This window comes from Stenotrophomonas sp. BIO128-Bstrain (assembly GCF_030128875.1).
Classification (GTDB): Bacteria; Pseudomonadota; Gammaproteobacteria; order Xanthomonadales; family Xanthomonadaceae; genus Stenotrophomonas; species Stenotrophomonas bentonitica_A.
This window is the reverse complement of record NZ_CP124620.1, coordinates 2,008,465-2,121,715: the sequence shown is the minus strand read 5'-3', so window position 1 is coordinate 2,121,715 and position 113,251 is coordinate 2,008,465. Positions and strand designations below refer to the sequence as shown.

The window sequence follows — 113,251 nt, the reverse complement described above, 5'->3', positions numbered from 1 at the left end:
CCAGCACCTACTGGTTCGACTACCAGGGCGTGCGTATCGCGGTGCTCGATGGCACCTCCGCGCTCGATCTGGGCACGGCCAAGGCGCAGGCGGCGTGGCTGGACACGGTGCTGGCCGACAACCCGCACCCGTGGAGCATCGTCCTGCTGCACCAGCCGTTCTATTCCCCGCGCGAAGGCCGCGAGAACACCGAGCTGCGCGATGTGCTGCTGCCGGTGGTGCGCCGTCACCAGGTCGATCTGGTGCTGCAGGGCCATGACCATACCTATGGCCGCCGCGGTGAAGGCCAGGGCGCGACGCCGCAGTTCGTGGTCACCGTGGCCGGGCCGAAGCAGTACCGGCTGTCCGATGAGGCCCGCGCCACCATGGCGCCGGTCGGCGAGGACACGCAGCTGTTCCAGGTGCTGAAGATCGACCCGACCCATCTGCGTTACGAGGCGCGCACGGTCACCGGACGCCTGTACGACGGTTTCGAGTTGACACGTGGCACCGATGGTCGCAAACAGAAGACCGAACTGACGCAGGGACGCATCGCCCCCCGTGACTGCACGCGCGCGCATACCCTCAAGGGGCGCGCCGACCGTTGCTGGGAATGACCGACCGGCCGGGCCGCTGCGGCGTGCCCGGCCCTTCGTGGAGACCGAGATGATCCATCGCCGTTCCATCGGGCGGGCTGTGTTGGCCGCGTCCCTGCTGCTGCTCACCGGCGCCGGCGTGGCCGGCAACGCAGTGCTGCACCCGTTCCTTGCCGCGCAGCCGAACAATGCCCCGGAAGAGGTGAATCTGGCCGTGGAGATCCCGGCTGGCAGCGTCACCAAATACGAGATCAAGGAGGACGGCCTGGTCCACGTGGACCGCTTCCAGTCGATGCCGGTGGCCTACCCGGCCAACTACGGCTCGATGCCGCGCACGTTGGCGGGCGACAACGACCCGCTCGACGCGCTGGTGCTGACCCGGGAGCCGCTGCATCCTGGCGTGATCGTGCGGTTCCGTCCGATCGGCTTCCTGAAGATGGTCGATGACGGCGAGCAGGATGAAAAGGTGATCGGCGTGCCGACTGACAAGATCGACCCCACCTACGCCACCATCCGCGATCTGGACGACCTGCCGCTGATCGAACGGCAGCGCATCGAAGCCTTCTTCCGCGTCTACAAGGACCTGCCGGCCGGCCGCAACCCGGTCCAGCTCAACGGTTGGGGCAATGCCGCCGAGGCCAAGGCGCTGATCCGTGCTTCGATGCAGCGTTTCGATGCGCAGCAGCGGCACGCGAAAGGCGACTGAGGGCCCAGGTCACGGGAGCGGCTGCTGATCCGCCGCTCACGCACCACCTTCCGTGACGCCGAGCTCGTCCGCTATGCTCGATGCCCTGCGGCGGGGCACTGCCGATGGCAGGCCATTCAAGGGACGGGGCGACGGCACATGGAAGAGGAGATCAAGCGCGGCGTACTGACCGTGATCCACAACGGTCTGCTCTGGTAGCCCTCCCGGCCGATCACGCCGGGCCGGCGCTCGCCTTCTGCAGCCGCCGCAGGAACACGGCCATTTCCTTGACCGCCTGCTTGTCGCCGTTGGTCCCGGCGACAGCACTGCCTTGCTGCCATGCCTGTGCCGCCGCCTCCGAATCCCCGGCCGCCAGATGGGCTTTGCCCAGCCATTTCCAGCCCGCCGAGTACCGTGGATCCTGTGCGACACAGCGCTGCAGATGGATGACCGCTTCCGCGGTGTGACCCGCGTCGAGCAGGGCCTTGCCCAGGCCGAAGCGGAGCAGGGCGCTGTCGCGGCCCTGCTCGAGCAGACGTTGCAGTGCGGAGATATCCATTCGATGCAGACTCAGGCAGCGGTGAGGCGGGCAAGCGGCGGGTCCAGCACTGCAGCCTCGGACGGCGTGGCGGAGGGCTGCGTGCCGAGGCCGAGTGCGGGACCCGTGTCCATCAACGGCCGCCGGCGGCCTGGTAACGGCGCGCGACTTCGGTCCAGTCGATCAGCTCGAAGAACGCAGCGATGTAATCCGGGCGGCGGTTCTGGTAGTTCAGGTAGTAAGCGTGTTCCCACACATCCAGCCCCAGGATCGGCGTGCCACCGGAGAGGCCCGCAACGTCGCCCATCAAGGGGTTGTCCTGGTTCGGGCTGCTCTCCACCAGAAGCTTGCCATCGCGGCTCAACGTCAACCACGCCCAGCCACTGCCGAAGCGGGTCTGCGCGGCCTTGGTGAAGGCCTCCTTGAACGCGGCGTAGCCGCCGAGGTCGCGATCGATCGCCTGCGCCACAGCGCCTTCCGGCGTGCCGCCGCTGGCGGTCAGCACCGTCCAGAACAGGCTGTGGTTGGCATGCCCGCCACCGTTGTTGCGGACGGCGTTGCGCACCCCTTCGGGCAGGGACCCGATATCGGCGATCAGCGCGTCGATATCCGCGCTCTCGATCCCGGCATCGGTGAGGGCGGCATTGAGATTGGTGACGTAGGTCTGGTGGTGCCTGGCATGATGGATTTCCATCGTGCGTGCATCGAAGTGCGGTTCGAGTGCGTCGTAGGCGTAGGGCAGGGCGGGGAGGGTGTAAGCCATGGGTATCTCCAGCAAAACGAAAGGGCGGGTCGGTACAGGTACGAAGCACAGGGGCTTCGGCAGGCCCGCGTTGGTTCGGTGGACGCCACGATAGAACCTCAAGCGTGATTGAGGTCAAGCACGGCGATGTGGAACAGTGCGGACCATCCGCGCGTGATCGCTGCCTGTCCTTCACCTGCACTGGCTATCATTGCCTCTCGAATCTTCCGGGGTAGTCTCGTGTCGGTAGCGTTGGTGTGGTTTCGCCGTGACCTGCGGTTGCAGGACAACCCGGCCCTGCAGGCGGCCTTGGATGCCGGCCATGTGCCGGTGCCGGTCTACATCCATGCGCCCCGGGAAGAAGGCGAGTGGGCGCCGGGCGGCGCGTCGAACAGCTGGTTGCACCGCTCGCTGGCGGCGCTGGACGCTGACCTCCGTGCGCGCGGTTCTTCGCTGGTGCTGCGCCAGGGCGACAGCCAGGCGCAGCTGCAGCAGCTGATCGAGCAGACCGGGGCGGTGGCGGTCTACTGGAACCGCAAGTACGAGCCGGCCACGCAGCCGCGCGATGCGAAGATCAAGCGCGAACTGCGCGAGCAGGGCATTGAGGCCGAGAGCCACAACGGCAGCCTGATGTTCGAGCCGTGGGACGTGGCGACCCAGCAGGGTGGGCCGTACAAAGTGTTCACGCCATTCTGGCGCAATGCGTTGACGCGCCTGCAGCTGCCGGCGCCCACCCGCGTGCCTGACCGGCTGCCCGCGCACACGGCGGGCGGCGAAACGCTCGATGCCTTCGGCCTGGCACCCTCGATACCGTGGGACCGGCAGTTCTGGGACCACTGGCAACCAGGCGAGGCCGGTGCGCACGAAGCGCTGACGGTGTTCATCGATGGTGCCCTCAACGGCTATCGCGAGCAGCGTGATCTGCCGGACCGGGTGGGCACCTCGCTGCTGTCGCCGCACCTGCATTTCGGCGAGATTGCCCCGTGGCAGATCGTCCGCCGGCTGCAGGGCGAGCGCAGTGCCAGCCGCGATGCCGACATCGACGGCTACATCCGCGAGCTGGGCTGGCGCGAGTTTTCGTATCACCTGCTGCATCACTTCCCGCAGACGCCGGACCACAACCTCAACCCGCGCTTCGATCAGTTCCAATGGGCCAAGCCCGATGCGGACGCGCTGCGTGCATGGCAGCAGGGCCGCACCGGCATTCCGATCGTGGATGCGGGCCTGCGTGAGCTGTGGGCCACCGGCTACATGCACAACCGCGTGCGCATGATCGTCGCCAGCTACCTGTGCAAGCACATGCGCCAGCATTGGCGCGAAGGTGCGCGCTGGTTCTGGGACACGCTGGTCGATGCAGACCTGGCCAACAACACCATGGGCTGGCAGTGGGTGGCCGGCACGGGGGCCGACGCTGCGCCGTACTTCCGGATCTTCAATCCGGTGACGCAGTCGCAGAAGTTCGATCCGCAGGCGCGTTACATCACGCGCTGGGTGCCGGAACTGGCCGCGCTGCCGCTGAAGGCACGCTTCGCGCCCTGGCAATCGCCGCAGCTGCTGGCCGAGCACGCCCCAGCCTATCCCGCCTTGCCGCTGGTGGATCTGGGCGAAGGCCGCGACGCCGCCTTGGCCGCGTATCGGCACTCAGGCGGGGCGTGATGGCCATCTTGGATCATCCGGTTCTGGGGTAAGCGTTTACCTGAACAGGGAGCTGCCGAGCGTGCCATTCATCATGCCGGCATCGCGTTGGGCTGTTTATGCTCTTCACGGCCCGCAAGCCGGCGCCGTCCGGTAACCAAGGAGAACCCTCATGATTCGACCCGCAACCCGCAACGTGGCCCTGGCCCTGATGACTGCTGCCGCCCTGACGGCCTGCGCCACCGGTGGCTCCTACGTGCAGAGTGACCAGTACGGCAACCCCGTCGAACAGCAGAACCGCACCGGCCGCAACGCCCTGATCGGCACTGCCGTCGGCGTCGCCGCCGGCCTGCTCAGCGGCAACAGCGCCACCGAGCGCCGCCAGCACGCCATGATCGGCGCCGGTATCGGTGCACTGAGCGGCGCGGCCGTCGGCCAGTACCAGGACCGCCAGGAACGCGCCCTGCGCGAACGTACCGCCAATACCGGTATCGACGTCTCCCGTGATGGTGACAACCTGACCCTGAATCTGCCGGACGGCATCACCTTCGATTTCGGCAAGTCCACCCTGAAGCCGCAGTTCTACAGCTCGCTCAATGGCGTGGCCAGCACGCTGGCCGAGTACAACCAGACGATGATCGAAGTGGTCGGCCATACCGACAGCATCGGCAGCGACGCGGTCAACAACCGCCTGTCCAAGGAACGTGCCGATTCGGTCGCCGCCTACCTGGCCGGCCAGGGCGTGCAGCGCGCCCGCATCGAAACCCTGGGTGCCGGCAAGGCCTACCCGATTGCCGACAACAACACCGATGCCGGCCGCGCGCAGAACCGCCGTGTCGAGATCCGTGTGATTCCGTTGCAACAATAACGCGACGCGTTTTGTTGCAACGTTCGCGCCGTAGGCGGGAACAGAATGCCGCCCTTGCAGGCGGCATTCTTGTGGGGACCGGCCGTGGGCCGGGACGCCCTGAACAATCTCGTCCACTCGCACACCCGCAACACCAAAACGACAACGCCGCCCAAGGGGCGGCGTTGTCGTTCACACGGCACTGCGCTGATGAAGCATGGTCAGAATCACCCCGCGGTCACCGTCTCCAGGATGCGCTTCCCGGTCGCCTGCAGCTCGGTTTCCACCTGGGTCTGCTGCTGCTTGGCCAGCTTGGCCGCCGGGCACTGCGCGAGCATGTAGTTCGCATCGAAGTTCATCTTCTCCACCAGGAAATCGACGAACGCGCGGACCTTCGGCGACACCAGCCGGCCGCCGGCGAACACCGCGTTGAAGTCCACTTCCGGCCCGGTCCAGCCGGCCAGTACGCGGCGCACCATGCCCGATTCGACGAACGGCTTGGCCATCACGTCACCGGTCAGCAGCAGGCCTTCGCCGCATACCAAGGCACCATTCAAGGCGGACGGGTCGTTGGCCACCAGCAGCGGGTTGACCGGGAAATCCAGCAGTTCGCCGCCGTTCTCGCCCAGCTGCCAGAAGAACCGGTTGTTGTTGAGGTTGCGCGCCTTGCGCATCGCCAGGATGCGGTGGAACTGCAGCTCATCCGGATGCAGCGGCTCGCCGTAGCGTTCGATATACGCCGGGCTGGCAAACACCTGCGTACGCAGACTGCCAAGCTTGCGTGCCACCAGGTTGGAGTCGGGCAGGGTGCCCACGCGCAGCGCCAGATCCGCCTCACCGGCGATCAGATCCAGCTTTTCATTGCCCAGGTGCATGTCCAGCTGGATTTCCGGGTACTGCGCATGGAACTGACCCAGCAGCGGCGCGATCCAGGTGATGCCGATCGAATAGGGCACGGTGAAGCGCAGCCAGCCGCGCGGCCCGGACTGCAGCTGGTTGACCGCGCCTTCGGCTTCCTCCAGCTCGCGTGCGATGCGCTGGCAATGCTCGTGATAGACCGAGCCGGCTTCGGTGAGGCCGAGGCGGCGGGTGGTCCGGTGCAGCAGCCGTGCGCCCAGGCGCGTTTCAAGTTCCTGCACTTTGCGGCTGACCGTGGTCTTGGGTAGCCCCAGTGCCGTGGCGGCGGCGATGAAACTGCCTTGCTCGACCACTTTGACGAAGATCAGCGTGTCGTTGAGATCGTGGGCCATGACGGGATCCAAAGTCGGGGGAGGGGAAGAGTGCCGCAAATGATTGTGCCGAGCACGGGATGATTATTCCCCTAAATCCGGACTAATCAAGGGGGAGTTTGAAGACTAATCTGGCGCCATTCCAGATATGAAGGACGTCAACCATGTGGTTGCGGAACATTCTTGGCCGCCTGCGTAGCGGCCCCAGCGCCCCGCTGGACCTCGCGATGACCGTTGAAGCTCGCCCGGGATCCCTCTCCCGCAAGGCTTTCCGCGAATTCACTCCGCCTGCCAACATGCAGCGTGGCGGCAGCATCCGCCTGGGCGCCCGCGGTGGCGATCGACTGGGCCGAATTGGGATTATCCCGGCGACGGGAGTGAAAGTCCCATGAATGGGACATTGGCCCCCGAGGTGCTGGTGCTCGGTGGCACCGGCAGCGTGGGCCAGGGCATCGTGGCGGCCTTGCTGGAGGCCGGCAGCCCCGTGCTGGTGGTCGGCCGCGATCCCGGCCGGCTGGCGGCGCTGCAGGAGCAGTTCGCCGACGAGCCGGGCCTGGAAGTCCTGCTCGGTTCGCTGGGCGATGATGGCTCGGCGCGCACGGTGGCCGAGCGCATCGGCGGGCGCCCGCGCGCGCTGGCTGCGGTGGTGGATGCGATGGGCGGCCCGTACAACCGCGGGCGGGTGACCGACCGCAGCGGCGACGCGTTGCTGCAGGCGCTGCAGGCCGACGTGATGCCGCACGTGCACGCCGGCCGGCATCTGCTGCCGCTGCTGCGCGGCGGCGCGCAGGCGCGGCGCTACGTGCTGGTGGGCGGCCCGGCCGGCTTCAAGCCGTGGGCCGGGCATGGCGAGTCCTCCATCACCATGTCGGCCACGCGCATGTACGCGCAGGTGCTGCACCAGGAAGCCCAGGCCCTGGGCGTGCGTGCGCAGATGCTGGAAGTGTGCGATCCGGTGTGTACCCCGGCCAATGCGGCCAAGGCCTGCATCGAGTGGCCGAGCGCGCTGCTGGTCGGCCGCCGTGTTGTCTCGCTGCTCGACAACTGCACCGACAACCGCGCCATCGTCCGCTGCGATGCGCGCGATGCCGAACTGCCGCGCGGACTGCTGCACCTCGACCGCCCTCCACCGATGTCGCGCAACACGGCCGGCACGGCTTGACCTCTACCAAGGTTCAGGTCCCAGGCTACGCCCCCACGTCGCCCCACGTTTTCGATTCTGTATCACCACCCCTACGTACGGATGCATGTCATGACTTCCAACTCCTCCCCGCAACGTTTCACCCGACGGCTGGCCATGGCCGGCGTTTCGATCCTTGCCGCCGCGGTGCTGACTGCCTGCAGTGGCAGTCATGCTGAAGAAGCGGGCATGCCGCCGCCGCCGTCGGTCAGTGCCGCGCCGGTGCTGGTCAAGCAGGTCAGCCAGTGGGACGACTTCAGTGGCCGCGTCGAAGCGGTCGAAAGCGTTGAGCTGCGTCCGCGCGTCTCCGGCTACATCGACAAGGTCAACTATGTCGAAGGCCAGGAGGTCAAGAAGGGCGATGTGCTGTTCACCATCGACGCACGCAGCTACCGCGCCGAGCTGGACCGCGCCACCGCCGAGCTCAACCGCGCGCGCACCCAGGCCCAGGTGAGCCGCAGCGAAGCCGACCGTGCCCGTCGTCTGTCCGACCAGCAGGCAATCTCCACCGAGACCTGGGAACAGCGTCGTGCCGTTTCCGAGCAGGCGCTGGCGCAGGTGCAGGCCGCGCAGGCGGCGGTGGATGCGGCGCGCTTGAACATGGAGTTCACCCAGGTGCGCGCCCCCATCAACGGTCGCGCCGGGCGCGCGATGGTGACCGCCGGCAACCTGGTCACCGCCGGCGACAGTGCCAGCGTGCTGACCACGCTGGTCTCGCTGGACAAGGTCCACGTCTACTTCGATGCCGATGAAGGCACCTTCCTGCGTTACGCACAGATGGCCCGCAAGGGCGAACGCCCGAGCGAGCGCGACAGCGAACTGCCGGTGAAGGTGGGCCTGTCCGGTGAGAATGGTTTCCCGCATGAAGGCAAGGTCGACTTCCTGGACAACCAGGTGACCCGCAGCACCGGCACCATCCGGGTCCGCGCGCTGCTGGACAACGCCGACCGCGCGTTCACTCCGGGCCTGTTCGCCCGCGTGCAGCTGCTGGGCAGTGGCCAGTTCCAGGCCATGCTGATCGATGAAAAGGCCGTGCTGACCGATCAGGACCGCAAGTTCGTCTATGTGGTCGACAAGGACAACAAGGCACAGCGCCGCGATATCGAACTCGGCCGCAATGCCGACGGCCTGCGTATCGTCGAGCAGGGCCTGAAGGCCGGTGACCGCGTGATCATCGATGGCGTGCAGAAAGTCTTCATGCCCGGCATGCCGGTCCAGGCCAAGGCCGTTGCGATGCAGCCGGTTGTCGCACCGGTAGCCGCGCCGGCTGTTGCAAAGAATTGAAGGGCAGCCGACTGACCGTCGGTTCTACATAGCAGCCGACCAACGGTCGGCTCTACCGTGACTGCCATCGCCCCGTGCAGGGGAACCCGCCACCGCTGTCGCCTGCGACAGCGGCCGGGGTCGTGCACGCCGGCGCTGGTGAAACCCCAGGAATCCACCCATGGACTTTTCCCGTTTTTTCATTGACAGGCCGATCTTCGCGGCGGTGCTGTCGATCGTGATCTTCGCCGCTGGCCTGATCGCGATCCCGATGCTGCCGATCAGCGAGTACCCCGAAGTGGTACCGCCTTCGGTGGTGGTGCGTACGGTGTACCCGGGCGCCAACCCGAAGGTGATCGCTGAAACCGTGGCCACGCCACTGGAAGAAGCGATCAACGGCGTGGAGGACATGATGTACATCAAGTCCGTCGCCGGCTCCGACGGCGTGCTGCAGATGACCGTGACCTTCCGCCCGGGTACCGATCCGGACGAGGCCGCGGTCAAGGTGCAGAACCGCGTCGCCCAGGCGCAGGCGCGCCTGCCCGAAGACGTGCGCCGCCAGGGTGTCTCCACCCAGAAGCAGTCGCCGACCTTCCTGATGGTGGTGCACCTGACCTCGCCGGACGGCAAGTACGATTCGCTGTACCTGCGCAACTACGCCCGCCTGCACGTCAAGGATGCCCTGGCACGCCTGCAGGGCGTGGGCGATGCGCAGATGTTCGGCGGCGGCGACTACGCCATGCGTGCGTGGCTGGACCCGGACAAGATCGCCGCGCGCGGCCTGACCGCCAGCGATGTGGTGCGGGCGATGCGCGAGCAGAACGTGCAGGTCTCGGCCGGCCAGCTCGGCGCCGAGCCGATGCCCAGCAGCGACTTCCTGACCCTGATCAATGCGCAGGGCCGCCTGCGTACCGAACAGGAATTCCGCGATATCGTGCTCAAGGCCGGTGACGACGGTGAAGTGGTGCGCCTGTCCGATGTCGCCCGCCTGGAGCTGGGCGCCGGTGACTACACGCTGCGCTCGCAGCTGGATGGCAAGAACGCGGTCGGTATCGGTATCTTCCAGGCCCCCGGCGCGAACGCGCTGGCAATCCGCGACTCGGTCATCCACACCATGGATGAGCTGACCAGGCAGTTCCCGCCGGGCGTGAAGTACGAAGCGGTGTATGACACCACCATCTTCGTGCGCGATTCGGTCAAGGCCGTGGTCTCCACGCTGCTCGAGGCGATCGCCCTGGTGGTGCTGGTGGTGATCCTGTTCCTGCAGACCTGGCGTGCCTCGATCATTCCGCTGATCGCCGTGCCGGTGTCGATCGTGGGTACCTTCGCGGCGCTGTACGTACTCGGCTTCTCGATCAACACCCTGACCCTGTTCGGGCTGGTGCTGGCGATCGGCATCGTGGTCGATGACGCGATCGTGGTGGTGGAGAACGTCGAACGCAACATCGAAGAAGGCCTGACTCCGCTGGCCGCCGCCCACCAGGCAATGCGCGAAGTGTCCGGCCCGATCGTGGCGATCGCGCTGGTGCTGTGTGCCGTGTTCGTGCCGATGGCGTTCCTGTCCGGTGTGACCGGTGCGTTCTACAAGCAGTTCGCCGTCACCATCGCGATTTCGACCGTGATCTCGGCGATCAACTCGCTGACCTTGTCGCCGGCCCTGGCCGCACGCCTGCTCAAGCCGCACGGCGCGCCGAAGGATGGCCTCACCCGCCTGATCGACCGTCTGTTCGGCTGGATCTTCCGTCCGTTCAACCGCTTCTTCAAGACCAGCTCGGAGAAGTACCACGGTTCGGTTGGCCGCCTGCTGGGCCGTCGTGGCCTGGTGTTCGTGGTCTACGCCGGCCTGCTGCTGGCCACCGGCCTGATGTTCAAGGCGGTGCCGGCCGGCTTCATCCCGACCCAGGACAAGCTGTACCTGATTGCCGGCGTGAAGCTGCCGGAGGGCTCCTCGATCGCACGTACCGACGCCATGCTGGCCAAGGTCGCCGAGATCGCGCGCAATACCGATGGCGTGGCGCACACGATCCAGTTCCCGGGTCTGAACGCGCTGCAGTTCACCAACACGCCCAACACCGGCGTCGCATTCGTTCCGCTCAAGCCGTTCAGTGAGCGCAAGGGCCGCACCGCCGCGCAGATCAATGCCGAGATCAACGCCAAGATCGCCGGGCTGCAGGAGGGCTTTGCGTTCTCCATGATGCCGCCGCCGATCCTCGGCCTGGGCAACGGCAACGGCTACCAGATGTTCATCCAGGACCGCGGCAATCTCGGCTATGGCGCACTGCAGACGGCGGTGAGCACGATGCAGGGTGCGGTCGCGCAGACCCCGGGCATGGCGTTCCCCATCACCAGCTACCAGGCCAACGTGCCGCAGCTGGATGCCGAAGTGGACCGCGTCAAGGCCAAGGCCCAGGGCGTGGAGCTGACCGAATTGTTCGACACGCTGCAGACCTACCTGGGCTCGGCGTACGTGAACGACTTCAACCAGTTCGGTCGTACCTGGCAGGTGATCGCCCAGGCCGACGGCCAGTTCCGTGACAGCGTGGAAGACATCGGTCGCCTGCGTACCCGCAACAACCGTGGCGAGATGGTGCCGATCGGCTCGATGGTCACCGTGAAGCAGACCTACGGCCCGGACCCGGTGCTGCGCTTCAACGGTTACCCGGCGGCCGATCTGGCCGGCGAAGCCGACCCGCGCATGCTGTCCTCGGCCGAGGCCATGACCAAGCTGACCGAAATCGCCGGCAAGGTACTCCCGGTCGGCATGCAGACCGAATGGACCGACCTGAGCTACCAGCAGGCCACCCAGGGCAAGGCCGCCTTCATCGTGTTCCCGGTGGCGATCCTGCTGGCCTTCCTGGTGCTGGCCGCGCTGTATGAAAGCTGGTCGTTGCCACTGGCGGTGATCCTGATTGTCCCCATGACCCTGCTGTCGGCGTTGTTCGGCGTATGGATGACCGGTGGCGACAACAACGTGTTCGTGCAGGTCGGCCTGGTGGTGCTGATGGGCCTGGCCTGCAAGAACGCCATCCTGATCGTCGAGTTCGCCCGCGAACTGGAGATGGGCGGCAAGGGCATCGTGGAGGCTGCACTGGAAGCGTGCCGCCTGCGTCTGCGCCCGATCGTGATGACCTCCATCGCGTTCATCGCCGGCACCATCCCGCTGGTGATCTCGCATGGCGCCGGTGCGGAAGTCCGCTCGGTCACCGGTATCACGGTGTTCGCCGGCATGCTGGGCGTCACCCTGTTCGGCCTGTTCCTGACCCCGGTGTTCTACGTGGCCCTGCGCAAGTTCGTCAGCCGTAACGGCGGCGGGCAGCTGGTGACCCACGGCGAACCGACCATCCACCACTGATTCCTTCCCCCGCGAGGTTTTTCACATGAATACCGCTACCCGAAAGATCGCCCTGGTCACCGGTGCCACCCGCGGCATCGGCCTGGAAACCGTCCGTCAGCTGGCCCAGGCCGGCGTGCACACGCTGCTGGCCGGGCGCAAGCGCGACGTCGCCGTGGCCGAGGCGCTGAAGCTGCAGGCCGAGGGCCTGCCGGTCGAAGCGATCCAGCTCGACGTAGGCGATGCCGCCAGCATCGCCGCCGCCGTGCAGACCGTGACCGAGCGTCACGGCCGCCTGGACATCCTGGTCAACAACGCCGGCATCCTGCTCGACGACCCAAAGCTGGCGCCGTCGGCGCAGACCCTGCAGACCTGGCGCGATACCTTCGACACCAACGTGTTCGCCGTGATCGCCGTTACCCAGGCCTTCCTGCCGCTGCTCAACGCCTCGTCGGCTGGACGCATCGTCAACGTCTCCAGCATCCTGGGCTCGCTGACCCTGCACAGCCAGCCGGGCTCGCCGATCTACGGCTTCGCGGTGCCCGCCTACAACGCCTCCAAGAGTGCGGTGAATGCGTGGACCGTACAGCTCGCCTACGAGCTGCGCGACAGCACCACCAAGGTCAATACCGTGCACCCCGGTTACGTCAAGACCGACATGAACGGCGGTGAGGGCGAGATCGAAATCAGCGAAGGCGCACGCTCCAGCGTCGGCATGGCGCTGATCGATGCCGATGGCCCCAACGGCAGCTTCACCTACCTCGGCGAGGTGCTGCCATGGTAATCCGCCTGTTGACCGTGGCCGTGACCAGCGCGCTGCTGGCCGGCTGCGTCAGCGTCGGCCCCAACTACCAGGCGCCACCGGCCGAGCCGGTGACCCTGCAGGGCGCCGCCGCGCCGGTGTTCACCACCACCTCGCCGGTGGCGAGCTGGTGGGCCCAGTTCGACGATCCGGTGCTGGAGCAGCTGGTGCATGAAGCACTGGGCACCAACCTGGACCTGCGCATCGCGATGTCGCGGGTGCGCGAGGCCCGCGCGGTGTTCGTCGAGCAGCGCCTGGACCAGTTGCCGCACGTCACCAGCGGCGGCAGCTATGACCGCCGCAAGCAGCCCGATGCCACGGTGGGTGGTGAGCGCGTCTTCAGCGAGACCTACCAGCTCGGCTTCGATGCCGGCTGGGAGCTGGATCTGTTCGGTCGCCAACGCCGTGCCGCCGAAGCGGCGCGCGCGGACCTGGGCGCCGAGCAGGACAACCTCGCCGACGCGCAGGTCACCGTCGCCGCCGAAGTAGCCCGTAACTACTTCGAGCTGCGCGGTACCCAGAAGCGCATCGCGGTGGCCAAGCGCACCCTGGTCAATCTGCGCGACACCCAGAAGCTCACCGAGACCCGCTGGGAACTGGGCGCCGGCAGCGAGCTGGACGTGCAGAGCAGCCGTGCGCGCCTGAAGGCGATCGAGGCCGACATCCCGCTGCTGGAAGTCGCCGAAGTGCAGTCGCGTCATCGCCTGGCCGTCCTGCTGGGGCAGCGTCCGGATGCACTGGACAGCCTGCTGCAGCCGCGCGAGATGCGGCCGTACGCCAAGGCGTTGCCGTTGGGTGACACCACCGATCTGCTGCGTCAGCGCGCCGATGTGCGCGTGGCCGAGCGTCGGCTGGCGGCGGCCACCGCGCGCGTTGGCGTGGCCACCGCGGACCTGTTCCCGCGGATCAGCCTGAGTGGGTTCGTCGGCTTCCTGTCCGGTGATGCCAGCGGGTTGGTCAACGGCAACAACAAGGCGTGGTCGGTGACCCCGTCGATCAGCTGGGCTGCCTTCGATTTCGGCACGGTCAAAGCCCGTCTGCGCGCCAGCAAGGCGCAGGCCGACGGTGCCGCCGCCGAGTATGAGAAGGCGGTGCTGCTGGCGCTGGAAGACACCGAGAACGCGTTGACGCGGTACGCCAAGCAGCAGGCCCGCCTGGCGATCGTCGCCGAGCAGGCCCAGGCGGCGGGTCGCGCGGAGGAACTGGCGCAGATCCGCTTCCGCGAGGGGTCGGAAGACTTCCTGACCCTGCTCGATGCACAACGCACCCAGCTGGCCGCGGACGATGCACTGGCCGAGGCCGAATCCACGGTCAACGTCAGTGTGGTGGGGGTGTACAAGGCCTTGGGTGGCTGGGGCCAGCAGCAGGATGCAGCCAACACCCCGGTGGCGGTGACGCAGCGCTGACCGGCCGCAGGTCGCAGGGGCGGCGAAGGCGCCGTCCCTGCAAGAATGGCAACAGCCGTCACATCCGCTGCGCAGGGCGTCGCGGTTGACGGCTTTGCCTCTGCACGGTGCCAATGCACGATGCTACAAGCGTGGGTTGTTCTCTGGAGTGGCCCGCATGCAACCCAATCAGTGGCGTCCTGTCCGTCCGCGTGTGCAGGAGCCGGGCATGGGATCCGGCGCGGGGCTTTCGCGCGGTGTCATCGCGCTGCTGGTCGCCGCGATCATCGTGGTCGCCATCGGATTCGCCCGTTTGACCGAAGGCCTGTTCGAGATCGGCCTGATCGCCACCGGTGTGTTCATCGCCATCGGCGCGCGGATCTGCCAGGCACGCGAGCAGCATCAGGCGCTGTACCAGCTGCTGCAGCAGATCGATGAGCGGCAGCCGTGATCGGCGGGTGAAAGCGCAGGGCCGCAGTGCGGCCATGCGCAAGCCGATGGACGGTGCTATGGCCGCCCATCGCGCGTCTGCTTACCGGCCCGTCGGCGGCGACGCGGGGAACCGCAGCTCGGCCTGGACCGGGTAGTGGTCCGAAGGCAGCACGCCACCGGGTTTCTGGTCCAGCGTGCTGAAACGGTCCACGCTGAAACCGCGTACCAGGATCCAGTCCAGTTCCACCGTCGGTTTGCCGGTGAAATCGTGGAAGGTCAGGCGCGGGCCTTCGACCTTGCCGGCGAGTTCGCGGGCATCGCCCAATGCGGCAGTGAAGGCCTTGTAGGTGTCGCTGCCGGGCTCACTGTTGAAATCGCCGGTGACCACGACCGGGATGTCCTTGGGCAGCGTTGCCAGCCGCGAGACGATCAGCTTCGCACCGAGCACGCGGCGCGGCTCATCTTCATCGCGATAGGGCAGGTGGGTGTTGAACAGATAGAAGCGTTGGCCATCGGCCTGACGCTGGAACAGCGCCCAGGTCACCATGCGCGGGAACAGGTTGCCCCAGGTGATGCTGCCCGGCACATCCGGTGTATCGGAGAGCCAGAAGTCGCCTGATTCGAGCACCTTCAGGCGCGCGCTGTCGTACAGCACGCCCATGTGTTCGTCGGCATTGCCGCCGCGGCGGTCCCTGCCGAACAGGGTGTAGCCGGGCAGGTGCGCGACCAGGTACTCGCCCTGTTTCCGCACCAGCTCCTGGGTGCCGATCACCTCGGGTTTCTGTTCGCGGATCAGCGTGACCATCGCATCGCGGCGGTCTTCCCAGCGCTTGCCGGGGTCGGTATCGGCCGGCGTGCGCACGTTGAACGACATGACTTTCAACGCGTCCGGTGCCTGCGCCCAGGCGCTGCCCAGCGGGGCGGCAAACATCATCAGGGCCAGCAGCGCGGGCCGGTGGAAACGAAACAGCATGTGGAATCCCTCCATTCCATGAAAACGTTCCCAAAGGGTCGCATGGAAGGGCGGGGAAAGGATATGCGCGACATGGCGGTTGGGCGGGGCGCCGGTCGGATCAATTCGACAGCAGGATCACCCCGATCGTGATGTTGATGAGCGATCCCAGCACCAGCACCCATACCGTGGAGAGGATCGTGTTCAACCAGGAGCGTTGAAGCGCGACCTTCAGCCACCCGGCCTGGACCACCGCATACCACAGCGCGGCGATCACCCCCACCGCAGTGCCGAGCACGGTTGACAGCTCGCCGGGCAGCCGTACGAACACCATGCTGGTGGACAACGTCACCGCGAACGGGGCGGTCAGGTAGCACTGCATGAAAAACGGTCGGCGCAACGACTCCCGGGTCATCGGCACGTGCTTGCGCCGCAGCAGGTGCGTGGTGGTCACCAGCGGCCAGATGGCGAAGGTGATCGAGCGGTACAGCAGCAGGCTTTCCTCATTGCCGAAAATCGAACGCGACAGCGCACCGGTGCCGACCACCTGCTGGTGCAGCATCAGCTCCACCCCGTGTGCGACCAGCACCGCCAGCATCAGGAACATCGGCGGGCTGATCGCATCGTCGAACTGGCGGTCCAGCTTTTCCTTCAGCTCGGTATCCACGTACTGGGCCATCCGCCGCGGATGCACCACCACGCGGTACAGCGTGCGCGGGAAGAACAGAAACCAGGTGCACAGCTCGTAGAGAAACTCTTCCAGCGACCGCAGCAGTTTGAGGAAGTCCATCCCGGGCCCCTTGCGTGGACGAAACCGACACCCCCGAGGATACCCGGGGCTGGCCTCAGCGGATTGCGACGGTCAAGCTGTGCGGTGCCTTCTCACCCCGGCGCGCCTGCGCACGCATCTGGTAGACCTGCACCACATAGGTGCCGGTGGACGGCAGGGTGCCGCTCCAGCGCCGGGTCTCGTCGTTGCTGCCCAGGGCCTCGCCCTGGCCGGGCGTTACGCCGGGCGCGAATACATTGAAATTGGCATTGGGGCTGCCGTCGATCGTGACCGCCATGGTCTGGCCGGCACGCGCGGCGATCGTGTAGCGGACGGTGTCATAACCGGACAACGTCCCACGCAGAGTGGCGCTGCTGGCGCCCTTGGTGAAGTGCACGGGGGTGGTGGTGACCTTGTCCGCCGCGGTGGCCAGCATCGGCGTCAGGGCGAGCAGGGCGGTCAACCGCAGCGAGCGGAGCGGCGTCATGGCACATCCTCGGTGGGGGCCCGGCAAGGGCCTTTCGTCGCGAGCATGAGCGCGCGCCCATCAAGGGACTGTCGATGCGCTGCAGATCACCGCTACCGGGCAGTGAACGCACTGTGCTCTCTCGGTGTCGTTTTCCAGTGCGTTCTGAATTGTTTACGCAGGTGCCCGGCGCGTGCAGGGCGCGCCGCCCGCCACGCACACATGGGTAACGCGGGCAGGCCTAGCGTGGTTTCACCGGCACCACTTCGATGCCGAACACCGGAGATACGGCAATGGCCAACACCCCGAACCCGCAGCAGGGTCAGAACGATCCGCAGCGCAACACCCCGCAGCAGGGCCAGCAGGATCAGCAGGATCAGCGCGACCGTGACGCCCAGAAGCAGCAGCAACAGCAGGATCAGCAGGGCCAGCGCTCGGGCCAGCAGAGCGACCAGGAAGAATAAGGCCAGGCATGACGCACCGAGGGCCCGGCCGATCTGGCCGGGCCTTTGTGCGTCATGGGCAATCACAACGCTTCAGCCATCGCCAGTCGCCGTCGGGCACCGCAGCGGCTTACCGGCTACCATGCCCGCATGAGCATTCCTCTTCCCGACAGCAGCGTGCCACGCCTGCTGGGATTCGACGTCCCGACCCTGCAGACCATCGTCGACCATGGTGCGGATGAGGCGATTGTGGCGATGCTGGATGTCGCTCCCGATGCCCACTGGTTGAAGCTGTTCGACGAACGCGTCGCCGCGCTCAAGGGCGAGCTCGGCCTGGCCGGGGTCGAACTGGACGGCACCTCGATCCTGTTCTTCGGCTCCATCGCCGACAGCCGCCGCCTGGCGACGGCCGTGTCGGCCCTGATCAATGCGATCAACATGGAAGTGGCCGGGCGCAACGCGCCTTTCCAGCCGACCGCACCGTAACCCAGCCGGCACGGCTCTCAGGAATCGATCCGGGAGGCACGCAGCCGCAGGACCTCGCTCCGTCCCGGCTCGGCAACGCCATGGGGCGACGGGCAGCTGCCGCGTATTTCGGTGACCCACATCACCATCATGCCGACGATGCGGGTGGCATCGCCCGGCCACTGCGCTACCAGCCGGTCGTGGATACCGTCGTACACCGCCCATCGCTCGGCCGCCGACCGGCCGTGCGTCCAGCACTGCTCCAACTCGGCGTGTGCCTGCCGAAATGCCTCTTTCTGTCCGTCCATAGCGATCCCCGACACCGTGCATACCGGGCAGGCGTACCTGCGCGGGTGAGCCCCCTGCCATGTGATGAACGCCAGTTGCCACGCAGACCGGCCACGTCCGCGGTTGCGCACGGCAGTGCCTGCCGCAGGCTGAACCCGTCGGGAGGGGGAGTCATAACCAAACAGGACGTCCTGTATAGTTACTGCCCGCCCGAAACGTTCGTTCCCCATGACCCCCACCAAGACCCAGCGCTGGAGCCTGTTGCTCACCGTGGCCGCCGGCCTGCTGCTGATCACGCTCGACAACTCGGTCCTGTACACCGCCTTGCCCACCCTGACCGCCGAACTCGGCGCCACGTCGCTGCAGGGGCTGTGGATCATCAATGCCTATCCGCTGGTCATGGCCGGCCTGCTGCTCGGCGCGGGCACCCTCGGCGACCGGCTGGGGCACCGCCGTATGTTCCTGATCGGCCTGGTGATCTTCGGCATCGCCTCGCTGCTGGCTGCGTTCGCGGCGGACGCCAACCTGCTCATCGGCGCCCGCGCGCTGCTCGCGGTGGGTGCCGCGGCAATGATGCCGGCCACGCTGGCGCTGATCAGCCTGACCTTCGCGGATGAGCGCGAGCGCAATCTGGCGATCGCGGTCTGGGGCTGCATTTCCATCATTGGCAGCGCGATCGGCCCGATCGTCGGCGGCGTGCTGCTGGCCCATTTCTGGTGGGGTTCGGTGTTCCTGATCAACGTGCCGATCGTGCTGCTGGCGATGGTTGGCGCCGTGCTGTTCGCGCCGCACGGCACGCCCGATGCGAGCAAGCCGTGGGACCTGATTTCCTCGCTGTTGAGTCTGGTCGCGTTGTCCGGCCTGGTGGTGGCGATCAAGGAAATCGCGCATGCGCCGCCGAACGGGCCACTGGCCGCGGGCGCGGCGCTGGTCTTCGTCGTGGGTCTGGTGCTGTTCCTGCGTCGCCAGCGTCGCCTGCCGTATCCCATGCTTGATGTGGCGATCTTCCGCAATGCGCCGTTCCTGGCCGGTGTGCTCTCGGCGGCCTTCGCGATGTTTGCCATCGCCGGCCTGCAGCTGCTGACCACCCAGCGCTTCCAGCTGGTCGCCGATTACACGCCGCTGCAGGCCGGTTTGCTGGTGTCGGTGGTCGCGCTCGGCTGCCTGCCCAGCGCGATCTTCGGCGGCGCGTTCCTGCACCGCGTCGGGCTGTTGCCGCTGATCACCGGTGGGCTCGGCGTGGGTACCGCCGGCGTGCTGCTGGTGGCGGTGACCTTTGGTAGCGACCTGGGCTGGACCATTACCGGGTTGCTGCTCACCGGGCTGGGCATGGGCGCGACCATTTCGGTCGCTTCCACGGCCATCATCGGCAACGTGCCGCCGCACCGCGCCGGCATGGCGTCCTCGGTGGAGGAGGTGTCCTACGAGTTCGGCAGCCTGTTCGCGGTCTCGCTGCTGGGCAGCCTGATTGCCGCGCTGTACTCGGCAACCGTGTCGCTTCCGGACGGCGTGGACGCCGCTGCGGGTGAGAGCATCCAGCAGGCGTTCGCTCTGGCCGCGCAGCCCGGTTCCGATGCAGGGTGGCTCGGTGCTGCCGCCAGCGCCTACGACGCCAGCTATGTTTGGGTACTGTATGTGATCGCCGCCGTGCTCCTGGTCGGCACCGTCGTCACCGGCATTCTGCTGCGCCGTCACGGCCCCGGCAGCGCCACCACTGTCTCCCACGCCCACTGACTCCATGCGCCCGAGCAACCGAACCAACATCCTTGATGCCGCCGTCCGCGTGATCGAACGCGACGGCATCACCGCGCTCACCTTCGAGGCGGTCGCCACCGAATCCGGCATCGCCAGGGGAGGGCTGCTGTACCACTTCCCCTCGCGCGACGCGCTGCTCCAGGGCATCCATCAGCACCTGGCCGGCGTGTGGGAGGCGAGCTTGATCGAGGTGGCCGGCAAGCCGGCCGAGGCCGCCGATGCCACCGAGCGCTACCAGGCCTACGCACTGACCTGTGTGCAGACCGCTACGCGCGCCGAACTGCAGCTGATGTTTGATGCGGCGGCGACGGATGAGAACGTGCAGCCCTGGGCGACCGTGGCCGAGCGCTGGTCGCCGCCGACCCCGCAGGACCTGAGCGACCCGGCCGCGCTGGACCTGTTCATCGCCAAGCTCGCCGCCGACGGCATGTGGGTGTTCGAAGCGCTGTCGCGCTCGCGCCTGCCGCCGGAGGTGGGGCAGGCCATCGCCGACCGGCTGGCGCAGATGATTGCCGCCGCTTCAAACACAGCGTGATGTCCTTCATGCGGGTAACCTTGGCGGTTCACTTCTTGAATGACGGGGCCGCCTGATGGATTACCAGCTTGTGATCAAGTTCTGGCGCAAGTCGCTGGACGATGAGGCATTCCTGGCGACGCTGGAGGCCGAGCTGACCGCCGCGCTCGGCAAGGCCGCGACGCTGGACGGCTATGACGTCAGCGCGAAAGAGATCAACCTTTTCATGTTCACCGCGGATCCGCGGCCGACGTTCCGGAAGACCAAGGATGTGCTGGAGGCGATGGGCGTGCTGCACAGTGTTTCGGCAGCATACCGGCTGGTGGGTGGCGCGCAGTTCACCTCGGTCTGGCCACTTCGGATGGCGCGGAAATTTACGTTGCCGTGAGGCACAAAAAGGTGGGGACCTTCGATGTCTGCACTCGCTGGCCAGCAGCATTGCCGTCGCGTCATCCCGCTCGGCAGCCAGCCACGCCCTGAATCAGAGAAGTCCCGCGCCGCTTCAAAGGTCATGACAAACCCAACTGCGGACGCGTACGCGGTCACGTTGGCGAGATCACGGCAGGATCGGCAACCCAGCCACATGCTTCACGGTGCTAGGATCAAATCGCCGAGCAAATCGGCAATTTCTCAATAAAGGATCTATTGTGAAGCTCTTTAGTGCGATGCTTGCATTAACGGCCGCGGCGGTTGCAACGCCTGCTTTTGCGGCTCAGCCGGTGCACTGCCCCACCTGCGTGACCGATGAGGACTTCCGCCAGCGCGCAATCCTGGAAGAAGCGGTAACGAAGGCTGGCGGGACATATTGGGTCTATAACCTGCCCGCGGGCACGGTCCAGAAGTGGTACATCCCGCCCTCCGAGGGCGAAGAGGAGGCGGCCGTACGCCGCGATCCGTCTGGCACAGCGCGGCAACTGCCACAGCGCCACGAGGCCAGCAGCAGCCCGTAGAGGCTCATCTGCAGGCTGAGGTCCAGAAGGGTCAGGTGCCACCACCGACCATCAACAGGATGAGATCTCCAGGTAGAGACCGCCGCGGTCGAACAGGTTCGGGGTCTTCTCGGCCGGCTTGGCGCGCCGCAAGGCAAGATGGGTGAGCGGGGGCATCGCCCCCACGGTCTCACGACCTGCAGCGCATGGGGCCTGACGATGCCGGAAATAAAAAAGCCCGGGAACCCCCGTTGTATAAGGGTTCCCGGGCTTCTTGGGATTCTTTCGAACCCCTCATTGGTGGAGGTGGGCGGAATTGAACCGCCGTCCGAAGGCACTCCATCCCCGGTACTACATGCTTAGCTCACCGTTGGATCTCATCCTGTGGCAGCACGGTGTGCAAAGCGCACCCCAGGACCAGCCTGCTTTAGTTAAGTCGTGACTGACAGGCAGCCATCACAACCGGTTCCGTGATAATGACCCTACATCTACGAGCACGGGCACAAGTAGGTTCGGGGGTTCGCCTAAGGCGGCTGTAGAACTAAACGCTAAAGCTGTTTTTAGGCAGCGATTGCGAAGTCGTTCGAACCGTAGTTGTCGTCGTTGGCAACTAAAAGTTTGCTGCTGGATTAACGAGGAAAGCTGCCCCCTCGGCATGCACCAAGTAACTTCACAACCCCCGTCGAAACCAATGCACCCCCGGTTTCTTCAAGAACCGCACTTCATCCGGAAAACAGCGCCGGACGTCTACTTGACGGAATGGATGCTACTCCAATCCGGCTGAACAGTCACCTTGCCGGTCTGCCGCTTACTTCTGCCGCTTACTTCTGCAGCTGGCGGCGGCTGTCGGCCTTGTGGCGGGCCTTTTCCTTCTTCAGGCGGTTGTGCTCGTTGCGCACGGCCATCGCCTGCTTCTTGGCCTGCGGCTCGACCCGGGCCATCAGCGATTCCACCTGGGCGACCAGCCGGCGGTGCTCCAGGGTGTCGTAGCTCTGCGTCTCCGAGGCGACGCGCTTGGCGTTGCGGATCAGGTAGGTCAGCACCTTGAGCAGCGCGGCCGGGTCCATCGCGCGGGCGAGTTCGTCAAAGATGAACTCCAGCGCGGCCACGTCGGCGCGCAGGGTGGTCAGTTCGTCCGCCGCCAGTGCGGGTGCCGGGGTAGTTTCAAGTGTCACGCGCGGATCCTTTCCGTATCAATGCGGGGATTCTGACAGCTGCGCGGGGCTGGCGGGGAAAGATCGCTGTCCTGCCGGGGCCGCGGGGTCAGGACAGCCTTGGCGATACGTGGCGCTGGCAGTGCCCGGGCAGGGCGTTACAGCGGCTTGCGCAGGTACAGGCGATGGTGCCCGGGCGGGAAGTCCTGCAGCCGGCCGAACACCTCATAGCCCTGCTTGAGGTAGAAGCCCTCGGCCTGCCAGGAGAAGGTGTCCAGCGTCACCGCGTGTGCGCCGAGCGTGCGGGCCTGCTGCTCGGCATCGGCCAGCAGCGCCTGGCCCAGCCCCTGGCCACGCTGGCTGGCGTCCACCCACAACGCATGCACCATCAGCCAGCCACCGCAGACGTCGGCGGCGATCCCGGCCACCACCCGGCCGGTAGCATCGTGGATCACCCGGTTGACCGGCTGATCGTCCAACGCATCGCCACTGGCGGCCTGGTTGAAAGCCAACAGGCCGGCGAACACCGCGCGGGTGTCCTCGGCGCTGGCCGGCTGGATCCCCGGTGCGGCCACCGTGCGCGTCATCACGCGTCGCGGTTGTGCCGGCGCATGGTGCGCGACTTCTCGCGCGCCCAGTCGCGGTCCTTCTCCGCATCGCGCTTGTCGTGGGTCTGCTTGCCCTTGGCCAGCGCGATCTCGAGCTTGATCTTGTTCTTGCTCCAGTACATCGCGGTGGGCACGATCGTGTAGCCGTCGCGCTGCACCTTGCCGATCAGCTTGTCGATCTCGTTGCGATGCAGGAGCAGCTTGCGGTCCCGGCGGTCGTTGGCCACCACGTGGGTGGAGGCCTGGATCAACGGGGTGATCTGCGCACCGATCAGATAGATCTCGCCATCACGCACGTAGGCGTAAGCATCGATGATGTTGCCGCGCCCGGCGCGGATCGACTTGACCTCCCAGCCCTGCAGGGCCAGGCCGGCTTCGAAGCGATCTTCGATGTGGTACTCGTGCCGGGCACGCTTGTTGAGTGCGATGGTTTTGTTGGCCGTCGCGCCCTTTGCTTTATCCTTGCCGCTGTTCTTGCTCATTTCCCTATTGTCTCCGATTCGGGCACGCCCGGTCGATTCATCAGACATCTGTATCGCATGCCAACTATCCGCCGTAGTGCCCTGGTCGAACATTCGGCTGCCCGCATGTTCGACCTGGTCAATGATATTGACGCCTATCCGCGCCGCTTCCGCTGGTGCTCGGCCTCGCAGATCCTGGAGTCCGGCCCGGACCGCCTGATCGCGCGCCTGGATCTGGGCTTCGGTTCGTTCTCCACCTGGTTCATGACCGAGAACACGCTGCAACGCCCGCACAGCATCGATATGCAGCTCAAGGACGGGCCGTTCAAGCGCCTGCACGGTCGCTGGGAATTCCACGCGCTGGCCGAAGATGCCTGCAAGGTCACGCTGACGCTGGAGTTCGAGCCGACCTCACGTCTGCTCGGTCCGGCTCTCGCGCTGGGCTTCCAGGGCCTGGCCGACCGGATGGTCAATGATTTCGTCCGCGTCGCCGACGCCCAGGACTGAGCCGTGATCACGGTCGAGGTGGTGCTGGCCTGGCCCGATCGGGCCGCCTCGAAGGTGCTGACCCTCGCCGGGGGCACCACCGTCGCCGAGGCCATCGCGCTGGCCGGCATCGAGGGCAGCGACCAGTGCCCGGCCATGGCCGTGCATGGCCTGCTGGCCAAGCCGGATCAGGTGCTGCGCGAGGGCGACCGGGTCGAGCTGCTGCGTCCGCTGCTGGCCGACCCGAAAGACAACCGCCGCCGACGCGCCCGCGCCGGCAGCTGAGTGAAGAACGCGGGCCTCAGCGGCCGCGCTTCTTCTTGTCCTTGGGCAGGTTGCGGCCGAACTGGCGCAGCGTGCTGCGGGCCAGCTGGGCGTCGTCGCTGGCGAAGTACTCGCCGTCCCAGCGGGTGACCGCGTCGTTTTCGAAGTAGACGGTGAAGTTCTTCACTTCGGTCTTGCCGACCCGGTTCACGCGCTGGCTGGCGGTGTAATCCCAGCGCTGGGCATGGAACGGGTCCGGGATGGAAGGCGTGCCAAGCAGGGCGTTGACCTGCTGCTTGCTCTGGCCCACCTGCAGCTGACCGACGGCCTGCTCCCGGATCAGGTTGCCCTGATAGATGGGTTGCTTGTAAATGATGCCGCAGCCCGTGGTGGACAGGGCAACGGCGGCGACCAGCAGGAGATTGCGCATCGGGGAATGGCGTTTGGGGAAATCGAGTCGATGATACACTCCCGACGTGTCGCCGCGACCCAATCCGAGGCAGCTGGCGCTAAATCGCCAATGAACGGAGAACTATGGAAACCCACGACCTGCGCAAAGTCGGCCTCAAGGTGACCCATCCGCGTATGCGGATCCTGTCGCTGCTCGAGCAGCGCAATGCCAGCCACCACATGACCGCCGAAGACATCTACCGCCAGCTCCTGGAGCACGGTGATGAGATCGGGCTGGCCACGGTCTACCGGGTTCTGACCCAGTTCGAGGCGGCCGGCCTGGTGCTCAAGCACAACTTCGAAGGTGGCCAGGCCGTCTACGAGCTGGACCGCGGGGGTCACCATGACCACATGGTCGATGTGGACAGCGGCAAGATCATCGAGTTCGAAAGCCACGAGATCGAGGAGCTGCAGCGCAAGATCGCAGCCGACCACGGCTACGAACTCGAAGAGCACTCGCTGGTCCTGTACGTGCGCAAGAAGCGCCGGTGATGGCGCCGGGCCGGTCGTGACGACCGGCCTGGGCAGGGCACGCTGCAGATCAAACCCCCGCGCCCCGGCCCGGGGGTTTTTCGTTGTCAGGGTGTCGTGACCGGCACTTGGCCGGGCAGCAGCGCCTGCAGGTCCACTGCGTCGGCCATCGCCCGGTTGCCCGCATCGCCCGGGTGCAGGTGGTCGCCGGAATCGAACGCTGGCGCCATCCGCGCCGGATCGGCCGGATCACGCAGGGCGGCGTCGAGGTCGATCACCGCATCGAACGGGCTGTCCTGCCGCAGCCAGGCATTGAGCTGGCGGCGCAGCGCGTCTTTGTCGGGCTGGTAGTAGTCGTCCAGCGGCGTGCCGGGCAGGGCGCCCGCGAACGGCGGCAGGGTCGCACCGACGATGCGCACGCCCCGGGCATGGGCGCGATCCACCAGGGCGCGATAGCCGACCTGCAGTTCGGCCAGGGTCGGCGCAGGTTCGGAGCGGGCGAAGGCGGTGCCGGGCCAGGCGATGTCGTTGGTGCCCAGCAGCACGATCACGCTGGCCACGCCGGGTTGATCGAGCACATCGCGCTGGAAGCGGGAGAGCGCGGCCTCTCCCATGCCATCGCGGAGCAGGCGGCCACCGGAGATGCCGGCGTTGACCACGGCCACGCCCTGCGGCGCGAGGCGTGCGGCGAGGTGGTCGGTCCAGCGCTGGTCGCGGTCCAGGCTGGCGGTCGCGCCATCGGTGATCGAGTCACCGATCACCACCACGCTGCGGGCGCCTGCGGCGCCCTGCACATCGATACCCGAGACGAACAGGCGGGCGGTGGTGGTCGAGGAGGTGGCCAGCGTCGGGGCGAGCGTCTGGTCACCGGTGGCGACTGCAGCGGTCTGCCGGCCTTCCCAGTGGAAGCTGCGCAGGGGCGTGCGGCCGGCCAGGTAGACGCTCACCTGCACGGCCTGGAGATCGGTGGTCGCCAGCGCCAGCGGGTCGCTCAGGCGCTCGGTACCGGGGGCGATCACGGTCTCCGCGCTTCCCTCGAAGGACAGCGCCAGGGGCTGCTGGCCGGCCCCGGCGGCAACGCTGGCCGCGCCGATCCGCAGCGGTTGCTCGCCATAGGTATTGCTCAGGCGCACCCGCAGCTGGCGGCCGCCGAGGCTCAGGCGCGCGGTCTGGCGGAAGGTCTGCGCCTCCAGGTGCGCCGGGATCAGCGTGGGGAAGAGGAAATCTGCGCCCCAGACCGGCTGCGGGCTGGCCTGCCAGCTGGCCACCCAGGTGGGCGCAGGGGCGGCAACCGCGGTGCCGGCGGTGGCCAGCAGGGCGGTGGCGGTAAGGCGGGCGAAGGTATTCATCGGGCGATCCGTGGGAGAGGAAGCGCCATGGTGATCTTCGGGGTACCTGTGAACTAGACTGCCTGAGGACAATCATCTGTGAACTGGATTCATCCCATGGCAGGCACCGACATCAACCGTTCCGGCGAACTGGAAGTGTTCGTCCGGGTCATCGAAACCGGCGGGTTTTCAGCGGCTGCGCGTTCGTTGGACCTGAGTCCCTCGGCGGTCAGCAAGCTGGTCTCGCGGCTCGAACAGCGGCTCGGCACACGCCTGCTGCAGCGCTCCACCCGCCAGCTGCAGCTGACCCAGGAGGGCTGCGCGTTCTATGAGCGCGGGCTGCGGGTGCTGGCCGATCTGGATGAAGCCGAGCGCTGTGCCAGCGCCCATGCCGAACCGCGTGGGCGCCTGCGGGTGAATGCCAATGTGCCGTTTGGCCAGCATTTTCTGCTGCCGCTGCTGCCGGACTTTCTCGCGCTGCACCCGCAGGTCGGCGTGGATCTGGTGCTGACCGACGAGGTGATCGACCTGCTCGAGCAGCGCACCGATGTGGCGGTGCGCGCCGGCCCGCTGAAAAGCTCCAGCCTGGTTGCGCGGCGACTGGGCGCGACCCGGATGATGATCGTCGCCGCCCCCAGCTACGCCGCCCGACACGGCCTGCCGCAGGACGCCGACATGCTGATGGCGCACAACCGGCTCGATATCGGGCATCCGCGTACGCAGGTCGGCTGGCCGCTGGTCGTTGATGGCGAGCGGCAGGTCGTGCCCACCCAGGGCAATGCACGCGCCAGCGACGGCGAGGCGCTGCGCAGGCTGGTGCTCGGTGGCGTGGGCATGGCGCGGCTGGCGGCGTTCCAGGTGCAGGCCGATGTGGCGGCCGGGCGCCTGCTGCCGGTGCTGGAATCGGCCAACCCTGGTGATCTGGAGGAGGTGCACGCGGTGTTCCAGGGGCAGGGCGGCTACCTGCCGCTGCGCGTGCGCGCGCTGCTGGATTTTCTGGTCGCGCGGGTGGATCTGGCCCAGCCGTTGGGGTGAGGGGTGTGGGGTGGATGCCGCGGGCGGAAGCGGGTCCGCGGGGAGCCGGCCAGCGGCCGGCACTACCGGGTCGTGGCCGGCAGGTACCGACCGTTGGTCGGTACGTTGGAGCGGGTAGGTACCGACCGTTGGTCGGTACCCGGCCTCAAACCTGCAACAGCTTGCGCGCCGCGGCGCGGGCTTCCTTGCTGACTTCCACGCCGCCCAGCATCCGCGCGAGCTCTTCTTCGCGGGCCTTGGTGTCCAGCTTCTCGACCGCACTCTGGGTCATGCCGTCCACCGGGGCCTTGCTGACCCGGTAGTGGGCGTGGCCCTTGGAGGCGACCTGGGGCAGGTGGGTGACGCACAGCACCTGACGCTTCTCGCCCAAGGCGCGCAGCTTCTGCCCGACGATGTCGGCCACGGCGCCGCCGATGCCTGAATCGACTTCGTCGAAGACCATGGTCGGCACGGCATCCAGGCCCAAGGCGGCGACTTCGATCGCCAGCGAGATGCGCGACAGTTCACCGCCCGAGGCCACCTTGCGCAGGGCGCGCGGCGGCTGGCCGGCGTTGGCGGCAACGAGAAACTCGACCCGCTCGGCCCCGTTCGGGTCCGGCTTGACCACGCTCTGCCGCTCGATATCGATCAGGAACTGACCGCCGCCCATGCCCAGCTCGCCGATCAGGGTGGTGGTGGTGTCCGACAGGGCCTTGGCAGCCTTCCGGCGGCTGGCGCTGAGCACCTCGGCCACGGTCGTCCACTGGCCGGCGGCACGGTCGATCTCGCCGGCCAGGGTCTGCAGGCGCTCGTCGGCACCGCGCAGCTGCTCGACTTCGGCCTCCATGGCATCGCGGTGCTCGCCCAGCGCTTCCATCGGCACGCGGTGCTTGCGGGCGAGGTCGTGCAGGCGGCCCAGGCGGCGCTCGATGTCCTCGAACTGCTCGGGGTCGGCATCCAGGTCGTCGTGGACGCGATCAAGCAGGGACAGCGCTTCGTCCAGTTGGATGGCGGCACTGTCGAGCAGTGCATCGACCTCGCCGAGCCGGCTGTCGTGCTCGGCCACGCGGGCAAGATCATGCCGGGTCTGCTGCAGCAGCTGCAGCACCGAGACCTCGTCGTCGCCGTTGAGGCGGCTGACGGCCACGTCGCAGGCGCCGATCAGCGCGCTGGCATGGGCCTGGCGGCGGTGGCTGCTGCCCAGGGTGGCGATCGAGGCCGGGTCCAGGTCTTCGCGCTTGAGCTCGCTGAGCTGGTGCTCCAGGTAACCGATCCGGTCGCTGACATCGCCCTGGCGCGACAGCGCCTCGGCTTCGTCCACCAGCGCCTGCCAGCGTGCCGCGGTCTGGCGGACCTGGGCGCGCTCGGCGTCGTTGCGGGCGAAGGCGTCCAGCAGCGAGAGCTGCGAGGGGCGCGAGAGCAGGGCCTGCTGTTCGTGCTGGCCGTGGATCTCCACCAGCATGCCGGCCAGCTCGGTCAGCTGGGTCAGCGTCACCGGGCGGCCGTTGATGAAGGCGCGCGAACCGCCATCGGCGCGGATCACCCGGCGCAGTTGGCACTGTTCTTCGTCGTCCAGCTCGTTGTCGCGCAGCCACTGGCGGGCCGGCGCATCGGCCGGCGGCGCGAATTCGGCCGAGAGCTCGGCGCGGGCGGCGCCGTGGCGGACCACGCCGCTGTCGGCGCGCAGCCCGGACAGGAAGCCCAGCGCGTCCACCATCAGCGACTTGCCCGCGCCGGTTTCACCCGAGACCACGGTCATGCCGGCGCCGAATTCCAGCTCGGTGGCGCGGACGACCGCGAAATCCTTGATCGATAGATGTCTAAGCATGGTCTACGTTGTACACGAGGGGCGTCTCCAAGCCGCGCAAGCTAGCATGGGCGGGGGGCGTCTCCAATGACTTGCCAACGCCCCGTGCAGCCATTATCTAAGTGGGCGTCTCACAGGCTGATTCCATGCACCCTTCCGCGTCCCATCTCGCCCCGCGTGCCCGCCATCTACTGCGGACGCTGATCGCGCGCCACATCCAGGATGGCGAGCCGGTCGGCTCGCAGACGCTTGCCCGGCATGCCGGCCTGGATGTCAGCCCGGCCACCATCCGCAACATCCTGGGCGACCTGGAAGACCTCGGCCTGCTCAGCTCGCCGCATACCTCGGCCGGCCGCGTGCCGACCGCGCACGGTTACCGGGTGTTCGTGGACAGCCTGGTCAAGATGCAGCCGCCGGGGGAGGGTGAGCTCAGCCGCCTGCGCACCGAGCTGGCCACCGGCACCGGCACCCAGGCCCTGCTCGGCAGTGCCTCGGAGCTGCTCTCGGCGATGAGCCATTTCGTCGGGGTGGTCAGCGCCCCGCGCCGGGAACAGTTCGCGTTCCGGCACATCGACTTCGTGGCGCTGGACGCGCGTCGGGTGCTGGCGATCCTGGTGTTTGCCGACAACGAAGTGCAGAACCGGGTGATCGAGCCGCGCCGCAGCTTCGATCCGGGCGAGCTGGAGCAGGTCGCCAACTACCTCAACGCCAACTGCGCCGGGCGGCCGCTGGCCGAGATCCGGGCCCGGCTGCTGCTGGAGCTGCGCGATGCGCAGTCGGAGATGGAGCAGCTGCTGGCGCACAGCATCGAGCTGGCCGAGCAGGCCATGGTGCCGCCGGCCGATGACATGGTGCTGGCCGGGCAGACCCGGCTGATGGGTGTGCAGGACCTGTCCGACCTGGAGCGCCTGCGCGAGCTGTTCGACGTGTTCGCCAGCAAGCGCGAGATCCTCCAGCTGCTCGAACGCACCATCCAGGCCCCGGGAGTGCGCATCTTCATTGGCGAGGAGACCGGGGTGATGCCGCTGGAAAGCGTCTCGCTGGTCACCGCCCCGTATTCGGCCGATGGCCAGGTGCTGGGCGTGCTGGGGGTGATCGGCCCCAAGCGGATGGCCTACGACCGGATGATTCCGCTGGTGGAAGCCACCGCCCAGGTGCTGGGCGCTGCGCTGGGCTCGCCCGGTGGCGGCGGATTGTCCCGCGATCGCGCATAAAGCGGCCTTGGACTCTTGAATCCCGTAGCCGCGCCCACATAGGGGTGGGTGGAGGCGGAGAGTCACCGCCAAGGATCCGGAAATGAACCAAGATCAGTCAGATATCGCATCCCAGAATCCCGCCGGCGAGCCGGCCGCGGAGCCGTCCCTGCAGCAGCAGCTGGACAGCCTGCACAACGAGCTGGCGCTGCTGCGCTCGGAGTCGCTGCGCGAGCGCGCCGACCTGGACAACCAGCGCAAGCGCGTGGCCCGCGACGTCGAACAGGCGCGCCGCTTCGCCAACGAAAAGCTGCTCGGCGAGCTGCTGCCGGTCTTCGACAGCCTCGATGCCGGCCTCAATGCCGCCGGCAGTGACCCGAGCCCGCTGCGCGAAGGTCTCGAACTGACCTACAAGCAGCTGCTCAAGGTCGCCGCCGACAACGGCCTGACCCTGCTCGACCCGACCGGGCAGACCTTCAACCCGGACCACCACCAGGCCATCAGCCAAGTCGACGCGCCCGGCGCGGCGCCGGGCAGCGTGGTCCAGGTGTTCCAGAAGGGCTACCTGCTCAACGACCGCCTGCTGCGTCCGGCGCTGGTCGTGGTGGCCCGCGACTGATCCGCAGGCCGGTGAGCCGGGCGTGGCCCGGCTGCTCGACCGGACGCTGAACGCGTTGGGTCGCCATCGAACACTGTGTTTGATGGACGGCTTGAAAGTGTCCCCAGCGTCCCACACATCCCATTCATAACCCGGCAACTGCCGGATGTACCCAGAACTTTCAGGAGTCTCCCTCATGGGCAAGATCATTGGTATCGACCTCGGCACCACCAACTCGTGTGTGGCGATCATGGACGGCGGCAAGGCCCGCGTCATCGAAAACGCGGAAGGCGATCGCACCACGCCTTCCATCGTCGCCTACACCAAGGACGGCGAAGTCCTGGTCGGCGCCTCGGCCAAGCGCCAGGCCGTGACCAACCCCAAGAACACCTTCTACGCTGTCAAGCGCCTGATCGGCCGCAAGTTCACCGACGCTGAAGTCCAGAAGGACATCGCGCACGTGCCCTACGGCATCCTGGCCCATGACAATGGCGACGCCTGGGTGCAGACCAGCGACGGCAAGAAGATGGCCCCGCAGGAAATCTCCGCCCGCGTGCTGGAGAAGATGAAGAAGACCGCCGAAGCGTTCCTGGGTGAGACCGTCACCGAGGCCGTGATCACCGTGCCGGCCTACTTCAACGACAGCCAGCGCCAGGCCACCAAGGACGCAGGCCGCATCGCCGGTCTGGAAGTCAAGCGCATCATCAACGAGCCGACCGCTGCTGCCCTGGCCTATGGCCTGGACAAGGGTGACGGCCGTGACCGCAAGATCGTTGTGTACGATCTGGGCGGCGGCACCTTCGACGTGTCGATCATCGAGATCGCCAACGTGGACGGTGAGAAGCAGTTCGAAGTGCTGGCCACCAACGGTGACACCTTCCTGGGCGGCGAAGATTTCGACAACCGCGTCATCGAGTACCTCGTCGACGAGTTCAACAAGGACCAGGGCATCGACCTGCGCAAGGATCCGCTGGCCCTGCAGCGCCTGAAGGACGCCGCCGAGCGCGCCAAGATCGAGCTGTCCACCAGCCAGCAGACCGAAGTGAACCTGCCGTACGTCACCGCTGACGCGTCGGGCCCGAAGCACCTGAACATCAAGCTGACCCGCGCCAAGCTGGAAGCGCTGGTGGAAGACCTGATCAAGAAGTCGATCGAGCCGTGCCGCATCGCGCTGAACGATGCCGGCCTGCGTTCGAGCGACATCGGTGAAGTGATCCTGGTCGGCGGTCAGACCCGCATGCCGAAGGTGCAGCAGGCCGTGACCGAGTTCTTCGGCAAGGAACCGCGCAAGGACGTCAACCCGGATGAGGCCGTGGCACTGGGTGCTGCGATCCAGGGCGGCGTGCTGGGCGGCGACGTCAAGGACGTGCTGCTGCTGGACGTGACCCCGCTGTCGCTGGGCATCGAAACCCTGGGTGGCGTGTTCACCAAGATCATCGAGAAGAACACCACCATCCCGACCAAGGCCTCGCAGGTGTTCTCCACCGCCGAGGACAACCAGTCGGCCGTGACCGTGCACGTGCTGCAGGGTGAGCGCGAGCAGGCCCGCTTCAACAAGTCGCTGGCCAAGTTCGACCTCTCCGGCATCGAGCCGTCGCCGCGCGGCCTGCCGCAGGTGGAAGTGTCCTTCGACATCGACGCCAACGGCATCCTGCACGTGTCGGCCAAGGACAAGAAGACCAACAAGGAACAGAAGGTCGAGATCAAGGCCGGTTCGGGTCTGTCCGAGGACGAGATCGCACGCATGGTCGCCGACGCGGAAGCCAACCGCGAAGAAGACAAGAAGTTCCACGAGCTGGTCCAGGCCCGCAACCAGGCTGACGCGCTGATCCACGGTACCCGTACCGCGATCACCGAGCACGGCAGCAAGGTCGGCGGCGATGTGATCGGCAAGGTGGAGTCGGCCCTGGCCGATCTGGAAACCGCGATGAAGAGCGACGACAAGGCCCAGATCGAAGCCAAGTCGAAGGTGCTGGAAGAAGCCGGCCAGGCGCTTTTTGCTGCCTCCGCAGCGGCAGAGCAGGGCGGCGCGGCGCCGGGCCCGGATGCCGGTGCCAACAACGGCGCGCACGACGATGTGGTCGACGCCGAGTTCACCGAAGTCAAGGACGACAAGAAGTCCTGATCCGGACTCGACACGGGACGTTGCGCAGGCAGCGTCCCGTTGTCATATCCCCCTTCTGGTCCTGACAGCCGTTTCCCGGCCTGTCGGGGCGCCCGGCGAAAGAGCGGACCTGGTGCCGCTCTTCCGCTTTGACGAATCCCGACTTCCGGAACCCGATTCAAGTTATGAGCAAGCGCGATTACTACGAAGTGCTGAGCGTGTCCCGCACCGCCAGCGACGAAGAACTGAAGAAGGCCTATCGCCGTTGCGCGATGAAATACCATCCGGACCGCAATCCGGGTGACAGCGAGGCCGAAGCATCCTTCAAGGAATGCAAGGAAGCCTACGAAACCCTGTCCGACAGCAACAAGCGCCGCATGTACGACGCCCACGGCCACGCCGCGTTCGAGCACGGCATGGGCGGCGGCGGTGGTCCGGGTGGCCCGGACATGGGCGATATCTTCGGGGACATCTTCGGCAACATCTTCGGCGGTGGCGCCGGCGGTGGTGGTCCGCGCCAGGCCCGTCGCGGTGCCGACATCGGTTACGTGATGGAGCTGGACCTGGAAGAAGCGGTGATGGGCGTGGAACGCCGCATCGAGATTCCGAGTCTGGTCGAGTGTGATGACTGCAATGCCAGCGGTTCGGAAGATGGCAAGGTCGAGACCTGTTCGGTCTGCCGTGGCCAGGGCCAGGTGCGCATCCAGCGCGGCATCTTCGCGATGCAGCAGGCCTGCCACCACTGCAACGGCCGTGGCCAGATCATCCAGAACCCCTGCAAGACCTGTCACGGCAATGGCCGTGTCGAGGAAGACAAGGTGTTGTCGGTCAAGGTGCCCGCGGGCGTCGATACCGGCGACCGCATCCGTCTGTCCGGTGAAGGCGAGGCCGGTCCGGCCGGCACCCCGGCAGGCGATCTGTACGTGGAAGTGCGGGTGCGCGAGCACGCGATCTTCCAGCGCGACGGCGACGACCTGCACTGCGAAGTGCCGATCCGCATCTCGCAGGCCGCGCTGGGCGATACCGTACGCGTGGCCACCCTCGGCGGCTATGCGGAAATCCGCATTCCGGCCGAAACCCAGACCGGCAAGCTGTTCCGCATGCGTGGCAAGGGCGTGCGTTCGGTGCGCAGCCGCAGCGAAGGCGACCTGTACTGCCGCGTGGTGGTGGAGACCCCGGTCAACCTCACCCCGGAGCAGCGCAAGCTGCTGGAACAGTTCGAGACCACCTTCACCGGCGAGGAAGCGCGCAAGCATTCGCCCAAGTCGGCGACCTTCATCGATGGCGTGAAGGGCTTCTGGGATCGCATGACGTCATAAGCGACGCCGGTTCTTGGGATGCAACGAAGGCCCCCTGGCGACAGGGGGCTTTTTTGTGCGCGCAGACCGGGGGTAGAGCCACCCCATGGGTGGCTGCACCGCCCGGCCAGGGTAGAGCCACCCCATGGGGTGGCTGCACGCGGTGCCGGGTGGATCGACAGCCACCCATGGGGTGGCTCTACCGGGCGGCGCCGGGCGTAAAATGTCGGCATGAACGAATCCCTCGAAAGCCACCTGGTCCACGGCCGCCGCCAGCGCCCGGACGGTCCGTCGCCGGTCGACGTCATCTCGGTCCAGTCGCAGCTGGTCTACGGCTATGCCGGCAACAGCGCTGCCGTGCCGCCGCTGCGCGCGCTGGGCGTGCGCGTGGCCGAAATCCCCACCACGCTGCTCAGCAACGCGCCGTTCTACGAGACCACGCGTGGCCGCGTGCTGCCCTCGGACTGGTTCGCCGACCTGCTCCTGGGTGCGGGCGAGCGCGGCCTGCCGCAACGCGCGCGGATGCTGGTTTCTGGTTACTTCGGCAGCGTCGGCAACGGTGCGGCCTTCGCCGATTGGCTCGATGCGGTGTTGCCGTCCTCGCCACAGCTGCGCTACTGCCTGGACCCGGTCATCGGCGACACCCATACGGGCCCTTACGTAGAGCCGGGCCTGGAAAAAGTGTTCGTCGAGCGTCTGCTTCCGCACGCCTGGCTGGTCACGCCCAATGCCTTCGAACTCGGCCGCCTCACGGGGATGCCGAGCCTGGCCCAGGACGATGCGATCGCCGCCTCGCAGGCCCTGCTCGCACGCGGTCCGGAATGGGTGCTGGCGCACAGCGTCGGCGGTGATCCGGGCCAGCTGGTCACGCTGGCGGTCAGCCGTGATGCCATCTGGCGCTGGTCCTCGCCGCATCTGCCGGTGGACGTGGCCGGGACGGGCGACGTGCTGATGTCGCTGCTGGTCGCCTTCCTGCTGCGTGGCGAAACCTTCGAACAGGCGATCTCGCGCGCCATCGCCGGCGTGCATGTCGCGCTGGAAACCACGCTGGCCAACGGCCACGAAGAGTTCGATGTGCTGGCCGCGGCGCCGGCGGCGCTGGCGCTGCCCGATCGTTTCGTTCCCGAGCGTCTGGCGTGAGTCTGACACCGGTGGTGGGCATCGTCGGCAGCGACGGTGCCTACGGGCGCTGGCTGCGCCGCTTCCTGGAACAACGTCTTGGGCTGGAGGTCATCGGGCATGACCCGGCCGATGCCGCATCGGACAGCCCGGAGACGCTGCTGGACCGCGCGGAGGTGTTGATCTTCTCCGCACCGATCCGGCACACGCCGGCGCTGATCGCCGACTATGCGGCGCGCTCTGCCGGTCGCGAAGCCGGTCGGTTGTGGCTGGATGTCACCTCGGTCAAATCCGCACCGGTGGAGGCGATGCTCGCCTCGCAGGCGGAGGTGGTGGGCCTGCACCCGATGACCGCACCGCCCAAGGCACCCACGCTCAAGGGTCGGGTGATGGTGGTCTGCGAGGCGCGCCTGTCGCAGTGGCAGCCGTTCGTGCAGCAGCTGTGCGACGCGCTGGAAGCCGAGTGCGTGCGCGCCACGCCGGAGCACCACGACCAGGTCATGGCGCTGGTGCAGGCAATGGTGCATGCCACCCATCTGGCGCAGGCCGGCGTGCTGCGCGAGTACGCGCCGATCCTGGGCGCCTTGCCGGCGTTGATGCCGTACCGCTCGGCCTCGTTCGAACTGGATACCGCGATCATCGCGCGCATCCTCTCGCTCAATCCGGCGATCTACGAAGACATCCAGTTCGGCAATCCGCACGTCGCACCGATGCTGGACCGCTTGCTGGCCCAGTTGCATCAGCTTCGGGCGCAGCTGGAGCAGGGCGATGACGCGGCACGGGCGGCGTTCCGACAGCAGCTGTTGCTGGATAATCGTGACAGCCTGGGAACCGGGGTGCTGGCCGATGGCAACTACACCTTCGAGCGGGTCGGGTACCTGCTCGCGGATCTGACCGAGCGCAATGCGATCAGCGTGCATCTCCCGGAAGACCGGCCGGGTTCCCTGCGCGAGCTGCTCCACGTGTTCGAGCGGCACCGGGTCAGCCTGGCGTCGATCCATTCCTCGCGCACGCCCGCCGGTGAGGTGCACTTCCGGGTGGGGTTCGTGGCGGGCAGCGACGCGTTGGCACTGCAGGCGGCCGCCATCGAGATCGATGCCTCCGGCATCGGCCGCGTGCTGGTGCGCTGACACGGTGCAGTGCAACATTCATCCACAGGGGGTGTGGATGATCTGCGCACAAACGTGTGGATAAGTGTGTTCGCGCCTTGCGCCAAAAGGCTGTCAAGATACTTGGTCAAAAAATGACCAACATCCGTGCAACTTTTTTGCGGGGCCTCAGGTGGTGAGGGTGAGCTCACCACCGGCGGTCCGGAACTGGCGACCGTCGCGGATCAGATGGCGGCCGTCGGCCAACTCATAGCGCGCCCCCTGGCTGTTGCCGGCGGCCGCATCGGCCTGCTCATCCTTGAACTCGATGATGACGTAGTCGTCGCCGTTGGCATCGGTGGCGGGAAACTGTCGGAACGACATGAAACACCTCCTGCAGCGCATCCAGTGAGGGCTGCAGGATGCGACGCCCGGTGTTACCGGCCCGTCATCAATCGATGAACTGCAGGCGCGCCAGTTCGGCGTAGAGACCGCCTTCGGCCAGCAGTTCGGCATGCGTGCCCTGGGCCACGATGCGACCGTGGTCCATCACCACGATGCGGTCGGCCTTGAGCACGGTGGCCAGGCGGTGCGCGATCACCAGCGTGGTGCGCCCGGCCATCAGGCGCTCCAGCGCCTGCTGCACGGCGCGCTCGCTCTGTGCATCCAGCGCGCTGGTGGCTTCGTCGAGCAACAGGATCGGCGCGTTCTTGAGCAGGGCGCGCGCGATCGCGATGCGCTGCTGCTGGCCGCCGGACAGGCGCGCACCGCGCTCGCCAAGCTCGCTGGCATACCCCTCGGGCAGGGCGCGCAGGAACTCATCGGCCTCGGCCGCTTCGGCCGCGCGCTGTACCTCTTCATCGGTCGCATCCAGGCGCCCGTAGCGGATGTTCTCGAACGCGCTGCTGGCAAACAGGGTCGGCTGCTGCGGCACCAGTGCCAGCTGCTCGCGCAGCTGCGCGGGGTCGACCTGGCGCAGGTCCACGCCGTCCACGAGGATGCGGCCGGCAGCCGGATCGTGGAAGCGCAGCAGCATCGACAGGATGGTGCTCTTGCCGGCGCCGGAGGGACCGACCAGCGCGACCGTTTCACCCGGTCGCACGTGCAGGTCCACATGATCCAGCGCGGCCGTATCCGGGCGCTGCGGGTAATGGAACACCACCTCCTCGAACCGGATCTCGCCGCGCAGTGGCTGCGGCAACGCGGTGGGATTGGCGGGGGCGGTGATCTCGACCTCTTCCTGCAGCAGCTCGGCAATCCGGCCCATGCCACCGGAGGCACGCTGCAGTTCGTTCCAGACTTCGGCCAGTGCGCCGACCGAGCCGCCGCCGATCAGCGCATACAGCACGAACTGGCCCAGGGTGCCGGCACTCATGTTGCCGTCGATCACCTCGTGCGCGCCCAACCACAGCACGCCGACGATCGCGCCGAACACCAGCACGATGGCGCTGGCGGTGACGATCGATTGTGCGCGGATGCGCCGGCGTGCGGCACCGATGGCATCGCTGAGGGCGGCGTTGAAGCGGCCACGTTCATAGGGCTCGCGCGCGTGCGCCTGCACGGTGCGTACCGCGCCCAGGGTTTCCGAAGCCAGGCTGTTGGCATCGGCGATGCGGTCCTGGCTGGCGCGCGCGATGCTGCGCAGGCGGCGGGCGCCGATGATGATCGGCAGCACCGCCAGCGGAATGCCGACCAGCGACCAGGCCGCCAAGTGCGGGCTGGTCACGAACAGCATCACCAGGCTGCCGATCACGGTGACGCTGCTGCGCAGGGCCACCGACATGGTCGAGCCGATCACGCTGCGCAGCAGTTCGCTGTCGGCGGTCAGGCGCGAGACCAGCTCGCCGCTGCGGCTGCGGTCATGGAAGCCGGCGCCCAGGGTGATCAGGTGCGCGTACAGGCGGCTGCGCAGGTCGGCGACCACCTTTTCCCCCAACAGGGAGACGAAGAAAAAGCGAGCGGCCGTGGCCAGCGCCAGCACCACCGCGACCAGGAACAGCAGGGCAAAGGCCTTGTTGATCTGGCCCCCACTGTTGAAGCCGTGGTCGATCATCTGGCGGACCGCGACCGGCAGGCTCAGCGTAGCCACCGACGACACGGCCAAGGCCACCAGCCAGGCGCTGAACAGCCCGACATGCCGGCGCACGAATGGCCACAGCGTGTTCAAGCTGCCCAATCGGCGCATCGGCGTGTCTTGCGGAGCGGGTGCGTCAGTCATTCGATGGGCCTGGTTCGATGCGGGATTCAATACGGACACGATCACGAGTGGCGTCGCGGAGGCGGTTTTTCAACAGCTCGACCTGATCGGCCGGCAAGCGCAGGTGCAGGTTCACGCCGTCGGCGGTGAAGGCTTCGCCCACTTTTTCGGCCAGATGCGCGCCCAGCGCGGCATGCAGCGGGCCCAGATCTTCGAAGCCGGCGTGCACATCCAGTTCGGCCATGGCGATCAGAGGCAGCCGTGGCGCGACCCGCAGGCACTCGGCGGCGGTACCGCCGTAGGCGCGCACCAGGCCGCCCGCGCCGAGCTTGATGCCGCCGTACCAGCGGGTGACCACGACCATCACCCGGTCGAAGCCCTGGCCATCGATCGCCGCCAGGATCGGGCGGCCGGCGGTGCCAGCGGGCTCGCCGTCGTCGCTGGAACGGTAGTCGTTGCCGTAGCGATAGGCCCAGCAGTTGTGGGTGGCATCCACGACGGCAACCTGCTGCAGGAATTCCAGCGCGGCGGCCACATGTGGGATCGGCGCGGCGTGGGCGATGAAGCGGCTGTGCTTGATGTCCAGGCTGTGGCTGACGGTGGTGGCGAGCGTATCGGGCATTCCCGCCATTCTAGTGGGGATGCCCGTTCACCGTACGCGCAGCGTCAGTTCTCGAGCAGCTGGCGCAGATCGCGCGGGATGCGCACTTCCGGGTATTGCTGGAGGTAGCGTTCCAGGCTGGCACGCGCGGTATCCACGTCACCGGCATCGCGACGCTCGCGGATGCGCTTGAGCCACTGTTTGCGCGGCAGGCCGGCGTCGGCCGCGACGGCCTGATGCAGGGCGCGCACGGCGTCGTCTGCCGAGGCGGGTACCGCCATCGGCGCGGCCGCACGACGCATCACGCCAGGCGCGCTGGGCGCGGGCTTGGCCGGTGCGGCGCTCGTGGAGGCGGCGCGCGGCGCTTGGCGCTCGAGGGTGGAGCCGGTCACCACGACACGGTCCAGCGCCGGTTCTGCCGCCTCCATCGCATAGGAGGTGGCCGCTTCGGGCGCCGGGGCCGACATCATCGGTGCCGGCGCCTGCACCGGGGCCGGGGCGGGCGGTGCAGGCGCAGCGATGGCTTCCGGGCGCGGCGCTGCGACGCGCCGTGCGCGCTCGGGTGCCGGCGGCGCGGCGGCTGGAGCAGGTGTGGGGTGTGCCGGGGCCTGTGCCTGGGGCTTGGCCGCGCGCTGCTGCTGCACCACCGGCGGTGCAGCGTCAGGCGGTGGCGGAGACGGCGCGGCATCCATCGCCGGTGCAGCGTCGGTGACTGCGGCGCTCGAGGCCGGGGCAGCGACCGACTCGGCCAGAGGGGGCGCGGGCGGGTCGTCGGGCTTGAGCTGCCACGCAATGCCCACCGCGAAGATCACCGAGGCGGCCAGCCCGAACGCCGCCGGAAGCCGCGAGCGCGGGCGCCGCGAACGGAGGGGCGCATCGGGCGGGAGCTTCCAGGTGGCCGCATCGGCCGCCGGTGCTTCCACGGCGGTGCGCGCGGCCGCCAGCACGGCCTCGTCGATCGCCGGCGCCGGGCCGGTGGCACTGGGCCGGCCCAGCAGCCGGGCCAGTTCGCGTTCTTCAGGGGTCAGCGGATCCGGGCGGTTCATACGGTCAACCCCGCACGGAGTTTGTCCATGGCATAGCGCAGCCGCGATTTGACGGTCTCGCGGCCGACCCCGGTGATCTCGGCAATCTCTTCCAGGCTCAGTTCCTGTTCCAGGCGCAACTGCAGGACCTCGCGCTGCTCGGGCGGCAACTGCTCCATCGCCAGCTGCAGTTGGCGGCGCTGTTCGAATTCGGACAGCTGGGATTCGGGGGTGCGCGCATCGGTGATCGCCGCGACCCGCTCATCGGCGTCGATCGGGGCCGACGGCCGGTGCCTGGCCGCACGCCAGTGGTCATTGAGGCGGTTGTGGGCGATCCGGAACAGCCAGGTGGTGAAGGCGGCCTCGGGCTGCCAGCCGGCCCGCGCGGCGATCACCCGCTGCCAGACATCCTGGAACATCTCATCGGCCAACGCGCCATCGCGCAGTTGGCGCAGCAGGAAGCTGTACAGACGGCTGCGATGACGGCCATACAGCGCCTCGAACGCACGCAGGTCGCCGCCGGCCCAGGCCAGCATCAGCGCTTCATCAGTCGGCAGGGCAAGGGCGTCCACGGCCGACAGAGTAAGCGCTGCGGGGGTGTTCGCATAGTCGATGGGGCGCCGGGCGGCGGAACGGGTTGGCATGGCGATGACCTGGGGCACAGGATCAAGAACGTCCAGCAGCGCCGGACGGGGTTGAGACGCTTCCATTGCCCCCCGGTCCGCGCGTTATGCTCGCAGGACAGGGGAGGCGCCGGGCAGCCGGCGCCCGAGAGATGAGCGACGTGTCCAGCCAGATGGTGACCTCTTCAGTGCAACGCGACGGTGATGCGGTGATTCCTGCCGCGGTCGCCACGGCGTTGTGCGCCCAGTTGCCGGCGGGCGCAGCGGTCGCCCTGGCCTGGTCGGACCCGGTGCTGGGCGAGGGCCGCCACGGCCACCCGGAAGGCGGCGCGGCAGGGCCCGGTCCCACCGCTCCGCGGCAGCAGGCGGCATCGGCGCGGCTGGCCCTGCAGCAATGCTGGCACCATGGCGGCTCGGAACTGACCCTGGACGTGTCACTGGCCGGCGATACGCCGCCACCGGAGGGCTGGTGGACGGCCGCGCGCTGCCTGTTCCAGAGCACCGTGCTGCTGGCCCGGCAGCGGCGCGAGATCGCCTCGCTGGAAGACTCCAAGCGCCTGCAGCAGGCACTGTATGAAATCGCCGATCTGGCCGGTGCCGATCTGGAAATGGCCGAGATGCTGCGCCACTTCCACCGCGTGCTCAATTCCCTGATGTATGCGCAGAACTGCTTCATCGTTGAGTACGACGACGTTCGCCACCGGGTCCGCTTCCTGTACTTCGCCGATCAGAAAGATGATTTCGTCGCCGACCCGGACCGCAGCTACGAAGAACACGAAATGCCGCGCAGCCTAACCTTCGCGCTGTTGCGGCATGGCGAGCCATTGAGTGGGCCCTCGCGCGAGCTGCTGGCCATCCTCGATGACGAACACGACCCCGAGCGTGGGCCCGAGAGCCTGGACTGGCTGGGCGTGCCGATGCTGCGCGACGGGCGCGTATGCGGTGCGATCGTGGTGCAGAGCTACGAGCATCGCGCGCGCTATGGCGAGGCCGACCGCACGCTGCTGGGCTATGTCGCCCAGCACATCCTGACCGCGATGGACCGGCGCCAGGCGCAGGTACAGCTGGAGCGGCAGGTGGAGCGCCGCACGGTCGAGCTGCAGCGCGCCAACCGCAACCTGCAGGAGGAGGTGGTCGAACGCCGCCGCGCTGAGAAACTGCAGATGGCGCTGTTCAACATCGCCGAGCTGGCGATGAGCGCCGAGTCGCTGTCGCAGTACTACGGCCAAGTGCATGGCCTCGTCGGCACGCTGCTGGATGCGCGCAATTTCTATATCGCACTGGTCAACGAAAAAGGTGACGGGCTGGAGTTCGTCTACTCGGTGGACGAGTACAACCCGTCGCGCGCACCGCGGCCCTTCAGTGAAGGCTTGACCGAGTTCATCGTGCGCAACCGCCAGCCGCTGCTGGCCACCCGCGAGCGCATCGATGCGCTGCGCGAGAGTGGGGTGGTGCGCGAGTTCGGCGCGCGCTCGAACTGCTGGCTGGGCGTGCCGTTGCTGAGCGATGACGATGTGGTCGGCGTGATCGTGGTGCAGAGTTATTCGCCTGAGGTGGTGTTCACCGTGCACGACCAGCGGCTGCTGACCTTCGTGGCGCAGAACATCGGCAACGGGCTGGCGCGCCAGCGCGACCAGGAGCGGTTGCGCAATGCGCATGCCGATCTGGAAAGACGCGTGGACGAGCGCACGCGCGAGCTGGCCGACGTCAACGACAAGCTGCTGGGCCAGATCGGCGAGCGCCTGCGCGCTGAGCAGCGCCTCACCCATCAGGCCATGCATGATGCGCTGACCGGACTGCCCAATCGCCTGCATCTGCTGGACCGGCTGGAAGATGCGATCGCACGTGCGCGCGCCAGCGAGGGACAGGGCTTTGCGGTGCTGTTCCTGGATCTGGACCGGTTCAAGCTGGTCAATGACAGCATCGGCCATGCCGCCGGTGATCAGATGCTGGTCGAGGTGGCCAAGCGCATCGTCTCGATGATCTCCGCACAGGATGTGGTCGCCCGGCTGGGCGGGGATGAGTTCGCGATCCTGCTCCAGTGCGGCGACGGCCTGGCTTCGGCGCTGGAGTTTTCACAGCGCATGCTGGTGGCACTGGAAGAATCGATGTGGGTGAAGGGGCGCGAACTGTTCCCCTCCGGCAGCCTCGGCATCGCCATGTGGAACCCCCGCTACCGCAACGGCGAAGAGCTGGTGCGCGATGCGGATGCGGCGATGTACCGCGCCAAGGCACAGGGCAACGATCGCTGTGCGGTGTTCGATGAGGCGATGCGCGAGCAGGCCCTGCGCAGCCTGGACCTGGAGGCGGACCTGCGCCGGGCCATCATCAACCGCGATTTCATGCCGTTCTATCAGCCGATCGTGCGGCTCAGCGATGGTGAGCTGGTCGGCCACGAAGCGCTGTTGCGCTGGCAGCACGAGCGCCGCGGGTTGCTGCTGCCCAGCGCCTTCCTGGACCTGGGGGAAGAAAGTGGCCTGATCGAACAGGTGGACTGGCTGCTGTACGAGCAGGTGATCACCCAGCTTGCGCGTGGCGGCCGTGGGTATCTGTCCGTCAATGTGTCGCCGCGGCACTTCCGCTCGGCCGATTTCAGCACGCGCCTGTTCGGCCTGATCGAAGCGGCCGGCGCCGATCCGCACCGGCTGCGGCTGGAGATCACCGAGGTGGCGCTGCTGGATGACGGCCCGCGCACGCTGCGCATCCTGCAGACCCTGCGCGAGCGCGGCGTGCTGGTGCAGCTGGATGATTTCGGCACCGGCTTCTCGGCGCTGTCCTACCTGCATCGCTTCCCGATCTCGACGCTGAAGATCGACCAATCGTTCATCGCCGGCCTGCACGGGCAGGACATGCAGAGCACGCACGCGCTGGTGCAGGGCGTGCTGTCGCTGGCACGCACGCTCGGCATCGAAACGGTGGGCGAGGGGATCGAGACCCAGGCCCAGCACGACACGTTGCTGCAGCTGGGCTGCGATTACGGCCAGGGCTATCTGCTGGGCCGGCCGGCCCCGATGGCGACCACCGCGACGGCCTGAACCGTCGCGGCAGCACGGGGATCAACGCAGCGCGTTGGCCCGCTTCTCGTCGATCCACTTGGAGGCCTGCGCCGGCTCGTAGGCGCGCATCCAGGCAAGCATTTCATCGATGTCCGAGCCGTACCACAGGTCCGCGCGCTGGGCCGGGTGCAGGAAGCGCTCTTCGACCATGCGATCGATCATGCCGATCAGCGGGGCGTAGAAGCCATCCACATCCAGGAACGCGCAGGGCTTGTTGCCGATGCCCAGCTGGCGCCAGGTCAGCATTTCGAAGATTTCTTCCATCGTGCCGAAGCCACCGGGCAGGGCCACGAACGCATCGGACAGATCGAACATGCGCGACTTGCGCTCGTGCATCGAACCGACGATTTCCAGTTCGGTCAGGCCGCGGTGGGCCACTTCCCAATCCGCCAGCTGCTGCGGGATCACGCCGGTGACTTCGCCGCCGCCTGCAAGCACGGCATTGGCCACGGTACCCATCAGGCCGACGTTGCCGCCGCCGTAAACCAGGCGCAGGCCATCCCGGGCGATGCGGTCACCCAGCGCGATGGCGCGCTCGGTGTAGACCGGCTTGCTGCCGGGGTTGGAACCACAGTAAACGCAAATCGACTTCATTGGATCTTCCTGTGTTCAGAAACTGACGCGGCGGAAACGAAAAAGCCCCGCCGATGACCAGTGTTCCGGTCTCGTGACGGGGTGTCGTTCCGCGGATGCGGGCGGTGATTATCGCGCGTTATAGGCGTGGAGGCCAATCGGGGCCGGGGGATGGGGCTGGGTAGTGGTGGCTCTGCCGGGTTCATGGAGCCGACCAACGGTCGGCTCTACCGGGTTCGTGGCGGCCGACCAACGATCGGCTGCCGTTGTCCGTACCGCCGGCCTCAGGCCGCCTGCGACTGCTCGCGGCGCGGGCCTTCCTTCAGCGCCCGGCCCACCAGCCCGACCAGCAGGTCCAGCTCTTCGCCGTCCATGCCGAAATGCGGGGTGAACCGCAGCGAGTTCTCGCCGCCGTGGATCACGTTGATGCCGTGGTTGCGCAGCCATTCCTCGGTGGAGCCAGCGCCGTAGCACTTGAACTGCGGGGCCAGCTCGCAGGAGAACAGCAGGCCGGTGCCCTGGACCTTGGTGATCAGCCCGCCCAGCTCGGTCTTGAGCTGTTCCAGCTTGCGCACCGCTTCCTCGCCGCGCACGCGGATGTTCTCGCGCACCTGCGGGGTCAGCAGCGACAGCGTGGCGCAGGCCACGTCCAGTGCCCGCGGGTTGGAGGTCATGGTGTTGCCGTAGATGCCCTTGCGGTACAGCTGCGCGGCGTGTTCGGTCACGGCCAGCACCGAGAGCGGGAACTGGGCCGCATTGAGCGCCTTGGAATAGGTCTCCATGTCCGGCACGTCCAGGCCTTCGAAGCCCGGGTAATCCACGATCGAGAGCACGCCGTGCGCGCGCAGGCCGGCCTGGATCGAGTCGAGCAGCAGCAGGCTGCCGTGCTGGCGGGTCAGCTCACGGGCCAGCGCATAGAACGACGGCGGCACCGAGCGGCCCGGGTCGCCTTCGCCCATCACCGGCTCCAGGAAGATCGCCTCGATGAACCAATGGTTCTGCTCGGCCTCGGCAAACACGCGCTTGAGTGCGTCTTCGTCGTACGGCGCGATCGCGATCACGCTGTCTTCGCCCCGGTAGCTGGCCAGGTGCTGCATGTAGGTCTTGCGGCTGGAATCGGAATACAGGCCCGGGCGGTCGGTGCGGCCGTGGAAGCTGCCCTTCACCACCACGCGCTTGATCCTGGCGCCAGCGTGGCGGGCCCCCGGATCGGTCTGCAGCTTGGCGTTGACGTCGGCGATGCGGGCAGCCAGGCCGACCGCTTCGGAGCCGGAATTGAGGCACATGAAGTGGCTGTACGGGCAGCCGCCGCGGCGGTGGCCGATCTCCTTGCGCAGGGCCTGGATGAAGCGCTGCTGGGACAGGCTGGGGGTCATCACATTGGCCATCACCTGCGGGGCCGCCATGGCGTCCATCACCGCTTCGGGGGTGTGGCCAAAGCCGAGCATGCCGTAGCCGCCGGCGTCGTACAGCACCGCGCCCTTCAGCGTGACCACCCATGCGCCACGGGCGGCCAGGGCGACGTACGGGGTGACCGCATCGTCGGCATAGAAGTTGACGAAGCCGTCCTGCATCGCATCGATCTGGGCGCGCTCGTCCAGGGCCAGCAGGCCGCCCAGATCGGCGCGCACGCGCTCGAACTCAGTGGCGGCGGCGTCGATGGCCGCGACCAGCGCGGGGTGGCCGGCGGCGAGGCGTTCGAGGGTGGCGTCATCCAGGCCGGTGGTGAGGCGGGTGCCCGGCTGGGCGCGGAGTGGGGCAAGACGTTCGATGAAGCTCATTGCAGATCTCCTGAAACGATGGCGGCACGGCGGAAAAGCAAAACGCGCGTCTATTCGCGCGCGCTTCGGGCATTCCTGCTCGTGCATCAGACTTCCGGCTCGATGCTAGCACGCGGTTTTTCGCGCGATAACCCCGCCAAAAACTGTTGCAAAGCAGCATTTTGCGCGACGTTCGCGCAAGGCTGGGTTGCTACCGGGAGCCAGTCGTACAATGGCCGACATTGCCTACACGTTGCCGTGCGCTCCCTTGAAGAAGTCCGATTTCAACTACGACCTGCCGCCTGAACTGATTGCCCAGGCTCCGCTCGCCGAGCGTTCGGCCAGCCGCCTGATGGTGGTGCCGCCGGCCCCGGCCGCCTTCGACCACCGCCAGGTGCGCGACCTGCCCGAGCTGCTGCGGGAAAGCGACCTGATGGTGTTCAACGATACCCGGGTGATCCCGGCGCGCCTGTTCGGCCAGAAGGCCAGCGGGGGCCGTGTCGAGATCCTGATCGAGCGCCTGCTCGGTGGCCAGCAGGCGCGGGCCCAGGTCGGCGCCAGCAAGTCGCCCAAGCCGGGCAGCCGCATTGCCCTGGATGCCGGTGGCGAGGCCGAAGTGCTGGGGCGCGACGGCGAGTTCTACGTGCTGCAGTTCCACGTGCCCGAGGCGCTGGAGCAGTGGCTGCTGCACGCCGGCCGGCTGCCGTTGCCGCCTTATATCCAGCGCGAGCCGGGCGTGGACGACCGCGAGCGTTACCAGACGGTCTTTGCCCGCGAGATCGGCGCGGTGGCGGCCCCGACCGCCGGCCTGCACTTCGATGAGGCCCTGCTGGCCACGTTGAAGGAAAAGGGCGTGGAGTTCGGCCATGTGACCCTGCACGTGGGCGCGGGCACCTTCCAGCCGGTCCGCGTGGACGATCTGACCGACCACGTGATGCACCGAGAATGGCTGAACGTCGGCGCCGAACTGGTGCAGCAGGTGCGCCGCACCCGCGCCGCGGGTGGCCGGGTGATCGGCGTCGGCACCACGGTGGTACGGGCCCTGGAAAGCGCCATGCGCGACGGCGAGCTGCTGCCGTACGCCGGTGAAACCCAGATCTTCATCACCCCCGGCTACCGGATCCGCAGCGTGGACGCGATGGTGACCAACTTCCATCTGCCGGAAAGCACGCTGCTGATGATGATTTCCGCTTTTGCCGGCAAGGACCGCGTATTCGAGGCCTATCAGGCGGCGATCGCGGAGAAGTACCGCTTCTTCAGCTATGGCGATGCGATGCTGCTGTTCCCGCAGGGGGAATGACCGGGGGCGGGGCAGGCGCGGCCGTTTTCGGCGACAATGGCAGACTATCTGCCCGAATGACCGCTCCATGTCCCGACTCCAGTTCCAGCTCCAGACCACCGACGGTCGCGCCCGCCGCGGCCGCCTGACCTTCCCGCGCGGGACCGTGGAAACCCCGGCCTTCATGCCGGTGGGCACCTATGGCTCGGTGAAGGGCATCCTGCCGGAGCAGATCCGCGCGCTGGGTGCGGAGATCATCCTCGGCAATACCTTCCATCTGTACCTGCGCCCGGGCCTGGACGTGATCGCCGACCACGGCGGCCTGCACGGCTTCGCGCGCTGGAATGGCCCGATTCTGACCGACTCCGGCGGTTTCCAGGTGTTCTCGCTGGCCCACCGCCGCAAGATCACCGAGCAGGGCGTGACCTTCTCCTCGCCGACCGACGGGGCCCGTGTGTTCCTGGGTCCGGAAGAGAGCATGCGCATCCAGAAGGTGCTGGATTCGGACGTGGTGATGATCTTCGACGAGTGCACCCCGTACCCGGCCACCGAGCCGGTCGCGCGCACCTCGATGGAGCTCAGCCTGCGCTGGGCCCAGCGCAGCCGCAACGCGCACGATGAACTGGGCAATGACGCAGCGCTGTTCGGCATCGTCCAGGGCGGTGTCCATCACGACCTGCGCAGCCGCTCGGCCGAAGGCCTGCAGCAGATCGGCTTTGACGGGTACGCCATCGGTGGCCTGGCCGTGGGCGAGCCCGAGCACGAGCGCAACGCCATGCTCGACCACATGCACCCGATCCTGCCGGCCGACCGCCCGCGCTACCTGATGGGCGTGGGCCGCCCGGAAGATCTGGTCGAAGGCGTCGCCCGCGGCGTGGACATGTTCGATTGCGTGATGCCGACCCGCAACGCCCGCAACGGCCACTATTTCACCTCGTTCGGCACCGTGCGCATCCGCAACGCCCGCTACGAGCGCGACATGGACACCATCGAGCCGGGCTGCGGCTGCCACGCCTGCACCAGCGGTTACACGCGCTCCTACCTGCGCCACCTGGACCGCTGCAACGAGATGCTGGCGCCCATGCTGGGCACCATCCACAACCTCTATTACTACGAGAAGTTGATGGCCGACATGCGCGAGGCGATCGCGGCGGGAACCTTTGCCGCCTTCCGCGAGTCTTTCTACGCGGCCCGTGGTGCGGTCACGCCCGCGCTGTAAAGTGACCCCGGCCGGCCGCTCCGGCGCGCCGACCCTGCCAAACGGCCCAAGGACGAACTCCCGGGGCCATGGCATACTTCGAGGCTGACCCCCGTTTCGCGGCGACACCCTGACCCTCAAAGGGGGCGGGGCGCCTCCCAACCCAAGGACACACTATGAACCTGCTCGCCTTCCTGATCCCCACCGCCAACGCCCAGGCCGCCGGTGGCCAGCCGCAGGGCATGGGTCTGACCACCCTGCTGTTCCCGATCATCCTGATCGCGATCATGTACTTCCTGATGATCCGCCCGCAGATGAAGCGCCAGAAGGAACATAAGGCCATGCTGGAGAAGGTCAAGCGCGGTGACGAAGTGCTGACCAACGGCGGCATCGCCGGCGTGGTCACCGACATCGGCGACAACTTCATCACCATCGAAGTGGCCGAGAACGTGCGCATCCGCGTGCAGAAGGGCGCCGTGGGCAATGTGCTGCCGACCGGCACGCTGAAGTCGGCCAACTGATCCACCTCCTTTCCGTTCAACCGCGGTGCCGGGACGGGCACCGCGCGGGACCCAAGCAATGCTCGAATTTCCACGCTGGAAGTATTTCCTCATCCTGATCGTGCTGGCGGTCAGTGCGTTGTACGCGCTGCCCAACATCTACCAGAAGGACCCTGCCGTGCAGATCACCGCCAACCGTGGCGGGCAGATCGACGACGCCCTGCGCGACCGTGTGCTGGGTGACCTCAAGCAGGCCGGCGTGGAGCCGCTGTCGGTCGCCAAGGAGGGCGACAGCCTGATCGTGCGCCTGCCGACGCTGCAGGCGCAGACCGCCGCCAACGACGCCCTGCGCGACGAGATGGGCGAGGACTACGTGGTTGCCCTGAACCTGGCTTCCACCGTGCCGGACTGGCTGAGCGACCTGGGCGCCAAGCCGATGGTGCTGGGTCTGGATCTGCAGGGCGGCGTCCACTTCGTGCTGCAGGTCGACCAGAAGGCGGCACTGGACAAGCGTCTGGACGCCTACGCCGAAGACGTGCGCACCAGCCTGCGCGATGCCCGCATCGCCTACCAGTCCGTCGAACGTCGTGGCGACAACACCATCGTGGCCACCATCAGCCCGTCTGCCGGTGCCGATGCGGCCGCGCGTGCCCGCGAGGTCATGGTCAAGGCGCAGCCGACGCTGGGCTATGAGGTGGCGGGCAACCGCATCACCGTCAGCATGCCGGAGACGGAGCTGACCGCGATCGCCAATGGCGCCATCGAACAGAACGTCAACACGCTGCGCAACCGCGTCAACCAGTTGGGCGTGGCCGAGCCGATCATCCAGCGCCAGGGTGCCGACCGCGTGGTCGTGCAGCTGCCCGGCGTGCAGGACACCGCCGAAGCCAAGCGCATGATCGGTGCCACCGCGACGCTGGAATACCGCGCCGTGGTTGAAGGCAACGCCCAGGACGCGATCGCCAGCGGCCGCATCCCGCCGGAGGCCAAAGTCTACCAGCAGCGCGACAACCGCGGCCCGATCCTGCTCAACAAGCGCGTGATCGTGACCGGTGACCAGATGGTCGCCGCGCAGGCCACCACCGACCAGAACGGCTCGGCGGCGGTGAGCGTGACGCTGAACAACGTCGGCGGCCAGCGCATGTTCGACTTCACCAGCGCCAACGTGAACAAGCCGATGGCGGTGGTCTACACCGAGCGCATCCCGACCGTGAACGTGGTCGACGGCAAGGAAGTGCGCAGCTTCCGCGTCAAGGAAGAGGTGATCTCGGTCGCCAACATCAACGGCGTGTTCGGCAAGAACTTCCAGACCACCGGCCTGGACAAGCTCGAGGCGGACAACCTGGCCAAGCTGCTGAAATCCGGTTCGCTGGCCGCGCCGATGGACTTTGTTGAAGAACGCATCGTCGGCCCGAGCCTAGGTGCGGAGAACGTCGAGCGCGGCGTGACCGCGGTCGGCTTCGCGTTCCTGTTCACCTTGGTCTTCTTCACCGTGTACTACCGGATGTTCGGCGTGATCACCTCGGTGGCGATGCTGTTCAACCTGCTGATCGTGGTGGCGGTGATGTCGCTGTTCGGTGCGACGATGACGCTGCCCGGCTTCGCCGGCCTGGCGCTGTCGATCGGCCTGTCGGTCGACGCCAACGTGCTGATCAACGAACGTATCCGTGAAGAGCTGCGGGCCGGCATGCCGCCCAAGGCGGCCATCGTGGCCGGTTACGAGAAGGCTTCCGGGACCATCCTGGACGCCAACCTCACCGGCATCCTGGCGGGTGTGGCGTTGTATGCGTTCGGTACCGGCCCGCTGAAGGGCTTCGCCGTGACCATGATCGTCGGCATCCTGGCCTCCATGTTCACTGCAATCACCGTCTCGCGTGCCCTTGCCGTGCTGGTTTACAGCCGCCGCAAGAAGCTCAAGACCCTGGCCATCTGACGGGAAGCGAATAGAAACCATGAAACTTTTCCCGTTGCATCTGATCCCGAACGACACCAAGTTCGACTTCATGCGCACCCGTTGGGTGGCTGTCTCGCTGGCTGCCCTGGTGTTCATTGCCGCCATCGGCTGCATTGCCTTCAAGGGCTTCAACTACGCGCTGGACTTCACCGGCGGCACCGTGGTCGAAGTGCGCTTCGACAAGCCGGCTGACGTCGATGCCGTGCGTGAGCATCTGGAAGGCGCCGGCTATGCCGGTGCCCAGGTGCAGAGCTTCGGCAGCGGCAGCAACCTGCTGATCCGCCTGCAGCCGCAGGAAATGGCCGAAGGCGAGAACGCCGGTGAAGCCAACAACCGCACCGCCGAAGCCGTGCAGAAGGCGATCTCGATGGAGGGCAACCAGGCCGCCATCGTCGGCGCCGAGTTCGTCGGCCCGCAGGTGGGTAAAGAGCTGGCCCTGAACGGCCTGTACGCGGCGCTGTTCGTGTTGATCGGCTTCCTGATCTACATCGGTTTCCGCTTTGAGTGGAAGTTCGCGATGGTGGCGATCATCACCACGCTGTTCGACGTGCTGGTGGTGGCGGGCTACTTCTCGCTGAGTGGCCGCGAGTTCGATCTGACCGTGCTGGCCGGCCTGCTGTCGGTGATGGGCTTCTCGATCAACGACACCATCGTGGTGTTCGACCGCGTGCGTGAAAACTTCCGCAGCCTGCGCGTCGAGCCGCTGGAAGTGATGAACCGTTCGATCAACCAGACGCTGTCGCGCACGATCATCACTTCGCTGGTGTTCTTCCTGTCGGTGCTGGCGCTGTACCTGTACGGCGGTGGTTCGCTGGAAGGGCTGGCGCTGAGCCAGATGATCGGTGCGGTGATCGGTACGCTGTCGTCGATCTTCATCGCCTGCCCGCTGCTGACGATGGGCGCACTGGCGGTGACCAAGCAGGATCTGCTGCCGAAGGCCAAGGACGTGGAAGCGCTGGAGCGTCGTCCGTAAGGTTTCTGGTGGTCTGCAACATCCGGAAGGCCGCGCATTGCGCGGCCTTTCTTTTGGGTGTGCGTCGAGTCGGCTGGATCGGGAGCCTTACAAGAGCCAGAGCCAGAGCGGCGCCTCGGGCTCTCATGGTTGGAGGGCGACGGATAGCGCTGTGCTGGACCCGCCGTAAACCCATCCTTGGGGACTCGTGAGCGCCATCCTTGGCGCTCCAACGGTCCTGCACATCGCTATCCGTCGCCCTCCAGAGAAGGTGCGGGAGGGCGGTTGGTGGAGCGAAGCCAAGGCAGGATCGGGCAGAGCGTGCGCGGTGTCCGGCATGATGCCAGCGTCAGGTCCAATTGGCGCAGACAACCATTGCCGCTAGCAACTGTTGTGTACGAGGAAGCAATCGGGCGGATCTTTCCAGGACATGTGTGGCTGCTTCGCAGCGGATCGGAGCGCACGCTGCCGCTATGCGAAGCAGGGTCTCATTGAGGCCCTACTTTTCGGTGCAAAAACAGGCTGTACGTCTCTGTGGTGCCGAAGATCGCAAACTCCGTCATTTGGCAGATCAATGACATATGCGCTCTAGCGGGTGTTCTGCGAACGTAATCGATATGTGCAATGCCACAGAGGCCGAGTGCTGGGAAGAAGCCATAACATTCGCCGATCTGCAGCGTCCCCAATGCCTTGGTAGCTCTCTCAAACAGCGGGTTTCCGTCCAGATCCAGAAAGTCCAGAGATTCGTCGCTCAGGACCAGGGGAATGTGAACAGCCGTGTCAATCGGCGTGCCTGGTGGAGGTGGGGATGTCAGATCTTCTACCTCGACATGACCGGTTAGTAGGTCGACCGACCCCAGACCTAGTGATTCGTGAAAGAAGTAGATACATCCGAACGCGGTATAAGCGAATGCGTGTGTGTTTGAGCTTGAGAACGTTTCATCTCCGTCGAACGTCTGGTCAAGGACGGGGCCAAGATCATCAGGGAGACAGAGTTGGATGCGCCCGCCACGCATGACGCATCGGCCAAAGCGCCGATAGAGCTCAATCAACTGTTGGGGAAGCACGCGTTCTGCTTGATCCAGCTCGTCGGGTCTCAACGCAACGGTGAGCTCCGGGCTCCCGTATCTTTTGATGAAGTAATCAGCGAATTCGCTCATAGGCCCAGTTTGTGCTGTCGGTGTTTGTCCGGTCTGGCACTCGCGCTTCCGCAAATTTACTGCGGTCGGAAGGTGCAGGTCCGAAACCTAACTCAAGGCACTAGCCCCTGTCCGGGGGACTTTCAATAGGGGTGCAAGATGCGTCAAGAACTGGCGGGATCAGCTTTTTCAGTGGGCGGCTCCGCAGGAACTGACAAAACTCTCAAGACTGCTAGGTGTCGAATCCTGCGTGGTTCGCCGCGCGTTAGATTTTCGGCGCTGCCAGGCGGGCGATAACGATCCGACGGCGGCGGCCCGGTCAGAGGCCATATCACGCGGGGTATCAAGGGTAGAGCCACGGCATGCGTGGCTGCTCTCCCATCCGTAGCGGCCCTGTGTCGGGCAGGGGCCGGTGAGGGCAGGGCGGGACCGTCACCCGCATGGATGCGGGTGTCGAGCCTCCAAGGACGGATTCACGGCGCGTCCCGACCTGCCCTCACCGGTCCCAGGCCACAAGGAACATACACCCCCGTCGGTTGTACTCCGCGGCGCTGCGCACTACGATCCCTTGCGTTCCGCGCAGCCGCCCAGGTGGCGCGCGACCTCCCTTTTCATCGCGCCGGTCCGCCCTGCGCCAGTCCCCCTCGAGGTTTACATGGTCATCAAACCGCGTGTGCGCGGCTTCATCTGCGTCACCACCCATCCCGTCGGCTGCGATGCGGCCGTCAAGCAGCAGATCGAGTACATCCAGTCCAAGCCGAAGATCACCAACGGCCCGAAGAAGGTGCTGGTGCTCGGTGCCTCCACCGGCTACGGCCTGGCTGCGCGCATCACGGCGGCGTTCGGCAGTGATGCCGCCACGCTGGGCGTGTTCTTCGAGCGTCCGGGTACCGAGACCAAGCCCGGCACTGCCGGCTGGTACAACACCGCCGCGTTCCACAAGTACGCCGAGCAGGCTGGTCTGTACGCCAAGAGCGTCAACGGCGATGCCTTCTCCGACGAGGTCAAGGCCAAGGTCATCGAGCTGATCAAGCAGGATCTCGGCCAGGTCGACCAGGTGGTGTACAGCCTGGCCGCGCCGCGCCGCAAGCATCCCAGGACCGGTGAAGTGATCAGCTCCACGCTCAAGCCGATCGGCGCACCGATCACGCTGCGCGGCCTGGATACCGACAAGGAAGTGATCACCGAAACCACGATCGAGCCGGCCACGCCGGAAGAGATCGCCGGTACCGTCGCCGTCATGGGCGGCGAAGACTGGCAGATGTGGATCGATGCGCTGCTCGAGGCCGGTGTGCTGGCCGAAGGCGCGACCACCACGGCCTTCACCTACGTCGGTGAGGAAATCACCCAGGCGATCTACTGGAACGGCTCCATCGGCGCGGCCAAGAAGGATCTGGACGAGAAGGTCGTCGGCCTGCGTCAGAAGCTGGCGCCGATCGGTGGCGATGCGCGCGTATCGGTGCTCAAGGCCGTGGTCACCCAGGCCAGCTCGGCGATCCCGACCATGCCGCTGTACCTGTCGCTGCTGTTCAAGGTGATGAAGGCCAAGGGCACCCACGAGGGCTGCATCGAACAGCTCGATACCCTGTACGACATCCTCTACGGCGGCAAGGAGGCGGGCACCGCGACCGAGCGCCTGCGCCACGACCTGGTCACCGATGGCGGCCGCAAGGTCGAGTTGATCGATGACGCCGGCCGCCTGCGCGCGGACTACAAGGAAATGGCGCCGGAGGTGCAGGGCGAAGTGGTCGCGCTGTGGCCGCAGGTGACCAACGAGAACCTCTACGAGATCAGCGATCTGGCCGGCTACAAGGCCGATTTCCTGCGTCTGTTCGGGTTCGGTGTGGAAGGCGTGGATTACGACGCCGATGTCGCGACCGATGTGAAGATCCCGAACCTGGTCGAGATGGCCTGACCGGAAGGAATGATGCCGACCAACGGTCGGCATCTACCCGCGCGGCCATCGATGCACGCGCGGTGACCCCATCGATGCACGTGCGGTGGGCCCAATGATGGACGCGCGCTGCGCCCATTGATGCGCGGAAGAGGGTAGGTCACGACCGTTGGTCGTGACGCTCCCAATCAGCTGAAATCGAAATCCATCACCGGGCCGGCCGGGCCGACGAAGTCGCCCTGCACGTAGTCCACCCCGGCACTGAAAAGCAGGCTCATCGAGTTGGCATCGGCGACGAACTCGGCGATGGTGCGGATGTTGGCGGCCTGCGCCCGCGCGGTGATCTCGCTGATCTTCCCGCTGTGTTCGCGGGTGCTGGCGAGGTCGCAGGTGAAGTCGCGGTCCAGCTTGAGGAACTGCGGCTGGAAATGGGCCAGCAGCTGGAACGAGTCCAGCCCCGAGCCGAACTGCTCCAGGCCGATCCGGCAGCCGAGCGGCGCGATCGCCGCCAGGAACTGCTGCGCATTGCGCAGGTGGGTGAACACCTTTGCCTCCGGCGCATGCAGCCACAGCTGTTCGCCCGGCACGCCCTGGGCCTGCAGCTCGCGGCGCAGGGTGACGATCATCTGCGGGTCGTTGAACGACTCCGGGGTGATCTTGACCATCAGGTGGGTGACGTGGCCCTCGCGCCTGCGTGCGGCGAGCATGCCGATCGCGTGGGTGACCACCCAGCGGTTGATGTCGGCCAGCAGGCCGTGTTCCTCGGCGATGCCCAGGAACGCGGTCGGGCTGAGCAGCTCGCCGTTGTGCTCCAGGCGCAGGTAGGCCTCGTACAACTCCAGCGCTTCGCCCTGCAGGTTGAGCACCGGCTGGTAATGCAGCTGGAAGCCATCGCCGTCCAGCGCCTGGCGGATGCGTGCGACCCAGTGCTGGATGCGCTCTTCTTCCACGCGGTCCACTGCCGCCGGGTCGAACACCCGGGTGGTGTTGCCCAGTTCCAGGGCTGCCTGCGTGCACTCGGTGGCGCGGGCCAGCACCTGGCCGATGCTGGCGATCTTTTCGCCGACCTGCACGCCGCCGACGCTGACGGTGACCGTGGCCGAGCGCTCGCCGATGCTGAACACCTGCGCGGCGAAGGCGGCCCGGATCTGGTCGGCCAAGGCGACGGTCTGCGCGTAGGGTGCTTCGGTCAGCACGGCGAAGCTGTGTTCACCGAAGCGGGCCACCTGGGCAGCGTCGCCAACGGATTGGGCCAGCACGCGGGCAAGGGCACCGATCAGCGCGTCGGCCGAGTCCAGCCCGATCTCGGGCAGCAGGCGCGCATAGTGGTCGGGCTCGACCAGCAGCAGGCCGAACCGGCCCTCGCTGCGGCCGGCCTGGGCCACGGCATTTTCGACATGCAGCATGAAGGTCGGTCGGTTGAGCAGGCCAGTGACCTGGTCGCGCTGGCGCAGGTCCTCGACCTCGCGCGCCAGCTCCGGGTCGAACTCCATGCGGCGGCGGAACACCACCTGCAGGCAGGATTCGCCTTCGTAGCTGGCCTGGGTGAACTCCATCGTGGCCGGGAACACCGCCCCGTCCTGGTTGCGTGCGTCCACCTGGTACTGCGGCGGCGGTGCATCGCCCTTGCTCATCGACTTGAGCAGCTGCTTGAAGCCGTCCACGTGCTGCGGCGCGACCATGTCCAGCAGCGAGATGCCCTCCACATCATCGAAGGTCTCGTAGCCGAACATCTCCAGGTAGGCCTCGTTGGCGCGGATGTGCATGCCTTCATGGACATAGGCGATCGGGTCGCGCGAGGAGGAGATCAGCGCGTCGCAGCGGCGCTCGGTCTCGCGCATCTGGGCCTCGATCCGGCGCAGCCCGCGGCGCGCGTGCAGATCGGTCCATTCATTGCGCACCACCGCCAGCAGGTGCTCGGGGCGGTGGCGCAGGGCGATGGCGCGGATGCCATTGGCACCGGCCTCGACCCACTCGTTCTCATTGATCGACTCGGCCAGCAGGATCATGGGGATGTCCTTGCCACTGGCCGCGATCTGCTGGGTGACCTGCAGCAGCGGGATGCTCTGGGCGGCAGCGACCAGTACCAGGTCGATCGGCTGGGTGCCCAGGACGTGGGCCAGTTCCTCGCTGTGCTGCGGGCGCGTCGGGCGCACCGCGATGCCGCTGTTGCGCAGCGTGCTGACGATGGTCTCGGCGTTCTCGCCGCTGTCGTCCACGATCAGCAGGCGGACCGTCATGTCATTCGCGTTCTGCATTCAGTACTCCCCGGACTGCAAACTTGATACACGATGCGTGTGACTACGTCCATGCGGCAAACCGTAGCCGATCACGGAACGCGGGTCCCGGCTCAGGCCACGCTGCCCGCGGCATGGCCACAGGCCCAGGCCCACTGGAAGTTGTAGCCCCCCAGCCAGCCGGTCACGTCCAGCACCTCCCCGATGAAGTGCAGGCCGGGAACCAGTTGCGATTCAAAGGTACTGGAGGACACCTTGCGGGTGTCGACCCCGCCCAGCGTCACCTCGGCGGTACGGTAGCCCTCGGTGCCACTGGCCACCAGCGGGAAATTCTGCAGCAGATCGGCCGCCTCGCGCAGCTGCGGCTCATCGATCTGGCGCACCAGCCGGTCCGGCAGCCAGTGCTCGCACAGGCGCAGCGCGAGCCGCCGCGGCAGCACCTCGGACAGCACCGTGCGCAGCTCGGCGGCGCCGCGCTCGGCCTTCATCCGGCGCAGCCAGCCCAGCGCGTCCTGGCCCGGCAGCAGGTCCAGCCGCAGCTCATCGCCGGGCTGCCAGTACGAAGAGATCTGCAGGATCGCCGGGCCGCTGATGCCGCGGTGGGTGATCAGCATCGAATTGCGGAACTCGACCCCGTTGCAGCGTGCCTCGATCGGCAGGGCGACGCCGCTGAGCTCGTTGAAGCGCTCCTGGTGCTTGCCGCTCAAGGTCAGCGGCACCAGCCCGGCCCGGGTCGGCAGAACCTCGTGGCCGAACTGGCGGGCCAGCTCATAGCCGAAGCCGGTGGCGCCCATGCTCGGGATCGACAAGCCACCGGTGGCGACCACCAGCGAGGCGGCGTGGAAGTGACCCTGCGCGGTGTGCACGTGGAAACCGTCCGCGCCGCGCTCGACCTTCTGCACCCCGCAGTCGGTGCGGATCTGCACCCCGGCGGCCTGGCATTCGTCCACCAGCATCTTCACGATCTGCCTGGAGGAGATGTCGCAGAACAGCTGGCCCAGTTCTTTTTCGTGATACGCGATGCCGTGCCGCTCCACCATCTCGATGAAGTGCCAGGGGGTGTAACGGGCCAGCGCGGATTTGCAGAAATGCGGGTTGGCCGACAGGAAGTTGGCGGCCGTGGTGCCGGTGTTGGTGAAGTTGCAGCGCCCGCCGCCGGACATCAGGATCTTCTTGCCGACCTTGTTGGCATGGTCGATCACCTGCACCATGCGCCCGCGCCTGCCAGCGGTCATCGCACACATCAGCCCGGCCGCGCCGGCGCCGATCACCAGTACATCGCATCGGATCACGGACATCTCAGCGCGCTCAGGCCTGCGGCTTCTGCTTGCGCCAGGTGGGGATGACGCTGAGCTGGGCCTTGTCGGAGGTCAACTGCACTTCGCCGTCCTGGATCTGCACGTCCCACTGCATCGTGCGTTCGATCTGCGCGCCCCATTCGGTGACGAACTCGCCCGGCAGGTCCATCACCTCCAGCGTGGCGAGCTTCTTCAGCGCGGAGGCGTTGCGGTCCCACCAGATGTCGGCGGCGCGGCCGCCGTAGGTGACCAGCTGCACCGCGCGCGCGCGGCCGGCGGCCTTGCGCAGGCGCGACTCGTCCGGCTGGCCCAGCTCGATCCACAGTTCGATGTCGCCGGTGTAATCGCGGCGCCACAGGTCCGGTTCGTCATCCACGCTCAGGCCGCGGCCGAACTCCAGCCGGTCGTCGGCGTTCAGCGCGAAGGTGAGCAGGCGCACCATCAGGCGGTCGTCGGTTTCGGACGGATGCTGGGCCAGCGTCAGCGTATGGCTGGCGTAGTAGCCGCGGTCCATGTCGCTGATCTGCAGTTCGGCCTTGCGGATGGTGGCGGTGAGGGCCATGGGGATACCTGAAACAAAGAGCGCCATGATAATGGTTCGCCATGAGTCCGTCCGATCCGATCCTTGCCACCCCCGCGCCCAGTCGCCTGCAGTTGCCGCCCGGCGACTGGCCGAGCCTGCTGGACGGGCTGTGTGCGCGCTTCCCGCGCATCGACCGCGCGCAGTGGGTGGGCCGCTTCGCCCGTGGGCGCGTGCAGGATGCGCAGGGCAGGGCGCTCGCTCCGGATCATCCCTGGCAGGTCGGGCTGGAGATCGTCTACTTCCGTGAAGTGGCCGATGAGCCGGTGATTCCTTTCGCCGAGGCCATCGTCCATCAGGGCGCGGAGCTGCTGGTGGCCGACAAGCCGCACTTCCTGCCCGTCACCCCGGCGGGTGGCTACGTGCGCGAGACCCTGCTGGCGCGGCTGGTGGCGCGCACCGGCAACCCCGACCTGGTGCCGCTGCACCGCCTGGACCGCTTGACCGCCGGGCTGGTGCTGTTCTCGACCCGGCCAGCGAGCCGCGATGCCTACCAGCGCCTGTTTCGCGAGCGGCGCATCGAGAAGGTCTACGAAGCCCTGGCGCCGGCCCTGCCGCAGGTGGCGTTCCCGCTTGAGCGCCAGACCCGGCTGGTCCCGGGCGAGCCGTTTTTCCGCATGGCCGAGGTGACCGGCGAGCCCAATGCCCGGACCCGCATCGAGGTGATCGAGCGCACCGGGCCGGTCTGGCGTTACCGGCTGCACCCGGTGAGTGGCCGCAAGCACCAGTTGCGCGTGCACATGGCGGGGCTGGGCGCGCCGATCCTGGGGGACGATCTGTACCCGGAGCTGCGCGCGGATGCGCCGGCGGGGGTGCCGCTGCAGCTGCTGGCGAAGGAATTGGCGTTCGATGACCCGTTTAACGGAGAGCGGCGCACGTTCTCCAGCGGGCTGTCGCTCCACCTGTAGGGCCGGCCGCTGGCCGGCTGCCAGGGTCCATGGGTAGATCCTGTCGTCAGCAGGTGTTGAGGAAGAGCCGGCCAGCGGCCGGCACTACCGATACCGGTCCTGGGCCACGCCGGACCTTCATCCAGCTGGCGGTTCATCACACTGAACGCTTGGCCAGCCAACGATCCAGCTGCGCGGCGAAGGCCTGTTTGTCGCGCGCGTGCAGGGGCGCCGGCCCGCCGGTCTGGATGCCCGAGCCGCGCAGTTCCTCCATGAAATTGCGCATGGACAGGCGCTCGGCCATGTTGTCGGGCGTGTACAGCTCGCCACGCGGGTTGAGCGCGACGGCCTTTTTATCCAGGACGAGGGCGGCCAAGGGGATGTCCTGCGTGACGACCAGGTCGCCCGGCCGGACCCTCTCGACGATCACGCTGTCAGCCACATCCAGGCCTGGCGGCACCTGTACCGATCGGATGAAACGGGACGGGGGAGTGCGCAGCCAGTGGTTCGCGACCAGGGTCATCTCGATCCCGGCGCGCTCGGCGGCGCGGAACAGGATCTCCTTGATGACGGCCGGGCAGGCGTCGGCGTCCACCCAGATATGAACTTTAGGGGTCGGGGCATCGGTCATTTGGCTGATCTTAAGGTAGGAAAAATCTGAATAGGCGCTCCGGTTTCGTGTAGGATCGCCCGACCCCTTGTCCTGTCAGGCGGGAAGGGGAGGATGGCTGAATAAACCAGCTATCGCTTTTTCGGTAAAACACGAGTATCGTCACCCACACTGTGTTTGCTAGGGTCACCGTGAATCGTGGCCTGGTGCAGTTGATCTCACGATCTGCTCATCGATCCGCTTTACCAACGCCTGCAACTCAGTCTCGGCTCCGATACGCGGCGGCCGCGATTATTTCAACTATTGTTTCAGGAGTTAGTACATGTCTGATCGTCAGCAGGGCACCGTGAAGTGGTTCAACGACGCCAAGGGCTTCGGCTTCATCACCCCGGAAAGCGGCCCGGACCTCTTCGTGCATTTCCGCGCGATCCAGGGCACCGGCTTCAAGTCGCTGCAGGAAGGCCAGAAGGTGACCTTCGTCGCCGTGCAGGGCCAGAAGGGTATGCAGGCTGACCAGGTGCAGGCGGTCTAATCGACCCCCCGCAACCGTAAGGTCGCCTTGAACGCCGGAAGCGAAAGCTTCCGGCGTTTTTTATTGGGCGATGCCTGGCCATGGTCGACGCGGCGCATGTTGAAGACGTCATCGTGTCAGCCACCCGGTTAGGATGCCGCTTTGCCCCTGCGGAACCGTCGATGATCAAGGTGCACCATCTGGACCACTCGCGCTCGCTGCGCGTGCTGTGGATGCTTGAAGAGCTGGGCCTGCCGTATCAGGTGGTCAACTACCAGCGCGATCCCAAGACCTGGCTGGCACCGCAGGCGCTGCGTGACGTGCACCCGCTGGGCAAGTCCCCGGTGCTGCAGGACGATGCACTGGTATTGGCTGAATCCGGCGCGATCCTGGAATACCTGGCCGACCGCTATGACAGCGGCCGCCAGCTCTCGCCCGAGCCGATGCCGGCCCAGGCGCCCGAACGCGTGCGTTATCGCTACTGGCTGCACTACGCCGAAGGCTCGGCGATGCCGCCGCTGGTGATGACGCTGGTGTTTTCGCGGCTGCGCAATGCGCCGATGCCGTTCTTCGCCAAGCCGATCGCACGCTCCATCGCCGACAAGGCGCTGAAGGGGTTCGTGGGGCCGCAGGTGAAGCTGCACATGGACTGGATGGAGCGCGAGCTGGGCCAGTCGCCGTGGTTTGCCGGTGAGCGCTTCACCGCAGCGGACATCCAGATGAGTTTCCCGATCCAGGCCGCCGCCGCGAGAGGGGGCGATATGGCCGCCTATCCGCGGCTGCAGTCCTACCTGACCCGGATCGAACAGCGCCCGGCCTACCAGCGTGCGGTGGAGCGGGGCGGTCCGTTGAACCTGGGCGGCGGTTCACGCTGAGCTTGCGGGGCAGCCCGGCTGCCCCCATTTCATGCGGATGAGCACCCAGCCCCTGCGTTTCGATAACCGCTTCATCCGTGACCTGCCCGGCGATCCGGAAACCGGCCCGCGCGTGCGCGAGGTGCGCCAGGCCGCGTGGTCCTCGGTGATGCCGACCCCGGTCGCCGCCCCGCAGCTGCTGGCGTACTCGCCGGACGTGGCCGCGCTGCTGGGCATGGGCGAGGACCTGATCCAGAGCGAGGACTTCGCACGGGTGTTCGGCGGCAATGCGCTGTATGCCGGGATGGCACCGTGGGCGGCCAACTACGGTGGGCATCAGTTCGGCCACTGGGCGGGGCAGCTCGGCGATGGCCGTGCGATCTCGCTGGGCGAACTGCTCACCCCGGAAGGGGCGCACTGGGAACTGCAGTTGAAGGGCGCCGGGCGCACGCCTTACTCGCGCGGTGCCGATGGGCGTGCGGTGCTGCGCTCGTCGATCCGCGAGTTCCTGTGCAGCGAGGCGATGCATCACCTCGGCGTGCCGACCACGCGCGCGTTGAGCCTGGTCGGCACCGGCGATGCGGTCGTGCGTGACATGTTCTATGACGGTCATCCGCAGGCCGAACCCGGCGCGATCGTCTGCCGCGTCGCGCCGTCCTTCATCCGTTTCGGCACGTTCGAACTGCCGGCCTCGCGCGGCGACACCCCGTTGTTGCGGCAACTGGCCGATGTCTGCATCGCGCGTGATTTCCCTGCGCTGGCCGACGCCGGCCAGGCGCGCCATGCACGCTGGTTCGCCGAGATCTGCGAACGCACCGCCGTCCTGGTCGCGCACTGGATGCGCGTGGGGTTCGTGCACGGCGTGATGAACACCGACAACCTGTCGATTCTGGGTCTCACCATCGATTACGGCCCGTATGGCTGGGTTGAGGACTACGATCCGGAGTGGACCCCCAACACCACCGATGCGCAGGGCCGGCGGTATCGCTTCGGCACGCAGCCGCAGGTGGCGTACTGGAATCTCACCCGGCTCGCGCAGGCATTGGCACCGCTGTTCGAGGATGTCACCCCGCTGCATGACGGGCTGGCGCGTTTCCAGCAGGCGCACGCCGAATGCGAGCGCGCCGACATCGCCGCCAAGCTGGGCCTGGACACCTGCCGCGATGACGATATGGCGCTGATGGCCGCGTGGCTGGAGATCCTGCACGAGGGGGAGATGGACATGACCATCGCCTTCCGTGGCCTGATGGATCTCGATCCCGCCGCGCCGTCGGTGGCGGTGCTGGAAGACGCGTTCTACAGCCCGGCACGCCGGGAAGCGGTGCTGCCGTCATTGCAGGCGTGGCTGCAGCAGTACGCGGCGCGGCTGCGCGCCGATGGGCTGAGCGCGCAGGCGCGGCGGCAGCAGATGGGCCGCGCCAACCCGGTGTACGTGCTGCGCAACTGGCTGGCCCAGGAAGCGATCGAGCAGGCAGAGCAGGGCGATCCGAGCGGTGTGCACACGCTGCTGGAGGTGTTGCGACGCCCGTATGAGGTACAGCCCGGGCGGGAGCACTTCGCGGGCAAGCGGCCCGAGTGGGCCCGTGAGAAGGCCGGCTGCTCGATGCTGTCCTGCAGCTCATAGGGCAGTACGGGCGCTGCCCTGGTTGCTGCCCGCCATCGGACGTTTCCACCCGTGAATTCTGCCTTGATGCCGCCTGGCTGATGCTGGGCCGTGCGCGTCGCCGTGCCTGCGTCTACGACAATGGTCGTACGGGCGATGTTCGATAATCGCACGCATAGTCGATAAACGCACTTGAATGGTGCGGTGCGATAAACCTACTTTCAATCCCGTTCCAAGCGATCCACCTCTGGCGGGCGAGGGCAGTACCGGACCGGTACTGAAGCCAGGTGCAGGGGAAGACCGCCGGAGTCCCTTTCCCTGTGCGGAGTATGCGCATGCGTTGCCGTCTGTCTGCTGTTTCCCTGTCCCTGCTTGCCGTGCTGCCATCGCTGGCGCAGGCCTTCCAGGCCGAGCCTGCGCGCACGTCACTGGAGGTGCTGCGGGTGGAGCGCTATGCCGATGATGCCAACCCGGGCTCGCTGCGCTGGGCGATCAGTACCGCCAACCAGGCGCCGGGGCGCTACCGGATCGAGATTGCCGCGGTGGGCAACGCCCCCTACGTGATCCGTCCGGCCACGCCGCTGCCGGAGATCGTCGGGCCGGTGCAGATCGTCGGTACGTCGTGGGCACGCGATGGCCAGTACGTCGCCATCGACGGCTCGGCCTACGTCACCGGTACCGGCACCGATGCCTGCACGGGAGCCGAACCTGGCCAGTCCGGCACCAACGTGCGTACCACTACGTTGCCGGGGCTGGTCCTGCGCGATACCCGCGGCGTGGAACTGACCGGGCTGGAAGTCCGGAACTTCTGCATCGGCGTGTTGATCAACCGCAGCAGCCACAACGAGATCCATGACAACCGCATCGTCGCCAACAAGGGCGGTGCCGGGATCATGCTCACCGGCGACGATGGCAAGGGGCAGTCCACGGCCACCACCACGGTGCACAACCGGATCGTACGCAATCAGTTCGTGGACAACGGCGATGGGCTGGAGCTGACCCGTGGTGCCGCCTGGAACCTGGTGGCCGACAACCTGTTCCAGTCTACGGCGGCCAATCCCGAACCGTCGCAGGGCATCGAGATCCTGTGGGGCAACGACAACACAGTGGTACGCAACCGCTTCGTCGATTACTCCGATGGCCTGCAGATCAACTGGGGCAACCGCAACTACATCGCGGCCAACACCTTCAGCGGCAACTCGATCGGGCTGAGCATCACCGGCAGCGAAAACGTGGTCGACGGCAACACGATCACCGGCAACGGGATCGGCATTGCCGTGCGACCCCAGCCGGTCAGCGCACCGAACCGGTTCAGCGCCAACCGGATATTCGGCAACGGGCTGAAGATCGAGCGCTGTGAAGCCGGTGGTGCCTGCGCCACGGGCCAGCCGCGTGGCGCGATCGTGTTCGGTGTGCCGGGGCTGGAGCACGCCAGCTTCATCGGTTCGCGCGGGCGGGGAGTGGAGAATGATCCGGCCAAGCGCGCGCGCATCTGCACCGCGCCGGGCCAGGCCGAGTGCCAACCGGCGCCCAATCTCGGCCAGGCCGCGCCGACGTTGCAGGCGGTGCAGGGCAGTGGTGCCGCGCGCACGGTTCAAGGTGTGCTTCACGGCGTGGCCGGGCAGCGCTATCAGGTGGAAGTGTTCGGCAACCGTGCCGCCGACGGTCGCGAAGCCGAACGCCTGCTCGGCACGGTCGAGGCGCTCACCGATGCGCAGGGGCAGGGCCGCTTCACGCTGGCGCTGCCGACCACCGGCGAGACGGCCGACATCGCCACCGTGACCGCCACCGCGACTTCCGCGCTGGGCGCGACCTCGCCCCTCAGCGCGCCGCTGTCGCTGCGCTGACTCCCTCTTCGAGACACACCCATGGCTGCTCTGATCCGAACCTCTCTGTCCACGCTGGTCGCCACTGCGCTGCTGTGCCCGGCGCTGGCCGCCGCACAGTCCGTCAACCGCTACGACGGCGCCACCCTCACCGGCGATTGGGGTGGCACCCGCACCGCGCTGGACGAACGTGGCATCCGCTTCCGCGGCGACTATGTCGGCGAGGCGATGGGCGTGGTCGACGGCGGTTATGGCCGAACCGGCGCGCGCTATGCCCAGCAGGTGCGCGTGGGCGTGGATCTGGACATGGGCACACTGGCCGGCTGGAGCGGCGGTGCGTTCCACGTCACCCTCAACGACCGTCGCGGCAACAGCACCTCGGCCGATCTGGTCGGCAACCGCTTCCCGATCCAGGAGGCCTACGGTGGCCAGTACACCCGCCTCACCGAAGCCAGCTACGACCAGACCTTCAACGCCGGCCAGTCGTATTTCAAGCTGGGCTACTACGCGATGGGCAACCAGTTCGGCCTGCACAGCCTGCTGACCCACTTCGTCAATGCGGCGTTCTGTGCGCATCCGCTGGCGATGTCCGGCAACAGCGGCTGGTACAACTACCCCACGGCGCGCTGGGGGGGTGAAGTGGCCCAGCAGGTCAGCCCGGCGCTGAACGTGCGCACCGGGTGGTTCCAGGTCAACCCCAATCTGGGCGGCAACATCGAACGCAATGCCTTCCGTCCGTTCGTCTCGGGTACCACCGGCTCGCTGTTCCCGGTGGAGGTGACCTGGACGCCGGACAAGGGCGGCGCCCATCCGGGCGTGTACAAGTTCGGGGGCTACTACGACACCTCACGGGTCAACCAGCGTGGCCTGGATACCTCGCCGACCACGGGGCGCCACGGTGCCTACATGCTGGCCGAGCAGCGCCTGACCCGCGAAGCAGGGGATCCGCAGCGCGGGCTGACCGCGTTCGCGCAGTACATGGTGTCCGACACCGATACCGCGCAGATCCGGCGCTGGTACGCGCTGGGCGGTGTGTACCAGGGCATCGGCTCGCGTGCGCAGGACAGCATCGCGCTGGGCTATGTCGGTGCGGACATCAACCGCCGCCTGGTCGATGCGCGCCGCGCCGATCTCGTCGGCATGGGCGTGCCGGGCGATTCGCCGCTTTACCAGCTCAGCCAGGCAGAAGAACTGTTCGAGCTGTCCTACAGCATCCAGGTCACGCCCTGGCTGATGATCCGCCCGGACGTGCAGTACATCGTCAATCCCGGCACGTTCGCCTATACCCGCACCGACAACGCCTGGGCGTTGGGTGTACAGACCAAGGTCACCTTCTGATGCGCGTACTCACTCCCTATCTGTTGGCCGCCGTGCTGGGCGGCGTGGCAACCGTTGCGCAGGCCGCCCCACCGGCGGTGACGCCGTTGCAGGTCGGTGCGCTGCGCATCGGTGAAGGCGCGCCGCGCACCATCGTGCCGATCACCGGCGCCACCGCCGAACTGGCGCTGCAGCAGGCGGCGGCGATCGCGGCCAGCCCGGCCACCGACCTGGCCGAATGGCGCATCGATTACCTGGACATCGCCACCGACGGCAAGGCGCTGGTCGCGCTCGGCAAGCGCATCGCGCGCACGCTGGACGGCAAGCCGATGATCGTCACCTTCCGCACCCAGGCCGAAGGCGGAGGCAAGCCGATCAGCGATGCAGACTATGCCGCGCTGTACACCACGCTGCTGCGTGGCCAGTTCGCCCAGTTGATCGACGTGGAGATGTTCCGCGAGCCGGCCCGGGTCGCGGCCCTGGTCGAGCAGGCACACAAGGCCGGGGTGAAGGTGGTGATGTCCAGCCACGACTTCCACGCCACGCCTGCCCGCGAGGAAATCATCGCGCGGCTGCTGCGGCAGGATGCGATGGGTGCGGACGTGCTCAAGATCGCGGTGATGCCGCACGACGCGGGCGATGTGCTGACCCTGCTGGATGCTACCTGGCAGGTCCGCCAGCGCAGCAGCAAGCCGCTGCTGACCATGTCCATGGGCGGGACCGGCGTGGTCTCGCGGCTGGCCGGTGAGACCTTCGGCCAGGCACTGACCTTCGGCATGATCGGCACGCCTTCGGCCCCGGGCCAGGTTGAGGTCGACCAGCTGCAGTCGGTGCTCCAGGTCATCCATGCCTCCAGCCAGGCCGGTCGTTGAGACCTCCCCGCCGGACACCCTCCGCATCACGTTGTCGCAGGATCCTTGTATGAGCCATGCCGCCGCCTCCGCTTCCCCGCTCGTGCTCGAGCGGATGAGCCCCTTCCAGTGGACCGCCATCGCGATCTGCGTGCTGTTGAACATGCTCGATGGCTTCGATGTGATGGTGATGGCCTTCACCGCGCCGCACGTATCGGCCGACTGGGGGCTGTCGGGCAAGGTGCTGGGCATCATGCTCAGTGCGGGCCTGGTCGGGATGGCACTGGGCTCGTTCCTGCTCGCGCCGCTGGCTGACCGCTGGGGCCGCCGGCCGATGATCATGCTGTGCCTGGTCATCCTGACCGTGGGCATGGCCGCATCGGCGCTGGCCGCCAATGCCTGGCAGCTTGCGGCACTGCGTGTGTTCACCGGCATCGGCATCGGCGGCATGCTGGCCGGGGTAGGGGTGATCACCGCCGAGTATGCCAACGCCAAATGGCGCAGCACGGCGGTGGCGATGCAGGCGACCGGGTATCCCATCGGGGCCACCCTCGGCGGCCTGCTGGCGGCGTGGATGCTCGAGCATTTCAGCTGGCACAGCGTGTTCCTGATCGGCGCCGGTGCGTCGCTGCTGTGCATTCCGCTGGTGCTGGCCTGCCTGCCCGAATCGCTGGACTTCCTGGTCGCGCGGCGGCCGAAAGATGCCTTGCCGCGACTCAATGCGTTGCTGGTGCGCATGCGCATGCCGGCGCTGCAGGCACTGCCGCCGGCACCGGTGCGTGCCGATGGACGCAAAGGCTATGCCGCACTGTTCGTGGGCGACCTGCGCCGGGCGGCGGTACTGATCGCGCTGGCCTTCTTCCTGCACATGTTCGCGTTCTACTTTGTCCTGAGCTGGACCCCGAAACTGCTGGTCTCGGCCGGCGTCTCGGCGCAGCAGGGCATCACCGGCGGCGTGCTGCTCAATCTCGGGGGCATCGTGGGTGGCAGCCTGTTCGGCTGGCTCGCCTCGCGCTGGGCACTGTCGCGGCTGACCGCCGCCAGCCTGGTGCTGGCCATGCTGGCGATGCTGCTGTTCGCCGCCTTCAACACCCGCCTGGAGATCGCCTTCCCGATCGCGTTCGTCATCGGCGCAGCGCTGTTCGGTGCGATGGCCGGGCTGTATGCGGCCGCGCCGGTGGTGTTCGCGGCGGACGTGCGCACCACCGGCCTTGGCTGGGCGATCGGCATCGGTCGTGTCGGCGCGATTCTCTCGCCGCTGAGTGTTGGCCTGCTCGTCGATGCAGGGTGGTCGCCGGCGGCGCTGTACGTGCTGTGCGCGCTGCCGCTGGCACTGGCTGCGTGGGCCTGCCTGGGCCTGCGCGTCGGCGTTGGCCAGACGCGTACCTGAGCGCCGCGGCGCATGACGATGTTGTGCGATTATCGAATCAGGTGGCCGAATATCGGATTGACCGTGCGCAGTGCGCTGCGCACCATGGTCACCTCCAGAGTTTTCCCGCAGGTGGCCGCGCAGCGCAGCGCGTGGCAAGGAGCAATGCAGTGATCGACAAGACCGTGGCCAGCGCTGACGCAGCGGTGGCCGATATCCACGACGGCGCAACGGTGATGATCGGCGGCTTCGGTACCGCCGGCATGCCCGACGCGCTGATCGATGCCCTGATCGCGCAGGGCGCGCGCGGGCTGACCATCATCAACAACAACGCCGGCAACGGCGACACCGGGCTGGCCGCACTGATCCAGCACAAGCGCGTGCGTCGCATCATCTGTTCGTTCCCACGCCAGTCCGATTCGCAGCATTTCGATGCGGCCTACCGCGCCGGCGAGATCGAGCTGGAGCTGGTGCCGCAGGGCAACCTGGCCGCGCGCATCCATGCGGCCGGCTCGGGGCTGGGCGCGATCTTCACTCCCACCGGTTACGGCACCGAGCTTGCACAAGGCAAGGAAACCCGCGAAATCGACGGCCGCCATTACGTGCTCGAGTATCCGCTGCATGCCGACTTCGCGTTGATCAAAGCGCACCATGGCGACCGCTGGGGCAACCTGGTCTACCGCAAGACCGCGCGCAATTTCGGCCCGCTGATGGCGATGGCCGCGCGCTGTGCGATCGTCCAGGTGGAATCGGTGGTGCCGCTGGGTGAACTCGATCCCGAGGCGGTGGTGACCCCGGGGATCTTCGTGCAGCGGGTGGTCGAACTTCCCGCGTCCACCGGTGCAGGAGCGCGCGCATGAACCGCCTCAGCCGCGAACAGATGGCCGCCCGCGTCGCGCGGGACATCCCCGAAGGTGCCTACGTGAATCTGGGCATCGGGCTGCCGACCACGGTGGCCAACTTCCTGCCGGCCGACAAGGAGATCTTCCTGCAGTCGGAGAACGGGCTGCTGGGCATGGGCCCGGCACCGGCCACCGGTGATGAGGACCCGGACCTGATCAACGCCGGCAAGCAGCCGGTCACCCTGCTCACCGGTGGTTGCTATTTCCACCATGCCGATTCGTTCGCGATGATGCGCGGCGGCCACCTGGATATCTGCGTGCTCGGCGCGTTCCAGGTCTCGGCGCAGGGCGACCTGGCCAACTGGAGCACCGGTGCGGCCGATGCGATTCCGGCAGTAGGTGGTGCGATGGATCTGGCGATTGGCGCCAAGCAGGTCTTCGTGATGATGGACCTGCTCACCAAGCAGGGGCAGAGCAAGCTGGTGGCCGAATGCAGTTACCCGCTGACCGGGCTGCGCTGCGTCTCGCGGGTCTATACCGATGTCGCCGTGTTCGACCTGGGCAAGGACGGCGCGACCGTGCTGGAGATGGTCGACGGGGTGACGCTGGCGCAGCTGTGCGAGCTGACCGGCCTGCCACTACAGATGCGTGAAGGAGCCTGACATGAGCCTGCACGAAACCTATATCGTCGATGGTATCCGCACCCCGATCGGCCGTTATGCCGGTGCGCTGTCCGGCATCCGTGCCGACGACCTGGGCGCGCTTCCGATCAAGGCGCTGCTGGCACGTCACCCGCAGCTGGATCCGGCGCTGATCGACGAGGTGTACCTGGGCTGTGCCAACCAGGCCGGCGAGGACAACCGCAACGTGGCACGGATGAGCCTGCTGTTGGCCGGTCTGCCGGTCAGCGTGCCGGGCAGCACCGTCAACCGGTTGTGCGGCTCGGGCCTGGATGCGATCGGCACGGTGGCCCGCGGCATCGCCGCTGGCGAACTCGGGTTGGCCATCGCCGGCGGGGTCGAATCGATGTCGCGTGCGCCGCTGGTGATGGGCAAGCCGGGGGCCGCGTTCGCGCGTGACCAGACCCTGGAAGACACCACCATGGGCTGGCGCTTCATCAACCCGCGCCTGCGCGAGCTGCACGGCGTGGAAACCATGGGCCAGACCGCGGAAAATGTCGCCGAGCGCTACGCGATCTCGCGCGAGGACCAGGATGCCTTTGCGCTGCGCAGCCAGCAGCGCACCGCTGCGGCCCAGCAGCGCGGATTCTTCGAGGGCGAGATCGTCGCGGTTGATGCGCCGGGCCGCAAGCGCGGCGAAAGCGTGCGCGTCGCGCACGACGAACACCCGCGTGCCGATACCACGATCGAGGCGCTGGCCAGGCTCAAGCCGCTGTTCCGCCAGCCGGGCACCGTCACGGCCGGCAATGCCTCGGGCATCAACGATGGTGCGGCCGCGCTGCTGCTGGCCTCCGGTGCGCAGGTACAGGCGCTGGGGCTGACGCCGCGCGCGCGCATCCTCGGGTTTGCCAGCGCCGGCGTGGAGCCGGCGATCATGGGCATGGGTCCGGTGCCGGCCACGCGGCGCCTGCTGGCCCGGTTGGGCCTGGGCATCGGCGATTTCGACGCGATCGAGCTCAATGAGGCCTTCGCCTCGCAGGGGCTGGCCTGCCTGCGCGAGCTTGGGCTCGCCGACGATGCCGCGCACGTCAATGCCAACGGCGGCGCCATCGCGCTCGGTCATCCGCTGGGCATGAGCGGCGCGCGGCTGGCACTCACACTGCTGCGCCAGCTGGAGGCCAGCGGTGGCCGACGCGGCCTGGCCACCATGTGCATCGGTGTCGGCCAGGGCGTGGCGCTGGCGATCGAGCGCGTCTGAATCCCTTTTCCACTTTTCCGCTTCACGGCCGCTGTCGCCTCGGCGTGGCAGCGTGCCGTAGCACCACAGCCGCGGTCTTCCGGCCGCCCGCCAACTGGAGTACGCCATGAGCGATCCCACTGACCTGCGCGGTTACCGCAGGCCGTATCCCGGCACCCAGCCGGACCGCATCCATCTGCCGTATGCCTCCACGCGCCTGCGCGGCCCGGGCCGCGATCCGATCCGGATTCCGGCCACGTTGTCCGAAGTGACCGGGCCCGCCCTGGACCGCATCACCCTGGGCAAGCACGCGGCCGACCTGACCGCCGGCTTCAAGGGCCAGCCGCTGGGCGAGCGCATCGTGGTCAGTGGCCGGGTGCTGGATGAGAACGGGCGCCCGGTCCGCAACCGCGTGGTCGAGGTGTGGCAGTGCAACGCCGCCGGCCGCTACCTGCACAAGGGCGACCAGCACGACGCACCGCTGGACCCCAACTTCACCGGTACCGGCCAGGTGCTCACCGATGATCACGGCCGCTACCGCTTCACCACCATCAAGCCGGGGGCGTACCCGTGGCGCAACCACTTCAACGCGTGGCGGCCGGCGCACATCCATTTCTCGCTGCATGGCGAGGGCATCGGGCAGCGTCTGGTCACCCAGATGTACTTCCCCGGCGATCCGCTGCTGGCGTTCGATCCGATCTACAACTGCGTGGACGATGACAAGGCCCGCGCGCGCATGGTGTCCTCGTTCGATTGGGAAAACACCGAGAACGAATTCGCGCTGGGCTATCGTTTCGATATCGTCCTGCGCGGCCGCAAAATGACCGTGTGGGAGTAAGCAGATGAGTTTCCAATCCACTCCGTGGCAAACAGTGGGCCCGTACTACCGCCTGGGCCTGGAACCGCTGTACCGCACCGATATCGCACCGGCACAGGCGCAGGGTGAGCGCGTGCAGGTCCAGGGGCAGGTGTTCGATGGCTTGGGCGTTCCCGTGTCCGATGCCGTGCTGGAAATCTGGCAGGCCGATGCGCAGGGCATCTATGCGCACCCGGAAGACCCGCAGCATGCCGATCACGATCCGGCGTTCGACGGCTGGGGCCGAGTGCCGACCGATGAGCAGGGGCGCTTTGCCTTCACCACGGTGCGCCCGGGCAGCGTCGCAGGGCCAAACGGCCAGGCGCAGGCGCCGCACCTGATGGTGCTGGTGTTCATGCGCGGCCTGCTGCGGGCGGCCAGTGCGCGCCTGTATTTCAGCGACGCCCCCGGCAATGCCGAGGATCCGATCCTGGCCCTGGTGCCGGCCGAGCGCCGCGCCACCCTCATCGCACAGGCCCAGGGCAATGGCCTGTACCACTGGGACGTGCGCATGCAGGGTGAGCTGGAAACGGTCTTCTTTGATTACTGAGCCCGCCCTGCACGTCGCGCCGACCGCGCGCGGGTAAGCTGGTTCCTACTGTGAATGGATGGCGCGTGATGAGCGATTCCTACTCCCTGCTCGGTGGCCTGTTCAGTGCGCCGGAGGTCGATGCGGTGTTCACCGACACTGCGCGGCTGCAGGCGATGCTCGATGTTGAAGCCGCGCTCGCACGGGCGCAGGTGCGCTGTGCGGTGATCCCCGCCGGGGCGTTGGGGCCGATCGAAGCTTCGTGCCAGGCCGCGCTGTATGACGTGTCAGCGCTGGGCCATGCAACGGCGCTGGCCGGCAATCCCGCCATTCCGCTGGTCAAGGCGTTGACCGCGCAGGTGGCACGCGACAGCGCCGAGGCAGCGCGGTGGGTGCATTGGGGCGCGACCAGCCAGGACATCATCGACACCGGCGCGGTGCTGCAGTTGCGCGCCGCACTGGGCTGGGTGCAGGACCGCCTGCAGCTGCTCTGCGATGCCGTGGCGGGATTGGCCGATGCCGAACGCGGTACCGGTTTGCCCGGCCGCACGCTGCTGCAGCAGGCGGTGCCGGTGACCTTCGGCTTGAAGGCCGCCGGCTGGCTCGATGCACTGCAGCGCAGCCGGCGTCGCCTGCAGGCCCTGCATGCCGATACGCTGGTGCTGCAGTTCGGCGGTGCCGCGGGCACGTTGGCATCGCTGCAGACGCGCGGCCTGGACGTGGCCCAGGCGCTGGGCGAGGAGCTTGGGTTGCCGGTGCCTTCCTTGCCCTGGCACACCGCACGCGATCGCGTGGCCGAGTTCGGCAGCGCGTTCGCCTTGTTGACCGGCACGCTGGGCAAGATCGCCACCGATATCGTGCTGCTGATGCAGTCCGAAGTGGCCGAGGCGTTCGAGCCGGCCGGCGAGGGCAAGGGCGGTTCCTCAGCGATGCCCCACAAGCGCAACCCGGTCGGCTGCGTGGCGGCGATCGCGGCGGCCAGCCGGGTGCCGGGTCTGCTGTCCACGCTGTTCGTGGCGATGCCGCAGCCGCACGAGCGCGCCGCTGGGCAGTGGCATGCCGAGTGGGAAACCGTGCCCGAGATCGTGCGCCTGTGCGCTGGCAGCCTGGCCCAGGTAACGGGAGTGGTGCAGGGCCTGCAGCTTGACCGCGCGCGCATGCAGCAGCACCTGGACAGCCACGGCGGCCTGCTCTATGCCGAGGCGGTGGCGGTGACGCTGGCCGAAGGAATGGGAAAGTCCGCCGCACACGCGCTGGTGGAACACGCCGCGCGCCAGGCGCTTGCGCAGCACCAGCACCTGCGTGACGTGCTCGCGCAGATCCCCGAGGTCACCGCGCAGTTGTCGCCCACGCAACTGGACGCTTTGTTCACACCCGACAGCTGGCGCGGGATGGCCGATACCTGGATCGACCGCGTACTGGCGCAGCGTTGATCCAATCATTTTCTGGAGTGTTGCATGCCGTTTCTTGAGCTGGAATCGCACCGCCTGCATTACCGCATCGATGGAGCGGTCGATGCGCCGTGGCTGACGTTCTGCAACTCGCTGGGCACCGACCTGCACATGTGGGACCGGCAAGTCGATGCGCTGTCGGCACGGTTCCGTATCCTGCGCTATGACCGCCGCGGGCATGGCCAGTCCAGCGCCGCCCCGGGCCTGTACAGCGTCGCCGGGCTGGGCGCGGACGTGGTGGCGCTGTGGGACCACCTGGGTGTCGAGCGCAGCCATTTCTGCGGGCTTTCCATCGGCGGGCTGACCGGGCAATGGCTGGGTGTGCATGCCGGTGAGCGCCTGCACACGCTGACCGTGGCCGCCACGGCCGCGAAGATTGGCACGCTGGAAAGCTGGAACACACGCATTGAGCAGGTACGACGCGACGGCCTGCTGCCGCTGCGCGAGGGAACGGCCAAGCGCTGGTTCACCCCGGCCTTCGCGCAGGCGGAGCCGGCCGTGGTGGAGGACATCCTGCAGCGCTTCGTTGCCACGGACGTGGGCGGTTACATCGGCTGCTGCCATGCCGTGGCCACGGCCGACTTCCGCGATCAGCTGGGGCGCATCCGGGTGCCGACACTGGCGATCGCCGGCGACGATGATCCGGTGTGCCCGCCGGCGGATCTGGACGCCATCGCGCAGGGTGTGGCCGATGGTCACGCCATCACTGTGCCCGGGCGCCACATCTGCAACATCGAATCCGCCGAGGCGTTCACCGCAGCGCTCGCCGCCCATCTTCGTTGACCGGCCACCGATGGTCGGCACGCCCCCACCTCACAACGAGCAGCCCACAATGGACGAACAGGAACGATACGAAGCCGGCCTCGCCGTACGCCGCGCCGTGCTCGGTGACGCGCACGTAGAGCGCTCGCTGCAGGCACGCACCGATTTCACCGAGGAGTTCCAGGCCTTCATCACGCGCACGGCGTGGGGCACGGTCTGGACGCGCGAGGGCCTGCCGCGGCATACGCGCTCGCTGTTGACCATCGTGATGATGGTGGCGCTGGGCCACGACGAAGAGTTCAAGCTGCACATCCGCGCCGCCCGCAACAACGGCGTCACCCCTGACGAGATCAAGGAAGCCTTGCTGCAGGCTGCGATCTACTGTGGCGTACCTGCCGCCAATCACGCCTTCGCGCTGGCCAGGCCGATTCTCGAAGAGCAGGCGGGCGAACAGACCGGGTGACGGCATCGCCGGCCACGGCCGCCATCTCCGGCGACCAACGCCATCGCCGCCCACGGACGCCATCTCCGGCCACGGCCGCCATCGCTGCCCAACAACGCCATGGCTGCCCACGGCCGCCATCGCTGGCCACCGACGCCATCGCGGCCCACCATCGCCATCGCCGCCCACCAACGCGGGTAGTGCCGGCCGCTGGCCGGCAACCCCACAACGCCAGACAACCTCACATCAGTGCAGCAGGTTGCCCAGCCGCTGGGCCGCTTCGCGCAGCCGCGGCAGCAGCTGCGATTGCATGACGCCCAGGCTGATGCGCCCGGCCTGGGTGCCGATGTTGAGGGCGCCCACCACGGTGCCATTGCGCGCATGCACCGGTACGGCGATCGAGCGCAGGCCGATCTCCAGTTCCTGGTCCACCAGGGAAACGCCATCGCGGCGCACGCGATCGAGCATCTCCAGGAAGTCCTCCATGCGCGTGACGGTGCGCTCGGTGCGGGGCCGCAACGGATTGCGCTCCAGGTAGCTTTCCAGCGTGTCGCGCGGCAATGCCGCGAGCAGCACGCGGCCCATCGAGGTGCAGTAGGCCGGCAGGCGGCTGCCGGCGCGCAGGCCGATCGACATGATCCGCACTGTTTCAGCGCGGGCCACGTAAAGCACATCATCACCGTCGAGCACGCCCAGCGAGCACGACTCATGCAGGTCGTCGCGAAGCGCATCCAGCACGGGCTGGGCAGCGGCGGTCATCGACGAAGAGGCCACGTAGGCGCCGCCAATGCCGAGCACGCGCGGCAGCAGTACGAAGCCACGGCCCTGCTCACCCACGTAGCCCAGCTTCTCCAGCGTGTAGAGCACGCGCCGCACGGCCGCGCGCGATATACCGGTCTCGGTGCTGATCTGCGACATCGTCACTTCGCGCGGGTGCTGCGAAAACACACTCAGCACGACCAGGCCACGGCCAAGGGACGTCATGAAATCCGGATCGCCCTGGTTGTCCTGGATCTGCTGCATCAGCTCGTGGCTGAGCCCGCGATCCTGCGGTGGGGCAGGGGCGCGCTTGGGACGACGGCTGGGAGGTGCGGCAGACATGGCGGTGGTTCGTGCTCGGTGATCGTGCATGGTAAGGGCTGCACGCGGCGAAGCGAAGCCGCCGCGCCACGGTCGGTGGACCGTGGCGCGCGCGAATCAGCGCGTGGCCGGCAACGCGTAGGCGATCACGTAGTCACCACGATCCGGCGACTGGCGTGCGCCACCGGCCGAAATCACCACGTACTGGCGGCCGGTTTTCGGCGACACATACGTGATCGGCGTGCCTTGGCTGCCTACCGGCATGCGGGCTTTCCACACTTCTTCGCCGGTGCGGCTGTCGTAGGCGCGAAGGTAGTAATCCTGGGTGCCCGCGAAGAACAGCAGACCCGATTGCGTGGCCAGCGAGCCGCCCAGGGTCGGCATGCCGATCGGAATCGGCAGGCGCATCTTGATGCCCATCGGCCCGGTGTCCTTCACCGTGCCGACCGGCACCTGCCAGACCAGCTCGTGGGTGGCCAGGTTGATCGCCGACATCGTGCCGAACGGCGGTTGCTGGCACGGGATGCCCAGCTTGGACAGGAAGCGATCACGCAGCGAGCCATACGGCGTGCCGGTCTGCGAGGCCGCGCCCATTTCCACGCCGCCGGCGCCTTCGGTCATCTGCGCGCGCGGAATGAGCTTGGTCCACAGGCCCAGGCGCATGTCGTTGACGAACAGGTAGCCGGTGGTCGGATCCACCGATGCGCTGCCCCAGTTCATGCCGCCCAGCGAACCGGGCCACTGCAGCGCGAGGTCTTCGCCCGGCGGGGTGAACATACCCTCGTAACGGAAGCCCTTGAACTGGATGCGGCACAGCATCTGATCGATCGGCGTGGCGCCCCACATGTCTGATTCGGTCAGGGTCTGCGCACCGATCTGCGGCAGGCCGACCGACAGCCGCTGGGTCGGGGAATAACGCTCACCATCGGCCTTGCCCTGCGGCGCCTTGATGTCGCGCACCTCGGTGATCGGCTGGCCGGTGGCGCGGTTGAGCATGAACACCTGCCCGGCCTTGGTGACCTGCAGCAGGGCGGGCAGGGTGCCGCCCTTGCCATCGGGCACGTCGGTCAGGGTCGGCTGTGCGGGCAGATCGTAATCCCACAGATCGTGATGCACGGTCTGGTACACCCAGCGCTCTTTACCGGTGGCTACTTCCAGCGCCACCACCGCCGAGCTGTACTTGTCATCCTGCGGGGTGCGCTCGCCGGCCCACTGGTCCGGCGTGGTGTTGCCGGTGGGCAGATAGACCAGGCCCAGCTGCGGGTCATAGGCCATCGAGGTCCACACGTTCGGAGTAGCGCGGGTGTAATGGATCGAGGGATCCAGCGGCACTTCCGGGGTTTCCCTGGAAAGGTCCCAGACCCATGCCAGCGCACCGGTACGCACGTTGTAGGCGCGCACCACGCCGGACGGCTCGCCGACCTCGATGTTGTCGGCCACGCGGCCGCCCACGATCACCAGCTCACCGGCCACCAGCGGTGCGGCGGTGAGGGTGTAGAAGCCGGGCTTGATCTCGCCCATGCCCTGCTTGAGGTCGACCACGCCGTTGTCGCCGAAATCGGTGCACGGCGCGCCGGTGGCCGCATCCAGCGCGAACAGGCGCGCATCGATGGAGGTCATCAGGATCCGCTTTTCGCAGATCGCCGGCGCGCTGCCGGCGACGGCGGCCGCCGGTGATTGCGGGGCTTGGGGCGCAGGCGTCGCCGGGGCAGCCGTCGCCACGGTAGGTACGCCACTCAAGGGCAGGCTGGCATCGAAGTAGCCCAGTCCGCGGCAGCGCTGCCAGTTCGGTGCGGTGGCCTTGGGATCGAACGCCCAGCGTTGCTGGCCGCTGTCCACATCCATCGCGATCACCCGGTTGTGCGGCGTGCACAGGTACAGGGTCTGCCCGATCTGCAGCGGCGTGAGCTGGTCTTCGGCGCCGAAGCCATCGCTCTGCGGCACATCGCCGGTGTGTGCGGTCCAGGCGACCTGCAGCTGGGCCACGTTGGCCGGTGTGATCTGGTCCAGCGCGGCGAAGCGGGTGCCGGCCGTGGTGTTGCCCCAGTGCATCCAGTCGCGCTGTTCGCTGCCCTTGGCGACCGGCACCACGGCCGGGCGCGCGCCCTGCGCGGTAACGACCGGACGCGGCTGGAAGGCGGAGACCGCTGTGCCCATCAGGCCGACCAGCAGCAGGGCAGCGACAGCATAGGCCCCGCGCCCGGCGGGCTGCCCGCGGCTGCGCTTGAGCGTCGGCCAGGCCAGCGCGATCAGCATCGCCAGTACGGCAGGCATCACCAGCCGCGAGACCAGCGGCCAGAACGCCAGCCCGGCATCGGCCAGGGCCCACACCACGGTGGCGATGAAGGCCACCGCATACAGTGCCGCGCCGAGCGGACGCCGCAGGACCAGCAGCAGACCGGCCAGCAGCGAACCGCCGCCCATCAGCAGGAAGTACCAGCTGCCGCCGAGCTGGACCAGGCGGATGCCGCCCACCAGCAGGGCGAGCCCGAACAGCATCACCACGATGCCAAGAATGACCACCAGAGTGCGGCCCAGGGCCGACGGTTTCGTGTTCTCGTCCACGTTGCATGAACCTCTACAGGAAATCCGGTGCCGACCGGCACCGGTCAGGCCCGCGCGCGCCGTGCGTGGCGGGGACCATGGGTCGCTTCGCTGCTTATCGCGGAAGCGAGGTGAACAACCAGTTAGGGCGATTATCGCACGTGTGTGCGAATTCGAGGTGAGCGGACGATGTCATTGCTGGAACGCAGCAATGCCCAGGCGCCGGCGACCGGCAGCCCCGCGCCGAAGCGTTTACCCTATGCCACCCTGTTCGTTTCCAACCCCATGACCGAGTCTTCCGCCACGCCCGCCTGGGCCGGCCGCCTGCGCGACATCGCCGATTTCCCCAAGCCGGGCATCCTGTTCAAGGACATCATGCCGCTGCTCGCCGACGGCCCGGATTTCGCGGCCGCCATCGATGCGATGGTCGCGCCCTGGCGCGATGCCAACCTGCAGGCGGTGATGGGGATCGAGTCGCGCGGCTTCATCCTAGGCGCGGCCATGGCGCGGGTGCTGGGCGTGGGCTTCGTGCCAGTGCGCAAGCCGGGCAAGCTGCCGGGCAAGGTGCTGCGCCAGGATTACACCCTGGAATACCGCACCGACAGCATTGAAGTACACGCCGATGCCTTGCCGGCCGGCGCCCGCGTGCTGGTGGTCGATGATGTGCTGGCCACGGGCGGCACGCTGCTGGCGGCGTTGTCGCTGGCCCGCCAGCTGCAGGTCGAGGTGGTCGGTGCGGCTGTGCTGGTGGAACTGGCCGGGCTTGGCGGCCGCGAGCGCTGGACGACTGACGTCCCGCTGCTGGCGAACCTGGTCTATTGAGCCGGAAATCCGCGCGGGCGCGCCGGCACTGGTAGTGCCGGCCGCTGGCCGGCACCTCAAACGCCCCAACGCAAGTGCAGCCGACCAACGGTCGGCTCTACCGTAACGCGGTCAGCCGACCTGCGATCGGCCGCAGCGCTCAGACATCCATCTTGCGTACGCGGAACCGGCGGCCCTTGATCTTGCCGGCCTCCAGCTGGGCGATCGCCCGGCCGGCCTGCTCGCGCGCAATGGCGACATACGAGCGCGTGGCGTAGATATCGATCTTGCCGATGTACTTGGCGGCCAGCCCGGCATCGCCGGTCAGCGCACCCAGGATGTCGCCCGGGCGCAGCTTGTCGGTCTTGCCACCATCGATGCGCAGCGTGGTCATTGCCGCCTGCGGCAGCACCGGCGGGCGTGCGGTGGCCAGCGGCGTCTTCTGCCAGTCCAGCGGCTTGCCCTGTGCGGCTTCGAGCGCATCGGCGCGGTTGCGCTCGCGATGCGTCACCAGGCTGATCGCCAGGCCGGTCGCACCGGCGCGGCCGGTACGGCCCACGCGATGCTCATACGTTTCGATGTCGGTCGGCAGCTCGTAATTGATCACCGCCGCCAAGTCCTGCACATCCAGCCCGCGCGCGGCCACGTCGCTGGCGACCAGCACGTTGCAGCTGCGGTTGGCGAAGCGCACCAGCACTTCGTCGCGGTCGCGCTGTTCCATCTCGCCGTGCAGCGGCAGCGCGGAGAAGCCGAACTGCTGCAGCGAAATGGCGACATCGTCGACATCGCGGCGGGTGTTGCAGAACACCACGGCCGATTCGGGCGTGTACTTGAGCAGCAGGCCGGCCAGCGCCTTCTGCTTCAGTGCCAGCTCGGTCTCGCAGAACAGGTGGCGGATGGCCGGCGCATGGTCGGCGCCTTCCACGGTCACTTCCACCGGGTCGCGCAGCAGCACGCGGGCGATCTCGCGGATCTCATCCGGGAACGTCGCCGAGAACAACAGCGTCTGGCGGTCCTTGCTGGTGCGCCCGGCGATCTCGCGGATCGGCTCCTCAAAGCCCATGTCGAGCATGCGGTCGGCTTCATCCAGCACCAGGGTGGTGACGCCGCCCAGGTGCAGCACGCGCTTGCGGCCCAGTTCCTGGATGCGCCCGGGGGTGCCGACCACGACCTGCGGATCGTGCGCTTCCAGCGAGGCCAGCTGCGGGCCCAGCGGCATGCCGCCGGTCAGCACCAGCAGTTTGAGGTTCGGAATGCCGGTCGCCAGCTTGCGGATCTGCTTGCCGACCTGGTCGGCCAGTTCGCGGGTCGGGCACAGCACCAGCGCCTGGGCGCGGGTCACCGACGGGTCCAGCGCCTGCAGCAGGCCCAGCCCGAAGGCCGCGGTCTTGCCGCTGCCGGTCGGGGCCTGTGCGATGACATCGCGGCGCTCAAGGATGGCCGGCAGGCTCTGGGCCTGCACGGGGGTGAGCGAGGTATAGCCCATGGCATCGATGCCGGGCAGCAGCGCTGGTTTCAGCGGCAGGGAGGAGAATTCAGACATGCGATAGTGTCGCAGAAGTCCGCCCGGCGTGCCTCAGCCCAGCAGTGCGCGCATGCCCAGGTTGATCCCCAGCCCGCCCGCCAGCAGCCAACCAAACAGCAGCAGCGCCAGCAGCAGCGGCTTCATACCGGCCTTGCGCAGGGCCGACACATGCGTGGTCAGGCCAAGCGCGGCCATGGCCATGGCCAGCAGCACGGTGTCCAGATCGATCGCCGCGCTGACGATGGCGGCCGGCAGCATCTGCAGCGAGTTGAGCCCGGCCACCGCGACGAAGCCGAACGCGAACCACGGCACCACGATCTTCGCGCGCCGGCCGCACGCACCCGGCACGCCACCGCGTGCGAGCAGCATCGACAGCCCGATCAGGAACGGGGCCAGCATCATCACCCGCACCATCTTGGCGATCACGGCCGTGTCGGCAGCCCCCTCGCTGACCGCGCGGCCGGCGGCGACCACCTGGGCGACTTCGTGCACGGTCGAGCCCGTGAACACGCCGTAGGCCTGGGTGTCCATCGGGATCCACCCGTGGGCAAGGTTGAGCTGGTACAGCGCCGGGTACAGGAACATCGCCAGCGTGCCGAACACCACCACGGTGGAGACCGCCACGGTCACCTGGTCCGCGCGCCCGCGCACCACCGGCTCGGCCGCCATCACCGCGGCCGCACCGCAGATCGAGCTGCCGGCACCGATCAGCAGGGCGCTCTCCCTGTCGAGGCCGAACCAGCGCGTGCCGGCCCACCACGCCAGCGCGAAGGTACTGGTCAGCACCAGCGCATCGGTCAGCACCCCGCCGACACCGACCTGGCCGATATCCTGGAAGGTCAGGCGCAGGCCGTACAGCACGATGCCCGCACGCAGCAGCCAGTGCTTGGAGAAGCCAACGCCCGCCGCGCTGGCGGGGGCCAGTCGCTGGTACAAGGTGTTGCCGACCACGATGCCGGCGACGATGGCGACGGTCAGCGCACTCAGGCCATGCGCCTGCAGCCAGGGCAGCTCGGCCAGGTACTGCGACGCCGCCGCCACCAGGCCGACCAGCAGCAGGCCGGGCAGGCGCAGTTGCCAGCGCTGGCGCAGGGCGGGTAGGGACCAGGGGGACAGGGCAGGCGCGTTCATGGCGGGTGGGATGCGGGAGAGAGGCGTACAGCGTGCATCCATGCGATTGACCCGTAAAACGAATAATATCGGTGAAACCTACCCATAACACAGGTAATGGGCATGCGCCTGACGCTCCGCCAGCTGCAGGTCTTCGTTGCCATCGCCGACCAGGGCAGCACCACCGCCGCAGGCCAGGCCATTGCGCTTTCCCAGTCCGCCAGCAGCGCCGCCCTGCAGGAGCTGGAAGCGCACTTCGACACGCCGCTGTTCGACCGCATCGGCCGTCGCCTGGCGTTGAACGGCCACGGCCGGGCCTTGCTGGAGCCGGCGCGCGCGCTGTTGGTCAATGCCGCCGATCTGGAGCGGCAATTGGCGGCGGGCGGTGACCCGTCCCAAGGCGCGCCGCTGCGGCTGGTGTTGGCGGCCAGCACCACCATCGGCAACTACCTGCTGCCGCCGCGTATCGCCGAGCTGCTGCGGCAGGCACCGCAGGCCGAGGTCGATCTGCGCATCGACAACAGCGCAGGCGTGGTGGCGGCCGTTCAACGGCTGGACGTGGATGCAGGACTGATCGAAGGCCCATGCCACGAACGCGGGCTGCAGGTGACCGCCTGGCAGCAGGACCCGCTGGTGATCGTCGCCGCCGCGGATGCGCCCCCGCGTTGGTCGCTGGATGAACTGCGCGCAGCGCGCTGGCTGCTGCGCGAACCCGGCTCAGGCACCCGCGAGGCTGTCGAACAGGCATTGCTGCCGCATCTGCGCGGCTTCGCCCAGACCCTGCAGCTGGGCAATACCGAAGCCATCAAGCAAGCCGCCATCGCCGGCCTCGGCCTGGCCTGCCTCTCGCGCCATGCCCTGGAAGAAGCCTTGGCCCTCGGCCGCCTGCGCATCCTTGAAACGCCTTTGCCGGCCCTGCACCGCACACTGTGGCTGGTACGCCACCCCGGCAAGCGATGGTTGCCGGGGTTGCAGGCGTTGTTGGGGGAAGTATCGGGATAGGGCCGACTGTCGTCGGCTGATCTTCACGAACTGCCTTGAACTGCCGAAGGACTCACGGTCTCCTGCATTGTCTTCGAGCAAACAGGGATGGGATGCTGCGTGCTTCGCTTCGCGCGTCGTGGCCCTCTGCCTTGCCGCGCGTAGTGACCCGCAGGAGTGGAACATGCATGCAATAGACAGACTCTGCAGCGACCTTGGCTTGCCGCCTGGCAACGCATACACCCAGGATTGGGCATACGAGCTTCCGGAGGAGTATCGAACCCTGGCATGGCTGGACAGATACCTGCAGGCGTATCACGCAGGGGGCTATCCACTGGATGCCAGGAAGGAGTTGATGACCCTCGCGCTTGATGTGAGCAATGATCTGCTGTCTTCTGGCGCTGGACCGGCGGATCGCAGCATCGCCGCCGTGCTGGCTGCGCTTTCCGAAGACCGTCACGAGCACCGCGATCTGATCGAGTACTGGTCGATCGAGGGGGAGCCGTTGGGGGACTGCTTTGCATTGACCCCTGAGGTCAGAAGGATCAAGGCTGCAACCTGATCCGCGGCAACATTGTCGCAACGCGGCCCGTCATGCAAGCTCGCCCCTACGGGGGCCGTCACCCCGCCAGGCAGGCCCGGCAACCCGTACAATAGTCAGATGCCTCTGATTACTCTGCAAAACGTCGACTTCAGCGTCGGCGGCCCCCTGTTGCTGGAAAAAGCCGAACTGTCGATCGAGCCGGGCGAGCGTATCGCCCTGATCGGCCGCAACGGCGCCGGCAAATCGACCCTGCTCAAACTGCTGTCCGGCGATCACAAGCCCGATGACGGCGAAGTCCGCGTGCAGCAGGGGGTGCGCATCACCCGCCTGGAACAGGAGGTCCCGCACGGTGCCGCCGGCAGCGTGTTCGATGTGGTTGCCGATGGCCTGGGCGAGCTGGGCCAGTGGCTGGCCGAGTTCCATCACCTGAGCATGGCCGAGGATTTCGACGGCGATGCGCTCTCGGCCGTGCAGGCCAAGATCGATGCCGCCAACGGCTGGGGCCTGGACCAGCGCGTCAGCGAAACCCTGACCAAGCTCGACCTGGACGGCGATGCCGAATTCGCGCGCCTGTCCGGCGGCATGAAGCGCCGCGTGCTGCTGGGCCGCGCGCTGGTGTCCTCGCCGGACCTGCTGCTGCTCGACGAACCGACCAACCACTTGGACATCGAAGCCATCGACTGGCTCGAAATGTTCCTCAAGAACTGGAACGGCAGCGTGGTGTTTGTCACCCATGATCGTCGCTTCCTGCGTGCACTGGCCACCCGCATCGTCGAGATCGACCGCGGCCAGGTCACCAGCTGGCCGGGCGACTGGGCCAACTACGAGCGCCGCCGCGAAGAGCGCATGAACGCGCAGGCGCAGGAAAACGCGCGCTTCGACAAACTGCTGGCCCAGGAAGAAATCTGGATCCGCCAGGGCATCAAGGCCCGCCGCACCCGCGACGAAGGCCGTGTGCGCCGCCTCAAGGCGATGCGCAACGATCGCTCGCAGCGCCGCGAACTGGGCGGCAACGTGCGCATGGAAGCGGCGCAGGCGGAGAACTCCGGCAAGAAGGTCATCGACGTCAAGGAGATCTCGTTCGCCTTCGGCGAGCGTGTGATGGTCAAGGACTTCAGCACCGTGATCCTGCGCGGCGACCGTATCGGCCTGATCGGGCCGAACGGCAGCGGCAAGACCACGCTGCTCAAGCTGCTGCTGGGGGATCTGCAGGCGCAGAGCGGCGAAGTGCGTGCCGGCACCAACCTGCAGATCGCGTATTTCGACCAGTACCGTGCCGTGCTGCGCGAAGACTGGACCGCGATCGAGAACGTGGCCGAAGGCCGCGATTTCATCGAGTTCAACGGCAAGCGCAAGCATGTGCACGCCTACCTGCAGGACTTCCTGTTCTCGCCCGAGCGCGCCCGCGCACCGATCACCCGCCTGTCCGGTGGCGAGCGCAACCGCCTGCTGCTGGCCAAGCTGTTCGCGCAGCCGTCCAACCTGCTGGTGATGGATGAACCGACCAACGATCTGGACGTGGAAACGCTTGAGCTGCTGGAAGAGCTGCTGAGCGATTACACCGGCACGTTGCTGCTGGTCAGCCATGACCGTGACTTCCTGGACAACGTGGTCACTTCCACGATGGTGATGGAAGGGGACGGCGTGGTCGGCGAGTACGTGGGCGGCTATACCGATTGGCAGCGCCACGCTGCACGCGTGGCCGCCGCGGCCGCCGCTGCGCCCGTGGTGGCGGCCAAGCCGGTTGCTGCGGCGGCTGCCGCTGCCGCGCCGGCCGAGGCCAAGCGCAAGCTGAGCTACAAGGACGCGCGCGAGCTGGAACAGCTGCCGCTGAAGATCGAAACGCTGGAGAAGGACGTCGAAGGCCTCACCGCCGCGATGAACGACCCGGCGTTCTATCAGCGCAGCGCCGCCGACATGGCCGCGCACAGCGCGAAGCTTGCCAAGGTCCAGGCTGAGCTGGACGCCGCGTACGCGCGCTGGGAAGAACTGGACGCCTGACCCGGTGATCGATGTAGAGCCGACCGTTGGTCGGCTTGACGGTACGGGACGTATGGCACCGACCGCTGGTCCGCCGCACGCGTAACGCCGAGCGTTGGTCGCCTCACCTGTAGAGCCGACCGTTGGTCGGCTGGCGTCAGAGGTTCATGGCGCCCGAACGAAGCGCAGCCGACCAACGGTCGGCTCTACCTGTCAGGGCTTCGTGGGGCCGGATGGAAGGCAGCCGACCAACGGTCGGCGCTACCGTCGTCATTTCAGGCCGTGCAGATCCCGCAACTGGGTTGGACGTGAGCCGAAATACGCGGCCAGGTCGGCGATGTCCTGGTCGCTCAGGTCGGTCGCCTGCGGGGTCATCAGCGCGTGCTGGCGATCCCCCGCGCGGTAGGCCTGCAGGCTGTGCGCCAGGTAATCCCCGTACTGCCCACCCAGCTTCGGGTAGGTCGGGTCGATCGGCTTGTTGCCGTCGGCGCCGTGGCAATCGATGCAGCTCTGGCCGGTGGCTTTGCCCTTGACCTGGGCACGCGCCTCACCGGCGGCGATGCGGCCGGCCGGCAGGCCGGCGGAGGAGCCGGACCCGTGTTCACCACTGGCGTGGCCCGGATCGGCGGCGGAATCTGCGCTGTTCTCCACCTGAGACTGCGAACACGCAGTCATCAGCAGGGCAACGGACAGGGCGATGGCGTAACGCTGGAGTGGCGTGGCTTTCGACATGAGCGCGCTTATTTGACGGTGGACAGGTAAACAGCGAGATCGGCGATCTCCTGTTCGCTGAAACTCATCGACTGCGCCTGCATCGTCGGATGCTTGCGCTTGCCGTGGCGGTACTCGGTCAGCGCCTGGCTGAGGTACTCACGGGTCTGCCCGCCGATCTTGGGCACTTTGTAGCTGGGATAGGCGTTCTTGTACCCGGTGATGCCGTGGCACCCCTGGCACGTATAGGCCAGGACCCGGCCATTGTCGAACCGGCCGGTGACGGCGGCAGGCGCCGGCGCGGTGGCGGCCGGAGCGGGGGTGGCAGGGACTGCAGGAGCGGGTGTTGCGGCCTGTGCGGCGGCCCCGAGGGGCAGGAGGACGGCCAGAACGAGACAAGCGGCGAGCGGCTGCGGGCGCATGATGTCCTTTTCCGATAAACGGGTCTGGTCGTTCCGGCGTGGGGTACGGAACTGGGCCGAGTATAGCCTGCCATTTCATCTAGCTGAAACCGGGCCGGGGGAGGCCATCGCCGCAGGTCACCATGACCTTTGGGATATGGTGTGGTCGTGACGTGGTGCATTACTTTGCTACCACACCTGCCCACGCATCCTTAGGGACACGACGATGTCGCGACAATCATTCCTGCTCGGCCGCACCGGACGCTGTGCCGCTGCACTGCTGATCACCTCCACCCTGCTGCTGAGCGGCTGCGGTGGCGCCGGCCCGGCCGAAGCCAACGCGGCCGAGAAGGACGGCAAGGCCGAGAAGAAGGTCGATGCGGTCCCCGTCGAAGCCGTCGCGGCCAGCCGTCGCGCCGTCGCTGCCAGCTACACCGGTACGGCCGCACTGGAGCCGCGTGGTGAGTCGCAGGTGGTCGCCAAGACCTCCGGCGTCGCGCTGGCGGTGCTGGTCGAAGAGGGGCAGCAGGTGCGTGCCGGGCAGCCGCTGGTGCGGCTGGATCCGGACCGTGCGCGCCTGGCCGTGGCGCAGAGCGAAGCGCAGATGCGCAAGCTGGAGAACAACTACCAGCGCGCCCAGAAACTGGTGGGCCAGCAGATGGTCAGCGCCGCCGATGTCGACCAGATCAAGTACGACCTGGAGAACGTCCGCGCGCAGTACCGGCTGGCCACGCTGGAACTGTCCTACACCACGGTGATCGCGCCGATCTCGGGCGTGATCGCCTCGCGCTCGATCAAGACCGGCAACTTCGTGCAGATCAACACGCCGATCTTCCGCATCGTCGACAACTCGCGCCTGGAAGCCACGCTCAACGTGCCCGAGCGCGAGCTGGCCACGCTGCGTCCGGGCCAGCCGGTGACGCTGCTCGCCGATGCGCTGCCGGGCAAGACCTTCCCGGGCACGGTGGACCGCATCTCGCCGGTGGTCGATGCCGGCAGCGGCACGTTCCGCGTGGTCAGCGGCTTTGGCGAAGATGCTGAAGGCCTGCAGCCGGGCATGTTCGGTCGCATCCGGATCGACTATGACCAGCGCGCCGACGCCTTGGTGGTGCCGCGCCTGGCGCTGCTCGACGATGGTGAGCCGGCGGTGTTCCGCGTTCGCGATGGCAAGGCCGCGCGCGTGCCGGTCAAGCTCGGCTATGCCGAAGGCCCGTGGGTGGAGATCCGCGAGGGGCTGGCCGCAGGCGATCAGGTGGTTACTGCAGGCAAGGTTGCCCTGCGCGACGGCACCGCGGTGCAGGTGATCGGCGCCAAGCCGGCCGCCACCGCTGCTGCCAAGCCGGCACCGGCCAAGGCGGAGAGCCGTCAATGACAGCGGCCGGCAACGACCACGGCAATGATCCGCACCAGGGCGATCGCCCCGGTGCCCACGGCGGCGGCCTGGTGGAATTCGCCACCCGCCGCCGCGTCACCATCGCGATGTTCACTGTCACCCTGATGTTGTTCGGCTTCATCGCGCTGGGAAATCTCAAGGTCAACTTGCTGCCCGACCTGAGCTATCCGACCCTGACCGTGCGCACCGAGTACACCGGTGCGGCCCCGGCGGAAATCGAAACGCTGATCACCGAGCCGGTCGAAGAGGCCGTGGGCGTGGTCAAGAACCTGCGCAAGCTCAAATCGATCTCGCGTACCGGGCAGAGCGATGTCGTGCTCGAGTTCGCCTGGGGCACCAACATGGACCAGGCCAGCCTGGAGGTGCGCGACAAGATGGAAGCGCTGAACCTGCCGCTGGAGGCGAAATCTCCGGTGCTGCTGCGCTTCAATCCGTCCACCGAGCCGATCATGCGCCTGGTGATCTCGGCCAGAACCGATCCTTCCAGCGATGCCGAGGCCGTGCGCCAGCTCACCGAGCTGCGCCGCTATGCCGATGAAGACCTGAAGAAGAAGCTGGAGCCGGTCACCGGCGTGGCCGCGGTGAAGGTGGGCGGCGGTCTGGAGGATGAAATCCAGGTCGACATCGACCAGCAGAAGCTGGCCCAGCTCAATCTGCCGATCGACAACGTCATCAAGCGGCTCAAGGAAGAGAACATCAACATCTCCGGTGGCCGCCTGGAGGAAGGCTCGCAGCGCTACCTGGTGCGCACGGTCAACCAGTTCGCCGATCTGGAGGACATCCGCAACCTGCTGGTGACCACGCAGAGCAGCAACGGCAGCGCTGCCGATGCAGCGATGCAGCAGATGTTCGCGATCGCCGCCTCGACCGGCTCGGATGCCGCCGTGGCCGCTGCCTCTGCCGCGCAGAGCGCATCCAGCAGCAGTTCCACCAACATCGCCAACGGCGTGCCGGTGCGGCTGAAGGATGTCGCCACCGTGCGCCAGGGCTACAAGGAACGCGAAGCGATCATCCGCCTGGGCGGCAAGGAAGCGGTCGAGCTGGCGATCTACAAAGAGGGCGATGCCAACACGGTCTCGACCGCCGAAGCGCTGCGCGCGCGCCTGGAGCAGATCAAGGGCCAGGTGCCCGGCGATGCCGAACTGACCACGATTGAAGACCAGTCACGCTTCATCGAACACGCCATCAGCGACGTCAAGAAGGACGCGGTGATCGGCGGCATCCTCGCCATCCTGATCATCTTCCTGTTCCTGCGCGACGGCTGGAGCACGTTCGTGATCAGCCTGTCGCTGCCGGTCTCGATCATCACCACGTTCTTCTTCATGGGCCAGCTCGGCCTGAGCTTGAACGTGATGTCGCTGGGCGGTCTGGCCCTGGCCACCGGCCTGGTGGTGGATGACTCCATCGTGGTGCTGGAGAGCATCGCCAAGGCGCGCGAACGTGGCCTGAGCATCCTGCAGGCGGCCATCGCCGGCACCCGTGAAGTGAGCATGGCCGTGGTCGCCTCGACCCTGACCACCATCGCGGTGTTCCTGCCGCTGGTGTTCGTCGATGGCATCGCCGGCCAGCTGTTCCGCGACCAGGCGCTGACCGTGGCGATCGCGATTGCGATCTCGCTGCTGGTGTCGATGACCCTGATCCCGATGCTGAGCTCGCTCAAGGGCCGCCCGCCGCTGGCCTTCCCCGAAGAACCGGCGCACCAGCCCTGGCAGCCGGACAGCCGCTGGCTGAAGCCGGTCGCCGGCAGCCGTCGCGGCGTGGGCACCCTGGTGCGCTGGATCTGCTTCGGGATTGCCTGGTCGGTGATCCGCGTCTGGCGCGGCCTGGTGACCGTGGTCGGGCCGGTGATGCGCAAGGCCAGCGATGTGGCGATGAAGCCCTACGCCGGTGCCGAGCGCGGTTACCTCAAGCTGCTGCCGGGCGCGCTGCATCACCCGGGCAAGGTGCTGGGCCTGGCCGCGCTGGCCTTCGTCGGCACGATGGCGCTGGTGCCGATGCTCGGGGCCGACCTGATCCCGCAGCTGGCGCAGGACCGTTTCGAAATGACCGCCAAGCTCCCCGCGGGCACGCCGCTGAAGCAGACCGATGCGCTGGTCCGTGAGATGCAGCTGGCCCACGCCAAGGACGACAGCATCGCCTCGTTGTACGGCGTCAGTGGCAGCGGCACCCGTCTGGATGCCAGCCCGACCGAAAGCGGCGAGAACATCGGCAAGTTGACCGTCGTGATGGCCGGGGGCGGCAACGCGCGCACCGAAGCGGCGATCACCGAGCGGCTGCGCGAATCGATGCAGCAGCACCCTGGCGTGCAGGTCGATTTCGCCCGCCCGGCGCTGTTCAGCTTCTCCACACCGCTGGAAGTGGAACTGCGTGGTCAGGACATGGCCACGCTGGAAACGGCCGGCAAGGCACTGGCCGCGATGCTGCGTAACAACCCGCACTACGCCGACGTCAAATCCACGGTGGAAGAGGGCTTCCCGGAGATCCAGATACGCTTCGACCAGGAGCGCGCCGGTGCGCTCGGTCTGACCACGCGGCAGATCGCCGATGTGGTGGTGAAGAAGGTGCGCGGTGACGTGGCTACGCGCTACAGCTTCCGGGACCGCAAGATCGACGTCCTGGTGCGGGCCCAGGAAGGTGACCGGGCCAGCGTGGACAGCATCCGCCGCCTGATCGTCAATCCGGGCAGCAACCGGCCGGTGACGCTGGATTCGGTGGCCGAGGTGGTCGCCACCAACGGCCCGAGCGAGATCCATCGCGCCGACCAGACCCGCGTGGCGGTGGTGTCGGCCAACCTGCGCGACATCGACCTGGGCGGCGCCGTGCGCGAAGTGCAGGACATGGTGGCCAAGCAGCCGTTGGGGGCCGGTGTCGGCATGCACATCGGCGGGCAGGGTGAGGAGCTGGCCGATTCGGCGCGCTCGCTGATCTTCGCCTTCGGCCTGGCCATCTTCCTGGTGTACCTGGTGATGGCCTCGCAGTTCGAATCGCTGCTGCATCCGTTCGTCATCCTGTTCACCATTCCGCTGGCGCTGGTCGGCGCGATCCTGGCCCTGATGCTGACCGGCAAGCCGATCTCGGTGGTGGTGTTCATCGGCTTGATCCTGCTGGTGGGCCTGGTGACCAAGAACGCGATCATCCTGATCGACAAGGTCAACCAGCTGCGCGAGGCGGGCGTGCCCAAGCGTGAGGCACTGGTGGAAGGGGCGCGTTCGCGCCTGCGGCCGATCATCATGACCACGCTGTGCACGCTGTTCGGCTTCCTGCCGCTGGCGGTGGCGATGGGCGAGGGCGCCGAAGTGCGCGCGCCGATGGCGATCACCGTGATCGGCGGGCTGCTGGTCTCCACCCTGCTGACCCTGGTGGTGATCCCGGTGGTGTACGACCTGCTCGACCGTCGCGGCGATGCCTACTACCGCGAGCGCGGCCGCCACCTCAAGACGCCGCTGGCCGACGCCGGCCATGGCACTGCACAGGAGCCGGCATGAGCATTGCCGAGTTCTCCATCCGCCGGCCCATCACCACGATCATGTGTTTCGTGTCGTTGGCGGTGGTGGGCCTGATCGCCTCGTTCCGGCTGCCGCTGGAAGCGCTGCCGGACATCTCCGCGCCGTTCCTGTTCGTGCAGGTGCCCTACACCGGCTCCACGCCAGAGGAGGTCGAGCGCAACATCATCCGGCCGACCGAAGAAGCACTGGCTACGATGACCGGGATCAAGCGCATGCGTTCCTCGGCCACCTCCGAAGGCGCCAGCATCTTCATCGAGTTCACCGACTGGGACCGCGACATCGCCATCGCGGCCTCTGATGCCCGTGAGCGCATCGATGCGATCCGCAGCGACCTGCCTGACGACCTGCAGCGCTACAACGTGTTCAAGTGGTCCAGCAGTGACGACCCGGTGCTGAAGGTGCGCCTGGCCAGTGCGACCGACCTGACCGGCGCGTACGACATGCTCGACCGCGAGTTCAAGCGGCGGATCGAACGCATCCCCGGTGTGGCGCGGGTCAACATCTCCGGCGCCCCGCCGAACGAGGTCGAGATCGCGATCAGCCCGGACCGGTTGACCGCGCATAACCTGAGCATCAACGAACTCAGCGACCGCCTGCGTACGCTGAACTTCTCGATCTCGGCCGGACAGATCGACGACAACGGCCAGCGCGTGCGCATCCAGCCGGTGGGTGAAATCACCGACCTGCAGGAACTGCGCGATCTGGTCATCGACAACAAGGGCCTGCGCCTGGGTGACATCGCCGAGGTCCGGCTCAAGCCCACCCGCATGAACTATGGCCGTCGCCTGGATGGCAACCCGGCCGTGGGCCTGGACATCTTCAAGGAGCGCAGCGCCAACCTGGTGGAGGTCTCGCGCGCCGCCCTGGCCGAGGTCGAGGCGATCCGCAAGCAGCCCTCCATGCGCGATGTGCAGATCAAGGTCATCGACAACCAGGGCAAGATGGTGACCTCCTCGCTGCTGGAGCTGGCCGAGGCCGGCGCGGTGGGGCTGCTGCTGTCGATCACGGTGCTGTTCTTCTTCCTGCGCCACTGGCCCTCCACGCTGATGGTGACCCTGGCGATCCCGATCTGTTTCGTGATCACCCTGGGCTTCATGTACTTCGCCGGCGTGACCCTCAACATCCTGACCATGATGGGCCTGCTGCTGGCGGTCGGCATGCTGGTGGACAACGCCGTGGTGGTGGTGGAGAGCATCTACCAGGAACGCGAGCGAATGCCGGACCAGCCGCGGCTGGCCTCGATCATCGGTACCCGCAACGTGGCCATCGCGTTGAGCGCCGGCACCCTGTGCCACTGCATCGTGTTCGTGCCGAACCTGTTCGGTGAGACCAACAACATCAGCATCTTCATGTCGCAGATCGCGATCACGATCTCGGTCTCGCTGCTGGCCTCCTGGCTGGTCGCGGTGAGCCTGATCCCGATGCTGTCCGCGCGCATGCAGACCCCCAAACTGGTGCATTCGGACAGTGGCGTGATCGCCCGCCTGCAGCGCCGCTACGCCACCTTGCTGCAGTGGACGCTGGAACACCGTGGCTGGAGTGTGTTCGGCATCGTGATGGTGATCCTGATCAGCCTGGTGCCGATGAAGCTGACCAAGATCGACATGTTCGGTGGCGAGGGTGGCCACGAGGTGTTCATCGGCTACAACTGGAAGGGCGCCTACACGTTCGGGCAGATGTCCGAGGAAGTCGCCCGCGTGGAGCGCTACCTGGACGACCACCGCGAGGAGCTGCACATCACCCAGGTGTATTCCTGGTACAGCGAACAGGAAGGCAGCAGCACGATCGTGACCTTCGATACCGAGCACGCCAAGAACATGCCCGCCGTGCAGGAAGCCCTGCGCAAGGGCCTGCCGCGTTCGGCGCGTGCCGATTACGTGGTCGGCAACTCCGGCGACGGCGGTGGCGGCGGCAACAACCAGGTGCAGGTGCAGCTGGTGGGTGACTCGACCAAGATGCTGCAGGAGATCGGCGAGGAAGTGGTGCCGTTGTTGGCCCAGCGCAAGGAGCTGCGTGACGTGCGCATCGACAACGGCGAGAAGGGCAGTGAGTTGTCCATCCACGTTGACCGCGAGCGCGCGGCCGCGTTCGGCTTCAATGCCGAGCAGGTGGCCAGCTTCGTCGGCCTGGCCCTGCGGGGCGCGCCGCTGCGCGAGTTCCGCCGCGGTGACAGTGAAGTGCCGGTCTGGGTGCGCTTTGCCGGTGCCGAGCAGAGCAGCCCGGAAGACCTGGCCAGCTATACGGTGCGTACCGGCGACGGTCGCTCCGTGCCGCTGCTGAGCCTGGTGGATGTGGCGATCAAGCCGTCGGCCACGCAGATCGGCCGCACCAACCGGCAGACCACGTTGACCATCAAGGCCAACCTGGCTGAAAAGGTCACCGTGCCGGATGGGCGCAAGGCGATGGAGGAAACGCTCAAGCCGATGAGCTTCCCGGCCGGCTACACCTTCAGCTTCGACGGCGGCGACTACGGCGACGACAACGAAGCGATGGCGCAGATGATGTTCAATCTGGTGATCGCCCTGGTGATGATCTACGTGGTGATGGCGGCGGTGTTCGAGTCGCTGCTGTTCCCGGCGGCGATCATGAGCGGCGTGCTGTTCTCGATCTTCGGGGTGTTCTGGCTGTTCTGGATCACCGGCACCTCGTTCGGGATCATGTCCTTCATCGGCATCCTGGTGTTGATGGGCGTGGTGGTGAACAACGGGATCGTGATGATCGAGCACATCAACAACCTGCGCCGCCGCGGGATGGGCCGGACCCAGGCGCTGGTGGAAGGCTCGCGCGAACGCCTGCGCCCGATCATGATGACGATGGGGACCGCGATCCTGGCGATGATTCCGATCTCCATGACCGACACCCAGCTGCTCGGCAACGGCCCGCCGTACTACCCGATGGCCCGCGCCATCGCCGGCGGCCTGGCGTTCTCCACGGTGGTCAGCCTGCTGTTCCTGCCGACCATCTACGCGATGCTTGATGACATGAGCACGGCGGTGTCGCGAATCATCCGGCGCGCGCGTGGCCGCGGCGTCGAGGCCCCGGTGGTCGAGCCCGGCGCAGAATCGGTTTGAGGGTGCATGGAGGCCCGTTGGGCGGGCCTCCTTTTTTTTCGGAACGCACCCACGTATGGCGTCCATCTACGAATGGAAACGGCGGCCATCACCCTGGTACGGAGCCCGACACTACCTGCGGTTCCCCATTCGTGCACAAAAAAGGCCACGCATTGCGTGGCCTTTCGATTCACCGCCAGCGCGGGAATCACCCCGCGACTTTGCCCCACACCTGGAACCCGGTCAGCCACAACCCGAGCATGCTGCCCAGGTTGGTCAGCATGAAGGTCAGCACCACGCGGGTCACCCGGTTGCGGTACCAGCCCTTGACGCTCTGCGCGTCGTCGCGCAGCTTCAGGAAATCCTCGTAGGCCGGCTTGCGCAGGCGCGCTTCCACCAGGGCCGAGAACGCGCCGGTCGGGATGCTCAAGCGGAACGGCTTGAACGGTGCCACCACGATCGCGGTCAGGATGCTCAACGGGTGGCTGCCGGCCAACAGGCAGCCCAGGCCGGCCAGGCCGCCGGTATACATCGCCCAGACCGCCAGCAGTTCACTGCCGACCCCCAGGCCACCGCGGTAGAAGCCCACGCCGATGCCGGTCAGCACGATGGCCAGGATCGCCAGCGTGATCCACGGAATGTTGCGCTTCTTCGGCACGTCTTCCAGCGACTCGCGCAGCGGGCCCGGCGCATCGGTGTCGGTTTCCAGGTATCTGGCCAGACCGGCCAGATGACCGGCGCCGACCACCGCCAGCACTTCGCGCTGGGCCGGGTCATGCACTTCACGCAGGCGCGTAGCCATGTAGCGGTCGCGCTCGCCGATGATGGTTTCGTACAGGGCCGGGCTCTCGCTGGCGAACTCGCCGAAGCTGGCTTCGAGCATGTCGCCCTGCTTGAGCTTCTCGATCTCGTCTTCGCCGACTTCCTCGGAGGCGAACAGGCCGGCGCCCAGGCCCATCACCAGCTTGATCTTGCCGAAGAAGCCCAGCCGCTGCGAGGCGCGCTTGAAGGTCAGGCCGACCTCGCGGTCGATCAGGTGCACCGGCAGGTTGCGTTCGTTGGCCATCACCACCGCGCGCTTGAGTTCGGCACCGGGCTCGATCTCCAGCTGCTCGGCCAGGCGGCGCTGGTAGGCGGCCAGGGCGAGGTTGGCCGCGAACAGGGCGACGCGCCCCTTGCGGATCACCTCGACCAGGTCCAGCTTGGCCAGGGCGTCCGGGTTGGTCAGTGCCTGCAGGCGCTGCGCGTCCAGTTCGACCGCGACCGCATCGAAGCGGCCACTTTCAATTGCACGTTCCACCGCTTCCACGCTGGCCTGCGAGACGTGCGCGGTGCCCAGCAGGGTGTAGCGCACGCCATCGCGCTCGACCACGCGCACGGGTTGACCGGCGAACAGGGTGTCGCCGGCCTCGATCAGGGTATCTGTCATTGCATCATTCATTCGAAGGGGCGCTGTCGGCACCATCGCCGAGCGCGCGCTGCATCTGGACGGTATCCAGCCAGCGGCCATGCTTGCGGCCGAGGCCGCGGAAAACGCCGACGGTATGGAAACCGAAACGCTCGTGCAGTTTGATGGAGGCGGTGTTGGTCGGCTCGCCGATGACGGCCACCATCTGCCGGTAACCGCGTGCGACGCAGGCATCGATCAGGCCCTGCATCAGCGCGGTGCCGACGCCGCGGCCCTGGAAGGCGGCATCCACGTAGACCGAGTTCTCCACGGTCCACTGGTAGGCGATCCGGCCGCGGTAGGTATTGGCGTAGGCATAACCAGCCACCTGGCCATCGACCTCGGCCACGATGTACGGAAAACCGCGGCCGACGATGTCCTGCATGCGGCGGCGCATTTCCGCCGCCTCCGGAATCTCGTACTCGTAGGTGTTGACGAAGTCGGTCACTTCCACCGCATAGATCGCGGTGATGGCCGCGATATCGGCATCGGTGGCGTCGCGCAGCTGCACGGTCACGGTGGGGTGTCCTGGTCGGTCAGTCGATGTAGCGCTTGAGCAGATCGCCGTAGGCATCGATGCGGCGATCACGCAGGAACGGCCAGATGCGGCGGACGTGTTCGCTGCGCTGCAGGTCCACATCGCAGACCAGTACGGTCGGCTCGCCACCGGCTTCGGCGATGAACTCACCCTGCGGGCCGAGCACATGGCTGTTGCCCCAGAACTGGATGCCCGACGCGCCCAGCGGCGACGCTTCATGGCCAACGCGGTTGCAGCTCAGCACCGGGACGCCATTGGCCACGGCATGGCCGCGGTGACTAAGCACCCACGCATCGCGCTGGCGGCCCTGTTCGTCGCGCTGGTCATCCGGGTCCCAACCGATCGCGGTGGGGTAGAGCAGCAGCTCGGCACCGGCCAGCGCCATCAGGCGGGCCGCTTCCGGATACCACTGGTCCCAGCACACGAGCACGCCCAGGCGACCCACCGACGTGTCGATCGGGGTGAAGCCCAGATCGCCCGGGGTGAAGTAGAACTTTTCGTAGAAGCCCGGATCATCCGGGATGTGCATCTTGCGGTACTTGCCCAGCAGCGTGCCGTCTTTTTCAAAGACCACGGCGGTGTTGTGATACAGCCCGGCCGCGCGCCGCTCGAACAGCGACCCGACGATCACCACGCTGTGCTTCTTGGCCAATGCGCCCAGGCGCTCGGTGCTCGGGCCGGGGATCGGCTCGGCCAGATCGAACTCATCGACCGACTCGTGCTGGCAGAAGTACGCACCGTTGTGCAGTTCCTGCAGCAGGATCAGCTTGGCACCCTGCGCGGCCGCTTCAGCCACGCGCGCTTCGATGACGGCCAGATTGGCCTCGGCATCGCCGTGGTTGCGCTCCTGGATCAGGGCGACGGAAAGGGTGTGGCGTGAGCTCATCCGGAGACGGTCCTGCAAGGGGAAAAACGCAGTTTATCGCGGATGGGTGCACGCAGCGTGCTGGCTGCTAAATGGCTGACACCCACGCGTCGGGTAGTGCCGGCCGCTGGCCGGCTCCGCAGCAGTATCGAGACAAGCCCAAGCGCGTGGCTGCGGCGGCTGGGCTGGCGGGTGCGGAGGTGCGGGACGCGCCGTAAACCCTTCCCTGGGAGCTCGTGGGCGCCATCCATGGCGCCCTGACGGTCCCGCACCTCCGCACCCGCCATCCCTTAGCCAGTGCGTCGGTGGTCTGGCAAACAGCGGTAGCCCACGACCGTTGGTCGTGGCGCTTAAGCCAGCAACCCCGCCGGCAGCTGCATCGTGATGCAGTGCAGGCTGCCGTTCTGCCAGATCAGCGAGCGGCACGGCACCGGCACGATCTCGCGGTCCGGATAGGCCTCGGCCAGCACCGCACGCGCGGCCTCGTCGGCAACATCCCCGTAGGCCGGCATCAGCACCGCGCCGTTGAGGATCAGGTAATTCGCGTAGGACGCCGCCAGACGGCGACCTTCATCGATCACCGGCTGCGCCCACGGCAGCGGGAACAGGCGGTACGGCTGGCCGTCGGCGGTACGCAGCGCCGCCAGTTCGGCGCCCATCGCCTGCAGTTCGGCGTAATGCGAATCGCTGGCGTCATCGCAGGCCTGGTAGACGATGCTGTCGGTCGAAGCGAAGCGCGCCAGGGTATCGATGTGGGCGTCGGTGTCGTCGCCTTCCAGATAGCCATGGTCCAGCCACAGCACACGCTCCTGGGCCAGCCAGGTGGCCAGGTCGGCGCTGAGCGATTCGCGGCTGCGCTCCGGATGACGCTCGTGCAGGCACTGCCAGGTGGTCAGCAGGGTGCCGGCGCCGTCGGTCTCGATGCCGCCGCCTTCCAGGGCGAACGGAATGCTCTGCAGCTCGGCATTGTTGAACAGGCCTGCGGCATGCAGCACGCCGACCAGCTGGTCATCCAGGCTGGCGTCGAACTTGCCGCCCCAGCCGGTGAAGCGGAAGTCCAGCAGGCGGAAGCCACCATCGGCGCGCTTGAGCGTGATCGGGCCGGAATCGCGCAGCCAGGTGTCGTCGTACTGGGCGGTCACGAACCGCACGCGGTCGGTATCGATCCGGTTCGAGCGCAGGCGCGCATCGGCGTACGCCTCCAGGTCGTCGTCGGCGACGATGATCACCACCGGCTGGAAGCGGGTGATGGCCGCGACGAGCGCGATGTAGGTGTCCTCGACGTCACCCAGGCGGTCGGCCCAGTCGGTGTCGGCGTGGGGCCAGGCGATCAGGATGGCGGACTGGGATTCCCATTCGGCCGGAAAGCGGAGCGTGTCGTTCATGATCTCGATGCGATGGCCCGCCGGCTGGCGGGCAAAGGGAAAGGGGTCAGCGGATCGGCGGTTTCGGCCCGATCTCGTTGGCGTCGGCGCGGTTGGCCACCACGTCGATCACCTTCTGCTTCTCGAAGTAGACGGTGAACTGCGGGTAGACCCAACGGTTGATCGTCGGCCACTGGCGCTTCTGCCCGCCGCGCGGTTCCAGGCGCTCGCCCGGGTCGCCGAACCGGGCCTGGACCTGCTGCATGCTCTGGCCGCGGACGGGCAGGGCGATGGCGGGCTTTTCACGGCTGCGGTCGATCAGCAGGGTGTCGGCGTGGGCGCTGGAGATGGCCAGCAGGGCCAGCAACGGCAGGGTGGTCAGGTAACGCTTCATCTCGATCTACTCCCCAGTGGTCAAGAAGGTGGAAGGTCCCGCGGCGACAGGTCTGACACCGGCGGTCGTGGCTACCCGGCGATTACAACAAAAATGGCAGCAAAAAGCCGCCCGGAGGCGGCTTTTTGTTCATCACCCGGCCCGGTGAGGGGCCGGTGGTGGCCGTGAGGCCAGCCGGCTCAGCGCTGGCGAGCCTTGAAACGCGGGTTCGACTTGCAGATCACGAAGATCTTGCCGCGGCGACGGACGACCTTGCAGTCGCGGTGACGGGACTTGGCCGACTTCAGGGAAGAAAGGACTTTCATTGCATACCTCGGCGTAAACGTTGGATTCGGTTGGAGCGCGGCCGCGATATGCAGATGACAATCGGCAGGTGACGCCCGTTCAAGCCCGCCATTCTACCGGGCTTTTTTCCATCCTTTCAAGTGGTTGCACCAAAAAGGTCTCGGGAGGCCCCGGGCAGGGGCTAGAATGGGCGGTCAATTTTACAGGGAAACCCATGAATCAGCTTCCTTCCGTGCTCACCATCGACGGTCCCTCCGGGGCCGGCAAAGGGACTGTCAGCCGCATTGTCGCACGCCGGTTGGGCTGGCATTACCTGGATTCGGGCGCCCTGTACCGGGCGGTGGGCGTGGCCGCCAGCTGGGCTGATATCGATACCTCCGACGCCTCGGCGCTGGTCCGCTGCACCTTCGACACCCACGTGCGCTTCGTGGAATCGGCCGATGGCGGGCTGCGGGTGCTGGTCAACAAGACCGACGCCACCGACGAGCTGCGCCTTGAGACCACCGGCGCCCTGGCCTCGGCCATCGCGGCCATCCCGGAGGTCCGGGCGGCGCTGAAAGAGCGCCAGCGCGCATTCAGGATGGAGCCGGGGCTAGTGGCCGACGGTCGGGACATGGGGACGGTGATCTTCCCGGACGCCCCATTCAAGGTGTTTTTGACCGCCAGCGCCGAAGAACGGGCCGAGCGGCGGCATAAGCAGTTGAAAGACAAGGGTGTTTCGGTTAACTTTGACGACCTCCTGCGCGAGATCATGGCCCGCGACGCCCGTGATGCACAGCGCACAGTGGCGCCCCTGAAGCCGGCAGACGATGCCGTCGTCATCGACACCAGTGGTATTGGCATCGACGCCGTCGTTGCCAAGGTATTGGATCTGCTTCCGGTTTCGGGTGCCTGATCCGTTGTAAAGGAGGGCCGTCAGTCCATCGACGGTGTCGCACCATCGCAAGGCAACAAAAGCTCCGTCCCGCAATGATGCGTGGCGGTTTTCCTACTTAACACACGACCTGCGTTACCGGGGTCGACCAACAGGCGGGCATCAAGCGGTTCCCTTCGGGGGCCAATGCCCATGTGTCCAACAGAGTAAATCTAATGACCGAATCATTTGCAGAGCTGTTCGAAGCCAGTCAGGCCAATCTGGCCAAGCTGAAGCCGGGCTCGATCGTCAGCGGTGTCGTTGTTGAAGTCCGCGGCGATGTCGTGGTGATCAACGCCGGCCTGAAGTCCGAAGGCATCGTGCCGATCGAACAGTTCCGTAACGACGCTGGCGAGATCGATGTCGCTGAAGGCGACGTCGTCAAGGTTGCCCTCGATTCCATCGAGAACGGCTTCGGTGAAACCGTTCTGTCGCGTGAGAAAGCCAAGCGCGCGATGGTGTGGGACGAGCTGGAAGAAGCGTTGGAAAAGAACGAAACCATCACCGGCCGCATCAGCGGCAAGGTCAAGGGTGGTTTCACCGTGGACATCAAGGATGTCCGCGCGTTCCTGCCCGGTTCGCTGGTGGATGTGCGCCCCGTGCGCGACCCGGCCTACCTGGAAGGCAAGGAGCTGGAATTCAAGCTCATCAAGCTGGACCGCAAGCGTAACAACGTCGTTGTGTCCCGTCGTGCAGTCGTCGAGAGCGAGCACTCGGAAGAGCGCGAGCAGCTGATGGACAAGCTGCAGGAAGGCGCGATCCTGAAGGGTGTCGTCAAGAACCTGACCGATTACGGCGCGTTCGTGGACCTGGGCGGTATCGACGGCCTGCTGCACATCACCGACATGGCCTGGAAGCGCGTGCGCCATCCGTCCGAAGTCGTGAACGTCGGCGACGAGCTGGACGTGCGCGTGCTGAAGTTCGACCGCGAGCGCAACCGCGTTTCGCTGGGTCTGAAGCAGCTGGGCGAGGATCCGTGGGACAACATCGCCCGTCGTTACCCGGCCAACAGCCGCGTCTTCGGCAAGGTCTCCAACGTCACCGATTACGGCGCATTCGTCGAGATCGAGCCGGGCGTCGAAGGTCTGGTGCACGTGTCCGAAATGGATTGGACCAACAAGAACGTCAACCCGTCCAAGGTTGTGCAGGTCGGTGACGAAGTTGAAGTCATGGTCCTGGACGTCGACGAGGAGCGTCGCCGCATCTCGCTGGGCATGAAGCAGGTTGCCGCCAATCCGTGGGAAACCTTCGCTGCCATCCACAAGAAGGGCGACAAGGTGTCGGGCCAGATCAAGTCGATCACCGACTTCGGCATCTTCATCGGCCTGGACGGCGGTATCGATGGCCTGGTGCACCTGTCCGACATCAGCTGGAACACCACCGGCGAAGACGTGGTCCGCAACTTCAAGAAGGGCGACAACCTGGACGCCGTCGTCCTGGCCGTCGATCCGGAGCGCGAGCGCATCAGCCTGGGCGTCAAGCAGCTGGAGCAGGATCCGTTCGGTCAGTACATGGCTGCCAACCCGAAGGGTTCCAAGGTCGAAGGCGTGGTCAAGGAAGTGGACGCCAAGGGCGCTACCATCGAACTGGCTGACGGCATCGAAGGCTACGTGGCCGCTCGCGATGTTGCGAACGAGCGCGTGGACGACGCGACCCAGTTCCTGAAGGTCGGCGACAAGGTGGAAGCCAAGTTCGTGGGCATGGATCGCAAGGGTCGTACCCTGCAGCTGTCGATCAAGGCCAAGGACGACGCGGAAATGCGCGAAGTGCTGGAGGAATACCAGTCCTCTTCGGCTTCCAGCGGCACCACCCAGCTCGGCGCGCTGCTGCGTGCACAGCTGAACGGCAACAAGTCCGAGTAATCGGCCTGTCGCTGTCGTAGTTTCCTGGACGGCCCGGACATCAGTCCGGGCCGTTTCAGGGTCTGAGTTCCTCCCCAAGAGCCCGTAATGACCAAATCCGAGCTGATCGAAATCCTGGCGCGCCGACAGGCGCATTTGAAGTCGGACGATGTCGATCTGGCGGTGAAGTCGTTGCTGGAAATGATGGGTGGGGCGCTGGCCGGCGGGGATCGCATCGAGATCCGCGGGTTCGGCAGTTTTTCGTTGCACTACCGGCCGGCACGGCTGGGGCGCAATCCCAAGACCGGGGAATCGGTCGCATTGCCGGGCAAGCATGTCCCGCACTTCAAGCCGGGCAAGGAACTGCGTGAGCGCGTCAGCGCCGTGGTGCCGCTGGAAAGCGATCCTGCCTGACGGGTCATCCGCCACGGGGCGGATGCATGATTTCCATGGAGTCGGCTGGCAGAGCGGAGTGTTAGTCCGCTACTCTTGAGCCCTACGGAACTGGAGCTGCTGCATGAACGTCGTACGTCTGCTGATCCTGCTGGCGGTTCTGGTGGTGGGTCTCATCATCGGTGCGCTCAACTCGCAGCCGATCATCATCAGCCTGGGCTTTACCCAGATCAATTCCACCACCGGCGTGGCGATCATCATCGCCCTGCTGTCCGGTGCCCTCATCGGCGGCGGCCTCGTGCTCGCCAGCATGGTGATCCCGCTGTACGCCAAACTGCGCCGTGCGCAGAAGGCCGCGCCTGCCGTGGTCGTGGCACCCCCTTCTTCTTCTACATTCGACGGACGCTGAGCGCCGATGGAATTTGTCTCCGAGTGGTTCTGGTTTTTCCTGTTCCTGCCCCTGGCCGCGTTGTCGGGCTGGGTGATCGGGCGTCGTGGCGGTCAGCGCCATGGCGACAACCAGGTCAGCCATCTGTCCAGCACGTACTTCCGCGGCCTGAACTATCTGCTCAACGAGCAGCCGGACAAGGCGATCGAGCTGTTCCTGCACATCGCCGAGCTGGACAAGGAAACCTTCGAGACCCAGGTCGCGCTTGGCCATCTGTTCCGCCGCCGTGGCGAGGTCGATCGTGCGATCCGCCTGCACCAGGGCCTGGTGAACCGCGCCGATCTCAGCGATCAGCAGCGCGTACAGGCCTTGCTGGCCCTGGGCGAGGACTACATGAAGTCCGGCCTGCTCGATCGTGCTGAAACGGTGTTCACCGAACTGGCCCAGATCGACCAGCGCGCCCCGCAGGCACTCAAGCACCTGATCGGCATCTACCAGGCCGAACGCGACTGGGAAAAGGCGATCGACAACGCCAGCCGTTTCGAAGAAGTCACCGGCGAGCCGATGGGCAAGCTGATCGGGCAGTTCGAATGCGAACTGGCCGAGCGCTACCGTGGCGCCGGCAAGATCGACGAAGCGCGCGCTGCGATCGCACGCGCCTACCAGGCCGATGCGATGTCGGTCCGTGCCGGCATCATCGAAGGGCGCCTGGAGAACGACGCCGGCAATGCCGAAGCCGCCGTGCGCGCCTTCGAGCGTGCCGCCCGCAATGATCCGGAGTACCTGCCCGAAGTGCTGCAGGCGCTGATGCAGAACTACCGCAAGGTCGGTGACCTTGGTGGTGCCCGTGCGTTCCTGTCGGAGATGACCGAGCACTATCGCGGCATCGCCCCGGTGCTGGCGCTGACCCAGCTGATGGAAGAGCAGGAGGGCGTCGCCCCCGCGCGCGCCTATCTCGGCCGCCAGCTCAAGGACCGCCCCTCGGTGCGTGGCGAGTCGGCGCTGATCGACCTGACCCTGGCCGAGGGCGCGGATTCCACCGCCACCCTGCACGATCTCAAGCACATCACCGACCAGTTGCTGGTCCGCAACCCGGCCTACCGCTGCACCCGCTGTGGCTTCGGCGCGCGCACGCATCACTGGCAGTGCCCGAGCTGCAAGGAATGGGGCACCGTCAAGCCGCTGCTCAACTACGCGGTGCTCTGAACCATGATGGTGGGCTGGATGGCAGGGCTGCTGGCGGTGCTGGCGGTATCGGCGGGCCTGACCTGGGCCGCACGTGCGTACGCGCTCCGCCGCAATCTGCTGGATCAGCCGGGCGAGCGCCGCAGCCATGGGGTGGCGACGCCTCGCGGCGGTGGTATCGCGATCGTCCTGACCCTGCTGCTGGCCTGCGCGGTCGCCGCCGTGATCTGGCCCAAGGCCGCGATCACGCTGGCGGTGTTCGCGCTCGGCCTGGTACTGGTGGCCGGGATCGGCTGGTGGGACGACCATCGGCCGCTGCCGGCGGTCCGCCGCCTGCTGGTCCATGTGCTGGCGTCCGCGCTGCTGGCTGGGCTGGTCTGGCATGCCAGTGGCAATCCCTGGCAGGCGCTGCTGGCCCTGTTGTTCGCCACCTCGCTGATCAACATCTGGAACTTCATGGATGGGATCAACGGCATCGCCACCACCCAGGCGATCCTGGCCGGTCTTGCCTTTGCGCTGGTGCTGCCGCCGCCCTACGGCCTGGCCGGTGTGGTGCTGGGGCTGGCCTGCCTGGGGTTCCTGCCGTTCAACTACCCACGGGCACGCATCTTCATGGGCGATGTCGGCAGCGGGGCGCTGGGTTATGCCATTGCGGCGCTGGTCTGCCTGGCCAGTGTGCACACCGATATCCATTGGTTGCTGTTGCTGGTGCCGCTTTCGGCCTTTCTTGTGGACGCAGGCTTCACATTGCTTTCGCGCATCCTGTCCGGACAGCGCTGGATGGAACCCCACACGCAGCATCTCTATCAGCGCGCGGTGAAAAGTGGTGCAAGCCACACTTTCGTCACCGGGGTGTATCTTGTTTTTGGAATATTCAGTGCGGCAGTGTTTAATGCATGCACGAATTTGCAGCCGAGGTGGGAGGCTGCCGTGGCCATCGCGTGGTTGATCTTCGCGTACGGCCTTTGGCTGCTCCTGCGCAAGGGAATGCGCAACTAGAAGGAATACGTTGTTTATGACGCCTTGGCAGGACCGACTTACCGGCTTGATGCCGCGCGCGGCCATCGTGGCCCACGACCTGTTCATGGTCTGGGCGTGCTGGCAGCTGCTGCACGCCGGCCGCTACTCGATGCTGGCCGACGCGCCGGCGTTGCCGCTCTGGAACATCGACACCTCGCTGGTGCTGGTCATCCAGGCAGTGGTGTTCTGGCGGGTGGGTCTGTACCGCGGCCTGTGGCGCTTTGCCAGCGTCGCCGATCTGCTCAACATTTTCAAAGCCAGCTTCATCGGCCTGCTCGCCATCGTGGTCGCCCTGGCGTACAAGCGCTTTGAAGGCGTACCGATGTCCGTGCTGGTCATCTATCCCTTCGCGCTGTCGGCGCTGCTGGGTGCGCCGCGCCTGCTGTACCGCGCATGGAAGGACTATCAGGCGCTGCAGTCCGACGTCACCGCGCGCCGTGTGCTGATCCTGGGTGCCGGCCAGGCGGCCGAGGCCCTGGTCCGCGACCTGCGCCGCTCGGGTGATTTCGAGCCGGTCGGCCTGCTCGACGACGCTCCGCATCTGCAGGGCGCCAAGCTGCAGGGCCTGCCGATCCTGGGCACCCTGGAAGATGCCCCGGCCGTGGTCCGCGAGACCGCCGCCAAGCTGCTGGTGATCGCCATCCCGTCGCTGGATGCCGTGGGCATGCAGCGGGTGGTGGCCATCTGTGAAAGCACCGGCGTGCCGTTCCGGATGGTGCCCAAGCTCAACGACATCCTGCTGGGCCATTCCTTGCCGGGTGAGCTCAAGGAAGTGGCGATCGAGGACCTGCTCGGCCGCAAGCCGATCCTGCCGGACTGGGCGCTGATCCGCGGCTGGCTGGGCGGGCGTACCGTGCTGGTCACCGGCGCGGGCGGTTCGATCGGTTCGGAGCTGTGCCGCCAGTGCGCACGCCACGGGGCAGGGCGCATCGTCCTGGTGGAAATGAGTGAACTACTCCTGCTCACCATCGAGGCCGAGCTGCAGCGCAGCTTCCCGGATCTGGTGGTGGAAGCGGTGCTGGGCGACTGCGGTGACCCCGCGGTGATCCGCCATGCGCTGTCGCTGTCGCGGGTGGACTCGGTCTTCCATGCCGCCGCCTACAAGCAGGTGCCGGTGCTGGAGCGCCAGCTGCGCGAAGCGGTGCGCAACAACATCCTTTCCACCGAAACGGTGGCGCGCGCCTGCGTCGAAGCGCGCATCGAGCATTTCGTCTTCATCTCCACCGACAAGGCGGTCGATCCGGTCAACGCGCTGGGCGCCAGCAAGCGCTACGCGGAGATGATCTGCCAGAGCCTGGACCAGAAGACCAGCCACACCCGTTTCGTGACCGTGCGCTTCGGCAACGTGCTGGCCTCGGCCGGCAGCGTGGTGCCGGTGTTCCGCGAGCAGATCCTCAAGGGCGGTCCGGTCACCGTGACCGACCCGGAAGTCACCCGTTACTTCATGACCATTCCCGAGGCCTGCCAGCTGATCCTGCAGGCGGCCGCGTCGGCCTCGCACGGGGCGATCTATACGCTGGACATGGGCGAGCCGGTGCCGATCCGCGTGCTGGCCGAGCAGATGATCCGACTGGCCGGCAAACAGCCCTACAAGGACATCGCCATCGTTTACACGGGCCTGCGGCCGGGCGAGAAACTGCACGAAACGCTGTTCTATTCCGACGAAGATTATCGTCCGACCGCGCATCCGAAGATTCTCGAAGCCGGCGTGCGCACGTTCGCGCGTGAGCAGGTATTGGCCAATGTGCCGAAACTGCGCGAGGCGATTGCCAGCTACGATACTGATGCGATCAACAGCATTCTGTTTGCGACCATGCCCGAATTTTCTCCTTTGCAACAGGACGATCACGTCAGCTCTGCTAAAGTGCTCGCCTTTCCGGCGCGTGAGGCCACTAGGTTCTGATGAGCAAGCGTATTCGTAAGGCGGTATTTCCTGTCGCAGGGTTGGGAACGCGATTCCTGCCGGCCACCAAAACCGTTCCGAAGGAAATGCTGCCGATCATTGATCGGCCGTTGATCCAATATGCCGTGGATGAGGCGATCGAGGCGGGCTGTGACACGCTGATCTTCATCACCAACCGTTACAAGCACGCGGTCGCGGATTATTTCGACAAGGCCTACGAGCTGGAGCAGAAACTCGAGCGCGCCGGCAAGCAGGAACAGCTCGAACTGGTTCGCCATGTGCTGCCCAATGGCGTGCGCGCCGTGTTCGTGACCCAGGCCGAAGCGCTGGGCCTGGGCCATGCGGTGCTGTGTGCCAAGGCGATCGTGGGCGACGAGCCGTTCGCGGTGCTGCTGCCAGACGATCTGATCTGGAACCGTGGCAACGGTGCGCTCAAGCAGATGGCCGACGCCAACGAAGCCAGCGGCGCCAGCATCATTGCCGTTGAAGACGTGCCGCATGACAAGACCGGCAGCTACGGCATCGTGGCCACCGAGGCCTTCGATGGCCGCCAGGGCAAGATCAGCGCCATCGTTGAAAAGCCCAAGCCCGAGGACGCCCCGAGCGACCTGGCCGTGGTCGGCCGTTACGTGCTGAGCCCGAAGATCTTCGAGCTGCTCGAAGCGACCGGGACCGGTGCAGGTGGCGAGATCCAGCTGACCGACGCCATCGCCGAACTGCTCAAGAGCGAGCGCGTCGACGCGTACCGCTTCGAGGGCCGCCGCTTCGACTGCGGTACCCACCTGGGTCTGGTCGAAGCCACGATCCGCTTCGCCCTCGACAACGAGAAGCTGGCCGGTCCGGCACGCGAAGTGCTGCAGAAGATGCTGGCAGAGGGCTGAGAACGAGCCAACGGTAGTGCCGGCCGCTGGCCGGCTCCCGACGCAACAGAAAAGGGCAGCCGCGAGGCTGCCCTTTTCGTTTCCCGCCCTGCAACGACCAACGGTCGGTGGCGACCCGTTGCAATGTTGCCACCGGTCACGCCGGTCATACCCGTCGCCTCGGTGCCGACCCGCAGGCCGGCACCGATCAATCCTTACAGCGATTCGAAGATGCCCGCCGCACCCATGCCGGTGCCGATGCACATGGTCACCATGCCGTACTTCTGCTGGCGACGGCGCAGGCCGTGCAGCAGGGTGGCGGTACGGATCGCGCCGGTCGCGCCCAGCGGATGGCCCAGGGCGATCGCGCCGCCCAGCGGGTTGACCTTGGACGGGTCCAGGCCACAATCGCGGATGACGGCCAGCGACTGCGCGGCAAAGGCTTCGTTGAGCTCGATCCAGTCCAGCTGGTCCTGGGTGAGGCCGGCCTGCTTGAGCGCCTTGGGGATCGCGGCGATCGGGCCGATGCCCATCACTTCCGGGCGCACGCCGGCCACCGAGAAGCTGACGAAGCGGGCCAGCGGGGTCAGGCCGTAGTCCTTGATCGCCTGCTCGGAGGCCAGCAGCACCGCGCCGGCGCCATCGCTCATCTGCGAGGAGTTGCCGGCGGTGACCGTGCCGCCGAACTGGCCGTTGCGGAACACCGGGCGCAGCTTGGCCAGGCCTTCGGCGGACGAATCCAGGCGCGGGCCTTCGTCGGTATCCACGATCTTGTCGCGGGTGATGATGCGGCGGCCGTCGGCCAGGTCCGGCTGGCGGGTGCGCACGTCGTAGGGGCTGATCTCGTCCTTGAACTCGCCGTTCTGGATCGCGGCGATGGCCTTCTGGTGCGAGGCAAGCGCAAAGGCGTCCTGGTCCTCACGCGAGACCTTCCATTCTTCGGCGACCTTCTCGGCGGTGATGCCCATGCCGTAGGCGATGGCGACGTGGTCATTGTCGAACACGCTCGGGGCCATCGCGATCTTGTTGCCCATCATCGGCACCATCGACATCGACTCGGTACCACCGGCCAGCATCAGGTCCGAATTGCCGAGGCGGATCTGGTCTGCAGCCATGGCCACGGCCTGCAGGCCCGAGGAGCAGAAGCGGTTGACGGTCTGTGCGGCGATGGTGTCCGGCAGGCCGGCCAGCAGCACGCCGATGCGTGCCACGTTCATACCCTGCTCGGCTTCGGGCATCGCGCAGCCGATGATCGCGTCATCGATGCGGTTGACGTCCACGCCCGGCGCCTGCGCGACCACGGAGCGGAGCACGTGGGCGAGCATGTCGTCGGGGCGGGTATTGCGGAACACGCCCTTGGGCGCCTTGCCCACCGGGGTGCGGGTGGCGGCGACGATGTAGGCGTCCTGGATTTGCTTGGTCATTGCAGTGATCTCTTGAATGTGGGGACAGGTGTGCCGACCAACGGTCGGCACCGACCGGGAGCGGACGGGGGCCGTCGCGCCCGGCGCGCCATCAATTACGCAGCGGCTTGCCGGTCTTGAGCATGTGCGCGATGCGGGCCTGGGTCTTTTCCTGCTGGGCCAGTTCGACGAAGTGCTTGCGCTCCAGCGTCAGCAGCCACTCTTCGTCCACCAGCGTGCCGCGATCCACTTCGCCACCGCACAGCACGGTGGCGATGCGCACGGCGATCTCGTAGTCGTACGGGCTGATGAAGCGGCCTTCCAGCATGTTGACCAGCATCATCTTGAACGTAGCGATGCCCACGTCGCCGGCGACCTGGATGCGGCGGGCCGGCATCGGCGGACGGTAGCCACCTTCGGCCAGCGCCAGCACTTCGGCCTTGGCGATGTGCAGCGTCTCAAAGCTGTTGAACACCACCTTGTCGGTGGCGCGCATCAGGCCCAGTTCCTTGGCGTTGACCGCGGAGTTGGAAACCTTGGCCATCGCGACGGTCTCAAAGGTCTTCTTCAGCTCGGCAAACACATCACCGCCCGGACCGGCCGCCTGCGAGGCGCGCACGGCCAGTTCCTTCAGGCCACCGCCGGCCGGCAGCAGGCCGACGCCGGCCTCGACCAGACCGATGTAGCTTTCCAGCGCGGCCACGCTCTTGGCGCTGTGCATCTGGAACTCGCAGCCACCGCCCAGGGCCAGGCCGCGCACCGCGGTCACCACCGGCACCAGCGAATACTTGATCGCCTGGCTGGTGCGCTGGAAGTTGTGCACCATCTCTTCGAACTGGTCGACCTTGCCGGCCTGCAGCAGGCCGAGCGCGCCGGCCAGATCGGCACCGGCGGAGAAGGGTTCCTTCTGCTGCCAGATCACCAGGCCCTTGTAGTCCTGCTCGGCGCGCTTGATCGCTTCCTGCAGGCCGTTGAGCACGTGGTCGGACACGGTGTTCATCTTGGTCTTGAAGCTGACCACCGCGATGCCGTCACCGTCGTGCCACATGCGCACGCCGTCGTTTTCAAACACGGTTTCGCCCGGGCTGAAGTTCTCGCCCAGCAGCGGATCCGGGAAGCGCTGGCGCTGGTACACCGGCAGCGCCGAGCGCGGCAGCTTGGCATTGCGCGACGGGCTGTAGCTGCCCTCGGCGGCGTGCACGCCATCGCGGCCATCGAACACCCAATCCGGCAGCGGCGCATTGCTCATGCTCTTGCCGGCGACGATGTCATCGGCGATCCACTGTGCGACCTGCTTCCAGCCGGCGGCCTGCCAGGTTTCGAACGGGCCCAGCGACCAGCCGTAGCCCCAGCGGATGGCCAGGTCGACGTCGCGCGCGGTCTCGGCGATGTCGGCCAGGTGGTAGGCGCTGTAGTGGAACAGGTCGCGGAAGGTCGCCCACAGGAACTGCGCCTGCGGGTGCTGGCTCTCGCGCAGCTTGGCGAACTTCTCGGCCGGGTTCTTGATCTTCAGGATCTCGACCACTTCCGGTGCGGCGGTGCGGTCGGCCGGACGGTAGTCCTGCTTCTCCAGATCCAGCACCACGATGTCCTTGCCAACCTTGCGGAAGATGCCGGCACCGGTCTTCTGGCCGAGCGCGCCCTTGGCGATCAGCGCGTCCAGCCACTTCGGCGACTTGAAGAATTCATGCCACGGATCGTTGGGCAGGGTGTCGCCCATGGTCTTGATCACGTGCGCCATGGTGTCCAGGCCGACCACGTCGGAGGTGCGGTAGGTCGCCGACTTCGGGCGGCCGACCAGCGGGCCGGTCAGGCCGTCCACTTCATCGAAGCCCAGGCCGAATTCCTGCGTGTGGTGGATGGTGGACAGGATCGAGAACACGCCGATGCGGTTGCCGATGAAGTTCGGGGTGTCCTTGGCATACACCACGCCCTTGCCCAGGGTGGTGACCAGGAACGCTTCCAGGCCTTCCAGCACGGCCGCGTCGGTGGTGGTGGCCGGGATCAGCTCGGCCAGGTGCATGTAGCGCGGCGGGTTAAAGAAGTGCACGCCGCAGAAGCGGTGGCGCAGCTGCTCGGGCAGCACGTCGGCCAGCTTGTTGATACCCAGGCCCGAGGTGTTGGAGGCCAGCACCGCGTGATCGGCCACGAACGGGGCGATCTTCTTGTACAGGTCCTGCTTCCAGTCCATCCGTTCGGCGATGGCTTCGATGATCAGGTCGCAGTCCTTCAACTGCTCCAGGCCGGTCTCATAGTTGGCCGGCGTGATCGCCTCGGCGTAGGACTTGCTGGCGAGCGGGGCAGGGCTGAGCTTGCCCAGGTTGGCAATCGCCTTGAGCACGATGCCATCGGCCGGACCTTCCTTGGCGGGCAGGTCGAACAGCACCGTGTCGACGCCGGCGTTGGTCAGGTGGGCGGCGATCTGGGCGCCCATGACACCGGCACCCAGCACGGCGGCACGGCGGACTAGCAGGGAATTGGACATGTCGATAAGCCTTTGTTGTCTGGAAGCCGGTCAGCGCCCGGCTCTACGGGGTGGAAAGGGAGGACGTCGAAGCGCTCGAGGCCGCGCTGGCGCGGAATCCGGCTTCGGCGAAATGAATCAGTTCCTGGGCGGCATGGGCACGATGCGCCGCTTCGGTGACACCGGCGGGTCGCTTGATCAGGCCGAAGTCGGCCATGGCATAGGTCAGCGAGCCGGCGAGGAAATCCAGGCGCCAGTACA

104 protein-coding genes and 1 other RNA gene (2 of these 105 running past the window's edge) are annotated in these 113,251 nt (G+C 66.9%); 64 read left to right on the top strand and 41 right to left on the bottom strand.

The features are described from left to right. Together POS15_RS09450 and POS15_RS09445 are read left to right on the top strand one after the other, a co-directional pair. Positions 1-596 carry the final stretch of a metallophosphoesterase family protein gene (locus POS15_RS09450; RefSeq protein ID WP_284129633.1) on the top strand. It extends 754 nt beyond the left edge of the window, so 596 of the gene's 1,350 nt are visible here — the last part of the coding sequence; its start codon lies beyond the left edge, outside the window; it ends in the stop codon at positions 594-596. 49 nt (positions 597-645) lie between these two features. After that, positions 646-1,281: an inorganic diphosphatase gene (locus POS15_RS09445; protein WP_046272930.1), complete on the top strand. Its 636-nt coding sequence runs from the start codon at positions 646-648 to the stop codon at positions 1,279-1,281. A gap of 211 nt (positions 1,282-1,492) precedes the next feature. Here the strand turns inward: POS15_RS09445 and POS15_RS09440 are convergent, their stop codons facing one another. Beyond that, complete coding sequence (locus POS15_RS09440) at positions 1,493-1,819, bottom strand: tetratricopeptide repeat protein (protein ID WP_019183230.1); 327 nt, start codon at positions 1,817-1,819, stop codon at positions 1,493-1,495. 112 nt (positions 1,820-1,931) lie between these two features. Beyond that, positions 1,932-2,561 (bottom strand): superoxide dismutase, encoded by a 630-nt coding sequence (locus POS15_RS09435; RefSeq protein ID WP_046272932.1) that lies wholly within the window; start codon positions 2,559-2,561, stop codon positions 1,932-1,934. A gap of 219 nt (positions 2,562-2,780) precedes the next feature. Between POS15_RS09435 and POS15_RS09430 the strand changes: the two genes are divergently transcribed. Next, positions 2,781-4,196, top strand: a complete 1,416-nt coding sequence (locus POS15_RS09430; protein ID WP_046272933.1) for a deoxyribodipyrimidine photo-lyase — start codon at positions 2,781-2,783, stop codon at positions 4,194-4,196. Between the two features lie 151 nt (positions 4,197-4,347). Continuing rightward, complete coding sequence (locus POS15_RS09425; protein ID WP_019183227.1) at positions 4,348-5,043, top strand: OmpA family protein; 696 nt, start codon at positions 4,348-4,350, stop codon at positions 5,041-5,043. Positions 5,044-5,249: 206 nt separating this feature from the next. Here the strand turns inward: POS15_RS09425 and POS15_RS09420 are convergent, their stop codons facing one another. Beyond that, the gene (locus tag POS15_RS09420; RefSeq protein WP_019183226.1) at positions 5,250-6,272 is read right to left on the bottom strand and encodes a LysR family transcriptional regulator; all 1,023 of its coding nucleotides are present in this window, start codon (positions 6,270-6,272) and stop codon (positions 5,250-5,252) included. 367 nt (positions 6,273-6,639) lie between these two features. Here POS15_RS09420 and POS15_RS09415 point away from each other — a divergent pair, with 367 nt between their 5' ends. From POS15_RS09415 to POS15_RS09390, 6 genes are all read left to right on the top strand, one after another. Continuing rightward, positions 6,640-7,413 (top strand): SDR family oxidoreductase, encoded by a 774-nt coding sequence (locus tag POS15_RS09415; protein WP_019183225.1) that lies wholly within the window; start codon positions 6,640-6,642, stop codon positions 7,411-7,413. A 90-nt stretch (positions 7,414-7,503) separates the two neighbouring features. Further along, entirely contained in the window at positions 7,504-8,715 is a 1,212-nt protein-coding gene (locus POS15_RS09410) for an efflux RND transporter periplasmic adaptor subunit (RefSeq protein ID WP_019183224.1), read from the top strand. Positions 8,716-8,875: 160 nt separating this feature from the next. After that, positions 8,876-12,046 (top strand): multidrug efflux RND transporter permease subunit, encoded by a 3,171-nt coding sequence (locus tag POS15_RS09405; protein ID WP_284129566.1) that lies wholly within the window; start codon positions 8,876-8,878, stop codon positions 12,044-12,046. 25 nt (positions 12,047-12,071) lie between these two features. Continuing rightward, on the top strand, positions 12,072-12,809 hold the full coding sequence (locus POS15_RS09400) for an SDR family oxidoreductase (protein WP_284129564.1): 738 nt from the start codon (positions 12,072-12,074) through the stop codon (positions 12,807-12,809). After that, positions 12,803-14,233, top strand: coding sequence for an efflux transporter outer membrane subunit (locus POS15_RS09395; protein WP_284129563.1), 1,431 nt, complete (start codon positions 12,803-12,805; stop codon positions 14,231-14,233). The genes POS15_RS09400 and POS15_RS09395 overlap by 7 nt, the downstream gene beginning before the upstream one ends. Before the next feature lie 208 nt (positions 14,234-14,441). Beyond that, a complete protein-coding gene (locus POS15_RS09390) occupies positions 14,442-14,663 on the top strand; it encodes a membrane protein (RefSeq protein ID WP_019183220.1) in 222 nt (73 codons plus the stop codon). An 81-nt stretch (positions 14,664-14,744) separates the two neighbouring features. Here POS15_RS09390 and POS15_RS09385 read toward each other — a convergent pair whose 3' ends face one another. From POS15_RS09385 to POS15_RS09375, 3 genes are all read right to left on the bottom strand, one after another. Next, positions 14,745-15,617, bottom strand: coding sequence for an endonuclease/exonuclease/phosphatase family protein (locus POS15_RS09385; protein WP_284129562.1), 873 nt, complete (start codon positions 15,615-15,617; stop codon positions 14,745-14,747). Positions 15,618-15,717: 100 nt separating this feature from the next. Further along, positions 15,718-16,386, bottom strand: coding sequence for a hypothetical protein (locus POS15_RS09380; RefSeq protein ID WP_019183218.1), 669 nt, complete (start codon positions 16,384-16,386; stop codon positions 15,718-15,720). A 55-nt stretch (positions 16,387-16,441) separates the two neighbouring features. Further along, entirely contained in the window at positions 16,442-16,852 is a 411-nt protein-coding gene (locus tag POS15_RS09375; protein ID WP_284129561.1) for a g-type lysozyme inhibitor, read from the bottom strand. A 272-nt stretch (positions 16,853-17,124) separates the two neighbouring features. On the opposite strand from POS15_RS09375, the gene POS15_RS09370 reads away from it, so the two are divergent. Continuing rightward, positions 17,125-17,295, top strand: a complete 171-nt coding sequence (locus POS15_RS09370; protein ID WP_019183216.1) for a hypothetical protein — start codon at positions 17,125-17,127, stop codon at positions 17,293-17,295. 129 nt (positions 17,296-17,424) lie between these two features. Further along, positions 17,425-17,760 (top strand): hypothetical protein, encoded by a 336-nt coding sequence (locus POS15_RS09365; RefSeq protein ID WP_037553151.1) that lies wholly within the window; start codon positions 17,425-17,427, stop codon positions 17,758-17,760. Between the two features lie 17 nt (positions 17,761-17,777). On the opposite strand, the gene POS15_RS09360 is transcribed toward POS15_RS09365, so the two are convergent. Then, positions 17,778-18,047, bottom strand: a complete 270-nt coding sequence (locus POS15_RS09360) for a hypothetical protein (RefSeq protein ID WP_284129559.1) — start codon at positions 18,045-18,047, stop codon at positions 17,778-17,780. Positions 18,048-18,255: 208 nt separating this feature from the next. On the opposite strand from POS15_RS09360, the gene POS15_RS09355 reads away from it, so the two are divergent. The 4 genes from POS15_RS09355 to POS15_RS09340 all read left to right on the top strand — a co-directional run bounded on the left by POS15_RS09355 (position 18,256) and on the right by POS15_RS09340 (position 21,246). Then, the gene (locus POS15_RS09355) at positions 18,256-19,761 is read left to right on the top strand and encodes an MFS transporter (protein WP_284129557.1); all 1,506 of its coding nucleotides are present in this window, start codon (positions 18,256-18,258) and stop codon (positions 19,759-19,761) included. Between the two features lie 4 nt (positions 19,762-19,765). Further along, positions 19,766-20,317: a TetR/AcrR family transcriptional regulator gene (locus tag POS15_RS09350; RefSeq protein ID WP_261997401.1), complete on the top strand. Its 552-nt coding sequence runs from the start codon at positions 19,766-19,768 to the stop codon at positions 20,315-20,317. Between the two features lie 70 nt (positions 20,318-20,387). Further along, a complete protein-coding gene (locus POS15_RS09345) occupies positions 20,388-20,684 on the top strand; it encodes a hypothetical protein (protein WP_284129555.1) in 297 nt (98 codons plus the stop codon). 259 nt (positions 20,685-20,943) lie between these two features. Beyond that, complete coding sequence (locus POS15_RS09340) at positions 20,944-21,246, top strand: hypothetical protein (RefSeq protein WP_070470235.1); 303 nt, start codon at positions 20,944-20,946, stop codon at positions 21,244-21,246. Between the two features lie 277 nt (positions 21,247-21,523). Here the strand turns inward: POS15_RS09340 and ssrA are convergent. The 4 genes from ssrA to smpB all read right to left on the bottom strand — a co-directional run bounded on the left by ssrA (position 21,524) and on the right by smpB (position 23,469). Then, positions 21,524-21,926: a transfer-messenger RNA gene (ssrA, locus tag POS15_RS09335) on the bottom strand. Positions 21,927-22,046: 120 nt separating this feature from the next. Next, positions 22,047-22,400: a hypothetical protein gene (locus tag POS15_RS09330; protein ID WP_019183168.1), complete on the bottom strand. Its 354-nt coding sequence runs from the start codon at positions 22,398-22,400 to the stop codon at positions 22,047-22,049. 137 nt (positions 22,401-22,537) lie between these two features. Further along, on the bottom strand, positions 22,538-22,966 hold the full coding sequence (locus tag POS15_RS09325; RefSeq protein WP_284129553.1) for a GNAT family N-acetyltransferase: 429 nt from the start codon (positions 22,964-22,966) through the stop codon (positions 22,538-22,540). After that, entirely contained in the window at positions 22,966-23,469 is a 504-nt protein-coding gene (smpB, locus tag POS15_RS09320) for an SsrA-binding protein SmpB (protein WP_019183166.1), read from the bottom strand. Before smpB ends, POS15_RS09325 begins: the two co-directional genes overlap by 1 nt. A gap of 57 nt (positions 23,470-23,526) precedes the next feature. Between smpB and POS15_RS09315 the strand changes: the two genes are divergently transcribed. Continuing rightward, entirely contained in the window at positions 23,527-23,955 is a 429-nt protein-coding gene (locus tag POS15_RS09315) for a type II toxin-antitoxin system RatA family toxin (protein WP_284129552.1), read from the top strand. 3 nt (positions 23,956-23,958) lie between these two features. Then, on the top strand, positions 23,959-24,219 hold the full coding sequence (locus POS15_RS09310) for an RnfH family protein (RefSeq protein ID WP_046272946.1): 261 nt from the start codon (positions 23,959-23,961) through the stop codon (positions 24,217-24,219). Between the two features lie 16 nt (positions 24,220-24,235). Here the strand turns inward: POS15_RS09310 and bamE are convergent, their stop codons facing one another. After that, on the bottom strand, positions 24,236-24,628 hold the full coding sequence (gene bamE / locus POS15_RS09305; protein ID WP_019183163.1) for an outer membrane protein assembly factor BamE: 393 nt from the start codon (positions 24,626-24,628) through the stop codon (positions 24,236-24,238). 104 nt (positions 24,629-24,732) lie between these two features. Between bamE and fur the strand changes: the two genes are divergently transcribed. Then, positions 24,733-25,140 (top strand): ferric iron uptake transcriptional regulator, encoded by a 408-nt coding sequence (gene fur, locus POS15_RS09300; protein WP_019183162.1) that lies wholly within the window; start codon positions 24,733-24,735, stop codon positions 25,138-25,140. 86 nt (positions 25,141-25,226) lie between these two features. Here fur and POS15_RS09295 read toward each other — a convergent pair whose 3' ends face one another. Further along, positions 25,227-26,468 (bottom strand): SGNH/GDSL hydrolase family protein, encoded by a 1,242-nt coding sequence (locus POS15_RS09295; RefSeq protein ID WP_284129551.1) that lies wholly within the window; start codon positions 26,466-26,468, stop codon positions 25,227-25,229. Between the two features lie 96 nt (positions 26,469-26,564). On the opposite strand from POS15_RS09295, the gene POS15_RS09290 reads away from it, so the two are divergent. Further along, positions 26,565-27,482: a LysR family transcriptional regulator gene (locus POS15_RS09290; RefSeq protein ID WP_284129550.1), complete on the top strand. Its 918-nt coding sequence runs from the start codon at positions 26,565-26,567 to the stop codon at positions 27,480-27,482. A gap of 145 nt (positions 27,483-27,627) precedes the next feature. Here the strand turns inward: POS15_RS09290 and recN are convergent, their stop codons facing one another. Further along, positions 27,628-29,289, bottom strand: a complete 1,662-nt coding sequence (gene recN, locus POS15_RS09285; RefSeq protein ID WP_284129549.1) for a DNA repair protein RecN — start codon at positions 29,287-29,289, stop codon at positions 27,628-27,630. Positions 29,290-29,414: 125 nt separating this feature from the next. On the opposite strand from recN, the gene hrcA reads away from it, so the two are divergent. From hrcA to POS15_RS09255, 6 genes are all read left to right on the top strand, one after another. After that, positions 29,415-30,482: a heat-inducible transcriptional repressor HrcA gene (gene hrcA / locus POS15_RS09280; protein WP_019183158.1), complete on the top strand. Its 1,068-nt coding sequence runs from the start codon at positions 29,415-29,417 to the stop codon at positions 30,480-30,482. Between the two features lie 82 nt (positions 30,483-30,564). Next, on the top strand, positions 30,565-31,080 hold the full coding sequence (gene grpE, locus POS15_RS09275) for a nucleotide exchange factor GrpE (protein WP_019183157.1): 516 nt from the start codon (positions 30,565-30,567) through the stop codon (positions 31,078-31,080). Between the two features lie 175 nt (positions 31,081-31,255). After that, positions 31,256-33,184 carry a molecular chaperone DnaK gene (dnaK, locus tag POS15_RS09270; protein WP_019183156.1) on the top strand — a complete coding sequence of 643 codons (1,929 nt, stop codon included), beginning with the start codon at positions 31,256-31,258 and terminating at the stop codon, positions 33,182-33,184. A gap of 164 nt (positions 33,185-33,348) precedes the next feature. Further along, positions 33,349-34,482 (top strand): molecular chaperone DnaJ, encoded by a 1,134-nt coding sequence (gene dnaJ / locus POS15_RS09265; protein WP_019183155.1) that lies wholly within the window; start codon positions 33,349-33,351, stop codon positions 34,480-34,482. 210 nt (positions 34,483-34,692) lie between these two features. Beyond that, positions 34,693-35,601 (top strand): pyridoxal kinase, encoded by a 909-nt coding sequence (gene pdxY / locus POS15_RS09260; RefSeq protein ID WP_284129548.1) that lies wholly within the window; start codon positions 34,693-34,695, stop codon positions 35,599-35,601. Then, the gene (locus POS15_RS09255) at positions 35,598-36,710 is read left to right on the top strand and encodes a prephenate dehydrogenase (RefSeq protein WP_284129547.1); all 1,113 of its coding nucleotides are present in this window, start codon (positions 35,598-35,600) and stop codon (positions 36,708-36,710) included. Before pdxY ends, POS15_RS09255 begins: the two co-directional genes overlap by 4 nt. Before the next feature lie 147 nt (positions 36,711-36,857). Here POS15_RS09255 and POS15_RS09250 read toward each other — a convergent pair whose 3' ends face one another. From POS15_RS09250 to POS15_RS09230, 5 genes are all read right to left on the bottom strand, one after another. Next, positions 36,858-37,052: a hypothetical protein gene (locus tag POS15_RS09250; protein ID WP_019183151.1), complete on the bottom strand. Its 195-nt coding sequence runs from the start codon at positions 37,050-37,052 to the stop codon at positions 36,858-36,860. Between the two features lie 67 nt (positions 37,053-37,119). Further along, the gene (locus POS15_RS09245; RefSeq protein WP_046272951.1) at positions 37,120-38,886 is read right to left on the bottom strand and encodes an ABC transporter transmembrane domain-containing protein; all 1,767 of its coding nucleotides are present in this window, start codon (positions 38,884-38,886) and stop codon (positions 37,120-37,122) included. Then, on the bottom strand, positions 38,879-39,487 hold the full coding sequence (locus tag POS15_RS09240; protein WP_019183149.1) for a YigZ family protein: 609 nt from the start codon (positions 39,485-39,487) through the stop codon (positions 38,879-38,881). The genes POS15_RS09245 and POS15_RS09240 overlap by 8 nt, the downstream gene beginning before the upstream one ends. 44 nt (positions 39,488-39,531) lie before the next feature. Next, complete coding sequence (locus tag POS15_RS09235) at positions 39,532-40,512, bottom strand: hypothetical protein (protein WP_284129546.1); 981 nt, start codon at positions 40,510-40,512, stop codon at positions 39,532-39,534. Continuing rightward, complete coding sequence (locus POS15_RS09230) at positions 40,509-41,063, bottom strand: RNA polymerase sigma factor (protein ID WP_026069777.1); 555 nt, start codon at positions 41,061-41,063, stop codon at positions 40,509-40,511. Before POS15_RS09230 ends, POS15_RS09235 begins: the two co-directional genes overlap by 4 nt. Positions 41,064-41,266: 203 nt before the next feature. Between POS15_RS09230 and POS15_RS09225 the strand changes: the two genes are divergently transcribed. Further along, on the top strand, positions 41,267-44,149 hold the full coding sequence (locus POS15_RS09225) for an EAL domain-containing protein (RefSeq protein WP_284129545.1): 2,883 nt from the start codon (positions 41,267-41,269) through the stop codon (positions 44,147-44,149). A gap of 21 nt (positions 44,150-44,170) precedes the next feature. On the opposite strand, the gene POS15_RS09220 is transcribed toward POS15_RS09225, so the two are convergent. Further along, positions 44,171-44,764, bottom strand: a complete 594-nt coding sequence (locus POS15_RS09220) for a TIGR00730 family Rossman fold protein (RefSeq protein WP_019183145.1) — start codon at positions 44,762-44,764, stop codon at positions 44,171-44,173. Between the two features lie 263 nt (positions 44,765-45,027). Beyond that, positions 45,028-46,524: an aminotransferase class III-fold pyridoxal phosphate-dependent enzyme gene (locus POS15_RS09215; RefSeq protein ID WP_019183144.1), complete on the bottom strand. Its 1,497-nt coding sequence runs from the start codon at positions 46,522-46,524 to the stop codon at positions 45,028-45,030. Positions 46,525-46,771: 247 nt separating this feature from the next. On the opposite strand from POS15_RS09215, the gene queA reads away from it, so the two are divergent. The 5 genes from queA (at position 46,772) to secF (ending at position 52,407) form a co-directional block, all read left to right on the top strand. Beyond that, a complete protein-coding gene (gene queA / locus POS15_RS09210) occupies positions 46,772-47,803 on the top strand; it encodes a tRNA preQ1(34) S-adenosylmethionine ribosyltransferase-isomerase QueA (protein WP_284129632.1) in 1,032 nt (343 codons plus the stop codon). 67 nt (positions 47,804-47,870) lie between these two features. Then, the gene (gene tgt, locus POS15_RS09205; RefSeq protein ID WP_019183142.1) at positions 47,871-49,001 is read left to right on the top strand and encodes a tRNA guanosine(34) transglycosylase Tgt; all 1,131 of its coding nucleotides are present in this window, start codon (positions 47,871-47,873) and stop codon (positions 48,999-49,001) included. Between the two features lie 155 nt (positions 49,002-49,156). Continuing rightward, positions 49,157-49,501, top strand: coding sequence for a preprotein translocase subunit YajC (gene yajC, locus POS15_RS09200; RefSeq protein WP_019183141.1), 345 nt, complete (start codon positions 49,157-49,159; stop codon positions 49,499-49,501). Positions 49,502-49,559: 58 nt separating this feature from the next. Then, on the top strand, positions 49,560-51,413 hold the full coding sequence (secD, locus tag POS15_RS09195; protein WP_070427176.1) for a protein translocase subunit SecD: 1,854 nt from the start codon (positions 49,560-49,562) through the stop codon (positions 51,411-51,413). A gap of 19 nt (positions 51,414-51,432) precedes the next feature. Then, complete coding sequence (gene secF / locus POS15_RS09190; RefSeq protein ID WP_019183139.1) at positions 51,433-52,407, top strand: protein translocase subunit SecF; 975 nt, start codon at positions 51,433-51,435, stop codon at positions 52,405-52,407. Between the two features lie 467 nt (positions 52,408-52,874). Here secF and POS15_RS09185 read toward each other — a convergent pair whose 3' ends face one another. Then, a complete protein-coding gene (locus tag POS15_RS09185; RefSeq protein WP_284129543.1) occupies positions 52,875-53,546 on the bottom strand; it encodes a GAD-like domain-containing protein in 672 nt (223 codons plus the stop codon). 634 nt (positions 53,547-54,180) lie between these two features. Here POS15_RS09185 and fabV point away from each other — a divergent pair. Beyond that, positions 54,181-55,440 (top strand): enoyl-ACP reductase FabV, encoded by a 1,260-nt coding sequence (gene fabV, locus POS15_RS09180; RefSeq protein WP_284129542.1) that lies wholly within the window; start codon positions 54,181-54,183, stop codon positions 55,438-55,440. Between the two features lie 167 nt (positions 55,441-55,607). Here fabV and POS15_RS09175 read toward each other — a convergent pair whose 3' ends face one another. From POS15_RS09175 to POS15_RS09165, 3 genes are all read right to left on the bottom strand, one after another. Then, positions 55,608-57,677 (bottom strand): EAL domain-containing protein, encoded by a 2,070-nt coding sequence (locus POS15_RS09175; RefSeq protein ID WP_046274339.1) that lies wholly within the window; start codon positions 57,675-57,677, stop codon positions 55,608-55,610. 92 nt (positions 57,678-57,769) lie between these two features. Then, entirely contained in the window at positions 57,770-58,954 is a 1,185-nt protein-coding gene (locus tag POS15_RS09170) for an NAD(P)/FAD-dependent oxidoreductase (RefSeq protein WP_019183136.1), read from the bottom strand. Between the two features lie 10 nt (positions 58,955-58,964). Continuing rightward, on the bottom strand, positions 58,965-59,516 hold the full coding sequence (locus POS15_RS09165) for a YaeQ family protein (RefSeq protein ID WP_019183135.1): 552 nt from the start codon (positions 59,514-59,516) through the stop codon (positions 58,965-58,967). A gap of 41 nt (positions 59,517-59,557) precedes the next feature. On the opposite strand from POS15_RS09165, the gene POS15_RS09160 reads away from it, so the two are divergent. Further along, on the top strand, positions 59,558-60,442 hold the full coding sequence (locus POS15_RS09160) for a pseudouridine synthase (protein ID WP_284129541.1): 885 nt from the start codon (positions 59,558-59,560) through the stop codon (positions 60,440-60,442). A gap of 136 nt (positions 60,443-60,578) precedes the next feature. Here the strand turns inward: POS15_RS09160 and POS15_RS09155 are convergent, their stop codons facing one another. Further along, complete coding sequence (locus POS15_RS09155; RefSeq protein WP_284129540.1) at positions 60,579-61,052, bottom strand: YaiI/YqxD family protein; 474 nt, start codon at positions 61,050-61,052, stop codon at positions 60,579-60,581. A 301-nt stretch (positions 61,053-61,353) separates the two neighbouring features. Here POS15_RS09155 and POS15_RS09150 point away from each other — a divergent pair, with 301 nt between their 5' ends. The 15 genes from POS15_RS09150 (at position 61,354) to pcaC (ending at position 76,122) form a co-directional block, all read left to right on the top strand. Next, the gene (locus POS15_RS09150) at positions 61,354-61,563 is read left to right on the top strand and encodes a cold-shock protein (protein ID WP_017356920.1); all 210 of its coding nucleotides are present in this window, start codon (positions 61,354-61,356) and stop codon (positions 61,561-61,563) included. 161 nt (positions 61,564-61,724) lie between these two features. Continuing rightward, a complete protein-coding gene (locus POS15_RS09145; RefSeq protein ID WP_019183132.1) occupies positions 61,725-62,417 on the top strand; it encodes a glutathione S-transferase in 693 nt (230 codons plus the stop codon). Positions 62,418-62,454: 37 nt separating this feature from the next. Then, positions 62,455-64,020 (top strand): protein adenylyltransferase SelO, encoded by a 1,566-nt coding sequence (locus tag POS15_RS09140; protein ID WP_019183131.1) that lies wholly within the window; start codon positions 62,455-62,457, stop codon positions 64,018-64,020. 314 nt (positions 64,021-64,334) lie between these two features. Further along, positions 64,335-65,846 carry a right-handed parallel beta-helix repeat-containing protein gene (locus POS15_RS09135; protein WP_026069772.1) on the top strand — a complete coding sequence of 504 codons (1,512 nt, stop codon included), beginning with the start codon at positions 64,335-64,337 and terminating at the stop codon, positions 65,844-65,846. Between the two features lie 21 nt (positions 65,847-65,867). Next, positions 65,868-67,163: a carbohydrate porin gene (locus POS15_RS09130; RefSeq protein ID WP_046274342.1), complete on the top strand. Its 1,296-nt coding sequence runs from the start codon at positions 65,868-65,870 to the stop codon at positions 67,161-67,163. Beyond that, the gene (aroD, locus tag POS15_RS09125) at positions 67,163-68,014 is read left to right on the top strand and encodes a type I 3-dehydroquinate dehydratase (protein WP_284129539.1); all 852 of its coding nucleotides are present in this window, start codon (positions 67,163-67,165) and stop codon (positions 68,012-68,014) included. The genes POS15_RS09130 and aroD overlap by 1 nt, the downstream gene beginning before the upstream one ends. Before the next feature lie 49 nt (positions 68,015-68,063). After that, positions 68,064-69,383, top strand: a complete 1,320-nt coding sequence (locus tag POS15_RS09120; RefSeq protein ID WP_284129538.1) for an MFS transporter — start codon at positions 68,064-68,066, stop codon at positions 69,381-69,383. A gap of 149 nt (positions 69,384-69,532) precedes the next feature. Then, on the top strand, positions 69,533-70,222 hold the full coding sequence (locus POS15_RS09115) for a 3-oxoacid CoA-transferase subunit A (protein ID WP_046274344.1): 690 nt from the start codon (positions 69,533-69,535) through the stop codon (positions 70,220-70,222). Further along, positions 70,219-70,866: a 3-oxoacid CoA-transferase subunit B gene (locus POS15_RS09110; RefSeq protein WP_019183124.1), complete on the top strand. Its 648-nt coding sequence runs from the start codon at positions 70,219-70,221 to the stop codon at positions 70,864-70,866. Before POS15_RS09115 ends, POS15_RS09110 begins: the two co-directional genes overlap by 4 nt. Before the next feature lie 7 nt (positions 70,867-70,873). Next, positions 70,874-72,082, top strand: a complete 1,209-nt coding sequence (pcaF, locus tag POS15_RS09105; protein ID WP_026069771.1) for a 3-oxoadipyl-CoA thiolase — start codon at positions 70,874-70,876, stop codon at positions 72,080-72,082. A gap of 106 nt (positions 72,083-72,188) precedes the next feature. After that, positions 72,189-72,899, top strand: a complete 711-nt coding sequence (gene pcaH / locus POS15_RS09100) for a protocatechuate 3,4-dioxygenase subunit beta (RefSeq protein ID WP_019183122.1) — start codon at positions 72,189-72,191, stop codon at positions 72,897-72,899. A 4-nt stretch (positions 72,900-72,903) separates the two neighbouring features. Further along, on the top strand, positions 72,904-73,467 hold the full coding sequence (gene pcaG / locus POS15_RS09095) for a protocatechuate 3,4-dioxygenase subunit alpha (protein WP_284129537.1): 564 nt from the start codon (positions 72,904-72,906) through the stop codon (positions 73,465-73,467). Between the two features lie 68 nt (positions 73,468-73,535). Beyond that, the gene (locus tag POS15_RS09090) at positions 73,536-74,879 is read left to right on the top strand and encodes a 3-carboxy-cis,cis-muconate cycloisomerase (RefSeq protein WP_284129536.1); all 1,344 of its coding nucleotides are present in this window, start codon (positions 73,536-73,538) and stop codon (positions 74,877-74,879) included. Between the two features lie 24 nt (positions 74,880-74,903). After that, positions 74,904-75,680 carry a 3-oxoadipate enol-lactonase gene (gene pcaD, locus POS15_RS09085; RefSeq protein ID WP_019183119.1) on the top strand — a complete coding sequence of 259 codons (777 nt, stop codon included), beginning with the start codon at positions 74,904-74,906 and terminating at the stop codon, positions 75,678-75,680. A 49-nt stretch (positions 75,681-75,729) separates the two neighbouring features. Beyond that, a complete protein-coding gene (gene pcaC, locus POS15_RS09080) occupies positions 75,730-76,122 on the top strand; it encodes a 4-carboxymuconolactone decarboxylase (RefSeq protein ID WP_019183118.1) in 393 nt (130 codons plus the stop codon). Positions 76,123-76,347: 225 nt separating this feature from the next. Here pcaC and POS15_RS09075 read toward each other — a convergent pair whose 3' ends face one another. Both POS15_RS09075 and POS15_RS09070 read right to left on the bottom strand, forming a co-directional pair. Further along, positions 76,348-77,202, bottom strand: a complete 855-nt coding sequence (locus tag POS15_RS09075; RefSeq protein ID WP_026069769.1) for an IclR family transcriptional regulator C-terminal domain-containing protein — start codon at positions 77,200-77,202, stop codon at positions 76,348-76,350. Positions 77,203-77,298: 96 nt separating this feature from the next. Next, positions 77,299-79,746 carry a membrane-bound PQQ-dependent dehydrogenase, glucose/quinate/shikimate family gene (locus POS15_RS09070; RefSeq protein ID WP_284129535.1) on the bottom strand — a complete coding sequence of 816 codons (2,448 nt, stop codon included), beginning with the start codon at positions 79,744-79,746 and terminating at the stop codon, positions 77,299-77,301. A gap of 264 nt (positions 79,747-80,010) precedes the next feature. Here POS15_RS09070 and POS15_RS09065 point away from each other — a divergent pair, with 264 nt between their 5' ends. Continuing rightward, a complete protein-coding gene (locus POS15_RS09065) occupies positions 80,011-80,547 on the top strand; it encodes an adenine phosphoribosyltransferase (RefSeq protein WP_284129631.1) in 537 nt (178 codons plus the stop codon). Between the two features lie 139 nt (positions 80,548-80,686). On the opposite strand, the gene dbpA is transcribed toward POS15_RS09065, so the two are convergent. Together dbpA and POS15_RS09055 are read right to left on the bottom strand one after the other, a co-directional pair. Next, positions 80,687-82,069 carry an ATP-dependent RNA helicase DbpA gene (gene dbpA, locus POS15_RS09060; protein WP_019183114.1) on the bottom strand — a complete coding sequence of 461 codons (1,383 nt, stop codon included), beginning with the start codon at positions 82,067-82,069 and terminating at the stop codon, positions 80,687-80,689. 33 nt (positions 82,070-82,102) lie between these two features. Next, the gene (locus POS15_RS09055; protein ID WP_284129534.1) at positions 82,103-83,182 is read right to left on the bottom strand and encodes a YeiH family protein; all 1,080 of its coding nucleotides are present in this window, start codon (positions 83,180-83,182) and stop codon (positions 82,103-82,105) included. Positions 83,183-83,284: 102 nt separating this feature from the next. On the opposite strand from POS15_RS09055, the gene POS15_RS09050 reads away from it, so the two are divergent. From POS15_RS09050 to POS15_RS09040, 3 genes are all read left to right on the top strand, one after another. Further along, positions 83,285-84,163 (top strand): LysR family transcriptional regulator, encoded by an 879-nt coding sequence (locus POS15_RS09050; RefSeq protein WP_284129533.1) that lies wholly within the window; start codon positions 83,285-83,287, stop codon positions 84,161-84,163. 163 nt (positions 84,164-84,326) lie between these two features. Then, positions 84,327-84,704, top strand: a complete 378-nt coding sequence (locus POS15_RS09045) for a hypothetical protein (protein ID WP_284129532.1) — start codon at positions 84,327-84,329, stop codon at positions 84,702-84,704. Between the two features lie 99 nt (positions 84,705-84,803). Continuing rightward, positions 84,804-86,687 (top strand): ATP-binding cassette domain-containing protein, encoded by a 1,884-nt coding sequence (locus tag POS15_RS09040; RefSeq protein WP_284129530.1) that lies wholly within the window; start codon positions 84,804-84,806, stop codon positions 86,685-86,687. Between the two features lie 249 nt (positions 86,688-86,936). Here POS15_RS09040 and POS15_RS09035 read toward each other — a convergent pair whose 3' ends face one another. Next, positions 86,937-87,398, bottom strand: coding sequence for a cytochrome c (locus tag POS15_RS09035; RefSeq protein ID WP_019183110.1), 462 nt, complete (start codon positions 87,396-87,398; stop codon positions 86,937-86,939). Between the two features lie 8 nt (positions 87,399-87,406). Further along, positions 87,407-87,799 carry a c-type cytochrome gene (locus tag POS15_RS09030; protein WP_019183109.1) on the bottom strand — a complete coding sequence of 131 codons (393 nt, stop codon included), beginning with the start codon at positions 87,797-87,799 and terminating at the stop codon, positions 87,407-87,409. Between the two features lie 205 nt (positions 87,800-88,004). Here POS15_RS09030 and POS15_RS09025 point away from each other — a divergent pair, with 205 nt between their 5' ends. Genes POS15_RS09025 through POS15_RS09015 form a run of 3 tightly spaced genes read left to right on the top strand, consistent with a single transcriptional unit; the run spans position 88,005 to position 95,748 of the window. Further along, entirely contained in the window at positions 88,005-89,150 is a 1,146-nt protein-coding gene (locus POS15_RS09025) for a MexH family multidrug efflux RND transporter periplasmic adaptor subunit (protein ID WP_046273773.1), read from the top strand. Continuing rightward, the gene (locus POS15_RS09020; RefSeq protein WP_284129529.1) at positions 89,147-92,656 is read left to right on the top strand and encodes an efflux RND transporter permease subunit; all 3,510 of its coding nucleotides are present in this window, start codon (positions 89,147-89,149) and stop codon (positions 92,654-92,656) included. Before POS15_RS09025 ends, POS15_RS09020 begins: the two co-directional genes overlap by 4 nt. Beyond that, complete coding sequence (locus POS15_RS09015; RefSeq protein WP_284129528.1) at positions 92,653-95,748, top strand: efflux RND transporter permease subunit; 3,096 nt, start codon at positions 92,653-92,655, stop codon at positions 95,746-95,748. Before POS15_RS09020 ends, POS15_RS09015 begins: the two co-directional genes overlap by 4 nt. 187 nt (positions 95,749-95,935) lie before the next feature. Here POS15_RS09015 and POS15_RS09010 read toward each other — a convergent pair whose 3' ends face one another. From POS15_RS09010 to ykgO, 6 genes are all read right to left on the bottom strand, one after another. Further along, positions 95,936-97,156 (bottom strand): TraB/GumN family protein, encoded by a 1,221-nt coding sequence (locus POS15_RS09010; protein ID WP_102788351.1) that lies wholly within the window; start codon positions 97,154-97,156, stop codon positions 95,936-95,938. A 4-nt stretch (positions 97,157-97,160) separates the two neighbouring features. Continuing rightward, positions 97,161-97,691 (bottom strand): GNAT family N-acetyltransferase, encoded by a 531-nt coding sequence (locus POS15_RS09005; protein ID WP_019183104.1) that lies wholly within the window; start codon positions 97,689-97,691, stop codon positions 97,161-97,163. Positions 97,692-97,710: 19 nt separating this feature from the next. Then, positions 97,711-98,598, bottom strand: coding sequence for a carbon-nitrogen hydrolase (locus POS15_RS09000; protein WP_284129527.1), 888 nt, complete (start codon positions 98,596-98,598; stop codon positions 97,711-97,713). A 329-nt stretch (positions 98,599-98,927) separates the two neighbouring features. Next, positions 98,928-99,962: an agmatine deiminase family protein gene (locus tag POS15_RS08995; protein ID WP_284129526.1), complete on the bottom strand. Its 1,035-nt coding sequence runs from the start codon at positions 99,960-99,962 to the stop codon at positions 98,928-98,930. Between the two features lie 46 nt (positions 99,963-100,008). Beyond that, complete coding sequence (locus POS15_RS08990; protein ID WP_284129525.1) at positions 100,009-100,335, bottom strand: hypothetical protein; 327 nt, start codon at positions 100,333-100,335, stop codon at positions 100,009-100,011. A gap of 179 nt (positions 100,336-100,514) precedes the next feature. Beyond that, positions 100,515-100,640, bottom strand: coding sequence for a type B 50S ribosomal protein L36 (gene ykgO / locus POS15_RS08985; protein WP_017355593.1), 126 nt, complete (start codon positions 100,638-100,640; stop codon positions 100,515-100,517). Between the two features lie 194 nt (positions 100,641-100,834). Here ykgO and cmk point away from each other — a divergent pair, with 194 nt between their 5' ends. The 8 genes from cmk (at position 100,835) to galU (ending at position 109,144) form a co-directional block, all read left to right on the top strand. Further along, positions 100,835-101,515, top strand: a complete 681-nt coding sequence (cmk, locus tag POS15_RS08980) for a (d)CMP kinase (RefSeq protein WP_284129524.1) — start codon at positions 100,835-100,837, stop codon at positions 101,513-101,515. A gap of 194 nt (positions 101,516-101,709) precedes the next feature. Further along, entirely contained in the window at positions 101,710-103,395 is a 1,686-nt protein-coding gene (gene rpsA, locus POS15_RS08975) for a 30S ribosomal protein S1 (protein ID WP_019183099.1), read from the top strand. An 87-nt stretch (positions 103,396-103,482) separates the two neighbouring features. Further along, positions 103,483-103,788: an integration host factor subunit beta gene (locus POS15_RS08970; RefSeq protein ID WP_019183098.1), complete on the top strand. Its 306-nt coding sequence runs from the start codon at positions 103,483-103,485 to the stop codon at positions 103,786-103,788. 103 nt (positions 103,789-103,891) lie between these two features. Then, a complete protein-coding gene (locus POS15_RS08965; RefSeq protein ID WP_019183097.1) occupies positions 103,892-104,176 on the top strand; it encodes a LapA family protein in 285 nt (94 codons plus the stop codon). A gap of 6 nt (positions 104,177-104,182) precedes the next feature. Next, positions 104,183-105,361 carry a lipopolysaccharide assembly protein LapB gene (lapB, locus tag POS15_RS08960; RefSeq protein WP_019183096.1) on the top strand — a complete coding sequence of 393 codons (1,179 nt, stop codon included), beginning with the start codon at positions 104,183-104,185 and terminating at the stop codon, positions 105,359-105,361. A gap of 18 nt (positions 105,362-105,379) precedes the next feature. After that, complete coding sequence (locus tag POS15_RS08955) at positions 105,380-106,339, top strand: glycosyltransferase family 4 protein (protein ID WP_026069767.1); 960 nt, start codon at positions 105,380-105,382, stop codon at positions 106,337-106,339. Between the two features lie 16 nt (positions 106,340-106,355). Then, a complete protein-coding gene (locus tag POS15_RS08950; protein ID WP_046273767.1) occupies positions 106,356-108,263 on the top strand; it encodes a nucleoside-diphosphate sugar epimerase/dehydratase in 1,908 nt (635 codons plus the stop codon). Continuing rightward, positions 108,263-109,144: a UTP--glucose-1-phosphate uridylyltransferase GalU gene (gene galU, locus POS15_RS08945; protein ID WP_019183093.1), complete on the top strand. Its 882-nt coding sequence runs from the start codon at positions 108,263-108,265 to the stop codon at positions 109,142-109,144. The genes POS15_RS08950 and galU overlap by 1 nt, the downstream gene beginning before the upstream one ends. Before the next feature lie 194 nt (positions 109,145-109,338). Here the strand turns inward: galU and POS15_RS08940 are convergent, their stop codons facing one another. The 3 genes from POS15_RS08940 to POS15_RS08930 form a co-directional block, all read right to left on the bottom strand. Beyond that, the gene (locus tag POS15_RS08940; protein WP_019183092.1) at positions 109,339-110,547 is read right to left on the bottom strand and encodes an acetyl-CoA C-acyltransferase; all 1,209 of its coding nucleotides are present in this window, start codon (positions 110,545-110,547) and stop codon (positions 109,339-109,341) included. Positions 110,548-110,638: 91 nt separating this feature from the next. Continuing rightward, the gene (locus POS15_RS08935; protein WP_284129523.1) at positions 110,639-113,011 is read right to left on the bottom strand and encodes a 3-hydroxyacyl-CoA dehydrogenase/enoyl-CoA hydratase family protein; all 2,373 of its coding nucleotides are present in this window, start codon (positions 113,009-113,011) and stop codon (positions 110,639-110,641) included. 43 nt (positions 113,012-113,054) lie between these two features. Then, positions 113,055-113,251, bottom strand: partial view of a TetR family transcriptional regulator gene (locus POS15_RS08930; protein WP_019183090.1) — the final stretch only. Its footprint extends 466 nt past the window's final position; the window shows 197 of its 663 coding nt (coding positions 467-663); its start codon lies beyond the right edge, outside the window — the gene reads right to left on this strand; its stop codon occupies positions 113,055-113,057.

Bases quoted from the DNA above. Each gene is read 5' to 3' on its own strand.
- POS15_RS09445 (WP_046272930.1), top strand. From the start codon at position 646: ATGATCCATCGCCGTTCCATCGGGCGGGCTGTGTTGGCCGCGTCCCTG.
- POS15_RS09440 (WP_019183230.1), bottom strand. From the start codon at position 1,819: ATGGATATCTCCGCACTGCAACGTCTGCTCGAGCAGGGCCGCGACAGC.
- POS15_RS09435 (WP_046272932.1), bottom strand. From the start codon at position 2,561: ATGGCTTACACCCTCCCCGCCCTGCCCTACGCCTACGACGCACTCGAA.
- POS15_RS09425 (WP_019183227.1), top strand. From the start codon at position 4,348: ATGATTCGACCCGCAACCCGCAACGTGGCCCTGGCCCTGATGACTGCT.
- POS15_RS09420 (WP_019183226.1), bottom strand. From the start codon at position 6,272: ATGGCCCACGATCTCAACGACACGCTGATCTTCGTCAAAGTGGTCGAG.
- POS15_RS09415 (WP_019183225.1), top strand. From the start codon at position 6,640: ATGAATGGGACATTGGCCCCCGAGGTGCTGGTGCTCGGTGGCACCGGC.
- POS15_RS09410 (WP_019183224.1), top strand. From the start codon at position 7,504: ATGACTTCCAACTCCTCCCCGCAACGTTTCACCCGACGGCTGGCCATG.
- POS15_RS09405 (WP_284129566.1), top strand. From the start codon at position 8,876: ATGGACTTTTCCCGTTTTTTCATTGACAGGCCGATCTTCGCGGCGGTG.
- POS15_RS09400 (WP_284129564.1), top strand. From the start codon at position 12,072: ATGAATACCGCTACCCGAAAGATCGCCCTGGTCACCGGTGCCACCCGC.
- POS15_RS09395 (WP_284129563.1), top strand. From the start codon at position 12,803: ATGGTAATCCGCCTGTTGACCGTGGCCGTGACCAGCGCGCTGCTGGCC.
- POS15_RS09390 (WP_019183220.1), top strand. From the start codon at position 14,442: ATGGGATCCGGCGCGGGGCTTTCGCGCGGTGTCATCGCGCTGCTGGTC.
- POS15_RS09385 (WP_284129562.1), bottom strand. From the start codon at position 15,617: ATGCTGTTTCGTTTCCACCGGCCCGCGCTGCTGGCCCTGATGATGTTT.
- POS15_RS09380 (WP_019183218.1), bottom strand. From the start codon at position 16,386: ATGGACTTCCTCAAACTGCTGCGGTCGCTGGAAGAGTTTCTCTACGAG.
- POS15_RS09375 (WP_284129561.1), bottom strand. From the start codon at position 16,852: ATGACGCCGCTCCGCTCGCTGCGGTTGACCGCCCTGCTCGCCCTGACG.
- POS15_RS09370 (WP_019183216.1), top strand. From the start codon at position 17,125: ATGGCCAACACCCCGAACCCGCAGCAGGGTCAGAACGATCCGCAGCGC.
- POS15_RS09365 (WP_037553151.1), top strand. From the start codon at position 17,425: ATGAGCATTCCTCTTCCCGACAGCAGCGTGCCACGCCTGCTGGGATTC.
- POS15_RS09360 (WP_284129559.1), bottom strand. From the start codon at position 18,047: ATGGACGGACAGAAAGAGGCATTTCGGCAGGCACACGCCGAGTTGGAG.
- POS15_RS09355 (WP_284129557.1), top strand. From the start codon at position 18,256: ATGACCCCCACCAAGACCCAGCGCTGGAGCCTGTTGCTCACCGTGGCC.
- POS15_RS09350 (WP_261997401.1), top strand. From the start codon at position 19,766: ATGCGCCCGAGCAACCGAACCAACATCCTTGATGCCGCCGTCCGCGTG.
- POS15_RS09325 (WP_284129553.1), bottom strand. From the start codon at position 22,966: ATGACGCGCACGGTGGCCGCACCGGGGATCCAGCCGGCCAGCGCCGAG.
- smpB (WP_019183166.1), bottom strand. From the start codon at position 23,469: ATGAGCAAGAACAGCGGCAAGGATAAAGCAAAGGGCGCGACGGCCAAC.
- POS15_RS09315 (WP_284129552.1), top strand. From the start codon at position 23,527: ATGCCAACTATCCGCCGTAGTGCCCTGGTCGAACATTCGGCTGCCCGC.
- bamE (WP_019183163.1), bottom strand. From the start codon at position 24,628: ATGCGCAATCTCCTGCTGGTCGCCGCCGTTGCCCTGTCCACCACGGGC.
- fur (WP_019183162.1), top strand. From the start codon at position 24,733: ATGGAAACCCACGACCTGCGCAAAGTCGGCCTCAAGGTGACCCATCCG.
- POS15_RS09295 (WP_284129551.1), bottom strand. From the start codon at position 26,468: ATGAATACCTTCGCCCGCCTTACCGCCACCGCCCTGCTGGCCACCGCC.
- POS15_RS09290 (WP_284129550.1), top strand. From the start codon at position 26,565: ATGGCAGGCACCGACATCAACCGTTCCGGCGAACTGGAAGTGTTCGTC.
- recN (WP_284129549.1), bottom strand. From the start codon at position 29,289: ATGCTTAGACATCTATCGATCAAGGATTTCGCGGTCGTCCGCGCCACC.
- hrcA (WP_019183158.1), top strand. From the start codon at position 29,415: ATGCACCCTTCCGCGTCCCATCTCGCCCCGCGTGCCCGCCATCTACTG.
- grpE (WP_019183157.1), top strand. From the start codon at position 30,565: ATGAACCAAGATCAGTCAGATATCGCATCCCAGAATCCCGCCGGCGAG.
- dnaK (WP_019183156.1), top strand. From the start codon at position 31,256: ATGGGCAAGATCATTGGTATCGACCTCGGCACCACCAACTCGTGTGTG.
- dnaJ (WP_019183155.1), top strand. From the start codon at position 33,349: ATGAGCAAGCGCGATTACTACGAAGTGCTGAGCGTGTCCCGCACCGCC.
- pdxY (WP_284129548.1), top strand. From the start codon at position 34,693: ATGAACGAATCCCTCGAAAGCCACCTGGTCCACGGCCGCCGCCAGCGC.
- POS15_RS09250 (WP_019183151.1), bottom strand. From the start codon at position 37,052: ATGTCGTTCCGACAGTTTCCCGCCACCGATGCCAACGGCGACGACTAC.
- POS15_RS09245 (WP_046272951.1), bottom strand. From the start codon at position 38,886: ATGACTGACGCACCCGCTCCGCAAGACACGCCGATGCGCCGATTGGGC.
- POS15_RS09240 (WP_019183149.1), bottom strand. From the start codon at position 39,487: ATGCCCGATACGCTCGCCACCACCGTCAGCCACAGCCTGGACATCAAG.
- POS15_RS09235 (WP_284129546.1), bottom strand. From the start codon at position 40,512: ATGAACCGCCCGGATCCGCTGACCCCTGAAGAACGCGAACTGGCCCGG.
- POS15_RS09225 (WP_284129545.1), top strand. From the start codon at position 41,267: ATGAGCGACGTGTCCAGCCAGATGGTGACCTCTTCAGTGCAACGCGAC.
- POS15_RS09220 (WP_019183145.1), bottom strand. From the start codon at position 44,764: ATGAAGTCGATTTGCGTTTACTGTGGTTCCAACCCCGGCAGCAAGCCG.
- POS15_RS09215 (WP_019183144.1), bottom strand. From the start codon at position 46,524: ATGAGCTTCATCGAACGTCTTGCCCCACTCCGCGCCCAGCCGGGCACC.
- tgt (WP_019183142.1), top strand. From the start codon at position 47,871: ATGTCCCGACTCCAGTTCCAGCTCCAGACCACCGACGGTCGCGCCCGC.
- yajC (WP_019183141.1), top strand. From the start codon at position 49,157: ATGAACCTGCTCGCCTTCCTGATCCCCACCGCCAACGCCCAGGCCGCC.
- secD (WP_070427176.1), top strand. From the start codon at position 49,560: ATGCTCGAATTTCCACGCTGGAAGTATTTCCTCATCCTGATCGTGCTG.
- secF (WP_019183139.1), top strand. From the start codon at position 51,433: ATGAAACTTTTCCCGTTGCATCTGATCCCGAACGACACCAAGTTCGAC.
- POS15_RS09185 (WP_284129543.1), bottom strand. From the start codon at position 53,546: ATGAGCGAATTCGCTGATTACTTCATCAAAAGATACGGGAGCCCGGAG.
- fabV (WP_284129542.1), top strand. From the start codon at position 54,181: ATGGTCATCAAACCGCGTGTGCGCGGCTTCATCTGCGTCACCACCCAT.
- POS15_RS09175 (WP_046274339.1), bottom strand. From the start codon at position 57,677: ATGCAGAACGCGAATGACATGACGGTCCGCCTGCTGATCGTGGACGAC.
- POS15_RS09170 (WP_019183136.1), bottom strand. From the start codon at position 58,954: ATGTCCGTGATCCGATGCGATGTACTGGTGATCGGCGCCGGCGCGGCC.
- POS15_RS09165 (WP_019183135.1), bottom strand. From the start codon at position 59,516: ATGGCCCTCACCGCCACCATCCGCAAGGCCGAACTGCAGATCAGCGAC.
- POS15_RS09160 (WP_284129541.1), top strand. From the start codon at position 59,558: ATGAGTCCGTCCGATCCGATCCTTGCCACCCCCGCGCCCAGTCGCCTG.
- POS15_RS09155 (WP_284129540.1), bottom strand. From the start codon at position 61,052: ATGACCGATGCCCCGACCCCTAAAGTTCATATCTGGGTGGACGCCGAC.
- POS15_RS09150 (WP_017356920.1), top strand. From the start codon at position 61,354: ATGTCTGATCGTCAGCAGGGCACCGTGAAGTGGTTCAACGACGCCAAG.
- POS15_RS09145 (WP_019183132.1), top strand. From the start codon at position 61,725: ATGATCAAGGTGCACCATCTGGACCACTCGCGCTCGCTGCGCGTGCTG.
- POS15_RS09140 (WP_019183131.1), top strand. From the start codon at position 62,455: ATGAGCACCCAGCCCCTGCGTTTCGATAACCGCTTCATCCGTGACCTG.
- POS15_RS09135 (WP_026069772.1), top strand. From the start codon at position 64,335: ATGCGTTGCCGTCTGTCTGCTGTTTCCCTGTCCCTGCTTGCCGTGCTG.
- POS15_RS09130 (WP_046274342.1), top strand. From the start codon at position 65,868: ATGGCTGCTCTGATCCGAACCTCTCTGTCCACGCTGGTCGCCACTGCG.
- aroD (WP_284129539.1), top strand. From the start codon at position 67,163: ATGCGCGTACTCACTCCCTATCTGTTGGCCGCCGTGCTGGGCGGCGTG.
- POS15_RS09120 (WP_284129538.1), top strand. From the start codon at position 68,064: ATGAGCCATGCCGCCGCCTCCGCTTCCCCGCTCGTGCTCGAGCGGATG.
- POS15_RS09110 (WP_019183124.1), top strand. From the start codon at position 70,219: ATGAACCGCCTCAGCCGCGAACAGATGGCCGCCCGCGTCGCGCGGGAC.
- pcaH (WP_019183122.1), top strand. From the start codon at position 72,189: ATGAGCGATCCCACTGACCTGCGCGGTTACCGCAGGCCGTATCCCGGC.
- pcaG (WP_284129537.1), top strand. From the start codon at position 72,904: ATGAGTTTCCAATCCACTCCGTGGCAAACAGTGGGCCCGTACTACCGC.
- POS15_RS09090 (WP_284129536.1), top strand. From the start codon at position 73,536: ATGAGCGATTCCTACTCCCTGCTCGGTGGCCTGTTCAGTGCGCCGGAG.
- pcaD (WP_019183119.1), top strand. From the start codon at position 74,904: ATGCCGTTTCTTGAGCTGGAATCGCACCGCCTGCATTACCGCATCGAT.
- pcaC (WP_019183118.1), top strand. From the start codon at position 75,730: ATGGACGAACAGGAACGATACGAAGCCGGCCTCGCCGTACGCCGCGCC.
- POS15_RS09075 (WP_026069769.1), bottom strand. From the start codon at position 77,202: ATGTCTGCCGCACCTCCCAGCCGTCGTCCCAAGCGCGCCCCTGCCCCA.
- POS15_RS09065 (WP_284129631.1), top strand. From the start codon at position 80,011: ATGACCGAGTCTTCCGCCACGCCCGCCTGGGCCGGCCGCCTGCGCGAC.
- dbpA (WP_019183114.1), bottom strand. From the start codon at position 82,069: ATGTCTGAATTCTCCTCCCTGCCGCTGAAACCAGCGCTGCTGCCCGGC.
- POS15_RS09055 (WP_284129534.1), bottom strand. From the start codon at position 83,182: ATGAACGCGCCTGCCCTGTCCCCCTGGTCCCTACCCGCCCTGCGCCAG.
- POS15_RS09050 (WP_284129533.1), top strand. From the start codon at position 83,285: ATGCGCCTGACGCTCCGCCAGCTGCAGGTCTTCGTTGCCATCGCCGAC.
- POS15_RS09045 (WP_284129532.1), top strand. From the start codon at position 84,327: ATGCATGCAATAGACAGACTCTGCAGCGACCTTGGCTTGCCGCCTGGC.
- POS15_RS09040 (WP_284129530.1), top strand. From the start codon at position 84,804: ATGCCTCTGATTACTCTGCAAAACGTCGACTTCAGCGTCGGCGGCCCC.
- POS15_RS09035 (WP_019183110.1), bottom strand. From the start codon at position 87,398: ATGTCGAAAGCCACGCCACTCCAGCGTTACGCCATCGCCCTGTCCGTT.
- POS15_RS09030 (WP_019183109.1), bottom strand. From the start codon at position 87,799: ATGCGCCCGCAGCCGCTCGCCGCTTGTCTCGTTCTGGCCGTCCTCCTG.
- POS15_RS09025 (WP_046273773.1), top strand. From the start codon at position 88,005: ATGTCGCGACAATCATTCCTGCTCGGCCGCACCGGACGCTGTGCCGCT.
- POS15_RS09020 (WP_284129529.1), top strand. From the start codon at position 89,147: ATGACAGCGGCCGGCAACGACCACGGCAATGATCCGCACCAGGGCGAT.
- POS15_RS09015 (WP_284129528.1), top strand. From the start codon at position 92,653: ATGAGCATTGCCGAGTTCTCCATCCGCCGGCCCATCACCACGATCATG.
- POS15_RS09010 (WP_102788351.1), bottom strand. From the start codon at position 97,156: ATGACAGATACCCTGATCGAGGCCGGCGACACCCTGTTCGCCGGTCAA.
- POS15_RS09000 (WP_284129527.1), bottom strand. From the start codon at position 98,598: ATGAGCTCACGCCACACCCTTTCCGTCGCCCTGATCCAGGAGCGCAAC.
- POS15_RS08995 (WP_284129526.1), bottom strand. From the start codon at position 99,962: ATGAACGACACGCTCCGCTTTCCGGCCGAATGGGAATCCCAGTCCGCC.
- POS15_RS08990 (WP_284129525.1), bottom strand. From the start codon at position 100,335: ATGAAGCGTTACCTGACCACCCTGCCGTTGCTGGCCCTGCTGGCCATC.
- ykgO (WP_017355593.1), bottom strand. From the start codon at position 100,640: ATGAAAGTCCTTTCTTCCCTGAAGTCGGCCAAGTCCCGTCACCGCGAC.
- cmk (WP_284129524.1), top strand. From the start codon at position 100,835: ATGAATCAGCTTCCTTCCGTGCTCACCATCGACGGTCCCTCCGGGGCC.
- rpsA (WP_019183099.1), top strand. From the start codon at position 101,710: ATGACCGAATCATTTGCAGAGCTGTTCGAAGCCAGTCAGGCCAATCTG.
- POS15_RS08970 (WP_019183098.1), top strand. From the start codon at position 103,483: ATGACCAAATCCGAGCTGATCGAAATCCTGGCGCGCCGACAGGCGCAT.
- POS15_RS08965 (WP_019183097.1), top strand. From the start codon at position 103,892: ATGAACGTCGTACGTCTGCTGATCCTGCTGGCGGTTCTGGTGGTGGGT.
- lapB (WP_019183096.1), top strand. From the start codon at position 104,183: ATGGAATTTGTCTCCGAGTGGTTCTGGTTTTTCCTGTTCCTGCCCCTG.
- POS15_RS08955 (WP_026069767.1), top strand. From the start codon at position 105,380: ATGGCAGGGCTGCTGGCGGTGCTGGCGGTATCGGCGGGCCTGACCTGG.
- POS15_RS08950 (WP_046273767.1), top strand. From the start codon at position 106,356: ATGACGCCTTGGCAGGACCGACTTACCGGCTTGATGCCGCGCGCGGCC.
- galU (WP_019183093.1), top strand. From the start codon at position 108,263: ATGAGCAAGCGTATTCGTAAGGCGGTATTTCCTGTCGCAGGGTTGGGA.
- POS15_RS08940 (WP_019183092.1), bottom strand. From the start codon at position 110,547: ATGACCAAGCAAATCCAGGACGCCTACATCGTCGCCGCCACCCGCACC.
- POS15_RS08935 (WP_284129523.1), bottom strand. From the start codon at position 113,011: ATGTCCAATTCCCTGCTAGTCCGCCGTGCCGCCGTGCTGGGTGCCGGT.